This is a genomic window from Alteromonas sp. CH_MED4-4, assembly GCF_037029575.1.
GTDB classification, from domain to species: domain Bacteria; phylum Pseudomonadota; class Gammaproteobacteria; order Enterobacterales; family Alteromonadaceae; genus Alteromonas; species Alteromonas macleodii.
In genome coordinates this window covers 1-80,782 of record NZ_JAYMEU010000022.1, presented here as the reverse complement: position 1 = coordinate 80,782, position 80,782 = coordinate 1, and the positions used below count along the sequence as shown (strand labels likewise).

Here is an 80,782-nt window from a genome sequence, read left to right as displayed (position 1 = left end):
GCGCCAGCAGGTGATCATTGATGTACTTGGCACATTATACCAAGAGATTTATTCCTGAATTTGATGCGGAATGTCGGTTCTATGGCTTACTTTTTTACGGCTCTCTGTTTCGTCGCCACGTTTAGTTAACCTTGGATGATCTGGAACTTTCGAGAACAATTCATTGTACATTGAACTGTAGATTTTTTTGCGAGACTCTCTATCTGCTGCCTTTAATTTTGTTGCAAGCGCTTTTTCAATTAGGTAGTGGTTAAGTACTTGATCGTACGAACGATTTGAAGGAAGAGGTTTCCTTATCTTCATTTTTACTAATCCCTGTAATAATCAATTTGTAATTTTGTCTTTTTATTTTCGGCAGATAATATTCTTAATATGAACAAATGTTCAAGAAGTATCTTCTTCGTATAGTACTGTTTGAACGAAAAGTGCACTGTACTTACAATGTGTTCATAATCATCAACCTAACGGTTATCAATTTTCCACTCTATCCATCAAAATTTCGCCATTATCAGCTATATAGGGTAGCGGTAATGTCAGTCACTCGTGTAAACTACCGCTTTTATTTCAGGCAAGCCTTAGCGCACAGAATAATTCTTCCTATGCTTTGGCCATGCAGTCATCATGTAAATTGAGGAAAACATGGAGCTTGACGCTATTATCAATCAGGCACAAAGCCAGATTGACGCTGCACAAGATGCAGCCACATTAGACCAAGTTAGGGTCGAATTCATGGGTAAGAAAGGTAAACTTACCGACTTACTTAAAGGGCTTGGAAAGTTATCTAACGAAGAACGTCCTGCCGCAGGCCAAAAGATTAACCAAGCTAAACAGGTTATTCAGCAAGCTATTTCTGCTAAAGGTGAGTTTTTACGCACTGAAGAGCTTAACAAGAAGCTAGCAGAAGAGGCAGTAGATGTAACTTTGCCTGGTCGCACAGAAAAGCCAGGAAACTTACACCCGGTTAGCCGCACGATTGCACGCATTGAGTCTTTCTTTGGCGAGCTTGGCTTTTCAGTTAAAACTGGCCCTGAAATTGAAGATGGTTTTCACAACTTCGACGCGCTGAACATTCCTGCGAATCACCCCGCGCGTGCCGACCATGATACTTTTTATTTCAACCCAGACATGATGCTTCGTACGCAAACCTCTGGTGTTCAAATTCGTACTATGGAAGCGGAAAAGCCACCATTGCGTATTATCTCGCCAGGCCGCGTGTATCGTAACGACTACGACCAAACACACACGCCGATGTTCCACCAAGTGGAAGGTTTGATGGTTGATAAGAATGTCAGCTTTACCGATCTTAAAGGTATCTTGCACGACTTCTTACATCACTTCTTTGAAGAGTCACTAGAAATTCGCTTCCGTCCGTCTTACTTCCCGTTTACTGAGCCTTCAGCTGAAGTAGACGTTATGGGTAAAAACGGTCAGTGGCTTGAAGTATTGGGTTGCGGCATGGTGCACCCAAATGTACTTAAAGCGGTAGGTATCGACCCAGAAGAGTACACAGGTTTTGCCTTTGGTATGGGCGTAGAGCGTTTAACAATGCTTCGTTACGGTGTTAACGACTTACGCGCGTTCTTTGAAAACGATCTTCGTTTCCTTAAGCAGTTCAACTAAGGCAGAGAGTACACATGAAATTCAGTGAAAAATGGTTAAGAGAGTGGGTTAACCCGTCGCTGTCGGCACATGAGCTGTCTGAACAGTTGAGCATGGCTGGCCTAGAAGTAGACGGCGTTGAGCCAGTAGCAGGCGATTTTAAAGGCGTGCTAGTAGGTGAAGTCGTTGAGTGCGGTCAGCACCCGAACGCCGACAAACTGCGCGTAACTAAAATAAACGTAGGTGGCGATGAGCTACTTGATATCGTTTGCGGTGCGCCTAACTGCCGTCAGGGCATTAAAGTAGCAGTTGCTGTTGTTGGTGCTGTATTGCCAGGCGACTTTAAAATTAAGAAAGCAAAGCTTCGCGGCGAGCCATCATTCGGTATGCTATGTAGCTTCTCTGAGCTAGGTATTAGCGACGACCACGATGGTATTATCGAGCTTCCCGCCGATGCACCTATTGGCGCAGACATTCGCGATTACCTTGGACTTGATGACAACGCAATCGAAGTAGACCTGACACCAAACCGTGCAGACTGCTTGGGTATTCGCGGCATTGCCCGTGAAGTTGGCGTTCTTAATAACCTTGACGTGTGTGAGCCTGAAGTAGCTGCGGTAAACGCAACTATTGAAGATAAATTATCAATTACGCTAAGCGCTGACGACGCATGCCCACGTTATCTGGGCCGTGTGGTTAAGGGCGTTAACGTTAAAGCTGCATCGCCACTGTGGTTAGTTGAAAAGCTACGTCGCTGCGGTATTCGCAGCATCGACCCCATTGTTGACGTGACTAACTTTGTATTGTTAGAGCTTGGTCAACCAATGCACGCGTTTAACCTTGCCAGCATTGAAGGCAACATTAACGTGCGTATGGCAAAAGAAGGCGAAACGCTTACGCTACTTGACGAGACCGAAGCTAAGTTACAAAGCAATACTTTAGTTATTGCTGATGACAACAAAGCGTTAGCTATGGCGGGTATTTTCGGCGGCTTACACTCTGGTGTAACTTCTGAAACACAAGATATTTTACTTGAAAGTGCGTTCTTTAGCCGTGATGCGATTATGGGCCGTGCCCGTCAGTACGGTTTGCATACCGATGCGTCGCACCGTTACGAGCGTGGTGTAGACCCACAGCTTCAGCGTAAAGCCATGGAGCGCGCTACTGCACTGGTACTTGAAATTTGTGGTGGTGAAGCTGGTCCTGTTGTTGAAGCAGTGGCTGAAGACAAGCTACCTAAGCAGGCTACGGTTACGCTTCGTCGCGAACGTTTATCTCGCGTACTAGGCATCAGCATTGACGATGCGAAAGTAACGGAAATGCTAAACCGCCTTGGTTTAGACGTAACGCAAACCGAAGCTGGCTGGGAAGCGGTTGCGCCAAGCTATCGTTTCGATATTTCAATTGAAGAAGATTTGATTGAAGAAATTGCGCGCGTATACGGTTACAACAACATTCCAAACGTGGCACCAAAAGCAACGTTGGCAATGCTGCCTTCGCAAGAAGCCAAGCTGCCGTTAAACATAATGAAGTCATTGCTTCTAAGTCGTGGCTACAACGAAGCAATTACCTATTCGTTTGTAGATCCTAAAATCCAAAACGCATTATTCCCAGACGTAAAAGGTATGGTGTTACCACACCCAATTTCATCTGATATGTCGGTAATGCGTGTAAGTTTATGGCCGGGATTAGTTGGTGCTACTGCGTATAATCAGAAGCGTCAGCAGCAACGTGTTCGCATGTTTGAAACCGGATTACGCTTTATTCCTCAACAAGATGCGCCAAATGGTGTATTGCAACAGCAAGTAATTGGTGGTGTAGTAGCAGGGCGTCGTAATGAAGAACATTGGGACCTGGGCGACAGCCCGGTTGATTTCTTCGATGCAAAAGCCGACGTTGAGGCGTTATTGGCACTTACAGGCAGGACCGGTGAGTTCCAGTTCGTAACAGGGCAACACAGTGCGTTACACCCTGGCATGACGGCAAAAATTTTGCTTAATGATGAAGAAGTTGGCTATATTGGTGCTATACACCCGCAGTTCACTAAATTGCTTGGTGTTAACGGCCGTGTATTTGTGTTCGAACTAGTGGTAGATGCCATTACTGATCGCAAGTTACCGTCAGCCGTACCAGTATCGCGCTTCCCATCGAATCGCCGTGATATTGCTATTACGGTTAAAGATGAAGTGCGTGTAGGGAATGTTCTTTCTTACATAGAAAATATTGGCGTAAATCAACTAGTTGCTCTAAACTTGTTCGATGAGTACAAAGGCAAGGGAATTGAGCCTGGCTATAAGAGCCTTGCTTTGTCACTTCATTTACAAGATCCGGATAAAACCTTGGAAGAAGCTGAGATTCAGCAAGCTGTAGATACTGTGGTTAAAGGTCTGGAATCTGAGTTTGGGGCCGCGTTAAGAGAGTAAACTATGGCATTGACCAAAGCCGAGATGGCTGAACACCTATTCGAGAAACTAGGCATTAACAAGCGTGATGCGAAGGATCTGGTAGAGCTTTTTTTCGAAGAGATTAAAGGCGCTCTGGAATCTGGTGAGCAAGTAAAACTGTCAGGTTTTGGCAACTTTGACCTGCGTGATAAAAATGAACGTCCTGGCCGCAATCCAAAAACCGGTGAAGACATTCCAATTAAAGCACGTCGTGTGGTTACATTCCGCCCGGGTCAAAAATTGAAAAGCCGAGTTGAAAACTCTGCACCTGTCGACCAATAATCTTTAGGTCGTTACAATACTGAAAAAGAGCGGGGTCTCTCGCTCTTTTTGTATTGCTTCTTTTATACAGTGCCGTCGCACTGGTTTTCATATGCAATTTCTTTGGAGGAAAGTGTGAAGAAAGCACTTGTCGTTCTTGCTATTATTGTTGCTGCTACGTTTTCATGGTTTGCTTATCTGTCGCTAGATGCAGACAAACGAGACCAAGACGCAGCGCAAGTTCCGCTAATCACAGTCATGGAAATTCTTCACGCTAGCGATTTGCAGGAAGGCGTTAAGCAGGCTGTGAAAGATGGGAATATCGAAGTAGTAGATTCTTGGATGGTACAAGCCCGTGAAGTAGGGCAGGCTGCCAACCTGTCATCTGAAGATATGGATTATCTTAATTCAGAAACTGCGAAAGACTACGTCGTATTCAATGCTAAGCGCCAGCTGTACAACGAAGCGTTTGAAGCGCGTTATTATGCGTTGGAAGAGGTAGAAACGCTTAAAGAGCAGTATCCGGAAGCCAAGGACTTGTTTGCTCGTACTGATGCGCTGATTGAAAAGCGTGACGCTATCATTAAACAAATTGCTGTCGCTATTTCAGGAAGCGAGCAGCCTGGTGAAGCCGCGCTTAAAGAAGCACGTGAGCAATGGTTAGCGCAGGCGGGTGAGTAGGCTATTGCTCGCGCTGCACTCAAACACTCACCAGAAACCTATACCACAGACCAGCTTCATACCCCTCTTTACTTTTCATACTATAAAATTACTGAAAGCTTAATTTGAAAATGTACGCAATATGGCGTACATTTGGCGTGCTGAGTGGGTTACAAGGAAATAAAGCAACAGGTCATTGACTGTCTAAATAAAGGATACGTTTCCCATGAGCAGAGAAACGATATTGATGTTAAAAATCTATTGGCAATAGGGCAAGTGTCGCTTGAGGAAGTTGCCGAAATTATAGGTCGAAGTCGTGGAAACGATTATTCTTCCAGCCCTCATCATTATGATAGCAGCATTGCAGTACACGTAATTAAGACAAGGCTAGCCGGTCAATATTGGTATGTTAAATGGTATTTCGTAGAGCCGAACAGCGTTTTTATTAGCGTCCATCATTAAGGAAAAGATATGAAAATTTTCAAAGTAGGCGAGTCGCAAAAAGCGGCATGTAACAAGTGCCAATCATTTGAAAATGCGACATTTCAACTTAGAGATGTTCCTTTCAGTGATGGTACGGGTGTGGTTAAAAAGGTTTTGGTAGGGGTATGTGATAAGTGTGAAAATGTGACTGTATTACCTCACCAATCTACACCTGCGGTTAAACGTCAATATGAAGCAAAGCGAAAGCCAGTGGAAGGGCGTTTACCTGCGCATTTAATCGATATTTTAAATTTGGCGACAATGGAAATCGGTGCAACTACAGACTTTGTTCCAAGCATGATGAAGTATTACATTCATACACTGTCTGAAGATGAAAAATCAGCAAAAAAGATAGCCAGTTACCTTCAAAGTGACTTGGCAAAAGGTAGATCAGAAAAGCGCCTATCGCTTAAAGGGCGTAAGATTTTCGAAGACATAGAGCATCTTAAGTCACTATCGCACATAGAGAACACTACTGATTTATTGAAAGGTATTATCCTCAAGATAAACGAAGATGTGCTGATTAAAAAAAGGCTTAAACCAATCGAAAACCTTAAGAACATAATGGCGGCAGTCGCATAACCAAAAGCTGCAATGCGAGTTTTGGCGAGCGCAGTTAACTTTGTTCAGGATTGTGCTAAGTTAACTTACCGAAATATCTGCAAATTTAGCGCTCGTCAGCAAAGCCAAATCGGCAGGAGCAAGGGCCACTTCTAACCCTCGCTTTCCAGCGCTTACGTGCATAGTGGTGAGGCTTTCAGCGCTTTTGTGAATTACGCTTGCTAACCGCTTTTTCTGGCCTAACGGACTTACCCCACCTAACACATAGCCTGTTGCAACCATTACTGCATTTGCTTGCGCCATTTCTACCTTTTTAACACCTAACGCTTTGGCCATTTTCTTTTCGCTAAGTTTGGTGTTTACAGGGACCACGGCCACGGCAAGCTTGTTGTTATCTGTACTCACTACCAAAGTTTTAAAAACGGTATCCGCGTCAAGGTTTAGCTTCTCAACCGCTTCTAGCCCGTAAGATACCGCATTTGCATCGTGGTCATACTTTAATACCGTGTGTGCGATACGTTTTTTGGTAAGTAGAGTGATTGCAGGTGTCATTCAACCTCTTTTCTATAAAATGTTCGGCTGTATATGGGCGCATTGGGGAGTAACGGTGTAGCAGCGTGCGTTGCGTAGTCGTTAAATCCAGACGCGTAAAATTCTGAAAGCGGGTGTCCAGATTGTCCGCCAGGTAGCGTTAAAATGGCATCTTCTAAATAGCCAGGGCTGACAAATAATCGCTCAGAAGCGCCGAAGCTAGGTGCCTGTACGGCGGGCATGTATGTATCGCCAAACCCCTCCACTTGCTGCATGTTTAACATGTTACCAACTAGCGGAATTTGATCGGCAAATGGATGTTTAACAGACAGTGCGTTCACTTTGCCCCAAGCTAATGTTTCCATATTAGCTTCTACTGGTGAATACTTGTCTAATAACTTGTGTTTGGCGCGCCTGTAGGCGTCTACAAGTAGCTCGTCAAAACTTTCAATATCGACAGGCAGCCAAGATTCAGGCTGACTATGAATAAGTTGCCACACAGCTGGTTCAATGCCACGTAAAAGTGTACGACTGTTTACACCTTGTTGGTCTAATGTTGAAAGCACGCCTCCAAAAAGGGTTTGTACCACCTCTTGCCTAAAATATTTTACCAGGGTGTAGCCAACCGAATCTTCACATGCGCATTCATCCCAAGTGTTTAGATATGCAAGGTCTGGCTTAAATTCGATATCTTGCATGTTGAGCAGCCCATATAAAAGATGCTGCCAAGGAATAAGAAAGCGGGCGTGATTATCTAACTGAATGGCGTAAAAATCAGTCTCAGTAAAGATGTCCTTTTCAAATAAGCGGTCTCTTATTTGTTGTCCGCGTGCACCCAGCGCGTAACCACCGTCGCCCCAGACTTTGAAATCATCAGCTGAAATTACTCTGGCATTTGCAGTCCATATTCTTCCTATATCGGGGTTTAGAACCATGGGAAGCTTTAGTGCACGCTTAGGTGGTGTGTTTACTGCTTCTTGTTCTTTTATAGCAGTGAATGAAGCCTGCTGCCTTTCCATAACCGCGCCGCCAGGAAGCCAAGCCGCATTGCCGCTTTCATCAACAATCACGAGGTTTTGCGTGGGAATAGCAATGCGTTGGCCCATCTTTATCGCTGCTTGGACATTTTTTGCATTGCCGAAGTTTATTATTCCCAAGTTAGCAGCAAACGGATGATGCGCTACCCAATTAAGTGCATAGCGCTTGCCATTGAGTTCTTTCACTGGCCCATACGAGCTTACTTCAAACTCAAATGTGTGCTCACCATCAGGTAAAGGAATACGCTCTGTTACCGTACTTGTGGCCGTCGATTCGCCTAGCTCAATCCAATCTACATTGTCTAAATTTGCATTCGTAAAACCCCAAGCGATATGCCCGTTGGTGCCTACAACAATGCCAGGAATACCCGGCAGGGAAACCCCGGTTACTTGCACATCGCCGCCCGATTCTTGATAGTTTAGCTGGGCGCGATACCAGATGATGGGAACCCGCAATCCTAAATGCATGTCGTTTGCTAAAAGGCCTGCGCTTGTCGTGGTGTGACTCCCGGTCACCGCCCAGTTATTGCTACCAATATCAGGAAGCTCAGTACCGTTATATTGTGCACGGGCAATAGCAGTATTGTCGCTATCGTTTGAGTACTGAGTAGTCGCGTCTTCAGGCTCTTGCTTAAGACTCTCGTCATTACTATCTTCTGGTGAGTGAGTAATTGGGCGTAGCGATGCAGGGTACTCTGGAATAGGTGCTTCAAGCAATGGTATCTCGCTGGCATCTAGCGCTGCCTGATAATTACTCGGCTGAGTAATGAAGCTGTATACATCATTGCCAAAAGTTGAAAGCAGTGCCTCTCTTGCTAAATCAAGCTCTACTTGGCTACCTTGTAAATCCAAATACATACTGTAAATCACAAGAATACTGTCGGTGGGGCGCCATTGTTTTATATCAACGCCTGCAGCTAGGTATTCAAAAGGTGGCAACGTATACTCGGACAATGCGTCATTTACGCCGTGGGCGTAACGTACAAGTAGTTCTTGTTGTTTTGAGGGAAGGTTATCGAATACGGCTTTTGCTCGTTTCTCAAATTGATGAAAGCGGGCTTTCTTATCGATATCTAGGGCAATGTCGCCCACCCACTGTGACAAACTACCCGATGCGGCGCGGCGCTGTAAATCCATTTGAAAAAAGCGATCTTGAGCATGCGCAAAACCCAGTGCATAGGCTGCGTCGAAAATATCGTTGGCTTTAATAACGGCTTGGCCTAGTTCGTCACGGCTTAGCTCAGTAGGTGCGTTTACGTGATAGGTGGCGCTATTTCCGTCAAGTGCGGGCAAACTCATACGAAGCGAGATGTACAATCCCAGTACCGTTAAAAAAAGCAGTGCTAAAACACTTAAAACCAACCACTTGAACCAATTTATCACGTGTAAAACTCCCTATTTTTCTCTATCCTAACCACAGAACTTGCAAAATTGAAGTGATGTTTTATGACACATACTAAGGCGGTGCCGTGGGGCCATTAATGTTGGATTGTCAGGCCGAAGAACTTCTGCCTGAAGAAAAGGAAAAGCTAACACATCCAGTAGTGGGTGGCGTTATTTTATTTAGCCGCAACTATCATGATAAACGTCAGCTCTCTGCGCTGGTTCAAGATATAAGGCGCTTTGCAAAGCGTCCAGTACTGATCGCCGTCGATCATGAAGGAGGCCGCGTTCAGCGTTTTCGTGAAGGCTTTACTGCCATACCTGCAATGGGCGATATTTTAAGGCAGTCAGAGCATCAAGATGAAAGTGCTACATACGCAAAAGCGTGTGGATTAGTATTGGCTTATGAACTTAAAACCTTAGATATCGATTTTAGCTTTGCACCGGTGCTTGATATAAATGGTGTATCGCAAGTTATTGGTGACAGGGCATTCTCAGACAATGCAGACGACGTTATTCGCCTTGCCGCTCATCTAATCCAAGGTTTAAAAGCCGTAAATATGCCAGCTATTGGAAAGCACTTTCCTGGGCATGGCAGTGTAGCGCCAGATTCTCATGTAGCGTTACCCGTCGATGAACGCGAATTTGATGAAATACGCAGTACCGATATGGTGGTTTTTGAACGCTTAATTGAGCGTGCGTTGCTTGATGGCGTTATGCCTGCCCATGTTATTTATAATCAGGTGTGCGATAAGCCTGCGGGTTTCTCAACTAAATGGCTGCAGGATATCCTTAAACAGGATCTAGGCTTTGGCGGCGCAGTATTTTCTGATGACTTGTCTATGCACGGCGCAAGTGTTGTGGGAAGTTACGTTGAGCGTGCTGAGACAGCGCTGGAAGCAGGTTGCGACATGGTACTTGCGTGCAACAATCCGAAAGGGGCTGAGACTATCCTTGATGGATTGGAAATGCGCTTTGCTAACCTGTCTCACAACGATTTACAAAAGCAAGAGCGCGTTATGGCGCTTTACGATCGTATTATGCCAGTAGGGCTTAATGATAAATACGACAGTGCGGTTGAGCTGGTGAAGCGTTTAAGCGAACGGTAGTTTTTATAACTACCGTTTTTCATTTTCTGTTTTTTAATGCCGTTTGCTTAAACTGGTACTTCGTCTACGCCAGCTTCTACATTCATAAATCGCGCAAAAGTGAAGAGAAAATCGCTCAGGCGATTTAAATAAGCATGTACAACTTCTGGCACGTCATAATGTTTAGATAGGCTAATGACAGCACGTTCAGCTCGGCGGCATACAGCACGACAAACATGAGCCTGCGCAGCAGCCTTACTTCCGCCAGGCAGTACAAAAGACGTATTAGGCGGCATTTGACGGGTAATATTGTCTATAAGGCTTTCTAGGTTCTCAATATCAGTTTGCGTCAGCGTTGAGCTTGCTGAAATAGCAAAGCCAGCTTGAAACAGGTTGCGCTGAATGTCCTGGAGCATTGGCTTATGTTTGTCAGTAACATGCGCTGCTAGTAGCCCGATGTGGCTATTAAGTTCGTCCATATCGCCGTAGCTTTGTACTACTAAATCATCCTTATCTACACGTACGGCCTTGTCAGCGTAAATTTGCGTGCTGCCCTTATCACCAGTGCGAGTGTAAATCTTCATAAAAACCTATATCTCTCTATCAATCGCAAATGTTATTTTTTGTATTTAAAACCAAAGCACTTACACTAAGCGTTTACTTAAATCACTCGCTAACGTCAGGGCGATTGTAGCGACGAATTTGTACTACAAAACCAAACAGCGGGTGGTCGAAATAATGCAGTTGCGTACTGATTACACGTCTTTGCTCAGCTAACGGAACCGAAACCAGTTTGTACGCTGTTGATGTCGCTTGACGAGGCTTAGCAGCATTACCAGAGCTGTCATCTTCACTGCTGAAGTAGCTCATTGGCACCGGCTGGCGATAAAACATCTCGCCATCTACATGAAGGTAAGGTACGCGGTTGATATATTTAAGAAATACTTTGATAGTGCCGTCAATTTCCCAAATGGGGGTTCTTAATGAAGCATCGGTAGTGTCATCTTCACCTTGCTCTACAATTATCGGCGTATCAAGCGCTTTAAATGCGCCATACTCTATAGCCTGTGGGTTTGACAAACGGCGGTCCAAATCGGAAAAAATATCTGAAACAGCAAGAAATTGATCAGTGCCATGCGCTGCAGTTTTATCAGCTTCAAAAGCAGTACTTACACCACTTAGGCTGTTTTCATCTGTGCTCGATGTGTTTTTATAAGCATCATTATCAGTAAGAGCGGCGGTGGAGCCGTAACCAAACTCTGGAGCGGAATCGTCAGTTTCATTGTTTACATTATCAACGTGTTTTGGAGCTCGCATATCACCGTTCAAGTCAAACTGCTGCGCGTAGTTTTGCCCACCATAAAGACGCACGTTGAAAGCTTTGTTCTTACCAAACATAACTGGTTGACGCCAGGTTGCATGAAACAAACGTTCTAGCTCGCGATTTGAGCGTATTTGGCGAGAAATTGAAGACAGTGCTTGCTGATTACTGGTAAGCAGATGCGCTTTTGAAGCAAGCGGCCAGTCGTGTCCTTCAATGATAATAGGTAAACTTGCTGGAGCGGGTAGCCTATTATCCGGCTGATTCACCTTCCATACAATTACAGGTTGAAGCGCGCTGCTTCTAGACTTGCTCTCGCTTATCGAAACGCCTGAGTTTAGTTCGTCGTCGCCTGGAACAACAACGTTCAGTGCAGTGGTTACCTCAGCGCTAAGCCATGGCTTCGCTTCTTCACAGTACTTAAATACAGGCACCGTGACAGGTGAGGAATCTTTTACGCCGAAGAATGACGTCCAATAGCTGGCGATGGTTGCAGCATCAGGAGCGGGTGTCGCGTCGTCAGTGATGATCCCCTCATTTGAGTAGTCAAGGCTATCGCTATAGTCTGAGTCTGTTGAAGAATAAGTAGCGCCATACTCATCGCCATTAATGGTTTCGCTTTGTGCCTGACTCGCTACGTCTGGTGTAGGAGTTGGCTCATTGGCTGTTAAGCCGGATGTTTCATTATATCCATAGCCCGCTTCTTCAGAGTAAGAGCTAGGAGACTTGTCACCGTACTGCGCACTGTTATCTTTAGGCAGCGACAAAAAATCTACATCTTTTGCGGGCACGCTCAAAAGTCCGTTGCTAGGCCACTTAACCGATGTATCAGCGCCGCAAACGGCTAACCCTTGTTTTAGATAGCTTATATCAGGCGAAATGATATCGCTGATGATGTCTGCCTGAGCGCGAGGGGCTGACAAGTTGTCAGCCAAAGAAAACTGCTCTTCTAACTCAGTAAGTGCCACGTTGCGCTTAAACGCAATTACTTCCACATCGAACCACCAGTTGTCATTGGCGTTAGCTGCAGTTGAAATTGTCGTTAAGAAAATGGCGCTTATTGATGCAACTAACGGGCACCAGCGAGATAACTTCATGTTACCGCGACTCCTTTGCAAAATCGGCAATAATATCGCTAATAAACGCGATGCGCTCTTTAGCTGTTTCGGTCTTTTTCACCAAACGCAGTTTTTGGCTTCCTTCAAACTTAAAGGTGTTTGGTTTGGTTTGCACCAAACTAATAATATAGCCTGGGTTAACCTTAGTGGTTTCTTTAAACTCTATGGTACCGCCTTGGGCCGACAAGTCTACTTTTAGAATGCCTAACGCCTGGGCTTTTAGTTTAATTTCAGCCACTTCTATCAAGTTTTTAGCTGGCTCTGGTAATAGGCCAAAGCGGTCAATACATTCTACCTGGAATTCATCAATGTCGTCTTGCGACGTACAGCTTGCCAGACGTTTGTATAGCGATAGGCGAGTGTTAACGTCGGCAATATAGTCTTCAGGCAATAGGGCTGGAATACGCAGTTCAACTTCGGTATGGCCCGAGGTCGCGTCGTCTAATGATGGCTCTCGGCCTTCTTTAAGCGCGTTAACGGCTTTATCGAGCATATCCATATACAAACTGAAACCAATACTCGCTATTTGCCCCGATTGATCGTCGCCTAGCAGCTCACCGGCACCACGAATTTCTAAATCGTGGGTAGCAAGCGCAAAACCTGCACCTAAATCTTCAAGCTGCGATATTGCTTCTAAACGTTTTACTGCATCTTTGGTCATGCGCTTTGGATGAGGCGTTAATAAGTAGGCGTACGCTTGGTGATGCGAGCGACCCACACGACCACGAAGCTGGTGCAGCTGCGCTAAACCTAAATGGTCGGCTCTATCCATAATAATGGTATTCGCACTTGGTACGTCGATACCTGTTTCAATGATGGTAGTACACACAAGTACGTTGTAGCGCTGGTGGTAGAAGTCGCTCATTACGCCTTCAAGTTCACGCTCGCGCATTTGCCCGTGACCCACTGCAATACGGGCTTCGGGAACGATTTCAGCGATTTCTTCGGCCGTTCGCGCAATGCTATCCACTTCGTTGTGAAGGAAGTAAACCTGACCACCGCGCAGTATCTCACGCATAATGGCTTCGCGAATAACGGCTTTATTACGCTGCTGCACAAAGGTCTTAATTGATAAACGACGGGCCGGGGCTGTGGCAATAATCGATAAGTCGCGCATGCCTGATAACGCCATGTTAAGCGTACGAGGAATAGGCGTTGCCGTAAGGGTAAGGATATCAACATCGGCACGTAATGACTTAAGTTTCTCTTTTTGACGCACGCCAAAGCGATGTTCTTCGTCGATGATCACAAGGCCTAAATCTTTGTATTTAATATCGCTAGACAGCAGTTTATGTGTGCCTACTACGATATCTACTTTCCCTTCTCCTATGCGCTCAACCACAGATTTTTGCGCTTTACCGCTTACAAAACGGCTCATCACTTCAATTTCAAACGGCCATGCCGCGAAACGGTCTTTGAAGTTCTCGTAATGCTGCTGAGCCAGTAGGGTAGTGGGCACCAAAATAGCCACCTGTTTACCTGCATTAGCAGCAAGGAAGGCCGCGCGCATGGCAACCTCGGTTTTACCGAAACCTACGTCACCGCAAACGAGGCGATCCATAGCCGATGGACTGCCCATGTCGTGCATAACCGCTGCAATGGCTTGGGCTTGGTCAGGCGTTTCTTCAAAGGGGAAGCTGTCTGAGAACGCTTGGTAGTCGTCCCAGTTAATTTTATACGCAAAACCTGGCTTGGCTGCGCGGCGGGCATATACATCTAAAAGCTCGGCGGCCACGTCACGAACTTTTTCGGCGGCTTTTTGCTTGGCTTTTGTCCATGCGTCTGAGCCCAAGGCGCTTACTGGCGCGCTGTCGGCGTCGCCACCGGTGTAGCGTGAAATTAAGTGAAGCGAGGCCACAGGCACGTAAAGCTTAGATTGCTTAGCATACTCGATGCACAAATATTCGGTTGCTACGCCGCCCGCGTCCAACGTTTGAAGACCCAAATAGCGGCCAACACCGTGGTCGAGATGCACCACAGGCTGACCAATAGAAAGTTCCGCCAGGTTGCGGATAATGGCGCTTTCGTCGGTGGCGGTGCGTTTATCGCGAAGGCGGCGCTGGCTTACCTTTTGCCCTAATAGTTCGGTTTCGGTAATGAATAACAGCTCGCCTTCCTGAGTTTGCCAGCGGAAACTGTTATCAACCATACCCACGGTAATGCCAATGGCGTCGTGGCTTGCGATAAAATCGCTAAAGCTATCAACAATCTTTGGCTTGATGCCCGCTTTGGCAAGTACCGTAAGCAAGCCCTCTCGGCGACCTTGGGTTTCAGCACAAAACAGTACTTTAGCCCCGTTGTCAGTGGCTTGATTTACCGTTTTAATGAGGCGCTCAGCAGGTACTTTTTTCTGCGAGTTAATCGCGATGTCGTCAAGCTTTTCGCATTGAAGGTTGCTAGTACCTGATTTTTCTTCAAGTACCTTGCTGGAAAGGGATGCACGTGGCCACTGTTTTATGGCACCAAATAGCTCATTTATAGGTAAAAACAGCTCGTCTGGTGCAAGCAGTGGACGTGCTAAGTTATAACGATACTGCTCGTAACGTTCTTGTACGTCGGCCCAGAAAAATTCGCTGGCGTCTTGCACATCACCGTGAAGTAATAGCAGGCTTTTAGGGTGAAGATAGTCAAAAAGCGTGGCGGTTTTTTCAAAGAAGAGGGGAAGATAATATTCCACACCGCTCGGCATGGTGCCCTTGCTTACCTGAGAAAATACGCTTTCAGATGCATTGTTTGCGTCGAACTTTTCTAAAAACTGCTGGCGGAAAAGCGTGATTGCCTCTTTGTCTGTGGGGAATTCTCGTGCTGGAAGCAAGCGAATTTCGTTAACAGCCTCGCCAGAGCGCTGGGTTTCAGTATCGAAATAGCGAATGGAGTCGATTTCGTCATCAAACAAGTCTATTCGAAATGGCTGGTCGCTTCCCATCGGAAAAAGGTCGATGATGCTGCCGCGCACCGAGAATTCGCTGTGGCTCATTACCTGACTAACATGCAGGTAGCCGGCTTGCTCGAGATTGCGTCTGAACTGATCTCTATCTAAGGTGTCGCCCTTATTTAGCATAAGCAAATACTTTGCTAAATAATCGGTAGGGGCTAAACGCTGCATTAACGTGTTAACAGGCACTATGAATATGCCTTCGCCTTGCTGTGTAAAGCGGAACAGGGTTTCTAATCGCTGAGAAACAATGTCTTGATGGGGCGAAAACGAATCGTAGGGCAGTGTTTCCCAATCTGGGAACAAGGTAATAGGTGTCTGCTTTGCATTATCGCTTAGGAAGAAGGCTATTTCTTTTTCGAGCTTCATTGCCGACGGAGTATCGGCGGTAATCAGTACAATAGGGCCTTTGTATTGGCTGAGTGCTTGGCTGATACATAGTGCGGCACTGCTGCCTTGGAGTTGGCCCCAGTGTTTGTGATCTTGTGATGAGGCTTCTTTTTTAGGCGCAGGTAATGGAAGCGATAATAAAGTGGCTGTCATGACGTCCTGTTTTTTAAGTGCAAGATGAGTTTTACGGCTTATATACTGATGTTAGGGTCTATTCAGATCCCGCTTTTTTTTCTTTTGCCCGCTTTCTTAGCTGTTGCGTTTGAATATGCAAGCTAGCGCGAACTAAAAGCTCTTGGTCTTGCTCTCGAATGGTGTTAAAAATAAAGGCGATATGGTAACGGTCTTCTACTTGCTCGCAAGTAATTACTTCGCCAAAACAAAATATTGCTGCAGCTTCGGCATCCAAGAAAAGTTTAAGTTCCGCTTTGGCGCCCACATCCAATGCTTCTTTTGACTCAATAATGACACCGCCACCACCCAGTTTGACTGTTTTGAAGCGAAACTCTGGCTCGTCTTGCTGGTGCAAAACGAACGACATCATCAAGTCAATTTTTCGAGACTGATGGTTTAAGTAGTCAGCCAGCGACTCAGCATGATCACTTAGGTTGCGAAGCGGACGAATTGCCTGTGCTTCAATAGCGGCCATTTCGCTGGCAATGCGAAATGCATACGGCATCGACTCCTCTAAGTTTTCTTCATCTGGCACTACTTCGTCTTCACCTAACGGGCGCATATTGGCGTTTATGCGATGTGCGATAGAAAAATATTCATCGAATTGGGCTTTTTTTTGTTCTAGGCTAAGTTCGCTCACATCATTCCTCTGCCACTAATTCTTGTGCAGTTAGTAACTTATAAGTAGTATACCGATCACACGTAGTATACCCACTTTACTATTTTGGGGTTAACCCGTCATCTCGTCTTTGGGCTACTTATCTGAATTTCTCATTCATTAAGCATAGCTAAACATAAGGCAGATTACCGTATTACTGAAAAGCAAGGCGCTATGTTTTATCCTCTTTCTGCATTCATTGCTTATCGTTATGCCAAGTCTAACAAAGCAAGCCAAACCAGTTTTGTTTCATTTATTAATCGATTTTCAGTGGCCGGTATTGCACTGGGGTTGATGGCGCTCATTATCGTTGTGTCTGTTATGAACGGCCTAGAAGGTCAACTAAAACAGCGCATCTTAGGCATTGTCCCCCATATTGAAATTACAAAGACACCCATCATAAGCGAGAACCCTAGCAGGACATCCAACGAAAACGCAATTACAGAGACACCCACGCAAACTGCAGAAAAAACGCAGACAGTGACTTTAAAAGAAATTAGCGAGACACCCATCGAAAACGCAATTACAGAGACACCCACGCAAACTGCAGAAAAAACGCAGACAGTGACTTTAAAAGAAATTAGCGAGACACCCATCGAAGGCGTTGTTGCCACTATGGCTTACAGGGAAGCTGAAGCAGTAGTGCAGTCTCGCTCGGACTTGCGTGGTGTCCAGGTTCACGGTGTTCAACCTGAAGTAATGATTGAGCACACTTTGGTTGCAAACCATATGGAGCAGGGGCGATTTAGCGATCTAACTGAGGGGAGTTTTGCTGCCATTATTGGGCGCTCACTTGCCATTAAACTTGAAGCACGAGTAGGAGATAGATTGCGTGTCATGGTGGCTGGTGCAAGTGTGTATACACCGTTTGGAAGAATGCCAAGTCAACGGCTTGTAACCGTGGTGGGTGTATTCGATATGGGTTCACAGATGGACGACAAGGTGATGTATATGAACCTTGAAGACGTTAACCGCTTAATGCGAGATCCTAAAGGCAGCGAACAATCCCTCCGGCTATTTTTAAATGACGCTTTTAACTATCAAGCAGTTGTTAGCGCGCTCACCGATAGGGTGGGTGTCTCTGTAAATAATATGAAGACTTGGCGTGAGCGTCAGGGGCCGCTATTTGATGCCGTCAAGATGGAGAAGAACATGATGACACTCATGTTGCTGCTTATTATCGCGGTAGCGGCATTTAATATCGTTTCGGCACTGGTTATGGTGGTAACGGAAAAACAAGGCGATATCGCAGTACTCCAAACTCAAGGTATGTTACCCAGTTCAGTAATGTGGATTTTTGTGTTAAACGGTATGTTTAACGGCATTAAAGGCGCTGGCATTGGTCTAGTATTAGGCGTAGTGATTACGCTCCAATTAAATAACATTTTGGACCTTATCGGGTCGCCGTTAGCCTTAGCGGCAGACGGTAGAGGGCTGCCAATTGAAATGGACGTTGTACAAATTGCAGGCATTGCTTTGCTGTCTTTGCTACTGTGTGTTTTAGCCAGCGTTTATCCAGCGCGCAAAGCGATGAAAATTGCACCATCGCAAGCGCTCCAAAACGAATAAATCGCTGAATTTACCGTGCAAGTTAGTGCAAAATTCACTATACTCGCGGTCTTTTAAATTTTGCCCAGTGAGACGTCATGAACAAGAATTTTATCACCTCGCAATCGCTTCTACAGGATTCCTTTCGCCTAGCGGCAAAGGTGTATGAAGACGGCTTTCGCCCTGACTTTATTATTGGTATCTGGCGTGGTGGTGCTCCCATTGGTATCGCGGTTCAAGAATTCTTTGAATTTAAGAATACGTCAACCGACCATATCGCAGTACGTACATCGTCTTACTACGGAATAAACAAACAATCGAAAGAGATCCGTGTACACGGATTACACTACTTGGTAGAAAATGCGAATGCTGATGACAAGTTGTTGATTGTTGATGATGTTTTCGATTCAGGCCGCAGCGTAGATGCACTTATTAAGCAAATTAATAAACTAATGCGTTTGAACATGCCTAAAGATATTCGCATTGCATGTCCGTGGTACAAGCCGCAAAACAACACAACAGACATCGTGCCAGATTATTATGTTAACGAAAGTGATGAATGGCTAGTTTTCCCTCATGAAATTGCGGGTTTGTCGGAAGAAGAAATTCGTGAAGGCAAAGGCGAGCTGGCTGACGTTATGGACATTTTGTTCAAAAAGTAGTGAGTAATTGCTTGATATAAGCGACTAGGAGTTGCTGTCAAACGTATCTAAACCGCACGCTTGTGCGGTTTTTTTATCTTCCAACTTCGTTGGAAAAGATAGGGTAAATGTGGTGCCCACGTTTACTTCACTTTCTACGCTAATGGTTCCCCCCATCGCTTCAACGATGGAGAACGAGATATAAAGTCCTAATCCAGTGCCTTATAGCAAAGCATCGCTTTCCTTTTTATGTGCCTCAGCCTGCTGTTTAAGACGGTAAATAAGCGATAGATCTTCTAAAACATTTTCATAATCTTTATTCATTGAGAGAACACTACCGCTGATATCATAAGATTGCCGTGTCTGTTCTTGCTATCTAAAAAGCGCCCTTGCTCGCCAAAAGTAAACGGGCCGCAAATAGGTAATGCTGGAAATTTTTTTGCAGCGAATCCAGCATGAAATTAATTTCGTCTCCAACCATCAAGCGACATCCTGCGCAGTAAATCATTAATACGCCAATAGGCGTTCTGTTTTCGGGCAGCAACACAACTGCATTGTTTATCACCCGCTCTGCACGAGAGGTAACGCTTGAAATGCTACCTTCCATCAACACCAACTCTTCACCTTCTTCTACTGGTGGCAACGCACACCAAATTTATGCTGGGCTTTAAATAACCTATCTATTTCGGACGCCATACTAGATGCGTCGTTACACTCCAACGAAAATGTTTGTATATAGATTCGGCTTTTACCACTCAACCATACTCTTTAATAATAGATTGAAATTAGAAAAAGCTTATTAAACATTAGTTGATGAGTTACAGTAACTGTGTTGAAGAGAACTTAATTATCGAGGTAAAACTTGTCGTGAAAGGTATAAACCCACGTTGGCTGGTAGATCACTAAAAGCGTTATCGCCATACCGTTTAACAGAGCTTCAGGAAAGACCAAAAGTGGTATAAGCAAAACGTAGTTGTCAAAAATGATGTCCCAAGTATATGTACCTTCAATGTAATAAAATGCGCCGAGCGTTAGCGTCTTTAATGCAATAGAAAGAGCGGCAGGGAAAAAGGCACAAACAAAAATGTACACGAAAAGTTGTCGAGGGATACGGTGAAAAGAAAGCATATAAAATAGATAGGTTATGCCAATAGGTACAACGGTGCCGAGTAGCCCGTTAACGCCAAAGTTTTCCCAACTTCCGTAGCCGACTGCGTTTGCGCCTAATAGCGCGATAAACGATGCAATAATAGCGTTTCTAAAGCCGAGCATTAATGTCAAAACTGAAAGGCCTAGAAAATGAACATCTAGGCCCTCGAAGATGCCTGCTTTAAACAACCAGAGAACGAAAAGCGAAGCAGCAGTACCAAAAATAAGGTGTTGCTGCTGCTTGTTACTCGCAAAATGAGTAAAGTCTACATGCCTGACCGCACCGAGTAATAATACACCGTAAATCAGCAATGCTAGCAGTTGTAGTGAACTCAAATTTACTCCTTAGTTAATGGCGGGGAGCAGTATTTAGTACTGTTTACCCTTTATACTCAGCCCAAATAGGCGCATGATCAGACGGCTTTTCGATGCCTCTCAGCTCATAATCAATACCGGCGTCATGTAGTTTTGCATGAAGCGGTTTTGTTGCCAAAATCAAATCTATGCGAAGGCCACGATTATCGTTGAATCCTTTTGAGCGGTAATCGAACCATGAAAACTTGTCGTTTGTCTCTGGGTTGAGTGTTCGAAAACTATCTTCAAAGCCCCAGTCAATTACCGTGTTCAACCACTCACGCTCTTCCGGCAAGAAGCTGCATTTTCCAGTTTTCAGCCAACGTATGCGGTTGTCTTCACCAATGCCAATGTCCAAGTCTGTATGAGAGATGTTGACATCGCCCATAACAATTACGTTGTCATCTGGTGTGTGGTTATCATCTAAATAAGTCATTAAGTCTCTGTAGAACTTACGCTTAGCTGGGTACTTGGTTTCATGCTTTTCGTTTTCGCCTTGAGGGAAGTAACCATTTAGAACGGTAACGGGCTCGCCAGCATCATCGGTGGTTTTTAAAATAATCATGCGACGTTGGGCGTCTTCGTCATCTGTTGGGAAACCCATCGACACAGAAAGCGGCTCTTTCTTCGCCAAAAAAGCAACGCCGTAATGGCTCTTTTGTCCGTGGAAATAAACGTGATAGCCCATGGCCTCAACGGCTTCTACCGGAAACTGTTCGTTGTGAACTTTAATTTCCTGTAAGCCAATAATATCGGGTTGGTGTGCGTCGATAACCGCCTGAAGTTGATGTAGACGAGCGCGAATACCGTTTATATTAAATGAGATTACTTTCATGCTTTTTAGTGTTTGCTTCGAATTTGGCTAGAGTTTACCAGAAAGTGCACGACCGCTTAACGACGTTTTGCCACTATATTAATGCATTCAGTCGATTGGCTAGATTAAGTTTATTTATAGCTAATGGTGAAATCGCTGTGTATTAAAATCTCGTCATTAGCATAAATTTAGTTATCCCTTAATCACACGTTTGCCTCATGGTAGGGAGTGGCATTTGGTGCCGTGCGCTTGCCCAGTGAAATCAAAAACTCAAACCAAGCATTTGCGTCTTGCACCGCGTTCTTAACAAAGCTTTCATTATCTAGGCCGAGCTCGGGTAAGAGTGTTTCTACTTCTTGTTTGAAAGACACCCAGGCTTTGGCACATCCTGCCATCGCTTGATAATACTCGGTAGGAATATCTAACGTCATGGCTTCTAACCGCCTAACAATAATGTTGGCGCCCATTGATGAGCCCAACCATACATAGATAGCTGCGATGGCATGGCTGGTGGTTGAATTGGAGCAAGGAGTAAACTGTGCGATAGCCTGGGCGTTTAAGACTGGCTCATCTTTGTTTTTTATTCTTGTAGTAGGTTCGAGCTTGGCATGGGGGTCATTGTAACGTTGTTGAGCAGACAGTGTTGCGGACGACAACGCGTGGGTGTCATTGTTAAGCGCTAGTAGAACAACTTCGCTATTGAGCATTGAGGCGATGCGGCTAAGGGAAGGGGTCTGGAGTGCAGCCTGTTTTACGGTTTCTGCTGTTGTTTGGTGAAACACCCTCATGATGTTAAGGATGGCAAGATAGGCCTCATGGTTAAACTCACTATCTTTGTGGTACATCGAGAAGGGAAAGGTATTTTCCAAGATAGCGTGGTTGGCATGGGTGTCTTGCTTAAGAGCAGTAAATAGATTGCGCATGAGGTAAAGGTCTTTGCGTTTAAGCTTTCACAGCGTTGGATGATTTGCTCTAACTTTATCATGGGTGTCTTCGTAACGGGCGAAAAATGTCAATGTTAATAATGTAATGGCTGATCGAGTTACAACCGGGAGTGATTCCCGTAATTTCAGGGGTAAACTTGGGTGTCTTCTTAATAATGTTTTTGATGATGAAGAAGAGCTATGGATGGGTGTCTTTGTAAGTGTGTTAGCCGAGGGGGCTTTTTTAACGCTTATTGCATTGCGCCTATTACTGGGGCAGGTATACTTGCCGCAAAATTTGAGATAGGTGAAATAACGTGTTTCCAGAAACAGTTGCAGACAAATTGAGTGATGCGGTTATCGAGCAAGCGATGAAGCTAAGTGCAGAAGACCGACAAGAGCTTGTAGTGAGCTATATTGCAAAAGCAAATGAAATTTGGATGGTGCAAGGTAGTGAAGGTTTTGTGATGTTTGAAGGTGGTGAAAGCGTTCAGCTACCAGTATTCCCGCATCACGATTTAGCTCAAAAGTTTGTAGATATAAACGAAATTGAGGGCCAATGCGTGAATATTACACTCGATGAGTTTACACAAACTTGGTTGCCAGGCCTTGATAAGAATGGCGTTGAGCTAGTAATGTTCCCCACCACGAGTGATGTTGAAAACCTAGTTATGACTGCAGATGATTTGGCCTCAGAGCTTAGCGGAAATTAAGCAAGGTATAGAGATCATGAGTTCTCTCGAAACTTTGCTTCCTCTGGCTTCATCTTTGGCTAACGCGAAAGGATGGGACGATTTTACTCGTACACTGATGCTTGCGGGTAAATCGCTTGTCCCGCTTCCAGCGGAAAAACGTTCGGCTGAAACAGAAGTAGAAGGGTGTGAAAGCCCGGTATGGCTCGCCACTTCTGACGAACAAGGCAGTTTGATGGCTTACTCGCCTAGCAAAGTGATCCGCGGCGTGCTTGCAGTATTGTTAGAAAAAGCAAACGAGTTAACCCCGCAGCAGCGCAGTGAATTCGACTTTGAGAGATATTTGTCTCGCTGTCAGCTGGAACGCTACTTAAGTCAGTCCCGTGGAAACGGGATTAAATCTGTAATAGCTAAATTAAAGGGCATCTAGCCGCTAAACTAGTGGCTGCCGTTATTTACTTTTTGCTTCAATCCACTGGCTCATGTACTTGCTCGCTGTCAGTGTTTGATGCCACAACAAGCTTTGCATAAATAAACCGTTTCTATGCGTGTTAAGCGACTGTTTTAAACCAATGACTTTTTCAATTAACGGCACTTCTGGCTGTTGGCTTTCAAATGAGCTAAGCACTGACGCCGTTAAGTTACTAGCGCTATCCCACGTAGACTTTTCATTGTGAAGTGCCACAGCTTGTTCTACGTAGTCTTGAATAACCGCTGCGTCAGTTGTATTCGCGCTACAAAGCGCACCAGGCCATTGCGCTAGCTGCTTTGGCTCATCGATTTCCTGTACATTGCTATTAGCAGTGATTGAATCGGTTGAGGTGATACCTTCTGCGCCTATCCACGTGGTGATACTAGGAGTAGCGCAGCGCATCGCATCAATTAGTTTGCCTTTAATGCCTGCGCCAAATCGTAAAGGAGCAATCAGCACCTTTGCGCTCAACATTATAGATTCCACATTTTCGGCCCAACCTTTTACCAAAAAGCCTTGTTTTTCGTTGTGCAGTTGGGTGGCCTTTTTAGGCGGGTAAGCGCCGTATATGTGCAATTCTGCTTTAGGTAGCGCTTTTCTTATCTCAGGCCATATGCTTTGCTTTAGTTGCAGGACCGCGTCCCAATTAGGCGCATGGCGAAAGTTTCCAATATGAACAAAGTGCGCTCTTTCCTCAAAAGTAAGCGTGACGAGGGGCGTTTTTCCTACAACAAGAGGGTGGTATTGGAGCTGCGCTCTAGGTACACCGTAATGTTCCGTCAAAAGCGCCATTTCTCGTTTTGAAATTACTAATGTAAGGTCGCTTCTTAGTATTGCTGCAACTTCTCTTTGCGCCAATTCGCTATTTAACTGAGCAAGGCGAGCATCATTGTCCTGTTTTACCGCTTCGTGCCTAGCCTGACGCAGGCTGTGTAAATCTTCAGTGTTTAAAACTCGAAGTGCATCTGGGCACGCTTCTTTTACTCGCCAGGAAAATTGCTCTTCTGTCATGTAGCGGTCGAATATAACAACGTCAGGCTTTATATGCGCTATTTGGCTATTAAAAGAACTACAATTCAATGCCACAGAATGCACATCAACGCCTAATGCTGTAAGGTCTTCTTTATGGTCGCTATCGGTGGCAGCGGTCAGAAATGTCACATTGAAATCGGCAGATAAGCAACGCTTAATAATAGCTAACATATTTTGGCCCGCGGCCGAAGAATTTGGCTCAGGCCACACATAACCGATAACAGCGACATTTAACATGGATGGATTACAACTTTTGCTTTAAGAATTTTGCCATCAAGGGCATAGTGAATAGTATGCAAATACTACCATAAATTTGAATTGGTCATTACAAAAGCAAGTGTTCCTTAGAAAATCTAATTCTTATAGGTAATTACCCTAAGTTTTTCTGTGTATTAGAATTATTTGTATGTAAAAAGGGGCAAAAAGCTATAATACAGGCCTTCCAGGGATGCGCTGAATACACGAGTGTAGTGCGTATCAGCGGCGTTGCGTGGATTGTTGATGTTCAGCGTAAAGCAAGATTTTCAAATTGAAAATGAGCCCCGCGGTATCAAGGCTTATGAAGGATTCAGGTTAACTTAATGATTAGTAAAGAAATCATACTTTTTTACTAGTTGATACTTATTGACCAACTACATTTTTGTGCCTATACCTTAATGGACACAAGGCGAATGGAGGTGCCTTCAACGCTATATTGACAAAGGCGGCATGAAAGAGAGTGCACGAATGAATTTAGATGAATTAGTTTCGAAAGCGGAAAACCTCTTTGTTTTACCTGATTCGGTAACTCGACTTAAAGCTTGTATGGATGATGAAGCTTCAAGCATTGACGACATCGGCGATATTATTGCTTTCGATCCGTCATTGGCAACGCAATTGCTAAGAGTAGCAAACTCAGCGCTCTATCGTTTTCCTAATAAAATAGACACCGTCACAAGAGCCATCCAGGTAGTGGGGACCCGCTCCACTTACGACTTGGCACTGGCTTATGGCGTAAGCCAAGCATTCAGTGATGTAGACGGTCAACGTATCGATCTCGACAAGTTTTGGGAGCAAAGTGTATCGTGCGGTCTCTTGGCAAAATACTTTGCCGATATGCGCAATATTCGTGAGCCTGAGCGACTCTTTGTTTCGGGGCTGCTTCACAACATAGGCGAGCTGGTAACCGTTTCGGTTTTGCCTGAGTCGGCAACCCGTTGTCAGGCATTTAACACCAGAGTAAGTCCTGCTGAACTTCAATTTGGAGTGCTAGGGTTCACGTATGCGGAATTATCGGCAAGATTAATTGAAAAGTGGGATATTCCAAGCTCTATTTATACGCCAATTGCCAGTATCCACAAAGAAGAGGAGGAGTCTGCTTCTACAGATGAGAAGATTCTACAACTCTCCTATGTGTTGGCACTCGATAACGTTAACCCTGAGATCTACCCGAGTTATCACAACTTAAAGCCAGAATTGCATGAGGCATTGTCGCTTAATCGCGAAGATTTAGAAGACGCGCTAGATATAACCAACCTGCAGTGTATTTCGGTAATTTCCCTGTTTAACCCTAACGCGTTTATGCTGTATTAACGTAACGTTTTTAACGTGCTTTTCGAAATGCCGTAGCGATCAGTCGAAAATCGCTACGGTTTGCCTACTGATGGCAATCACTTCATTATCCTTATCCCAAATCGTCGCTTCAGTATGGCCATAACCATCTGCAGCTTGTCTTGTGTGAGCTTTATAAGCAAACCAGTCTGTCGGGCTTACCGGCTTGTGAGGATGGATAAATTCCAAGTTCCAACTTACTGTACTGGCTGGTGCCGGAAGCTTCATCATTTGTAAAAGTGTAGGTGGCCATGCGTCGATCATAGTAATGATATGTGCATCAGTGATGGCTTCGGGGGGCTGCTTGAAGCGCATAAAGCCGTGATAATGGCTGGTTTTTCTGCGCGTAAATGGAATGCCGCCATCTTCAATTGCCAAATCAAAATAGCGTAAGAATTTAGGCGTAACTTTAGGTATTTGCGGGATGAACTTTGCTTTATTCGGCTGAGGCATGTCGTGTGTATCTGTATTCTCAACTTGAATACCTGACTGACGCGCAACACCAAAACAGGCTTGCGAAAAAACACAGCTTTTGCCGTCTTGAATAGCATGAGCGGTGAACTGAGAGACATTTTTCCCTGTTCTAAGTAGCGTTACTTCGATAGAAAAAGGCGCTTCAAGAGATAGGGGACCGACAAAGTTGGTGGTAAAAGAGCGCAGCACACGGTTATCAGTGACTTGCTGCTTTACTGCGGTGTAAAGCATACCGGCAGAAATTCCTCCAAACGCAGTTCGTCCCTGTCCCCACGTCTTAGGGATAACTAGTCCATCAACTTTCCATGTGTTTTCCGAAGTTTGAGATAATTGAGGAATATTGAGCAATTCATCTACTGTCATATTTGCTTGTCTGGTCTGATGAGTTAAGTGTTTGTCATCGTACCTTAAGCGCTATAGAACGAAAAGCCTCAGTTAGAAATTTTCGTTATGTTAACAAATAAGTAACAATTAGTTGTTTATTTTTTTGCCTAATGCATAGACTGAGCTATTGTCACTCAAAAGGACTGTTATGGCCCATACTCACGTTGAAGGTATTCCCGCTGCAGAAGCAGGAGCATCTAGAAGTTACCGGAATTACGTTCTATTCATATTAACCTTGGTGTATGCCTTTAACTTTATAGACAGGCAAATCATTGGGATTCTATCTCCTTTTATCAAAGCCGATTTGGGGTTAGATGACGCCCAACTTGGGTGGCTTAAAGGCATCTACTTTGCGCTACTTTATACCGTGATGGGGATCCCAATTGCATGGCTTGCCGACAGGTACAGCCGCGTTAATATCATTGCGATCTCTCTAACGCTTTGGAGTGGATTTACCGCTGCATCTGGGTTAGCTGCCAATTACATGCAGCTTGCCATAGCACGTATTGGTGTCGGCATCGGTGAAGCGGGTGGTAGTCCACCGTCCCACAGTATTATTTCTGACTTATTCCCTAAAGAAAAACGCGCGGGCGCGCTCGCAATATACTCTTTAGGTATTCCTTTTGGCGTTATGCTTGCGTTTTTTGCATCAGCGTTCTTTTTACAGGGCGGTTCTGCCGACTGGCGAACGGTAATGTACAGCGTGGGTATTCCAGGGGTGTTACTGGCTATTTTGCTTAAGCTCACGGTCAAGGAACCTGCCAGAACGGTCTCTTTACCAAGCGCAGATGATGCGAACAAGCCGAGTGTAAAGTCGTCTCTCAAGATGCTACTGAAAATTCCGACGTGGTGGGGAATGGCACTGGGTATTTCCTTTGGATCATTCGGTAACTATGCCATATCGACATGGGTAATTGATTACTACGTTCGCGCCTTTGCGGGTTTAGATATTACACAGTTGCTAATCGTTTTTGGCATTATCAATGGCACCGCCTATGCGCTCGGTGTATGGCTAGGAGGCTATATTGCTGATAGATGGGGTAAGCACAATAAAAAAGCTTATGCGTTATTGCCCGCTATCGCACTTATTATTGGTGTGCCGGCATTTTATGCATCGTTACAAGTGCAAGATTTGTGGTTATCAGTAGGGCTCATGGCGCTGTTGTTATTCACCAGTGGTTCATACCTAGGCCCAAGTTTTGCGATGGCACAGACACTAGCTCCAATAAACGTAAGAGCTATGTCGACAGCGTTGTTCTTCTTTGTATTGAACATCATTGCGCTGGGCGGTGGCCCAACGCTGACTGGTATTATTAGCCAAGCATTGGTGCCATCTTTAGGCGAGACGGAGGCATTGAGACAGGCTCTCATCTACCTAGTAGTTCCTTACGCGCTTTCTATTGCCGTGTTCTTATGGACGAGCACGAAGATTGTAAAAGATTGGGAAATGGCAGAAGCCAGAGGCTTATAGTATTATCGAACTTTCATGCTAAGGGGCTGATTTAAAGCCCCTTTGTTGTTTAAGTATAAAGGAGTGTATTGGTGACGTCGTCAGAGTTGAGTTTTCATTTTGCCCATGCAAATGGATTTCCGGCAGGTAGTTATAATGCGATGTTTTCAGCGTTACCTGATCACTTTCACCGTCTTCATGTTGAGCGCTTCGGACACGATCCTCAGCTTCCTGTGAATGGTAACTGGCGCAATCAAGTTCAAGAACTTATCAAGCATATAAAAAAAGAGAACAAGGATCCGCGAGGCGTGTATGGTATTGGGCATTCATTTGGTGCTGTAATTACCTACATGGCGGCTTGCGAAGCGCCAGAGCTGTTCAGAGGCATCATTTTATTCGATCCGCCACTTGTTGTCGGCCCGTTAAGTTACTTTTTTAAATTCGCGAAACACACGCCGTTAATTAACAAGCTTACGCCAGCGAAACTCGCGCAAACACGCAATACCAGTTGGCCAAGCAATACTGATATGGTGGCGTACTTTCACAGCAAAGCATTGTTTAGGGATATGGATAAACGATGCGTGCGCGATTATGTAAAATCTGTAACCGCCTTGAAGGGGGACAATATTTCGCTCACATTTCGTGCAGAAGTAGAAGCAGATTTGTTTCGCAATGTTCCGCACAATTTGGGTAAATATAAAGGAAAGCTTAAGTGTCCGGCCGTATTGGCGACAGGAAGCAAAAGTAACGTGTGTAAGCCAGAAATGTACTCGAGGCTTCTGAAGCATAATGCTATTGAGCATAGCGTGCTCGATGGTGGCCATATGTTTCCACTAGAACACCCTGAGCAGGTAGCGAGCTTTATTGAGCGTACATTAACGCAGTGGAGTAATGAGGCGAATTAAATATTACAGAGATTGATTTAAGCGCTTTAACGCCAAAATCAATCTCGCCATAACATTAGGATAAATGAGTTAGTCGTGCTTTCTAGGCTTGCTTAGTCCACCCACGGGCTGACCTAACATTTCTCGCGTCACCAGTACCACGCCTTTTTCAGATACGCGGAACCCACGTGCCTTGTCTTGCTCGTGATCGTAACCAATTGTAGTTCCTTCAGGAATGACACAACCTCGATCGATAATCACCTTTTTCAGCTTGCAATGGCGTTTGATTTCCACATCAGGAAGAATTACGGCGTCTTCAATAAGGCCATAGGAATGTACGCGTACATTGGAAAAGCAAATAGATGAACGAAGTGTAGAGCCTGAAATTATACAACCCCCAGAAACTACGGAGTTAATCGCTTCACCACGTCTGTCGTGGTCTTCCCAAACAAATTTTGCTGGTGGCAGTTGCTCTTGGTATGTCCATATGGGCCATTTTCTATCGTAGAGGTTCAATTGAGGTACAGGAGCAACCATTTCCATATTGGCTTCCCAAAATGAATCGATAGTACCTACATCGCGCCAATAGGCGTTGTCTCCGCCACTTTTCTCAAAAGGATAGGCGTATACTGGGTGGTCGGCGATGATTGATGGAATGATGTCTTTACCAAAGTCTCGCTGAGAGCCCATATTTTCAGCATCAACACGTAATTGCTCGAATAGAAACTCTGTATCAAACACGTAATTGCCCATAGATGCTAAGCAGCGCGTTGGGTCATTAGGAAGTGGGGTCGGGTTAGCTGGCTTCTCTTCAAATCCGTTAATACGGTAGTTTTCATCAACCGACATAACGCCAAACGCACCTGCGGCTTCTTCCAAGGGCACTGACATACATGAAACCGTCATTTTGGCACCAGACTCTTTGTGCTTGGCCAACATATCACCGTAGTCCATACGGTAGATGTGATCGCCTGAAAGGATCATGACATATTTTGGAAGCTCATCACGAATGATATCTATATTTTGGAAGACCGCGTCTGCGGTTCCTTCATACCAACTGTCGGAGAAACGTTGAGAAGCGGGTAGGATTTCTACAGATTCGCCAAGTTCTTTTTTGAAATGACCCCAACCGCGAACCAAGTGACGAATAAGAGAATGCGACTTGTATTGGGTAACCACGCCTATTCGACGGATACCTGAATTAACACAATTTGATAGCGGGAAATCGATAATTCTAAATTTACCGCCGAAATAAAGTGCCGGTTTGGCTCGCCAATTAGTGAGCTCGTGTAGTCTAGAACCTTTACCACCCGCGAGGATGAGCGCATATGTATCGCGAGTAAGGTTACTGATGTAACGAGAACTTTGATCTGCCATTTCCTATAAACTCCTGTAATAAAGCGACAACTGTGTATCGATAGAAATATAAAAAGAAAACGAAGTGTTGCGATTGACTGCGCTATGCATGATAGGCCTGATTGAACAGGCTTTCTTGATAACCTAAATCCATATTACACAAGATAATTTAGAATGACAGCGCGATTTTCATGCTTTGTGATGAAATGGTAAATGTTTTTAAAAAATTGTAGGTTGGGGGGCTCTCGCCCTTACAGAGACACCCATCTTAATTCCCTTAATCTCATCCAATGGCATTCAACTGTTGCTCTTACAAAGACACCCACCCCTATCTCTTATTCTTAAACTGGAATAGGCTTCTTGAATTAAAATTTTAGCATGATACCCATCGCTACTATGAGTTAGTTACTTAGTAAATTTGACGATAAAAAAGTTAGCGAGACACGCAACTCAATTTCATCATGGCATCCAGAAGAGACCCTCGATCAAAGCAAATCACTGTGTAGACACCCATTTTTAAACTGTAGAAAGTTAGTCTACACTTTGCTCGATAAACGAAGTGGTTACTTCATGCATCATAAGGTTTTATTGCTGAGTGTCCTTTCTCGGTAACGCGAAAGAGAAGGCTCATAATAGTTATTTTGAGTATAAATTTGCTTTCAACTGCGTTAAACATGAGGGGATGGGTGTCTATCTAACAGTAAAATGAGCAAGAAAGATCTTTAAGTGACAAATGTTAATTAAATGTTATATTTGAAGGGGCAATTCTTTTATGGAGTCTCAGATGGGAGCGTTAAAAAAACTCTTAATGGTCGTAGGTGTTGTTATCGTATTATTTGTCGCAACAAGCTTTTTTATTCCTAAAGATTACAGCGTTGAAAGAACAATTAATATTGATGCTCAGCCATCAGAAATATATCCCTATGTCGTTGATTTGAAAGAGTGGAAGAAATGGGGCGTATGGTTCAAGCGTGATCCTGATATGAAACTTGATTATTCAGGGCCTGATAGGGCTATTGGGATGCGTTCCGAGTGGTTAAGTGAAACCGAGGGAAATGGAGAAATGGAGATTACGCAACTAGAGCATAACAGACGTGTGATGTACCGATTATATTTTCCCGATTTTGACATGGGTTCATCGGGCGTCGTAGAAATTGAGCCCACAGAAAATGGTTCTCTTGTAACCTGGAGAGATGAAGGCTCGGTAGACAATAACCCTATAAACAAATATTTTGCTTTGATGATGGACAGCATGATTGGTCCGGATTTCGAAATGGGCCTAGAAAATCTTAAAATACTCGCTGAAAACGCTGGGTAGGGCATATAACTTTCTGATCTGACTGGATAAGTGCACCGTATATGTTCAATCGAATTGCGGTGCATGCTTACCTTCCATGAAACAAAAAAAATTACTTATTACAGGCCTTTCGCTTAATAAACTAGCCGACCTACTGATCTCTGCTAAAACAACCTTGACCGCACTTCTTATTAGCATTGGCGCACCAGTTTGGATGATAGGCTGGCTGGTTCCAATTAGAGAGTCGGGCGCGCTTCTGCCTCAAGTACTTATTAGCATTTATCTTCGAAAACATACTCAGCGGCACTTGGTTTGGCGTGTCGGTATGCTCACACAAACGCTTTCAGTTTTCTGTATGCTGATCGCGGCCATTTCATTTTCGGGGGGCTTGGCGGGTACCTTGATACTTATTTCGCTTGTCTTCCTGAGCCTGGGTCGCTCTGCCTGTTCTCTTACCGTGAAAGATATGGAGGCTGATGTAGCTACGAAAGGTGAGCGGGGTAACCTAATCGGAATTGCATCTACCGTTTCAGGCATGGTCACCCTTGTTATCGCTATACCTTTGACAATTTACGACGGCTCTCTTTCTTCGAACGTGCTGCTGATAGTCTTGTTCGGGAGTCTTTTATCATTTGTTTTGACCCTTATATGTGTATGGCCTGTTAAAACGACGGTAGATGTGGGTGATAAAGAGGAGAAAGCGTTTAGTATTGACTTCGACGCCACGGTTTACAAATTCATTTTGGTAAGAGGGCTTTTCGTTCACTCAGCCTTGGTTGCGCCTTATTTTATGATAGAAAAAAATGGAGATGTAAAAGAGCTGCTTCCTATTTATATAGGAGCCGAAGCAACTGCTGCTCTTTTATCATCAATAATTTGGGGAAAGATTGCAGACAAAAGCGCAAAGTTAACACTCCAAATTTCAGGGGTACTCGCAATAATTTCATGCATTGGTTTGCTTACATTGCAAACGACGCCGATTGTAACCTCTGCACTGTTGTTTTTCTTGTTATCGGTATCCCATGCTGGCGTAAGAACCGGACGGAAAACATATAGTTTAGATGTTAAAGAAGGCCATGAAAGAACAGAGCTGGTTGGCTTCTCAAACACGGCTATAGGTATGATTTTATTAGCATTCGGTGCACTTTACGCTGCATTAACCCCTGTTTTAACCTTTTCAGTGGTTTATATTATGGCTGGTATGCTGTTACTGGCAATTATCACTACTGTTATCTTACCTGACGAGAAGTAGAATGGTTTAGTCAAAGCATATCGCTGCCGAAGATATTTTGGCCATTCGTTTTCTTTTAGTATTTGCTTGGAACTTCCGCATAGATGAACCGTCTCCTGCCGCGACTGAAAACACGTTTTCGAAATCACTGATAATGTGATGCCAATGATGTTGGCATACACCAAGAGGTTTTACATGTTGAATGGGGCTCGTTTGAGCGGCTGTCGAATCGGTGTCGCGCAACAGTTCGATTGACTGGATGAGAAGATCGCAGTAGTCATTCAACGTTAAATCTAAGCCGCGAGTGTTTCTACATCGTTGGTGGCTCTTTAATGGCATTAACCCTTTTATTGTCTTGTTTTGTGAAATACTCGTGTTCAATCTTTTATTAATGCTTGTGTGATATGAGTCTTGTAAGCCCGTTGCGACCTTTGCGCGTATAGGGTTTAAGTCAACATATGCCATACATGAAAGTAGAGCTTTTTCTGTTAGCAATGCTTGTGAACGGAAGCGACCTTCCCAAAATCTGCCAGTACAATCGTCCTCTTCGTTTGCTTTTCTCGCAATATACTCGTTTAAATTTCTCATGAACCAGCTTATGTCGTAGAGCCTTTTTCTATACACATCAGCAGTACTTTTAACTGTCTCATACTCACTTTCGCTCAAGATCTCGCCCTTCATAAACTTTTGAGTAAGTACGGTTCCTTTGTGCATTTTATGCCATTGATGTAACACAGTTTGTAATGACCATGAGAGCGCTGCCTCTTTATTCACGCATAAAACGATATGGACATGGTTACTCATAACAGCGTAAGCACAAATATCTATCGCGAATACCCGGCTCAAAAATAACAGCCGTTGTTCTACCCACGATTTTCGATGCTCGTAACTAACTCTATTGTTTCGGTCGTACCCGCAGAGGTAGCTACGGCGCACGCAGCGAGATATACAATGATAGTAGGGTGTATCTTTTAAACTAATGAGGGATTTTCTGCTTTGAGCCATGTTAGATAAATGCAAGGTAATTAGTCATTGTGTGACCTTAGCATTGTGAATATTCAGTTGTGACCTGACCGATGGACTTGTTTTGTTCTAGAAGAGACACCCAACGTAAGACTTTTCGCTGAAAAGTAATGAATATTTGAAGAGACATCCAATGCAAAGCTAACTTGCTGAGCGTGAAAGAATGTATTTATGAGTTTGTGCCGATAAACTTATAAAGACATCCATTACATAAACGGTGATTTTACGTGAAACTTCACAATTAGGGTGGGTGTCTTTCTTAGAGGGTAGAGGGGGCGCATTGCCGCATCCCCCCATCAGTTTTTTATTTTGCTAGAAGCGCATTAGCTGCTTTCGACACGGGAGAGCGGCCTAAAAGTTCTGAAATGTAAGAAGACGCTTTTAACAATTTCGTCATTTCTATACCTGTTGATATACCCATACCGTTCAACATATATAGGACGTCTTCCGTTGCAACATTTCCACTTGCTCCTTTGGCATACGGGCAGCCTCCAAGTCCTGCAACAGCTGAATCAATTGATGAGATGCCGTATCCAAGGGCAGTGTATAAATTCACTAGCGCTTGTCCATAAGTATCATGAAAATGGGCGGCAACTTTGCTGACATTAATCTCTTTCAATACTTCATCTAATAGTAGTCTTGTAGACATTGGTGTGCCTACGCCGATAGTATCGCCAAGGGATACTTCGTAACACCCCATGTCAATAAGTTCCTTACTCACCTGTGTAACGGCACTAGGTGAAATTTCACCTTCATAAGGACACCCCATTACACATGAAACGTAGCCCCTCACTTTGATTTTGCTTTCGCTTGCCAGGTCAAACACAGCCTCGAAACGCTTTAAGCTCTCGCTTATAGAGCAGTTAATGTTCTTTTGTGAAAAGGACTCAGAGGCAGCACCGAATACTGCAACCTCTTTCGCACCCGCTTCAATGGCTGTTTCCAAGCCCTTAAGGTTGGGTGTCAATGCAGAATAATGAATCTTGTCTTCGGGGCTAAGCGCCTTAAAAACCGCATCCGAGTTTGCCATTTGGGGCACCCATTTGGGTGATACAAAGCTTCCTGCTTCGATACGGTTAAGGCCAGTTTTAGAAAGAAGTTGAATAAGTTCAATCTTTTGTTCGGCGCTTAAGGCCTGCTTTTCATTCTGAAGGCCATCTCGAGGACCTACTTCAACAATACTCACTTCTTTAGGAAACATCACATCAAACCTCGGCAGCTTCTTTAGTGGAGAACGCCAACAGTGTTGCGCCACCGTCAACTAGTTCACCGGGATTGAAAAAGAACTCTTCCACTGCACCATCGTGCGGGGCAATGATGCTGTGCTCCATTTTCATCGCTTCCATAACTAGTATAGGCTCCCCTTTTTTGACCAACACACCCTTTTCGACCAAATGCGCCACTATGGTTCCGTTCATCGGGGCACTGAAATTAGCGTCGCCATTATCATCGTTATCATCACCAAGAGATGCTGAGATTAGGCTGAACTTAGCATGGGTGTCTTTGTTGAAGAGTGTAAACACGCCATCATTATCTGAATACGTAAATGTTGATTTGTACCCATTAATTGTTGCATGCAAAGCACTATCTACCAGCTTGCCTTTAACGTTATAGGAATTGTCTCCAACAGATAGCTCCCAAGCATCTTCAGTTCCGTGACGCTGGTGTTTGACCCCAACATGCACTTCTTCTTGGTTGCAAAGCAAGGTGAGAATTTCTGTATGATTTGCGTTAGCGCGCCACGCACCGACGGTTGACCAAACAGATGGGGTTTTATCGCTTCTAGAAACTTTTCTATTTAAAAGTGAAAGCAATGCCATCACAGGAATATTTACTTGGGTGTCATCGCTAGCTGCATCATCGCTAGCTGCATCCTCACTTGTCGCGCTAAACAACGAATCATGGTGTTTCTCCACAAACGTAGTTGTAAGCTCAGCGGCAACGAACGCAGGGTGTGTTGCGACACGCTTTAAGAAGTCGATGTTTGTGCTTACACCGTCAATATAGTAGTCACCCAATGCACTAATTAAGCGTTTGAGCGCTATCTCACGGTTCTCTCCCCAAACCACAAGCTTGGCAATCATTGGGTCGTAAAAAACGCTTACCTCATCACCTTCAACGACACCTGTGTCAACGCGAACTACGTCATTTTCTTTTGGTGTGCGTAACAGGCGCAGCGTGCCGGTAGAAGGTAGAAACTCGTTGTTTGGATCTTCAGCATAAATGCGCGCTTCGAATGCGTGTCCTGTTAAGGTGAGTTCATTTTGTTGTTTAGGAAGGGGCTTTCCTTCGGCAATAGTTAATTGCCAGTGAACCAAATCCTCACGGGTGATCATTTCTGTCACAGGATGCTCTACTTGCAAGCGTGTATTCATTTCCATGAAGTAAAATGAATCGTCTTCATCAAGTAAAAACTCAACCGTTCCCGCACCTACGTAGTTAATGGCTTTCGCCGCGAGTATCGCCGCTTCACCCATTTTTTCTCTCACTGACTGAGACATATTGGGGGCAGGGGCTTCTTCAATAATCTTTTGGTGTCGGCGTTGAACCGAACAATCACGTTCAAAAAGGTATACGCCGTTACCATGGGTGTCACAGAAAACTTGAATTTCAACATGACGAGGGCGCGTCAGGTACTTTTCAACCAGCATATGGTCGTCACCAAAGCTCGCCATAGATTCACGTTTGGCTGCATTTAATGCTTGAGAAAACTCTTTTTCACTCCACACTTGGCGCATGCCCTTACCGCCACCGCCAGCAGCGGCTTTTAATAGAACTGGGTATCCCATTTCATCGGCAGCGCCTTTTAATACCGCTTCACTTTGATCGTCGCCGTGATAGCCTGGAACCAAAGGAACACCAGCTTTTTCCATAATGTGTTTGGCGGCAGACTTAGAACCCATCGCTTCAATTGCAGATGCTGGTGGGCCTACAAAGATAATATTGTTTTTGGCGCATAGATTCGCAAACTCAGCATTTTCTGAGAGAAAGCCGTAGCCTGGGTGGATAGCGTCTACACCAAGCTCCTTTGCTTTTTCAATGATCAACTCGCCTCGTAAATAACTTTTCTTCGACGGAGATGGCCCTAGATAAACAGCTTCATCAGCCATTTGTACATGAAGGGCATTTTTGTCGGCGTCAGAGTAAACGGCGACTGTCTTTATACCTTGAGTGTTGGCTGTCTTTATAACGCGGCAAGCAATTTCACCACGGTTTGCAATTAGTAATTTATTTATCATTCTTAACCTCCACCCATGAAGCACTGCGCTTTTCTAAAAAGGCTGACAGACCTTCTTGACCTTCTTCAGATGTCCTAACTTGTGCGATAAGTTTGCTCGTCTTTGTGAGAAGCGCATCGTTAATCTCTTGCGTAGACACCCATTGCACTAAGTCTTTTGCTTTCGCCACTGCTTGGGGGCCGTTTTTCAGTATGTTTGATAAAATATTGTCGATAGTGCTATCGAGTTCGTCTTCTGTTACTGATTCGCTCAAAAGTCCGAGTCGTCTTGCTCTGCGCGCAGAAAATACTTCAGCGGTCTGGAAGTAGCGTCGGCATACTCGTGCGCCCATAGCTTCAACCACGTAAGGGCTGATGGTTGCTGGAATAAGGCCAATTTTAACTTCACTTAAGCAAAATTTACTGAGCTTGCTTCCAATAGCAATATCGCAACATGCAATTAAACCAACAGCACCGCCAAAAGCTGCACCTTGTACTCTTGCTATCGTGGGCTTCGGCATTTTATAAAGCGTCTGCAGCATGGTTGCTAATGCAAGTGCATCACTTTCATTTTGCGCTTCGGTATAACTGGCCATTTTTTTCATCCAGTTAAGATCGGCTCCTGCACTGAAACTTTTGCCTTCAGCTCTCAGGATTAGTGCCCTAACGCTTTTATCTTCCCCCGCTTTTTTAAAAACGCGAGTAAGCTCGTTTATCATTTCGTCGTCAAAGGCATTATGTTTTTCAGCTCTGTTTAAAGTAACAGTGGCAATGTTTCTTTCATCTACGCTGTAAATTACTGATTGTTCCATTACCTGCACTCCTACATTCTAAATATGCCAAATTGGGTGTCTTCGATAGGCTTGTTAAGCGCCGCTGAAAGCGATAGGCCAAGCACTAATCGAGTATCCGCTGGGTCAATAACGCCATCATCCCAAAGCCTTGCAGACGCATAGTATGGATGTCCTTGTTTTTCGTACGTATCGATAACAGGTTGTTTAAATGCCTTTTCTTCTTCTGCAGACCATGATTCGCCTGAGCGCTCTTTTTGGTCGCGCTTAACTTGAGCGAGAACGCCAGCAGCTTGTTCACCACCCATTACAGAAATTCGAGCGTTTGGCCACATGAAAAGGAAGCGTGGATCATAGGCTCTGCCGCACATGCCGTAGTTACCTGCACCGAAACTTCCGCCGATAAGCACTGTGAGCTTTGGTACATTCGCACATGCAACGGCGGTTACCATTTTTGCGCCGTGTTTTGCGATACCGCCATGCTCGTATTGCTTACCGACCATAAAGCCTGTGATGTTTTGCAAAAACACGAGAGGGATTTTTCGCATGGCGCATAGTTCGACAAAATGAGCACCTTTAAGCGCGCTTTCACCGAAAAGTATGCCGTTGTTAGCCACAATGCCTACGGGGAAACCGAAAATGCGCGCAAAACCACAAACCAAGGTTGTGCCGTAAAGCGGTTTGAACTCATCAAAGTCTGAGTCATCCACAACACGCGCAATGATTTCTCTTACATCGTATGTATGACGACTATCAGCAGGCACAATGCCGTAGATTTCTTTGGTGTCGTAGCGTGGAGGTTTTACCTCGGCCACATCTAGGCATTCTGGCTTCTTTCGGTTTAGTCTGGAGACAGCATTACGCGCTAATGAGAGTGCGTGGTGGTCGTTGTTGGCGAGATGGTCGGCAACGCCCGAAATTCGAGTATGAACGTCACCACCGCCAAGCTCTTCTGCGGTAACAACTTCACCTGTTGCAGCTTTAACAAGCGGTGGGCCGCCCAGAAAAATAGTCGCTTGTTCTTTAACGATAATGCTTTCATCAGCCATGGCGGGAACATAAGCACCACCAGCTGTACAGGAACCCATTACTACCGCAATTTGAGGAATATTCTTAGCAGACATATTCGCTTGATTAAAAAAGATGCGACCAAAGTGCTCTCTATCTGGGAATACATCATCTTGGCGAGGTAAGTTAGCGCCACCTGAATCTACTAAGTAAATACAAGGTAGGTTATTTTGCTCTGCGATAGTCTGAGCACGAAGGTGCTTTTTCACGGTAAGGGGGTAGTACGTCCCGCCTTTTACAGTAGCATCGTTAGCTACAATCATACACTCGATACCTGCAACGATACCGATACCGGCAACGACTCCGGCACAAGGTACATAGTCTTCGTAGACTTCCCATGCAGCCAGCTGGCCTATTTCTAGGAAAGGCGTGTCTGGGTCAATCAGTGCGTTGATTCGGTCGCGAGGTAGAAGTTTTCCTCGAGACACGTGGCGCTCCGCCGCTTTTTCACCGCCACCTTGGCAAATTTGTTCGATTTTTTCGAGGAGATCATTTACCTGAGCCTGCATGTGCTCGGCATTTGCGATAAATGTTTCAGATTTCGTATTTATACTTGAGCGAAGAACGGGCATAACCCCTCCTTGTGTTGGGCCTATGCGACCGGCTGTCGCGTTAGCCACTAGTTAGCAAGATGATTAGCGAGACACCCATGCTAAGCGCTTTCGCTGCGGTGGGTGTCTTTGCAATTCATTAGCCTATTAATAAAGTTCAGCTTTTCTAAATCTACTTAAAATGGAGTAGGGCGGGTGTCTTTCTAACTTCTATAACACAGGGAATGCCTAAGCTTTCCCTGTTTCAAACGAAGTTTGTTTCCACCCAGAACTCCGTATTACTTCGATTCGTTAAAAAGCTCGCGGCCTATAAGCATTCGGCGAATTTCAGACGTTCCTGCGCCAATTTCATAAAGCTTGGCATCACGTAATAATCGTCCCGTCGGGTATTCGTTGATGTAGCCATTACCGCCAAGTAGCTGAATAGCATCCAGCGCCATTTTGGTTGCTAGTTCCGCTGAATAAAGGATAGCGCCAGCGGCATCTTTTCGCGTTGTTTCACCGCGATCGCATGACTGTGCAACGGTGTAGACATACGCGCGTGCGGCATTCATTTGCGTGTACATGTCAGCTACTTTGCCTTGTACTAGCTGGAATTGACCAATTGATTGGCCAAACTGCTGACGGTCGTGAATGTAAGGTACTACGATATCCATGCACGATTGCATAATGCCTAGCGGGCCACCTGATAAAACAAGGCGCTCGTAATCTAGGCCGCTCATAAGTACGCGAACACCTTCGCCTTCTTTGCCAAGAATGTTCTCAGCTGGTACTTCGCAATCTTCGAAAACTAATTCACAGGTATTAGAAGAGCGCATACCTAGTTTGTCGAGTTTCTGTGCGCGGCTAAAGCCAGGGAAATCGCGCTCTACGATAAACGCTGTGATCCCTCTTGGCCCTGCGTTAGGGTCGGTCTTAGCGTAGATAACAAATGTATGTGCATCAGGACCGTTTGTGATCCACATCTTGTTGCCGTTAAGGATGTATTTGTCGCCGCGTTTTTCAGCCTTCAATTTCATGCTAACAACGTCCGAACCTGCATTAGGTTCACTCATTGCCAGTGCACCAATATGCTCACCGCTTACTAACTTAGGTAGGTACTTTTCACGCTGGGCATCATTACCGTTTTTAAAGATCTGGTTAACACAAAGATTCGAATGTGCGCCATAGCTCAAACCGATACCACCTGACGCGCGGCTAACTTCTTCCATTGCGATAGTATGCGCAAGGTAGCCCATATCAGAGCCACCATATTGCTCTGAAACTGTAACGCCCAATAGGCCCATATCGCCAAGTTTTGTCCACAATTGGTTTGGGAATTGGTTGTCTGCGTCTGCTTGTTCAGCAAGAGGAGCAATCTCATTTTGTGCAAATTGATAGACCTGATCACGTAACATCTCGATGTCTTCGCCAAGTCCAAAATTTAAAGTAGGGTAGGAGGTGTTCATGCGATATTTCCTCGTTTGAGTTCTGCGAGTTCTTCACGGCAACGTGCTTCAACATCATCCAGTTCAGTCATTAACATCTGGATGTCTTCTAGCTGCTGTTTAAGCACCGCTCTTTTCTGTTCAGTCATTTCGAGCATGGCTTCTAACTGAATAGCCGAATTGGGGTTGGTGTCGTACATGTCGAACAGTGTTTTGACTTCAGCAAGGGAAAATCCTAGTCGTTTTCCTCGCAAGATCAGCTTTAAGCGCACTCTATCTTTGTTCAGATAGACGCGATTTTGTCCCGTTCTTGACGGTGACATTAGGCCTTGTTCTTCGTAAAAACGAATTGAACGAGGAGTAATGTCAAACTCTCGAGCGAGTTCGCCTATTGCATATGTTGTTTCGTCGTCGTACTTGCTCATTACACGTACCTTGTATTTCAGCGCTGATTAACACCCTTGTTTTGACGTGGGTGTCATTGTAATTAAATTCTCTGTAGTAGGTTGGATGTCATTGCAATAGCACTATCGTTTTAAGGTAGATGGTTTTATATACCGCTATATTAAAACGTAGTGTTTGGTTGACACATACTTAGTACAGGTTTACGTTAACGTTAATTACATTTTACGTTAAGGTAAAGTAACATTTTGCTAACGTCAATTTTTCATGGTGAAGGCAAGACGTTGTAGCTGTTAGGGGTGTTTACTTTTGTATACATCTACGTAGCTTTCTTCACTTAACTCTATAATTTTAATGAATTTTAAGGGCACGGTTATGAGTAACGAATCAGTAGTTATTGTCGCGGCTAAGCGCACACCAATGGGTGGTTTCAACGGTAATTTATCTTCGCTTGCTGCGACCAAACTTGGAGAAGTTGCGATTAAAGCAGCCTGTGAAGAGATGGATGTCTCTGTAATTGATGAAGTCATCATGGGGTGTGTATTACCTGCTGGTCTTGGTCAATCTCCGGCGAGACAAGCGTCACTGGGGGCGGGGCTTCCGCTAAGTGCAGGTGTGACAACTATCAACAAAGTATGCGGGTCGGGCTTAAAAGCGGTAATGATGGCCCACGACTTAATTAAAGCAGGCAGTGCGACAGCAGTCGTGGCAGGCGGGATGGAAAGCATGAGTAATGCGCCATATATGTTGCCTAAAGCTAGAACGGGATATCGTATGGGTCATGGTCAAGTACTTGATCATATGATGTTAGACGGTCTGGAAAATGCCTATGACGGCAAAGCAATGGGCTGCTTCGCACAGGATACTGCTGATGAAGAAAATATTTCTCGCGGTGAAATGGATGAGTTTGCTCTAAGCTCGCTTTCCAAGGCACATGAAGCAATAAACAGCGGAACTTTCGTCGATGAAATAGTACCCGTGACAGTCTCTTCTCGTAAGGGCGATACCGTTGTTGATACCGATGAAGGCCCAGGTTCCGCTCGCCCAGAAAAAATTCCAACACTAAGACCGGCTTTCAAAAAAGACGGTACAGTCACGGCTGCTAACTCAAGCTCAATCTCTGATGGTGCAGCGGCACTGGTTGTAATGAGCGAAAGCAAAGCAAATGAACTTGGTCTAGCACCGCTTGCGCGCGTGGTTGCTCACGCTACAAATTCTATTGAACCTGAAAACTTCACCGTTGCGCCTGTTGGCGCTATGGAAAAAGTGCTGGATAAAGCAGGTTGGACGAAAGAAGAAGTCGATCTTTTCGAAATTAACGAAGCCTTCGCCATGGTAACCATGTTGGCTGTCAAGAAGCTTGGACTAGATGAAAGTAAAGTAAACGTAAAAGGCGGCGCTTGTGCATTGGGTCACCCAATTGGAGCCTCTGGTGCACGCATTTTGGTAACACTACTTCACGCGCTAAAGCAACGCGGTGGTCGCAAAGGTATCGCATCTTTATGTATTGGTGGTGGTGAGGGTGTAGCGCTTGCCGTTGAAATGCTCTAAGCCGCTATAGCTATAGATGGCAAATATGTAAAATATTTAATCACGGAGCCTAATCACATTGATTTCGCTCTGTGGTTCAATATAAAGAAAAATACAAAAGCATGAAGACAGTGACTTACGTTATCAATTCTATAACCCTTGCGGTTGCGCTATCCACTTTAACGCTTGTTGCGAAAGTCCAAGCTGACTCATCGTTTTCAGTAAACTCGACTTACGCAGACACCCACGGTAACAATGGCACTCACTACGAGGAATCACGTTCTTTATCGAGTAATGAAGACAACCACGATGACTTAACTCTGTCTGCGCTTCACGAAATTCAATCAACCGTTGATGGTTCTGACGACGCTGTTTCGGAAGACACCCACACTAACGAAGAAAAAAAGACTTCGGATAACACCCATGCCAACAGTGAATCGTCAGCTATCTACCCCAAGAAAATAAGCCAGGTACCTTATTCAGCGTTGGGTGTCTTGCCAACAAGCGAAGCTGATGAACAATTCAGCTACGGCGATGACCTACTACAAACTATTTATACTTGGCATGGACGTTCGTCTACGAACGAAATGTACGCTGATAAAGCGTTAATATTTATTCACGGTGGGTGTTGGCTTAATGCCTACGGTTACGAACACGCGAAAGGGATGTACCATGCTTTAGCAGAGCTTGGGATGGGTGTCTACGTAACAGAGTATCGGCGCGTAGGTGATGAAGGTGGTGGCTGGCCCGGTAGTTTAGACGACGTGACACAAGCAATAAGTACAGCCTTAAAACGAATAGAGAACGAAGGGCGCTACACTAACATTTACATTGCGGGGCATTCTGCTGGTGGGCACTTAGCTTTGCTTGCTGCGCAACGCCTTTCTTCGTCATCCTTGAACTTATCGCGCGCAGACATAAAACGGATTATCGGGTTAGCGGCAATTACGGACATCCAGTCCTATGCCAAGGGCCATAACAGCTGCCAGTCGGCTACAGCGAAATTCATGAATGGAACGCCTGAAGATGTTCCAACCGCATATCAAAGGGCTACACCACGGCCAACCCATGGCAGTTTGCCAATTACACTACTCCAAGGCGATGCTGATAGTATTGTGCCAGCGCGCCACGCTGTATTATCTGGAACCAACCAAAAAATAATTAAAAATGGTGGCCATTTCGATTGGCTTCACCCTGAATCAACATCCTTTGATGCTTTACTTGAGGTTATTAGTGAACATGATGAATAAGGTTTTTTCAGCTGAACAACTTGATATTAAAGATCCACTCCGTGACAAGGCGCAGGCATTTTCGCTTCCCGCTAATACGGTCTATTTAGACGGCAATTCGCTAGGGCCTCTGCCTAAGGCAGCGAAACAGCGAGCTGACGAAGTTGTCAATGAACAGTGGGGAAAGGGGCTCATTACAAGCTGGAACAAGCATCAGTGGATCCATCTACCTCAAATAGTGGGTGATAAGATTGGCGGCCTGATTGGCGCTAAAAGTGGCCAAGTTATTTGTTGTGACTCCATTTCTATTAATCTGTTTAAAGTATTAAGTGCGGCGTTAAAAATGCACCCAAGTCGCAAGGTAATAGCGACTACCCGCGATAATTTTCCTACCGACATATACATGGTGCAAGGCCTGCTTGACTTACTCGGCAGCGATTACAGTATTCGCTATGTTGACGAAGCATGCATTGGGTCGCAGCTAACTGACGATATTGCCGTACTGATGCTGACACAGGTAAATTTCAGAAGTGGCAATAAACTCGATATGCAAATCATTACCGAGCAAGCCCACCAAAAGGGCATTTTAACTTTGTGGGATTTAGCGCACAGTGCTGGAGCATTTCCTGTCAGCTTAGACGCATGTAATGTGGACTTTGCAGTCGGCTGTACCTACAAATATCTAAATGGCGGCCCTGGTGCGCCAGCGTTTATCTATGTCGCTAAACGACATCAAGCACAGTATCAACAACCTTTGTCTGGTTGGATGGGGCACAGCTCGCCTTTCTCATTTTCTCCTGATTACGCTGGCGACAATTCCGTGAAGCAAAACTTGTGCGGTACGCCAGGAATTGTTGGAATGAGCATTTTAGATGCGGCATTAGACGTATTTGAAGATGTATCACTTAAAGCTATTGATGAAAAATCCAAAAAGCTACAGGCATTTTTCATCGCTGAAGCCAAGCGCGCAGGCCTTCTGGACAAGTTTTCCATTGTAAGCCCCAGCATCGATAATCGAGGTAGTCAGCTTGCTTTCGCGCACGACCACGCTTACGCCATTTGCCAAGCTTGGATCGCTGAGGGGGTGATTGCAGATTTCCGTGCACCAAATATTCTGCGAATAGGTTTTGCGCCACTGTATTTAAGCTTCGTCGATATTGAAAAAGCGGTGGCAAGCCTTACCGAAATTATGAATGAAAAGCGCTATGAAAACGATGAGTTTCAGCAAAGACAGAGCGTTACCTAGCTGAAAAGCGAGATTATCAGCTAAATAATTGCAATTTTTGAATTTACGCTTAATACTTCGCGGTTGTCATCGATATCTTCACATGTTTTGGGTGTGCAGTTGAAAAAAATAAGAAAATATCTGCTTTGTACCATGTTGTTTGTAGGAGCGAGTTGTTTTAGCGCGCTCCTACAAGCAGAAGCTGGTCAAAAGGCGGCATCTGAACAATCTAATAATGTAACGTACTGTATAGATCCTAACTGGGCGCCTTACGAAGCAATCAGAAACGGCATCCATGTGGGGATTTCTGCCCAATATATGCAGCTTATTGCTGAAATATCTGAGTTAACGTTTACCCTAGTGCCCACTGAGAGCTGGCAACAGAGCCTAGAGTACGTTCAGCAGGGGAAGTGCCAAGTTATCCCCATGCTAAATACTTCCGACTATCGAAAGCAGTTCCTCGACTTTAGTGTGCCGTATTTTGAAGCGCCCAATGTGCTGGTGGCTAAGTCTGGAATGCCAATGATACAAGGCTACGCTGGAGTGGGAAATCGAGTAGTAGGGATTGTTCAGGGTTATCGCCAAGTTGAATATATTTCACGACACTATCCGGGGTTACGTTTAAAGCTTATTCCGTCTGAAGAAGAAGGGCTAAAGCAGCTGGCGAATGATGAGTTTGATGTAATGGTGGGCTCATTAATGAGCGTGAATATGCACATCAATAATTTGAAGCTGAAAGACCTCAATATTGTTGGTTACGCCGAGCCCTTCGACTCATTAGCTTTTGGTGTGAACAAAACCTATGGCCACCTGGTGGACAAGCTTAACTTTGCCATTGAGCGTATTCCAGAAACGCGAAAGGTAGAAATTTATAAGCAGTGGAATAATGTCCAAGTTCGCTATAGTCGTAACTATGTCGTTATGGTTTTGAGCACCGCAATTGTCATTTTAGTTTTCTTGCTTTTTATTTTTAGAAATAGAAACGTTAGCGGCTACAAGCGTATTATTAACCAGAAAAACGAGGAAATAGGTGCGTTACAAGCAACCTTGTTAGAAAAGAACAAGACCCTTGCTTTTTTGTCTGCTCACGACACGGTAACGGGGCTATATAACCGCAATCATATGATCCAGCGAGCGGAAGAAGAAATCTCACGTTTCCATCGATTTCACACTACGGCTTCGTTAATTGTTATCGAACTAACCCCTGTAAGCGATGACAGAGATTCAATTGAGCCCTCGGCTAAAGAAGAGGCGCTAAAAGCCGTGGCAACGAATTGTCTAAATACCGTTCGAGAAGTCGATGTTGTTTCGCGTTTTAGCGGTGAACAGTTTATTATCTTGTGCCCTCAAACCGAGTTAAACGCAGCTAAAAATCTTGCAGACAGATTGTTAGACTGCATTTCTACCCATCACTCGCTTGTCGAGAGCTTTAAAACGGCCATGGGTTTATCTGAGCTCAGGGAGTCTGAGGAATTCACAGAGTGGTTTGAACGCACCATGAAGGCACTGTACCAGTCAAAGCGCCAAGGGTATGGCAACGTAACTGTAGCACAGTAACTTCAGTGAACTAGTTAGGTCAAATTAAAGGGTCGTAGTGCCATTGGTGCGAATCGTAACGAATTTGCGCCCTGTCGTATTCTCGCTCAGAACGCCAGTTACGGTTATTAAGCTTCGCCGATACTCCGGGATAAAGACGTTTGTTTGCGATAAGTTTTATATCTGACTGGTAGTTTTCTTTTGCTGCTTTGACGTCGTTGGCTTTGTTTTCAAGCCACTCCAGCAATGCGCTCTCATTGTTAAAAAGCTCTAACGCTTCAGCTACTTTACGTTGAAGCTCTTTAGGCACTTTCTTACCTTGAATAAGGTTAATCTTTTCTTTGTGTTTTAGATTGTTTTCGCGAATTTGCTTCAACAATTCATCTAAAGAGTCTTTGCGCTCTAACAATTGGTTAAAGCCTGGGCTAAAATCAACTTTCAACGTACTGCCAGATACAGCGCCTAAAGTGCCAGCTTCAACGCGATCTTGGCTGATAATGTCACAAGCAAATAGATTTCCCATGGGCTTATCAATTTGTCCAACTATGACTGCGCCGCCGCAACGCAGGCGGCTATACGCCAACTGACGACCAACAGTAATATTACCGCTACATTGAATATCAATGCCTTGACCGTGTTGAACGTGGATACTGCCGGCTGCGACTAGTTGGCATTGGAATTCACCTTGAGTATCGTTAACTTTACCCATCGCGCCTTCGGTAATGATGATGTCGCCGCCAGACTCGATATACGCCGACTCCACAAAGCCGTTAATGGTTACATCTCCAGCGGCCTTGATTTGCATTTTCTCTGTAACATCGCCGTTTACCAATACTGCACCTTCGTAATTCACGTGCCCAGAGCCAACGTTCACGCCGCTACAAATGAAGGTATCGTCAATGTTCATTATCTGGTCTCGGTATTTCGGCATACCAGAAATTGCAGACATTAATAAATTGGCGTCGCTGTCGGACACCACGGTGCCGCTGCCCATTTTAAAGTTAACCCATTCGCCCGCAACGGCTGGAATTTTATTCCCTTTGATATCGAAGCCAGAACGGCCCTGAGTTGGCTCGGTTCTTCTCAGCACAGGCGTGTTCACTTTAACGCAAATTACTTCGCCTAAATTACGCATGTCCACGCGCTCGCCATCACCCGTCTGGGGTTTTAACACCCTTTCAAGTGCGTTTGGTACCAGGGGAATAAACTTTGAGTTTTTGCCATTTCTAGCTGGTAGGCCCTTCGCGACAATTTGTTCTAGTACTGTGCCTGGAGGAGACTGCCTTGCTTGGGTAAGCATAGATTCAATGGTTTTGGTGCTTAAGCCACGAATGATTCTGTTTTTTACTGCTAGAGATTTAACGGTACTTAATGAGGGAAGTTTACCGCCATAGGGTGTGGTCAGCACAAGGTTCGCCTGCATCCCATCCTCGGGAATGCGAAATTCAATTTCAGCATTTTTGCGCTCGCCAATGCGTTCCTGAACGACAGTGCTATCACCCGTCTTGAAATAATGATTAGCTGTATCACAGGCCGACTTTAACGCTTTTTCAGAAACATACAGTCGCTTAGTTTCTCCGCTCTCTAGTTGCTTTCTTATTTCCCTACTATCAACTTCTGACGTGAAATCAGAAGGATTTAACTGTAAGTTAATGTAGGTTCTTGATTTGTCGAAGCTTATTGTTACGCCATTCATAACTTCTTTATTCCCTTGCGCACGTGTATTCTTTTTATCGGCGGCATCTATCGATTACTTGACGTTGACTTGTTCTCGGCCTGTCTATTTTTTTCATTTACTAATTTAAGGCGTTCTAAAACGCCCGTCAAAGGTTTTCGGCATATTGGTAAAGTGCGCGTAAAATGGCCTGCTTCTCAGGATTGTCGCTGTGTTCATGCGCCAGTGATTCCAACCGCATCATATAGTTTTCTAATGTGATTGAGCCGTGAAAAGCTGAATCAGTCAAGCGAGCTTGGCGATGATGCTGCCACCTGGTCATTTCATCTGCAGTCAGTGTATTAGGATAATTTCTAGCGCGGTATCGAAATAGCTGCTTTCTGAGCCCTTCGTGCTGTGTTTTTTCACTCAGAGTGGCTAAATCATCGGGCTGTGCTTCAATTACACGCTCACACCACCTTCTGTCTTCGTCATTAAGAAACCCACCACTATATAGCGCGTGATCTATATCCAGTTCACCACTTTGAATGTCGTCATCATAGACATCTACGATTTTAGTGGCCAGTTCGGGCATACTGGCAAGTACTTTGTAATTGTCTAAGCAGCGCTCGCGATCCAGTCCTAGTCGTGCGGCATTGTCTTCTGTCATTGCTTTAGCTGTGGTAATAAATGGCGAGCGGTTGACGTGAATGAGCTTAAGCCCTGGTCTTTCTAACGCATCGTCAAATGTATCTGACGGGGCATAAAGCGCCTGTCTAATCTCTTCTGGTGTGTCATTCACTAAACTGTCAATGTCATGCGATAAATCAATAGCGATAAATGCATTGTTGTTGGTTGGGTGCTTAGCCACAGGCATAACCCAAGTGCAACAGCCTTGAGAGGCAGGGAGTTTAGACGAGATATGAAGCAATACCGATGGTTTAGTGAGATCAATTTGCTGCATAACTGTTTGTTTACTGCGTAACGACAGCGCATAATCGAAAAGGCGAGGCTGCTTTTCTTTTATCAGTTTAGCAAGGGCTATTGTGGCGTAGACGTCACTCAAAGCATCGTGAGCGTTTTCGTGGCCAATATTATTAGCTGCAGTTAACGCCTCAAGTTTAAAGCTTGGTGCACCATCTTCTCGGCGTGGCCAATTAATACCATCGGGTCTCAGCGCATAGCACGCTCGCGCTAAATCGATTATATCCCAACGGCTATTGCCATTTCGCCATTCACGTGAATATGGGTCGTAAAAGTTTCTATAAAACAGGTAGCGGGAAACTTCATCGTCGAATCGGATACTATTAAAGCCCACACTACAGGTATTTGGCGTCGACATTTCCTGATAAATTCGCGCGGCGAAGTCAGCTTCGTTAGAACCGTCGCGAATGGTTTGCTGCGGTGTTATGCCGGTCACCAAACACGCTTCTGGATGTGGTAAATAATCATTCGCAATGGCGCTCATGATATTTATGGGTTTACCAATCACATTTAAATCCATATCAGTTCTTACTGCAGCGAATTGGCAGGGGAGATCTTTTTGTGGGCTGGTGCCAAAGGTTTCAAAATCGTGCCACAAAAATGTAGGTGCGTGCATAACCACTATTGCGATGTTAGAGAAATATTGATGGCAGTGTACACCGCGAGAAATTGAATACCAAATGCTGGCGTTAATATGAACAGTGATTTACTTGTTCGCCATCGGCAAGACCTAAAAAAACGCGTTAATCATTGTCTTTTTTTGAGTATTTTGCGTTTTGATGTATCACGCGAAACTTGCGCATTAACAAAATGATGACTAGCTTTAAGTTATCAAAATTTATACGGATATTGCCTGTTTGTCGTTCCTTAAATCCAGTTCATCCATCAGTGAAGCTAAGAGTACTTTAGGCTTAGCGTTAGTACTTGCAACAGTGCTTGTTGTACTTGTTGTTGGTTTGTTCGAAAGTAATATCAAAGCGACGGCTGAATCTCAAACTTTCACGGCATTAGAAGAGAGTGCCGCCAGTGCTGAAAATGCTGCAAACTCTCAGGTGAGAAAGTATATCAATGCGCTTAACTTTCTACATCAGACACCACCTATAAGCGGCATCGTCCGCGCGACTGAAAATGAAAATCTAGACCCCAAAGACGGTACGACGTTGGAACAGTGGAAGCAGCGACTAGAAACGATTTTCGTTGCTTTTATCGAAAATAACGAAGAAGTCGACCAATTAAGGATCATTCAAGCCAATGAGGATGGAAGTGAGTTTATTCGGGTGGAAAGAAACGGGGGAAGTGTTTTAGTAGTTAAGGACAACGATTTACAACCTAAAGCAGCGAGAAGTTACTTCATAGAGAGTGTTAAGCGCAATAAGGGCGAGTTTTATATTTCAGATATCAATTTGAATCGTGAATATGGGAATCTCGAGTTTCCTTATAAAAGCGTTATTCGCCTTTCTCTTCCAATCTTCAGCAGCTCTGGTGAGCGTTATGGTTTTATAATCATGAATGTAAACGCCCAGTTTCTACTGTCGCAAATGGAACAAACGCTTGTCGGCAATCAATTACTATTTGTTACCGACAGTGAAGGCTTTTTTGTCAGTCATCCAGACAGTGATAAGTCCTTCTCCAGAGATTTAAATCCTATGGTGAATTGGGCGAGCGAGTTCGAAAGCCCTTCGAAAATAGGCAGGGCTAAAATTAAACAGACCGCACAGACAAACTCATCTTTGTATACGGTCACTCGTGCTTTTACGATAAACGGAAATCAGCAAACCGCTCCGTTTTTTCTTCATACGGCATTGTCTCAGTCAGAAGTGGCAGCCCTTATCAATGAGAAGAGGATTAGCGTTTACAGTGTAATTGGGGTAGTTACGCTAATTTTTGTAAGCGTTTTACTCTTCGTACACCGAAGTAACAGTAAAAACATTGAGCTGGCTAAGGTGCGCGGTGAGTCCGTTGCTATTATCGCTATATCTAAAGATGCGATTTTTAGCGTAGATTCTGCTGGCGTGGTGAAAAGTTGGAATATGGCAGCCGAGTCACTTTTTGGGATCCCAAGCCAGCTTATTTTAAATCATCACTATTCGTCATTTGAGGAGCTTTCTCTATTAGGGCTTGAATCGGTTCTCACCAAAGGCGGAAAGCAAAGTACCTTTACAACCCCTTACACCGATGACGAAAAAGAAGAGCACACGCTACTTATAACCGCATCTACCATTTGGGGTGAACAGTCACAGTTTTCAGGCGTTGCTGTTGTAATTAGAGATGTGACCGACGAACGAAAGGCAAAAGACGCGATAGAAAGGGTAAACCTGAAGCTTGAAGAAAAAGTGGTAAGCAGGACGAAAGAACTTGTTGAAGCGACGCAAGAGGCGCGAAAAGCGAGCAGTGTTAAAAGCTCTTTTATTTCCAATATTAGCCATGAAATGAGAACACCGTTAAACGGGGTAGTTGGCTCGTTGGCGCTACTTAAGCGTCAGCCCCTTAATGAGAAAGCTGAACAGCTTGTTTCCATGATGGAAATTAGCTGCAACAATCTCAGCGTGCTGATTAACGACGTTCTCGACTTGTCTAAAATTGAAGCGGGCAAGCTTGATATTAGTAATCAGTATTTTGACCCGCTTGCACTTATCGAGTCTATCGCCAAGGTCTTTACCGTTAAAGCAGCTTCTAAAGGACTACAGCTTCTTGTTGACACAACAGGTCTTCCCCCCGTGGAAATAAACTCAGATCCACACAGAATCAACCAAATTCTTAGTAATTTATTGAACAATGCTATTAAATTCACTGAAGAAGGGCATATAAAGCTACAAGCATCGTTAAGTGATGTAGATGCGGGGACACAACAACTTCATTTCAGCGTATGTGACACGGGCGTAGGGATAGCACAAGAAAATCAGCCCAAACTGTTTACCGCGTTTACGCAGGCTGATGCATCTGTTGCTACCCAATACGGAGGTACCGGACTTGGCTTGTCTATCTGCAAGCAATTGAGCCAGCTTATGGGAGGAGACATTACGTTCAACTCTGAAGTTGACATTGGCAGCACCTTCTCATTTTTCGTTACACTTCCTGAAACAACTTACGACAGCGCGTTCGAGCATAAAATGGCGGTGGAAAACGAAAGTATGCTGCTTAACGGAATCACAATCGGTGTTTCTGCAAGTTATCCACCTTTAGAGGAAAACATCTGTTGTTTAGCCTTACACGTCGGTGCAGAGCCGCAAGTAATAGGTAAGCATTCTGAGTTAGGAACAGTACCTTGGACGCAATTTAATGCCATTATTGTGGATGAGGCCAGTTCACTCATTCGTGAGCTAGATGATATATGGCAGGCACAAGCTGCCACTAAAGACGCTGGTTCGTTACCTGTGGTTTATATTCTTCAAAAACTAGAAGGAACACCTTTCCACTTCAATCACCTTGTGCCGCTTTACTTGCCAAAGCCATTATTCAGGTCGAGTTTTGCAATTGTCCAGCAAGGGTTAGACGCTGCGCTGTCGGGATATACATTAAACCAGTCAGATATCTCATCGGGTAAAGGGAAAGCTGAGGACATCTCAGACGGTGAAGAGGCAGCAGACGATACTGAGCAGCAATTGTCTATTGAGAATGCCAACTTATTGATAGTTGATGACAATATGATCAATCGCGAGGTGGCGAAGGGAGTGCTGGAAAGTTTACCTGTTAAATTGTTTACCTGCAGCGATGGTGAGGAAGTTGTGGCGTTCTTGACGAAATGTGAAAGCAAAGGCCGCAGAATTCACAGCATATTGATGGATTGTCAGATGCCTAATATGAATGGTTATGACGCTACCCGAGCCATACGAGAAGGTAAGGCAGGAGCGATGCACAAAGATGTACCTATAATTGCCATGACAGCCAATGCCATGCTCGGCGAAAAAGAGAAATGTTTAGAGGCAGGTATGGACGACTTTGCGACAAAGCCTGTCATGGCCGATGTACTTATTCCTAAAGTGAAACAATGGTTAGTGCATCAAATAACGGCATTAGCAAGTGCAGAGCTTAACGATACTGATACGAGGTCAGGTACCGGAATCACTGCCAGCGAACCCCCACTGGTTGACAGTTTGTTGAGTGCCATCTCAAAAGAAATGGACTGCGACACGCTATCGCATTCAAGAACAGAGGCTCAGTCAAGTAAAGAGTCTGAAGTAGAAATAGCCCCCACGATAAAAAACGCGAAAATAGCTAATGATATCGCCGCTCGCGAGGGCTCGGAGAAGGAGGCTGAAATTGATAACGTCAATCAAACTCAAGCTGATGAAAACAATTCAGAGGGGCTTGATGGATGTTGGGAAAAAGACGATGCCATTGCTCGGATAATGGGCGATAAAGCGCTATTTTCTCGTGTCTGCGACCTGTATTCCAGAAGCGCGCCTGACAAGCTTAAATTACTGCAGCAGGCTGTTGATAGTCGAGACTTCGAAAAGGTTCAGGTACTTTCATTGAAGCTCAAAGGTATGTCTGCAGATATTGGTGCCGTACAGTTACAACGAGACTTTGAGAGCTTATGGGAATTGTCAAAGGCGAAAAAGTGGGAAGACGCTGAAGCGCTACTCCCTTCCATCACCGATGATCTTAATACTTTCTTAGAGATCCTCGAGGTAGCCTAGCCTACCTAAGCTAATTGTGTCATCTTACGTCTAAGGTCGCGTAAAAATCGCATCAACAGAGCGCGTTGAATTGATTCTAGAAATCTGTACTCAAACCATCTCACAGATTATGCGCGCACGTAAAACGTAGCTATTAGGAGTAAAGCTTTTGAACCCATCTCGTATTTTTCGCCAGCCGAATAAAGTTCGACATGCACTGTATGCAATAGGCGCGCTTGCTGCATCGTTTGCCATTACGAGTGTTCCAGCATTAGCGGATGATTCCAAACAATTAGGAAAAACACCCGTAGCTATCGCTATTCATGGCGGTGCAGGAACCATTTTAAAATCATCGATGACGCCAGAAAAAGAAGCGGACTACAAAAGAGTATTAACCCAAGCGGTGCAGCATGGCTACGCCTTGTTGCAGAAAGGCGAAAAAGGTGAAGTGGCGGTAGTAGAAACCATCAAAATTCTTGAAAGCTCGCCGTTATTTAATGCTGGCATCGGTGCGGTATATACCTTCGACGGTGAGCACGAGCTTGATGCGTCGATAATGCACGGCGGCAGTAAAAATGCAGGTGCTGTTGCGGGGGTGAAAACAATAAGAAGCCCAATAGAGGCTGCGTTATTGGTAATGAATGAATCTCCACACGTTATGCTTTCTGGGAGAGGCGCTGAAGATTACGCAAAAGAAAACGGCCTTGAACAGGTAGACAACACCGTTTTTGATACCGAGTTTCGCAAGCAGGCTTTAGATAAAGCGAAAGCACGTATGCAGCAAGTCTCGAGTGGTTACGGTTCGCAGCAAGGCAATGAGCGCTTTGGCACTGTTGGAGCCGTAGTATTGGACCAAGAGGGCAATATTGTCGCGGGAACATCCACTGGCGGAATGACGGCTAAACGGTATGGACGTATTGGAGACTCGCCTGTTATTGGAGCGGGTACCTATGCCGACAATGAAAGCTGCGCGGTATCGGCTACAGGACATGGTGAATATTTTATTCGATACAACGTGGCAGCAGATATTTGTGCGCGAATGAAGTACCAGGGTTTAACGTTAAACGACGCTGCGAACACTGTAGTTAACGACGTACTAGTTAAAGCCGGTGGCGATGGCGGTGTGATTGCTATTGACGCTAAAGGTAACGTCGCTATGCCGTTCAATTCTGCGGGTATGTACCGCGCTAGCGTTGACATAAATGGTAAAGTGAAAGTGGCAATTTACAAAGACTGATCACTGAAAAAACTATTTGTTATTTTAATGTTAAATGTGCTGGCTTGTATGCAACGAAACGTCTAATCTTAAAGTGTGGGGGAAAATTGCTTTCACATGTGGTTAAAAATAATTGAAGTGCCGTAACGCCAATTAAGTCGCAGTATCGGTCACATTAGGCGCCACGGCTGGAGAATTGAAAATGGAATCGTTGCAAGTCAGTGATTATATGAATACTCACCCAGTGAAGCTTAATGTCGATATGCCCGTTGCGCAGGCCGTCGAAGTGCTGTTAGCCAGTGGGCAGAGTGGTGGTCCGGTACTCGATAGCAAAGGTAGAGTGGTGGGCTTTTTGTCTGAGCAAGACTGTATCGCTCAAATGATCGCGTCAAGCTACTATCGCGAACAAATTTGTAGAGTAGGGGAAATCATGAAAACCCCTGTAATTTCTATCAAACCTTATATGTCGGTAATAGAATTAGCGCAATTACTGTTAAAGGAAAAGCCGAGAGTTTACCCCATTGTTGATGATGATGGGGTACTGTTAGGCTCAATTAATCGAACGGCCGTGCTACGGGCTATTGATGTTCAATTGAATGATGGATACCAGCGCGCGGGTTAGACATTGTTTGGGATAACGCACTTTTATTTAGCTTGGTAGGGTTTAGCGCTGCAGGTAGCGTAATGAATGAAGATGCGGCGCTGGGTTAGAACGGCTTGAAGCTAGTGCGGCGCCATGCATTTATCATATACCAGAAAGGAGGCGTTAACTTGCTTAACGCCTTCTTTTTATTTACTTTTCGAATTATCCGTTACATGTCTGAGTGGCGTTCACGCTTGGCGCTCGCTAATTTTCTGATCGCATCTTTAAGTGAGGCACCAGCAACTAGCTTAAAGTTTTGGGTCTCGCTATGCATGACGTTTCTTCCATCTTGTACTACCCAAAGCCCTTCGGTGAACCTTCCTCCCAAGTTAGCGTTGGTTACATCAAGCCCATCTGTTTCCGACACGCCGTCAATTTGCGTGGCTTTATCTGCCGTAATTCGAACAAGCCCCATAAGTTCCAAGACTTCAGGGTTCTCATTGTGTACGTGATAGATAGCATAGCTGTTATTACCCTGACTCGATGCGATTAGGTAAGTTTGTGCATCTACATTAAACAGTGCCAAACCTTCTATATCAGCTTCTACCGGGGCTTCTATCTCTGCGATGAACTGAGGTTGATTGCTGTTTGAAGTAATATCCAAGGCCCAAATCCCAGCACCTTCCTCACCTAAGTATGCCGTGCTCGTTTTAGTATCCACAACACATCCTTCTGGCTGTGAGGGCAGTGAAAAGGACTGTGTTAAATGTCCATCAACAGCTTTGTCTGGGGAGATAGACACGCTATATCGTTCGAAGCGGCCACTGGTGTCGTTAGCAAATACATGAGCTATTCCGCCTGACACAAACAGACATATGCCGTATATATCATTGAGTGTAGTGCTTATGTGGCCAAGCTGAGTCATATGACCGCGTTTATCTATTTCAAATACAGACAAACTGTTATTCGACCGGTTTGATGCCACTGCGATATCGATAAGTGGCGTATCGCTTTGCCGAGCTTTGGTTTCTGCCACAGATACCTTGTATCCCACATCAACGTTATTCACTCTGCCAACAGGAAGGCTTTGCACTAGCTTGCCGGCTAAGTCATAGCTATTTAATGCGCCTTTTTTGTCGGTGCCGATTATGCGGCTTTGTGAAGCGCTGTGCGAGTTGACCCATATGGCAGGGTCGTCAGCGGAGTCGCCATGATTTTCCACTGGGTCAGTTTCAACATCGGGTTTAACCTTGATAGTTAGGTTTGCATGTTGGGACGCGCTGTTATCTGTATACGCCTTCTCCATGTAATTTTCTTTTAGCGAGGTAGCTTTAAAATCGGTACTGCATTGTCGATTAAGTATAGCTGCGCTTAGTTTTGAAGGAAGCTCGGCAGTAAACATGTCGCCTGATTCGTCATCGTCAACAACAAAAGAAATGTGTGTGCCTTCTTCACTTAACAACAGGTGAACAAATTCAGGCTGAATAAAAGTAGACTTGTTGGTTGCTTTCAACTGGCGAGCTGCTGAGTTACTTTCGTTCGCCGTATTTATTAGCGAGACAAATTGCGTAAGACATGGTGCTTTGAGCCATACCCCGCTGGCATCCGGGCTTACCCAGGCAGCGATATCCACGCCATCTACCGTCGTTGAAGATAGGGTGGCTACACCTTCAATGGCCACATCTTGATCGTGAAAAATAAGGGTTTTTGCTAGCTCACTTTCAATATCGGTATCTAATTGCCACACACCGGCAAATTCGTCAGCAAGGTATAGCGTTTCGGTGTTGGCATTTATCGCGCAACTTTTAATGCCTGGACCTATCGCAAAGTCTCTAAGCGATAAAAAGCGCCCGTTGTAAAATTCATACTGATTCAATGTGCCTGTCGCATCGATATTAACAATTTGCAGTTCGCCAGCGCTTGATGTTGTAGCACAAATGGCTTCAGAACCTTTGGTCAACTGGGTTTGCGGTTGGTAAACCTCAAGAGACGCGGCGTTAATGCGATACACCTCTATGTACTGGGTGTTGTTATTGAACACTACTAAAGACACCCATTGTTTTGAATTAGATTCCACAACTTCGGCACGTGCTAAGGTGTAATGTCCCGCAATGAAGTGTTTTTTTCCTTCAGAGTTACTTAGTGAAATACCCTTATGTTCGTTAACATTAATGTTGATAGCGTGGGTGTCATCGTAAACTTTATGTTTGTTGTTGGCGCGGGCGTCCTTGCTAGTGTTGTTAGTATGGGTGTCTTTGTAAGCGTCTTTGTAAGCGTCTTTGTAAGCGCTTTGGGTGTTAGAATGGTCGGCGTGCGTTTGGTAGTGCAGAGTCAGGCCTAAACCCTTTTTTAGCTTTGTTAGCGGTAATGCGATGTCTTGGCTTTCTGCTTTTACTAGCTGGCTTTCGCTGTGCGCTAACTTGATATTCGCACTGGTATCTGCGCTGGTATTAGTATCGTGAGAGGCTGCGCAACTGAACAACGTTAAAAACGCGCTCGAAAGTGCCGCTGTGGTAAATGTGGTTTTAAAAACTGTTTTGGTGTGACGCTGATTGGTCATTGTTGTTATTGTCCTGAAACTTACTGAGATCAAACCATGCATGGCGCATCGACTAAAACATGGCTTACAGATTATTAAGAGCAGGTTCGAAGGCCAAATTACCTACGGCCTTCAAACCCGATAATTAACTTTCGATATACCTGCCTAGTTAAGCTGCCAAGTAAAGCCAAGTTCGAACGTGCGGCCGTATTCTTCGTACTGCGCGTTTTGGTTGCGCGTATCGAAATAGTTGTAGAAAGGTTCGTCACCTAAGTTGATGCCGTTGAAATACACCTGCATGCTGTCGTTGATGTAGTAGCGCGCCATGAAATCAACCTGTACGTGGTCGTCTTCAAATCTGAGCATGTCACCATCAATCTCTTCGAAATTGTCGCTTTTATAGGTGGTGGCTAGACGTACACTGAAGTCATTCGCTTCGTACCCAATGGTGATATTGCCAATACGGTCTGATTGATTTGGTAACTGGGTTTCAAATTTTTCGCCATCTAAGAAGGTAGTCGCTTCAGAATCGGTAAAAGTAGCATTGGCGGAAATAATAAAGCCATTGTTAAAGGCTTTCACCCAAGAAAGTTCTAAGCCGGTTAAATCGGCAGAGTCGCCGTTAATTGGCTGTATGACTTCTTCAAAACCTTCCCAACCGGTTGTATCTGCAACATCAGCATACACAACGAAGTTATCGATATTCTTGTAGAATAGCCCTGCTGAAATTACACCGATGTCACCTGGATAGTATTCAATCGACAAATCAACGTTTTGTGCTTCGTAAGGTTGAAGGTCAGGGTTGCCAACTTCCGCCTCTCGTTCAGTCACAAATACGCCATCATCTTCTTCTGTTTTGCTCTCGATGATTTGAAATGCCGCTACATCTTCAAACTTTGGTCTTGAAATAGTGTGGGTGTAGGCAGCGCGAAGCTGAAGTTTGTCGGAAACAGTGTATCTGGCATTTACACTGGGTAACCAATGATCGTAGTCGCGCTCTGCTTCCCATCGCGTATTTACCACTTCTTCCACGTCGGTTTCTTCGTTTTCTACAAGCTCTACTCGCATACCCGATGTAGAAAAGTCAGTACGTTCATAGCGAACACCTGCTACCAAATGAAGTTTATTTATATCTACGCTGCCCATGATATAAGCGGCAAAAATATCCTCTTCATTCACATAGGTCGCGCCACGGGACTCTACTTCAGAATTTAGGCTGTCTAATTCCAAGCTCTCGCGGTTTTCGTTAAAGTAGTTACGCATTTCACTACGATTAAGCCCAGGCCCAAAGTTATCAAGAGAGTAATCTGGACTGGCAGCTCCGAATTGCGAAGCGTCTAAGTCGTCGAAGTCTCCATCAAAAATAGCGATGCTGCTGTCGCGGTCTTTTTCTCGGCTTCGGTATTTCGAGCCAATTTTTAACTCACCGATATAGCCACCAAGGTTGATGGGGCGGGCGGCGTCGAATTTAATACTGGTTTCGGTATCTCTGGTGTAGTTATCTTCAAAGCTGATCTCATCGACCTCATAGGTTGATAAGTCCATGGCATCAGCGTTTTGTGACACGGTTGGACGCATAGTATTTAAGTCTGCGTCAATACTGTCATTTTCAGTTTTGAATACGTAATACAGTGCATCTGGCTCGTCTTCATCAGACTTTGCATAACCGAGCTGCCAGTTTGCTTTCCAGGTATCTAATTGGTGTTCACCACCTAACGCCACAGTAAAAATACTCTGGCTTTCAAAGCGGTCTTTACTTTCTCTTTCTATTTCTGAGTCTTCGCCATCGAACGTGAATATATTACCTTGACGGTATTCGTCGTCAGAAAACTCACTGTAAAGTGTGCGAAGAAAATATTGGTTGTTGAAGTCAGGACGAAAATCGATATTTAACGCACTGCCTAAACGTTCTCGAGTGATCGTGTAGTGACGTTGCTCAAGCTCATCGTCACCGTTACTTTCAACATTGTCTGAACCAAAATCTCGGTCAAAGTAGGAAACTGCTCCAGCCACCCCCCATTTAGGGGAAAGCTTCTTGGTAAACGTACCAGAAAGCTTTGGACTGGTTTCATCGCGCAAATCATTTTGACTGGCTTGCACGGTAACGCTCGCGGTATCTCGAGCCTTATCAAACGCACTCACGCTTTTCACCGCGACTGAACCACCAATGGCGTCTCCGTCCATATCGGGCGTTACCGATTTAGACACCTCTAACGTTTGGATGAGTTCAGAGGGAATAACGTCAAGGGCTACTGAACGTACGCCTGATTCAGGCGAGGGAATATTCAATCCGTTAATGGTTACGTTATTCAAGTTGGGGTCGATACCGCGTATGCCGACGAAACGACCTTCACCCTGATCTCGCTCAATCGACAAGCCAGGTAAACGCTGTAACGACTCAGCAGCATTTTGGTCTGGAAATTGTCCAATAGCATCTGCGGATACAATAGATGAAATACGATCTGACGTTCGTTGCTGGTTTATGGCACTTGCCTGACCGCTTCGTTGACCACGTACCAAGATCTCATCGATGGTATCGCCGCTGCCAAACTCCACGGCTGCGCGCGCAATGCCGTTGTCTGTCACTTTTATCGCTTGCGTAACCGTTTCCTCACCAAGATAAGAAATTTCTAGCGTGTAAGTACCCTCTGGAATAGAGGGAAACCGAAATGTACCGTCTGTGCCTGCTTCAGTAACTAGTCCTAATTCTTTAAGCTTAATTTGAGCACCGGTATAGCTGCGCGTCTGTGCGGCGTCTTTTACTGAACCGATAATTACGCCATCAGCAGCTGAAGCAGGTATAGCGACGCTAAGGCCCATTGCCGCTATGCAGGCAAGTGTTAGAGAAGAGTACGCGGTTTTAATTTTCATTTATTTTCCAATTAATTAAGCAGTAAAAAGGCGTTTTGAATAAGTGCTAAGTAAGTGAATGAGTACCCTAAGAATCCTGCATGACAGTTATATGACGATTTGATGGAACAAGCGGTACACAATCGGTAATTGTCGCCTATTTGCAATTGGCTGAGCTAAATTGACCCTTGCTTAAATTACTGATTTTGTTTGGTTTGTGTGTCTTTTTTTATGCTCCTAAAGTTCGCTGCCATCAAGATGTCACATTGCTGAGCCAAACTGACCCTCGACAGTTTCATCAGATTTGGGCAAGACTCTCGTTTTGTTATAAACGCTGGCGGTGGCCGGACTAACGCGTGATGTATCCAATTCAAGAGATTTCCAAAGAGAGCACTATGTTTACCTTTACAAATTCAACACAATTTAGGCATCACAAGCTTTGGCTAGCATTTACATTTTGCGTAGTGGCGTTAGCGGTTTGTTTAGCTTTTATTTTTGGCAATGCAAAAGAAAGCACCGTGATATCAGGCCTCGATATTGTGGGGGAGGGAAGCATTGCTTTTTTAACTTTGGCGTGGATGCTAGCTGCGCTTGCCAGCCGTCCTCCCGGCAAAGTAACGAGCCTTCTCACGGTAGGACTCGGCTTCTTTCTATTTTCAGTCAGTTTAGATTTCTTGGATGAGTTTTTTCATTATCCCGAAGAGGCTTATTGGCTAAGCATGATTGAGTCTTATCCTGCGGCTGTGGGTATGGTAATAATGACCGCGGCACTGTATCAGTGGCATCTAGAGCAGCGCGCGTTAAATTTGCAATTACGACGCAGAGAATGGGACTTTCGCGATCACGATGCTATCGATCCCATCACTCAGCTTTACCGCGCAGAGTATTGGAAAACACAAATTAATAAATTACAGCAGTCTGGCAAGTCAGCTGTCATCGCCATTATCGATATCAATAACTTCTCTTTGTTCAACCAAAAACATGGGTATACAGAAGGCGATAGGTATCTGCACGATATTGCGCAATTGGTTATCATGAATTTGCGTCAGCAAGATTTAGCGTGCCGTTATGCCGGTGATAGGTTTGCTATTTTGATGCCAGACGTCTCGCCCATGCAGGCTGACGTTATTCTCAGTGATATCAAAGTAAGTATTCAGCATCTTGCTTTTAGGCATAGCCTCAATGCAAACGCCATTTACACTACCGCTCGCAGTACTCAAGTGACTTTGTTACCTAATCAACGCCTTGCGACAGTGCTTAACACCATGCTCTTAGAACTTGAGCGTGCCCATGGTAGCGCAGCGTAATTAGGCCGGTTTGGTCAGTGTATTTGGCGAAAGTAATTGGTAGGGGTAACCGGTGAAGATGAATGAAGATGCCTGCAGCGAGTAACTTATGGATTTAATGTTACCAAGACTAAACGCACTACGAGACTCTGAGGACGAAGCTGCAATTGCAGGTGCTGAGTACTGTCATTCAACTCGTCTTTCTGGAGTGGGTGTCTCTCTAAAAGATGATGCTAAAGCGCTTGGCATGGGTGTCTCTGTAAAAAGCGATGCTGATATGCTTAACATGGATGTCATCGATAGTGCTGGTAGTGCTCATGTAGTGATGTCTAGCCAAGATAAAGTTATAGTTGGGTATTGGTTAGTGAGGGCAGCACTTAATGTTGCGCTCTCTCGTGGCGCGAATAAAAATAAGCTCTTGCGCGGTACAGGTATTTTTGAAGATGCGTTGCAACACCAATCACTACTAAGCACAAAGCAATACTCATCCCTGTTAGTGAATGTTCAAAGCCAGGCGAGAGGCGGCGACGTTAGTTTTTTGCTGGGGGGAGCTTTCGCCTCGCAGTGGCTATCTAGTCCACTTGATGCGCTCAAAGCATGTGAAAATGTAGAGCAGCTACTTTTACAGCTGACTCAACGCCAAACATACCGGTGGTGTAGCCTACCGCTCTGTCAGTTTCAGCGTTTTGAAAACGCAGACCAAATAATGTTAGTGCCTCAGTTTACAGGGATAAGCAGCAAACAGCTTCAGTTCTCCATTGAAATGGCATTCGCAAGCGTTGTTGCACTTATGAAAAGTATAGCGAATAAGCGAATTCGTTTATCTTTCTCTTTTACCGAGAGTCGACCAAGAAATATTGCTGATTACGAAACCCACCTTGGGCTTAAGTTATCGTTTAATCGCGCTTTTAACAGTATTTGCATTGAGAAAGACGTATTACGCCAACCTTTGAAGCTAACAGCTCAGTCGGATTGTTCTGCTGAATCACATGTTTCTCTGGAAGGTGTCGTTAGTAACAGCGCAACGCAAACAAAAGAAGGGGCTTCTATTGAATTGCAAAACCGCTTGTCTTTGCCTGATTTTGTGAGGCGTTATGTTTATGCATCCTCCAACACACAGGCAGCAAATATCGGATTACCTGAACTAGCGGAAACCTTAAACGTCAGTGTGGCTACGCTAAAGCGGAAACTAAAAGAGTACGGCACTAGCTATCGCGCGCTCTGCGAGGAAGTACAGCGCAATCATGCACTTTTACTTCTTTCGGTGCACAAAGTGAGTAACGAGACGGCGGCCAATGCAATGGGCATTAACGATTTACCTAACTTTCGACGAACGGTAAAACGGCTTACAGGTAAAACCCCTAGCGAGCTTAGAATTTAACGTGAATGACTGATAGCGCCTGTCCAAATTTCTACGTAACAGAGCTATGCCACACAATTATGCCAAACATTTATGCAACACAGCTATGAAAAATAGCTAGGCGGCAGTCGCGTTCTACGGCTTAATGGTTGTAGCTTCACTCGTGTAATAACTCGAAATCTCATCGTAGCGTCTGGCACAGTGCAGATGAGTTAATTATTGGAAAGTAAATTTCTTTTCAATGCTTTAAAAACCTTTTATCCTTTGCAGCTTTAGCTTTTCACCGTTCAAGACCGTCAAAATATGGTTTCGTTGAAGCTTTTTCTTACGCATTCGCAACCGGCAGGTGGCTTTTCCGCGTAGCCTTTAAACTGTTGCTAGCAGGCAATAAAACCCAAAAAGAGAGTTTTCTGTGCACGAAAATAAAGACATTGCACCAAATTCTATTGCACCTAACCCGCTAGGTTTAACGCCTATTTTGCTTTTTGTGATCCTTGTTGTGGTAACCGGCATTACTACAAACGACATCACTGCGATGCCTATTTTGGTTGCGTTTTTTATCAGCGCTGGCTATGGGCTATGTTTAAACCCGAAAGGGAAAAAGGTCAGCTTCTCTGAAAAAGTACAAACCTTTTGCAAAGGCGGTGGCGATAAAAACATTATTCTTTTGGTGCTTATTTTCCTGTTAGCCGGTGCGTTTTATGCGGTGACTATAGATATTGGCGCTCGGGATGCCACGGTGAATATGGCACTTCAATTTGTGCCTTCTGCACTTATATTGCCAGGTCTGTTTTTGATTTGCTGTTTCATATCATTTTCAATGGGCACGTCCATGGGCACCATTACCGCGCTCTCGCCCATAGGTGCAGGTCTTGCCACAAGTTTAGGGCTGCCGGTGGAAATGGCGCTTGGTATTGTGGTGGGGGGCGCAATGTTCGGTGATAACCTCTCGTTTGTTTCAGACACCACCATTGCCGCAACCCGTACCCAAGGCGTTCAGCTAAAAGACAAGTTCAAGGCAAACTTAATGGTTGCTGTGCCGGCGTGCATTGTCACCATGGCGTTGCTGCTTATGGTAGATGTTGATACTTCTGGTATTGTTGAAGGCGGCAGCTACGATTTTTGGCGCATAGTGCCTTACTTGTGCATTATCGCTTTTGCGCTAACAGGGTTTAACGTCATTAGCGTACTTGCAGTGGGTATTGCCAGTGCCTGCGTAGTAGGCTTGCTACAAGGAAGCTTTACGCCACTTTCAATGATGCAGAGCATCCAAAAAGGGATGGGCTGGATGCAAGACTTGGCTATGATTGCCATAACCATAGGCGGTATTGTGGCGCTTATGCACGCTAACGGCGGTATAACCTGGTTAATCGAGCGCTTAACCCGTAAAGTCACGTCAAAGAAAGGCGCTGAGTTCAGTATTGCTGGCCTAGTTAGCTTTTTAGACGTTACAACGGCGAACAACACTATTGCGATTGTTACCGCTGGTCCAATTGCTAAAGACTTAAATGAAAAATACGGTGTTGACCCTCGTCGTACCGCATCACTTTTGGATATCTTTTCGTGCAGTTTCCAAGGTTTAGTCCCTTACGGGGCACAGCTTTTAAGTGCCGCGGCCGTAGTAGGTATTTCACCGTTAGCTATTACACCGTACTGCTGGTATCCCATGCTGATTTTCGTGTTTGGTGTGGCGGCCATTTGGTTCGGTTTTCCCGTTTTAAAACGCCCCAAGACGATGAATTAACCCAAAGCGCTTAAATTCTCGTAACGCTTAACACGCTGGCTTTTTAGGGCGGTATCTTCTAGGATCACCGCCCGAATTTTATTGATGATTAGAAACACGCTTTAGGATGTCACTTTGTCTTCAACACTTGCAATAAAACCTCTTTACAACAAACTAGATGATTGTTTGAGCGCAGATAAATTTCGCTTGAAGCGCCGCATTACACAGCTTGCACAAAAAGTGAATGATAAATCTGGTGTTGAAGGAAAAGGCGCGGAGAAAAAAGCTGCTAATCCCAAAGTTTCAAAACGTAACAGCGCGGTTAGCGAAGAAAGCTTAAAAGCGCAGTTTGAAAAACTTGAAGGCGACATCGATGCATCGGTAGAAAAGCGTAATTGGCGTAAGAACAACCTACCCAAAGTTGAATACCCACCGCTGCCGGTTAGCGATAAAAAAGAAGACATTAAAGAAGCGATTGCGAATAACCAAGTGGTTATCGTTGCGGGTGAGACTGGGTCGGGTAAAACTACGCAGCTACCTAAGATATGCTTAGAGTTAGGTCGCGGTGTAAATGGCATGATAGCCCACACCCAGCCAAGACGATTAGCGGCGCGAAGTGTAGCCACCCGTATAGCCGAAGAGCTCAACACGCCGCTTGGCGAAAAGGTGGGTTTTAAAATTCGCTTTAGCGATCAGGTAAGCGAGCGAAGCTACGTTAAGCTTATGACCGACGGTATGCTGCTAGCTGAAATGCAGCAAGACCGCTTTTTAAATCAATACGATACTATCATCATCGATGAAGCCCACGAGCGAAGCCTTAATATCGACTTTTTGTTAGGCTATTTGCGTCAGCTTTTAGATAAGCGCCCTGATTTAAAACTCATCATAACATCAGCTACTATCGACCCAGAGCGATTCTCTAAGCATTTTAATAATGCGCCTATTATCGAAGTGAGCGGACGTACCTATCCGGTAGAAATTCGCTACCACGCGCCAGAAGACAATGATGACGATATTGATCAAAGCGACGCCATTATAAATGCTGTCGACGAGCTAATGCGTGAAGCGCCGGGCGACATTCTGGTATTTCTAAGTGGTGAACGCGAGATACGCGACACGCAAGATGCCTTGAGCAAACAGCATTATCGCAACACTGAAATTGTTCCGCTGTATGCGAGGTTGTCGGCGGCAGAGCAAAACCGCATATTTCAGTCTCACAGCGGCAGACGCATTGTACTTGCCACCAACGTGGCAGAGACCTCGCTTACGGTCCCCGGCATTAAATACGTCATTGACCCGGGCTTCGCCCGTATTTCACGCTACAGCGCCAGAAGTAAAGTGCAGCGTTTACCTATTGAGCCCATCTCTCAAGCGTCAGCGAATCAGCGAGCAGGGCGATGCGGCCGTGTGTCTGACGGTATTTGTATTCGCCTTTACAGTGAAGATGACTATCTAGGCCGCCCAGAATTTACTGACCCAGAGATCCTGCGAACCAACTTAGCGTCGGTTATTTTGCAAATGCTTGCTTTAGGGTTAGGCGATATCGCTGCTTTTCCATTTGTTCAGCCGCCTGATAACCGCAATATCAACGACGGTTTCCGTTTACTTGAAGAAATTCAAGCTATCGCGAAAGGCAAAGATAACCGAAAAACCAAGCAAAGCGGCAAGATGCAGCTTACTCCATTAGGTCGTCAAGTAGCACGTTTGCCTATCGACCCTCGCTATGCGCGTATGGTGATTGAAGCCGAGCGTACTAATGCGCTTAGCGAAGTAATGGTGATTGCAGCGGGGCTTTCAATTCAGGATCCGCGCGAGCGCCCACAGGAAAAACGGCAGCAAGCAGACGAGAAGCACAGTGAATATCACGATAAAGACTCTGACTTTATCAGTCTTTACAACTTGTGGGTGGCGTTTAGAGAGCAGCAAAACGCACTGAGTCAAAACCAATTGCGCAAATGGTGTAAGCAAAATTTCATCAACTATTTACGTATGCGTGAGTGGCAGGACATTGTTAGCCAACTTAAAAAGTCTATCGCTGAGCTGGGCTTTGGCATTTCAAAGCAAGAAGCCGACTATCAGGCTATTCACCAAGCCATCGCCAGCGGCTTGCTGTCTCACATGGGCTTTAAAGATAAAGAGCGCGAGTATATGGGTTCGCGTAATTCGCGCTTTCTTATTTTCCCTGGTTCAGGGCTATCAAAGTCTCAGCCCAAATGGGTAATGGCAGCTGAGCTTGTAGAAACCTCTAAGCTATTTGCTCGTATTGTGGCAAAAATTGACCCAGCATGGGTAGAGCCTTTGGCCGAGCATGTTGTGCAAAGAAGCTATTCAGAGCCACATTGGTCTAAAAAGCGCGGTGCGGTGATTGCCTTTGAAAAAGTAACCTTGTTCGGGCTACCCATAGTAATGAAGCGTGCGAAGGTTTATAGCCTCATCGACCCGCCAATTTGCCACGAGCTATTTATCCGCGAAGCGTTAGTCGAGGGCAATACTAAGCTCAATTACAGTTTCTTACAGGAAAATCAGGCGCTGCTTGAGCAGGCTGACGAGTTTGAACAAAAGACCCGTCGTCGCGATTTGATAGTCGATGATGAAGAACTGGTAAGCTTTTACGCGAAGCGCATTCCGGTTGAAGCCAATAATGATGCGGCGTTTAAGAAATGGTTTAAGCAACACGGAAGCAACGACAGTTTAACGTTTAAAGAAGAAGACGTATATCGTCAGCAGCCTGGGCAATCGGTAGCAATCGCATTTCCTGATGTATGGCGCCAAGGCAATATTACGCTGCCGCTTCGCTATAACTTCGAACCTAACGCTGAAGACGATGGCGTAACTGTTGTCATCCCGCTGCCTGTGCTTAATCAAGTTGATAACGTAGGTTTTGATTGGCTGGTGCCGGGACTAAGGCACGACCTTATTGTGGGGTTAATTAAAACCTTGCCAAAACGCTTGCGTCGTAACTTTGTGCCTGCGCCAAACTTTGCTGAAGCATGCCTTGCAGATATCAGTGAAACGGATAAAAACAACCGTCCAGTGCCGCTGCTTGAAGCTGTAACCGATAAGTTACGCAAAATGACGGGCGTTATTATTGAAAGCGAAGAGTGGAATTTAGAACAGCTTGATAAGCATTTAAAAATGCACTTCGCGGTAGTTAACGACAACGGTGATGACATTGCTAAAGGTGACGACCTTCACGCGCTTAAACAGCAGTGTGCAGGGCAGGTGAAACAAACCTTTGAGAAAGCCGCAACACCCGAGTTAGAGCGAAATAACATCGAACAATGGGATTTCGAAAGTTTGCCGGAAACCTTCGTGCAGAAAGTTGGCGGGTTTGAAGTTCAGGCGTTCCCGGCTCTGGTGCAAAAGGGTGATAAGGTAGATATTGCGTTAATTGAAGAAGCGGATAAGGCCCAAGTGCTGCACAAGCAAGGCGTGAATGTCTTGATTAAAAACGCGATGCCGTCGCCGCTTAATTATTTGCAAAGCAAATTACCTAACAAAGCCAAACTGGGTTTGTATTTCAATCCATTTGGCCAAGTGAAAGCGCTAATTGATGATTGTATTTTTGCGGGTATCGATGCCATTGTCAGTGATTACTGCAAAACCAATAACACCGACATTCGCAGCAAGGCCGATTTTGAAGCCTGTTTAGAGATTGCTCGTGCAAACATTAATGACAGGGTGTTAGAGATTGCCACGCAAGTGGAGCAGGGGCTTACCCTTGCGCACCAGTGCCAAAAGCAAATGAAAGGTAATGTACCGCTGACGATGATAAACGCCCTAGGTGACTGTAAAGCCCACTTGGCATCGTTAGTTTTTCCTGGTTTTGTTTCTGAAATTGGCGAGAGCAGATTAGATGATTGGAATCGTTACATTAAAGGTTTAGCTCGTCGGCTAGAGAAGCTCCCCATTGATCCCAACAAAGACAGAATGCATCAGGTCACGGTAGAAAAGTCGATTAAAGAATGGGAAAAGGCGTGCAGCAAATACCCCAAAGGTAAAGTACCTCAAGCTCTTAATGATGTGCGCTGGATGATAGAAGAATTACGGGTTTCGTTGTTTGCGCAGCAGCTTGGGACGGCTTACCCGATTTCGGCTAAGCGTATCACTTTGCACCTCGCTGACTTTTAAAAAAGGGCGTTAGGTGTAAGGTAGCATCAATGAGCTAGGCTAGGGCATGAGGGCACATATTTGTTATCGCAAACAAAACAGCGGGCAGAAACGGCTGAGTCGTTGATTTAAGTGGGAAGGTAGTCGAAATTAGACCAAAGTACACTTTTAATAATTGTTGAATAAATATTATACAGTTCGATTGACAAGTTACCGGCATCGCCCTATAACATCAGATGTAGTCGTCAGCGTAACGCTAAAAATCAGGAGAAGTAGACATGTTGGGATACGACGATAAGCGAAATTTTTTCAGGATGATGGTAAATTCGCCTTGTCAGTTGCAAATTACTGATGATGAGTCGAGCCGCACCATGCAGGCAATGTGTAGAGATATCAGTGCTACAGGTATGTCTTTGGAAGTCGATGAACCCTCAATTGAGGTGGGTACACAAGTGAGTGTTGCAATAGAGTCATCTAGTTCGCAAATCCCATCTTTGGCAGCATTAGCGACTGTTGTGCGCTGTGAACCTGAATCCGAGTCAAGCTGCATTATAGGCGTCGAAATTTCTCAGATGAAATAGTCTAATCTAACGTTTTAGGGCGGGGTAAAAGCTTCGCCTTTTCGTGTCTAACTAAAAAACACAAAGCGTCAGGGTCTACAGCAATGACGTCCTCGCGGTGTTGCTTCTTTCTTTACACTCCTATGTTGACCAGCCCGTTGTGGTTTGAAAACAGTCTTTCAGCTTTCATATACTAAACCGAATAGGCCGTTCAGTTTTTTCTATTTTAATTCTCAGTCTTAATTGCTAATAATTCTCATTAATGCGAAAGCAAACTGATTTAATACTTTGAGAGAGCGATGACTATGAAAAAGACGATGACCTTTGCAGTGATGCACTTTTCAGTGGTCTTTACGGTTGCCTACTTACTGACAGGAAGTGTGGTAGTAGGCGGTGCCGTAGCGTTGGTTGAGCCAGCCATTAATACCGTGGCGTTTTATTTTCACGAGATGGTGTGGAAGAAAGTTGAAGAAAAAGAGGGTGTTGTTAAGGAACAATCAGATGACAGTTCACAACAGTTATCAAGTCGCTTTTTTAACAATGAGATAACCTTTGCATCTTAGGGGAATGGATTTACCTTCGTAAGCTTTTCGCACAACGTAATGTTAGCTCAATTGATTTCGTTAAGCGCCCTATACATCAACAAGGGCGCTTTTTTAATAGCTAGTCGTCGGTGACTTCACACACTAGACCTTTCAAGTAATAGCCTTCTGGATAGCTGCCAATGATAGGATGATCTGAGGCTTGATTAAGCCTTGCGATAATTTTGATAGTACGACCTGCATCAAGTGCAGCGTCTGCCACAACTTTCTGGAATAAATCTGCCGGCATAAGGCCAGAGCAGCTAAATGTAAGCAGCAGCCCACCAGATTTAACAGCATGTATGCCGTACATATTAATGTCTTTATAGCCGCGGGCAGCACGGTTTAATGTTGCCTTGCTGTCGACAAACTTTGGCGGGTCGAGTATCACCATATCAAACTGTTTGCCCTGCTCGTGATACTCCCTGAGTGCCTTAAACACGTCTTGGTTTACGTAATTGGCTTTGTTTTCGTCTAAACCATTGATGGCTACATGGTGCTTAGCCAAATCAAGAGCAGGCTGAGATACATCAACGTTTGTAACTGACTTAGCACCGCCAGCAAGTGCGTAGCAAGAAAACGTACCTGTGTAGCTAAAACAGTTGAGTACGTCGGCATCTTTCGCGTAGTGCGCAGCCGCCGCGCGACTGTCTCGCTGATCAAGGTAAAAACCGGTTTTATGGCCGTTCTCGATATCAACCACTATGTTGATGCCGTTTTCTTTTACTGTAACTTGCATAGGTGGTTCACCATGCAGTACACCAGTTACAGGCTCTAAGCCTTCTTTCTTGCGCACATCCACGTCGCTTCGCTCGTATATGTGTACATTAGGCATTAGCTTAGTAATTGCCCACACTATCTTATCTCTGTGTTTTTCGCCGCCCGCGCTCAAAAGCTGAAGTACTGCAACGTTGTCGTATAGGTCTATAGTGATCCCTGGAAGGCCATCACTTTCAGACGCTATCCAGCGAAACGCGTTGGTTTTGTTTGGGTCAAACAAGCGTTTGCGAAGGGCTAGTGCAGTTTCTAAACGGCGTAGGAAAAATCCGTTATCAATGCTTTCGTCTTTTTTAAATGTCCACATACGAACGCGAATTTTTGAATTTGGAGAGTAAGCGCCTCGCCCTAACCAGTCGCCTTCAGAGTCAAATACGTCTACCGTATCGCCAACTCGCGCGCGGCCCTTTAGTTCAGCCACAGCGCTTTCGAATACCCAAGGGTGTTTGCGGCGAAGTGATTTGTCTCTGGATGGCTGTAATATGACCTGTGCTGACATGAAGGCTCTCGTACTAATTTAATAAATGTGAAACAGAGTTAAGCGATTTTACTCGCTTATGAGAATGGTCGCGATTATACGCAATTTCATAAGTTCTGTGTTAATAATACCAATCTGCATAGATAATTACCCACTCAGCGAGAGTTAAAATGCTCTATCCGGACTGGTATAAACACAAAACAAACCCAAACTGTTTGATATAAAAGTACGTAGCCAAATTACGATTAAAATTTAAGACTAGGATTGGATGTAAATTATGCGATATGTCGATTTTGAAAAAGGATGCGGCCCAAGCGAACTTGTTGTAAAGGAATGTGAAGGGCTGTCGCTAGCACCAGGGAAAGTAAAAGTTGACGTAAAAGCGTTTGGGGTGAATCGTGCGGATACCTTGCAACGCCAGGGGAATTACCCACCTCCACCAGGCGAGAGCGGTATTCTTGGATTAGAGGTAGCTGGCGTGGTGTCAGAGGTTGCCAGTGACGTCACTGCATTTAAAGAAGGTGACGAAGTATTTGGTTTGGTTGCAGGTGGCGGCTATGCCACTGAAGTGATCGTTAATCCAGCCCATTTAATGCCCATTCCCAAAGGCATGCCGTTTTTTGAAGCCGCGGGTTTGGCCGAAGTGTTTCTTACGGCATTTCAGTGTTTGCGCACAATCGCGCATGTAAAGCCGGCTGAACGGGCGTTAATTCATGGCGGTGCAAGCGGTGTAGGGCTGGCTGCCACGCAACTTTGTCGATATTGGGGCGTACACAGTGCGGTAACGGCTTCAAGTCAAGATAAGCTTTCGTTGTGTGAAAGCAATGGCGCAGAGCATCTTATCAATTATAAGCAGCAACAGTTTGATGATGTGCTTAAAAAAGTCTGGCCTGAAGGGGTTGATATGGTGCTTGATATGGTAGGTGGCGACTACCTCAACCGTAACCTTAAAATACTGAAGCAAGATGGAAAAGTGGTTTACTTAGCGATGCTGGCAGGGAGATATGCTGATAACCTCGATATGGCTATGCTGTTAGGTAAAAGGGCGTCCATTATTGGCACGACACTTAGAAATCGAAGCGACGATTATAAAGCTGATCTAATTCGTGACTTTACTACCGTATGCTTGCCCGCTTTTGAGACTAAAGAGCTTAGGGTAAATATCGATACTCACTATTGCATTGAAGATATCAGCGAACCCCACGTGCGTTTGGAAAACAACGATACGCAGGGCAAGTTGGTTCTTTCTTGGTAAATGAGCTTTGCAGTAAGCTTATCTAATTGCCAACGAAGCCTTCGTCGGGTTTCGTTGGATTGGCTTCTGCCGCATTGCGGGCCAGGTCGTCACAGCGCTCATTTTCAGGGTGCCCCGAATGGCCTTTTACCCAATGCCAGTTTACCTGATGCTTTTTTACCGCTTCATCTAGTCGCTTCCACAAATCTGCGTTCTTGACGGGTTTTTTATCTGCCGTGCGCCAACCGTTCTTGCGCCAGTTATGGATCCACTGATTAATACCGTTTTTTACGTACTGGCTGTCGGTAGTTAATTTAACGTTGCACGGTTCGTTTAGGCTATTAAGTGCTTCGATAGGGGCTAAGAGTTCCATGCGATTGTTAGTGGTGTGGGCAAAGCCGTCGCTCAACTCTTTTCTGTGTTGCTTATAAATTAACACAGCGCCGTACCCGCCCGGTCCAGGGTTGCCTAAGCACGAGCCGTCGGTGTATATATGAATGGTCTTTTGAGCCACAGCGTTTCCTTTGATTTAACTGGCTTAATTTATATTGTCTTTTCCCTTAGCGGATTGCGAAGGGGTTGATATACTATCAAAAAATGAAAGTGTAATTATAGTAGAGGTTCCATGCGCCAAATTGTTCTCGATACTGAAACCACAGGTATTGACCCCAAAGAAGGCCACCGCATTATCGAAATAGGGTGTGTTGAAGTTGTTAACCGCCGATTGACTGGGAATCACTTTCACGTTTACATCAATCCTGGCCGTCACATTGAACAAGAGGCAATTGAAGTCCACGGTATAACCAATGAATTTCTTGCCGACAAGCCTACCTTTTCTCAAGTGGCTCAGGAGTTTGTGAGCTTTATCAAAGGGGCACAGTTAGTCATTCACAACGCGCCTTTCGACGTTGGGTTTATGGATCACGAGTTTGGCATGGAAGCGTCTACCAAAGGCGTTATTACTAACCAAATTTGCGAAGTTCTCGATACACTTACTCTTGCTCGCCAAATGCACCCAGGCCAAAAGAACAACCTCGATGCCTTGTGTAAGCGTTATGGTATAGACAATAGTCATCGTACCCTTCACGGCGCTTTGCTGGATGCGGAAATCCTGGCAGATGTTTACCTGTTGATGACCGGTGGGCAAACTAAGCTAAAATTGTCATCTAGTTCGGGCAGCGACGCAGACTCCACGGCAATTCGTAGAATTAACCGAAGCGCAAATAAATTAAAGGTTATTAAAGCCTCCGCCGATGAAATAACACAGCATGAGGCCCGCTTGGATATTGTCGAAAAAGCGGGTGGCAAATGTTTATGGCGTCCTCAGCCTGAAGAGGTGTCTTAGCAGAACATAATCAAACAGAACTAAAATAGCCAAACAATGCAGGAGCAGCGTAGCGTGAGAGTGTGGTTTTATTGGGTAATTTTTTTATCATTGTTTATACACTTAAGCGCTGGCGCTCAGTCGCAAGAAGACGAACGCGACGCTGCAAGGCAGCTTGCTGATAGCGCTGTACAAAATGCTCAATCAAGCAACGCAACAATAGATACATCTCCTCTTACAGAGCTTGGTGATGAATACACCAACTCCATTCAACTGTTACAAAACCGCTTTCGCGTTGACTATAACGTTAAAGAAATCACCATGGTTTTCTTTAGGGAGTACGGTTCTGCTCCTGTAGTGCTGGTTAGACCCGATGGTTCAAAGCTATTTCAAGGGCGCGTCGACGAAGAAAAGGTGCAGTGGTACGACGCTGATACCTTTGACATGATCACCATCAAAGATCCTGTGCCTGGGCCTTGGCAAGCTGTAGGTCAAGTATTACCGGAAAGCCGTGTAATGGTTTTGTCTAATGTTGAACTTCATGCTGAGCCGTTACCGAATGTGCTGTTTGCCGGCGAAATACTTAAATCCACAGCCTATTTAACCAACAACGGCAAGCCTATAGAAAACAAACAGTTCAGAGATGTCGTCGACTTAGAGATTGAGTTTAAGAGTACCAATAACCCTAACTACGGCAACTTTGGTACAAATGACCAGCGCATAGCGACATTTAAAGACGATGGGCGAGGGATGGATGAGCGACCAGGAGATGGCGTTTTTACTGGCCAGTTCAACTTGAAAATACCGGCTGGTGAATGGAAGCCTATTTTTCGCGTAAGCACACCAATGTACACCCGCGAGCAAATAGGCGAACTTATCGTCTTACATGAAAATCCCGTGTCTATTGATGTTGAAATGGATGGAGGCGGAGAGGGCTATCATAAAATTATTATTGATGTAGACCGTGAATTAGTCGACATCGAGTCACTGTTAGTCGATGGCAAAGTGAAGTTTCCTAATTCCGATATGCAGAATTTTTCGCTAACAGAAGGCGGTGTGGATCCTCGAGAGCACTTAATTGTCGCCTACGAAGAAGGAATTTTTAGGGTAAAACTCACTGCTTACGGCACGACAATGGATGGGCGCGATTTTATATTAGATGTCCCTGAATATAGTTTTGTGGCAGAGGGACCTGCCGAGCCTGAGGTTGAAGACCCTTTAATCAATGGAAAAGATCCTATCGTTGATGGCAGTGCACCCTCAATAACGCAACCTGAAGTGCCACAAGACGATATGCAGCCAAATTCGGTAGAAGATGAAATGGATGATGGGACGCTAACCCTCATTCTGGTGGCCGTAAATGGGTCTATAGTGCTCATCGGAGTAATCGCTGCTGCTGTAATTATTATTATGCGAAAAAAGGCGTCTGCGCCTAAGCAAGCAAATAGTACTGCAAAGCCATCCGGAGAAACCACCGATGCTGACCTTACTATGGAATCTGAACCTAAGGGGTTTAAAAAACTGTTAGGGCTATTCAAAAAGCGTGAAAAAGCTGAAAAGGAATAGCAGGGAGACCAGCGCTTCAGTTTAAGGCGTCGCTAATTTGTTCAGTTTGAATTTTATTTCGACATAATGCCTATTTAACAGGCAAACAAACCGCAGATGACAATTTTATTAATAAAAAGCGTTGACTCCACATAGGGGAATACGTATTATCTGCGCCGCAGTCAGGGGACAGGGCAACAACAGCCAAGTCAACTCACTGATAACATTGAAGATGTGGAGCGGTAGTTCAGTTGGTTAGAATACCGGCCTGTCACGCCGGGGGTCGCGGGTTCGAGTCCCGTCCGCTCCGCCACTCCTTCAATGGTATAACTAAAAGGTCTTCGGAGCGGTAGTTCAGTTGGTTAGAATACCGGCCTGTCACGCCGGGGGTCGCGGGTTCGAGTCCCGTCCGCTCCGCCATTAATGATAAGCTTTTCTTCTTAGATAATTCCCCCTTCTGGGGACACTCAAAAAGTTCTTTTTCACTCTGCAGTTAAAATTGCTGTTCTCGCAATCGCACTTTATTTATTCTTACCCTCTTGTCAGTTAGCCATTCAAGAAATTGCTCCGTTTCACAATTGCACAATGTGACATTAGAAACATTATTCCTCTTCGATTAATAGTCTTCTATAAAGTAAAAAAACACCCAACAAACAGTAACATGCCCTAAAGTCGTAGTGTCTTTTTTTTAATTTGTACTAAAGTTAGGTCGTTCACGCTAAAAAAACACGGAAATTATGAATAAAAGCGACCAAAAACAGTACTTTCTTGCTGATAATTTAAAAGCAATTGGGGTGTCATTGCTAAGCGTAGTGGGTGTGACCCTATTACTCGCTATCGTTATGTTTATGTTTATTCGAGAACAAGAGGAGAGTCGCGCTACAGAAATACTAGATAATGTGCGCGTGGTATTTAGAGATGCTGAGATCACGCTCGATTACCTAAATGCGCTGCCGTATCAAACCTGTGAAATGGATAACCTAGCGGAAATGCGAAAAACCTTGTTTCGCTCTCGATTTGTAAAAGAGATAGGTTTTTATCAAAATAACGAGCTATTGTGCAGTACTTATTTGGGCATTCTAGAAGAGCCCATGAAAGAGGTTAAGCCTGATTTTTATACTCAGCTTGGCGACGCTTTTTGGATAAATACTCCTCTTCAGCTTTTCGATAAACAAGCTACCGGTACTATAGTACAGCGCGGACGTTACAACGCAGTATTGGATATGGATAGTGTCATTGGTTACAGCTACACGCAAGATTGGCAGCTGTTCTACAATGGCGATCAGTTTTATCATATGGCAGGTAATCCTAGCCTTGTCGGTTCTACCCTCAGCCAAGATGACATGGACGCACGCACTGGCTATTTTTCCTTACAATTTATCCAGTGTGATGAACGCTACAATCATACCTGCCTAAAAGTGAAATCTGATCACGGTCGCGTATTAGATTTGCACATGGGCAAGCTGGTGTTGTTTGTGTTTGCTATGTTAATGACAGCAGCGTTGACGCATATGATTACCTTTAACTATTTAAGACGACGACGTTCACTTGAGTCTCGCGTCAGTAAAGGGCTAAAAGAACATAAGTTCTATTGCTTGTACCAACCTTTTGTAAACTTGGAATCGGGAAAGGTCATTGGGTGCGAAGTATTGAGTCGATTTGAGGATGAATTTGGGCCGATTTACCCTGACGAATTTATTCCTCAGGTAAAAGAGCAGGATATGACCTGGGAATTTACGGTTGATATGATTACCACCGCCATGAGAGAACTCAACGAAAACCCAGAGATCCCCGAAGGCTTTAAGGTATCGTTTAATTTATTCCCCTTCGATTTTACCCGCGAAGGTTGTTTGGACCTAGACTTTGTACTAGATATGAACGTAAAGAACTTCAAGTTAGTTTTAGAGATTACTGAGGATGAGCAAATCGCCACTCATAGTGCGGTGAAGCACATTAAGTCGCTGAAGAGCAAAGGTTTCTTATTTGCAATTGACGACTTTGGAGTGGGTTATTCAAATTTAAGCCAGCTTAAAACGCTAAATTGTGATTACCTTAAAATTGACCGCAGCTTTGTTATGGATATGGAAGATAACAGCATTCGTTCATCGCTCATCCCTCACATTGTGAGCATTGCCGAAGGACTTAATGTTGATTTGATTGCAGAAGGGGTTGAGAACATTGAACAATGCAATGAACTGAAAGGATTAACCATCGGCTTTGGTCAAGGGTGGTTATTTGGCAAGCCACAGTCTGTGGATGCGCTGGCCAAAAGCGTTCAAGGCACACAATAATACAGATTGATATTTACGTTTTAGCGCTGTTATTTTTCAGTTGGTGTTGGTAGTGTTTAACGCTACCATTCACCGTCTGGAAATTAAAGAAGAATACTCGCATGCAGGACGTGCTAATTTGCCGCAATATTAATAAAACCTATCAAGATGGCAGTAATGCTACCCCCGTTTTACACGATGTCTCTCTTTCAATAAAAGCTGGCGAACATGTTGCTATTTTAGGTAGCTCCGGCTCAGGTAAAAGCACCCTTTTACATATTCTTGGAGGGTTAGATAAACCTTCTAGCGGTGAAGTCGAATTCAATGGAAAATCACTCGGTCAATTATCTGGAAATGCATTAGCAAAGCTTCGCAATGACGAAATGGGCTTTATCTATCAATTTCATCATTTACTCGGTGAATTCACAGCGTTAGAAAATGTAGCAATGCCGCTAAGAATTAGAGGGCTCTCGACCAAATTGGCCCACGGCAAGGCTCGTGAAATGTTAGATGAAGTTGGGCTTTCTAACCGCGTCGACCATTTACCATCGACCATGTCAGGCGGTGAACGACAGCGTGTGGCAATAGCACGAGCTTTAGTTACCGAGCCATCAGTAGTACTGGCCGACGAACCTACAGGAAATCTTGATGACTCGACGGGTGAGCAAATTTATAAACTGCTTACTAGCTTAAGTGATAAAAAAGGGACAGCGTTTGTTGTCGTTACCCATGATATTACCTTGGCGGGGAAAATGGACAGGGTACTGAAGATAAAGGACGGCAGATTAGCGAGCGATACGTTATTCAAGGAGAGCCAAGATGCTCGCCTTTGAATTGGCCCAACGCTTCAGAAAAACACGTTCAGAACAGCGTTTCATCTCTTTTATTTCGATGTCATCCACCATTGGGATTGCCCTTGGTTGCTTTGTACTAATTGTGTTGCTGAGCGTAATGAACGGATTTGAAAAAGAGCTTACAAGTCGTATTTTGAGTGTGGTTCCTCATGGTGAATTATATAGCAAGAGCGAAAGCGGGATAGAAAATTTAGACGCGCAGCTCTATCGTTTGTCTCAAGATAGCCGTATTGCCTCTGTCACGCCATACACAGGGATAACCGGAATGTTGCAGTCAAAGGGGGAGTTGAAGGCGATTAGTGTTACTGGAATTCCGGTTAACAGTGTTAGCGACAAATATGCTGAAAGAGTCACAAGTGACGATTGGCAACGTTTTTCGATGCAAGAAAATGGTCTCATCGTAGGAAAGGGTATTTTCGCTTCCATGGACCTTAATATTGGTGACATTGTTCAAATACTCATTCCCCAAACAACACAGGATCTAACCTTCAAAGCCCCACGTACAATTACGCTTTCTATTTCTGGAGTGCTATCTGTTGGCGGTGAACTCGATAACCAGCTAGGTTTAATGCACTTGGAAACAGCGTCTGAAGCTATTGGTATTTCATCTAAGTCACAAGGAATTCAGTTTACACTTATCGACCCATTTTCATCTTACGACACGATGCGAGATATAGGTTACAGCTACCCTCAGGGTGTTTACATGTCTGACTGGACACGTACCCAAGGCCACTTATATAACGATATTCAGCTAGTTAGAGCTGTGGTGTATATCGCCTTGACGCTGGTCATTGCCGTTGCTTGTTTTAACATTGTGTCGTCACTGGTTATGGCGGTTAGAGACAAACAGGCTGCCATCGCAATATTAAAAACCATGGGAGCGACGGATCGTTTAATTCGCAATACCTTTGTGTTGCAGGGCGTTATCAATGGGGTTATGGGCATTACTGTAGGTGTGGTTTTAGCGCTACTGGTAGCACCTAACCTCTCTGAGATTGTTCGCTTTATTGAGGTGGCGATAGGCATAGAAATTCTTTCAGGCGATATATATTTCATCGATTTCCTACCATCTGATCTACATTGGCAAGACGTCGTAGTAACCGTGGTTGTTGCTATGTTCTTGAGTGTGGGCGCTACTATTTATCCGGCGCAAAAGGCAGCCAAAGTATCACCTTCATCAGCGCTTCACTAACTTTAAGCTCAACAGGGTAAGTAATACCAGTCAGCATAGATCATTACCCACTCAGCGAGAGTTAAAATGTTCGTAATCGCGGCGTGTTACCGCAGGTATAGTGGTTCTAC

The 80,782-nt window shown here is 44.8% G+C and carries 61 protein-coding genes, 2 tRNA genes and 1 pseudogene; 36 read left to right on the top strand and 28 right to left on the bottom strand.

What is annotated here, in order from left to right; all coding sequences use genetic code 11:
- Nucleotides 1-48: 48 nt before the first annotated feature.
- Nucleotides 49-303 carry a hypothetical protein gene (locus tag WA381_RS15000; RefSeq protein ID WP_231506453.1) on the bottom strand — a complete coding sequence of 85 codons (255 nt, stop codon included), beginning with the start codon at nucleotides 301-303 and terminating at the stop codon, nucleotides 49-51.
- A 336-nt stretch (nucleotides 304-639) separates the two neighbouring features.
- On the opposite strand from WA381_RS15000, the gene pheS reads away from it, so the two are divergent.
- The 5 genes from pheS (at nucleotide 640) to WA381_RS14975 (ending at nucleotide 6,029) form a co-directional block, all read left to right on the top strand.
- Nucleotides 640-1,620, top strand: a complete 981-nt coding sequence (pheS, locus tag WA381_RS14995) for a phenylalanine--tRNA ligase subunit alpha (RefSeq protein ID WP_012518127.1) — start codon at nucleotides 640-642, stop codon at nucleotides 1,618-1,620.
- A 14-nt stretch (nucleotides 1,621-1,634) separates the two neighbouring features.
- Nucleotides 1,635-4,022, top strand: a complete 2,388-nt coding sequence (pheT, locus tag WA381_RS14990) for a phenylalanine--tRNA ligase subunit beta (RefSeq protein ID WP_156086265.1) — start codon at nucleotides 1,635-1,637, stop codon at nucleotides 4,020-4,022.
- Between the two features lie 3 nt (nucleotides 4,023-4,025).
- Nucleotides 4,026-4,325: an integration host factor subunit alpha gene (gene ihfA / locus WA381_RS14985; protein ID WP_014949129.1), complete on the top strand. Its 300-nt coding sequence runs from the start codon at nucleotides 4,026-4,028 to the stop codon at nucleotides 4,323-4,325.
- 114 nt (nucleotides 4,326-4,439) lie between these two features.
- Complete coding sequence (locus WA381_RS14980; protein ID WP_156086266.1) at nucleotides 4,440-4,985, top strand: hypothetical protein; 546 nt, start codon at nucleotides 4,440-4,442, stop codon at nucleotides 4,983-4,985.
- Between the two features lie 450 nt (nucleotides 4,986-5,435).
- A complete protein-coding gene (locus WA381_RS14975; protein WP_156086267.1) occupies nucleotides 5,436-6,029 on the top strand; it encodes a hypothetical protein in 594 nt (197 codons plus the stop codon).
- Nucleotides 6,030-6,089: 60 nt separating this feature from the next.
- On the opposite strand, the gene ybaK is transcribed toward WA381_RS14975, so the two are convergent.
- Both ybaK and WA381_RS14965 read right to left on the bottom strand, forming a co-directional pair.
- A complete protein-coding gene (gene ybaK, locus WA381_RS14970; protein ID WP_156086268.1) occupies nucleotides 6,090-6,560 on the bottom strand; it encodes a Cys-tRNA(Pro) deacylase in 471 nt (156 codons plus the stop codon).
- Complete coding sequence (locus WA381_RS14965; protein WP_156086269.1) at nucleotides 6,557-8,959, bottom strand: penicillin acylase family protein; 2,403 nt, start codon at nucleotides 8,957-8,959, stop codon at nucleotides 6,557-6,559. The genes ybaK and WA381_RS14965 overlap by 4 nt, the downstream gene beginning before the upstream one ends.
- 98 nt (nucleotides 8,960-9,057) lie before the next feature.
- Between WA381_RS14965 and nagZ the strand changes: the two genes are divergently transcribed.
- Nucleotides 9,058-10,068 (top strand): beta-N-acetylhexosaminidase, encoded by a 1,011-nt coding sequence (gene nagZ, locus WA381_RS14960; protein ID WP_156087330.1) that lies wholly within the window; start codon nucleotides 9,058-9,060, stop codon nucleotides 10,066-10,068.
- 47 nt (nucleotides 10,069-10,115) lie between these two features.
- Here nagZ and WA381_RS14955 read toward each other — a convergent pair whose 3' ends face one another.
- The 4 genes from WA381_RS14955 to WA381_RS14940 form a co-directional block, all read right to left on the bottom strand.
- Nucleotides 10,116-10,631, bottom strand: coding sequence for a cob(I)yrinic acid a,c-diamide adenosyltransferase (locus WA381_RS14955; RefSeq protein ID WP_156078233.1), 516 nt, complete (start codon nucleotides 10,629-10,631; stop codon nucleotides 10,116-10,118).
- 82 nt (nucleotides 10,632-10,713) lie between these two features.
- A complete protein-coding gene (locus WA381_RS14950) occupies nucleotides 10,714-12,465 on the bottom strand; it encodes a CsiV family protein (protein ID WP_156086270.1) in 1,752 nt (583 codons plus the stop codon).
- 1 nt (nucleotide 12,466) lies between these two features.
- A complete protein-coding gene (gene mfd, locus WA381_RS14945; protein WP_156086271.1) occupies nucleotides 12,467-15,964 on the bottom strand; it encodes a transcription-repair coupling factor in 3,498 nt (1,165 codons plus the stop codon).
- A gap of 58 nt (nucleotides 15,965-16,022) precedes the next feature.
- Nucleotides 16,023-16,625, bottom strand: coding sequence for a PilZ domain-containing protein (locus tag WA381_RS14940; RefSeq protein ID WP_039227099.1), 603 nt, complete (start codon nucleotides 16,623-16,625; stop codon nucleotides 16,023-16,025).
- 192 nt (nucleotides 16,626-16,817) lie between these two features.
- Between WA381_RS14940 and WA381_RS14935 the strand changes: the two genes are divergently transcribed.
- Nucleotides 16,818-18,212, top strand: a complete 1,395-nt coding sequence (locus WA381_RS14935; protein ID WP_156086272.1) for an FtsX-like permease family protein — start codon at nucleotides 16,818-16,820, stop codon at nucleotides 18,210-18,212.
- A 77-nt stretch (nucleotides 18,213-18,289) separates the two neighbouring features.
- Entirely contained in the window at nucleotides 18,290-18,853 is a 564-nt protein-coding gene (locus WA381_RS14930; protein ID WP_014949139.1) for a phosphoribosyltransferase, read from the top strand.
- A 24-nt stretch (nucleotides 18,854-18,877) separates the two neighbouring features.
- On the opposite strand, the pseudogene WA381_RS14925 reads toward WA381_RS14930, so the two are convergent.
- The 5 genes and pseudogenes from WA381_RS14925 to WA381_RS14905 form a co-directional block, all read right to left on the bottom strand.
- Nucleotides 18,878-19,054: pseudogene (locus WA381_RS14925) on the bottom strand (ATP-binding protein); the annotation flags it as partial.
- 154 nt (nucleotides 19,055-19,208) lie between these two features.
- Entirely contained in the window at nucleotides 19,209-19,475 is a 267-nt protein-coding gene (locus WA381_RS14920) for an FIST C-terminal domain-containing protein (RefSeq protein WP_231506455.1), read from the bottom strand.
- A gap of 200 nt (nucleotides 19,476-19,675) precedes the next feature.
- Entirely contained in the window at nucleotides 19,676-20,317 is a 642-nt protein-coding gene (locus WA381_RS14915; protein WP_014949142.1) for an energy-coupling factor ABC transporter permease, read from the bottom strand.
- A 43-nt stretch (nucleotides 20,318-20,360) separates the two neighbouring features.
- On the bottom strand, nucleotides 20,361-21,170 hold the full coding sequence (gene xthA / locus WA381_RS14910) for an exodeoxyribonuclease III (RefSeq protein WP_156086273.1): 810 nt from the start codon (nucleotides 21,168-21,170) through the stop codon (nucleotides 20,361-20,363).
- Nucleotides 21,171-21,352: 182 nt separating this feature from the next.
- Nucleotides 21,353-22,072: a hypothetical protein gene (locus tag WA381_RS14905; protein WP_156086274.1), complete on the bottom strand. Its 720-nt coding sequence runs from the start codon at nucleotides 22,070-22,072 to the stop codon at nucleotides 21,353-21,355.
- Nucleotides 22,073-22,389: 317 nt separating this feature from the next.
- Between WA381_RS14905 and WA381_RS14900 the strand changes: the two genes are divergently transcribed.
- Nucleotides 22,390-22,785, top strand: a complete 396-nt coding sequence (locus WA381_RS14900) for a DUF2750 domain-containing protein (RefSeq protein ID WP_101564202.1) — start codon at nucleotides 22,390-22,392, stop codon at nucleotides 22,783-22,785.
- 16 nt (nucleotides 22,786-22,801) lie between these two features.
- A complete protein-coding gene (locus WA381_RS14895; RefSeq protein ID WP_061094802.1) occupies nucleotides 22,802-23,194 on the top strand; it encodes a SufE family protein in 393 nt (130 codons plus the stop codon).
- Between the two features lie 21 nt (nucleotides 23,195-23,215).
- On the opposite strand, the gene WA381_RS14890 is transcribed toward WA381_RS14895, so the two are convergent.
- Nucleotides 23,216-24,505, bottom strand: coding sequence for a glycosyltransferase (locus WA381_RS14890; RefSeq protein ID WP_156086275.1), 1,290 nt, complete (start codon nucleotides 24,503-24,505; stop codon nucleotides 23,216-23,218).
- 489 nt (nucleotides 24,506-24,994) lie between these two features.
- Here WA381_RS14890 and WA381_RS14885 point away from each other — a divergent pair, with 489 nt between their 5' ends.
- On the top strand, nucleotides 24,995-25,840 hold the full coding sequence (locus tag WA381_RS14885) for an HDOD domain-containing protein (RefSeq protein WP_014976262.1): 846 nt from the start codon (nucleotides 24,995-24,997) through the stop codon (nucleotides 25,838-25,840).
- A 39-nt stretch (nucleotides 25,841-25,879) separates the two neighbouring features.
- Here WA381_RS14885 and WA381_RS14880 read toward each other — a convergent pair whose 3' ends face one another.
- Nucleotides 25,880-26,695 (bottom strand): acyl-CoA thioesterase, encoded by an 816-nt coding sequence (locus WA381_RS14880; protein ID WP_039229981.1) that lies wholly within the window; start codon nucleotides 26,693-26,695, stop codon nucleotides 25,880-25,882.
- 169 nt (nucleotides 26,696-26,864) lie between these two features.
- On the opposite strand from WA381_RS14880, the gene WA381_RS14875 reads away from it, so the two are divergent.
- Together WA381_RS14875 and WA381_RS14870 are read left to right on the top strand one after the other, a co-directional pair.
- Nucleotides 26,865-28,187: a spinster family MFS transporter gene (locus WA381_RS14875; protein WP_014949150.1), complete on the top strand. Its 1,323-nt coding sequence runs from the start codon at nucleotides 26,865-26,867 to the stop codon at nucleotides 28,185-28,187.
- Nucleotides 28,188-28,258: 71 nt separating this feature from the next.
- Nucleotides 28,259-29,071, top strand: a complete 813-nt coding sequence (locus WA381_RS14870; RefSeq protein WP_014976265.1) for an alpha/beta fold hydrolase — start codon at nucleotides 28,259-28,261, stop codon at nucleotides 29,069-29,071.
- Between the two features lie 69 nt (nucleotides 29,072-29,140).
- Here the strand turns inward: WA381_RS14870 and glgC are convergent, their stop codons facing one another.
- The gene (gene glgC / locus WA381_RS14865; protein ID WP_014976266.1) at nucleotides 29,141-30,427 is read right to left on the bottom strand and encodes a glucose-1-phosphate adenylyltransferase; all 1,287 of its coding nucleotides are present in this window, start codon (nucleotides 30,425-30,427) and stop codon (nucleotides 29,141-29,143) included.
- Nucleotides 30,428-31,178: 751 nt separating this feature from the next.
- Here glgC and WA381_RS14860 point away from each other — a divergent pair.
- Both WA381_RS14860 and WA381_RS14855 read left to right on the top strand, forming a co-directional pair.
- A complete protein-coding gene (locus tag WA381_RS14860; RefSeq protein ID WP_014949153.1) occupies nucleotides 31,179-31,724 on the top strand; it encodes an SRPBCC family protein in 546 nt (181 codons plus the stop codon).
- Between the two features lie 76 nt (nucleotides 31,725-31,800).
- Nucleotides 31,801-32,955 carry an MFS transporter gene (locus WA381_RS14855; RefSeq protein ID WP_061485637.1) on the top strand — a complete coding sequence of 385 codons (1,155 nt, stop codon included), beginning with the start codon at nucleotides 31,801-31,803 and terminating at the stop codon, nucleotides 32,953-32,955.
- Between the two features lie 6 nt (nucleotides 32,956-32,961).
- On the opposite strand, the gene WA381_RS14850 is transcribed toward WA381_RS14855, so the two are convergent.
- The 7 genes from WA381_RS14850 to WA381_RS14820 all read right to left on the bottom strand — a co-directional run bounded on the left by WA381_RS14850 (nucleotide 32,962) and on the right by WA381_RS14820 (nucleotide 41,436).
- Nucleotides 32,962-33,939, bottom strand: coding sequence for a transposase (locus WA381_RS14850; protein ID WP_319633852.1), 978 nt, complete (start codon nucleotides 33,937-33,939; stop codon nucleotides 32,962-32,964).
- 322 nt (nucleotides 33,940-34,261) lie between these two features.
- On the bottom strand, nucleotides 34,262-35,158 hold the full coding sequence (locus WA381_RS14845; RefSeq protein ID WP_080986391.1) for a hydroxymethylglutaryl-CoA lyase: 897 nt from the start codon (nucleotides 35,156-35,158) through the stop codon (nucleotides 34,262-34,264).
- 4 nt (nucleotides 35,159-35,162) lie between these two features.
- Nucleotides 35,163-37,196, bottom strand: coding sequence for an acetyl/propionyl/methylcrotonyl-CoA carboxylase subunit alpha (locus WA381_RS14840; protein ID WP_156086276.1), 2,034 nt, complete (start codon nucleotides 37,194-37,196; stop codon nucleotides 35,163-35,165).
- A complete protein-coding gene (locus tag WA381_RS14835) occupies nucleotides 37,186-37,986 on the bottom strand; it encodes an enoyl-CoA hydratase/isomerase family protein (protein WP_014949158.1) in 801 nt (266 codons plus the stop codon). The genes WA381_RS14840 and WA381_RS14835 overlap by 11 nt, the downstream gene beginning before the upstream one ends.
- An 11-nt stretch (nucleotides 37,987-37,997) precedes the next feature.
- A complete protein-coding gene (locus WA381_RS14830; protein ID WP_014949159.1) occupies nucleotides 37,998-39,605 on the bottom strand; it encodes a carboxyl transferase domain-containing protein in 1,608 nt (535 codons plus the stop codon).
- Nucleotides 39,606-39,862: 257 nt separating this feature from the next.
- Nucleotides 39,863-41,032 carry an isovaleryl-CoA dehydrogenase gene (locus WA381_RS14825; RefSeq protein WP_014949160.1) on the bottom strand — a complete coding sequence of 390 codons (1,170 nt, stop codon included), beginning with the start codon at nucleotides 41,030-41,032 and terminating at the stop codon, nucleotides 39,863-39,865.
- Nucleotides 41,029-41,436, bottom strand: a complete 408-nt coding sequence (locus WA381_RS14820) for a MerR family transcriptional regulator (RefSeq protein ID WP_014949161.1) — start codon at nucleotides 41,434-41,436, stop codon at nucleotides 41,029-41,031. The genes WA381_RS14825 and WA381_RS14820 overlap by 4 nt, the downstream gene beginning before the upstream one ends.
- 352 nt (nucleotides 41,437-41,788) lie before the next feature.
- Here WA381_RS14820 and WA381_RS14815 point away from each other — a divergent pair, with 352 nt between their 5' ends.
- From WA381_RS14815 to WA381_RS14800, 4 genes are all read left to right on the top strand, one after another.
- Nucleotides 41,789-42,964 carry a thiolase family protein gene (locus WA381_RS14815; RefSeq protein ID WP_014949162.1) on the top strand — a complete coding sequence of 392 codons (1,176 nt, stop codon included), beginning with the start codon at nucleotides 41,789-41,791 and terminating at the stop codon, nucleotides 42,962-42,964.
- A gap of 101 nt (nucleotides 42,965-43,065) precedes the next feature.
- Complete coding sequence (locus WA381_RS14810; protein ID WP_156086277.1) at nucleotides 43,066-44,193, top strand: alpha/beta hydrolase family protein; 1,128 nt, start codon at nucleotides 43,066-43,068, stop codon at nucleotides 44,191-44,193.
- On the top strand, nucleotides 44,183-45,418 hold the full coding sequence (gene kynU, locus WA381_RS14805) for a kynureninase (RefSeq protein ID WP_156086278.1): 1,236 nt from the start codon (nucleotides 44,183-44,185) through the stop codon (nucleotides 45,416-45,418). Before WA381_RS14810 ends, kynU begins: the two co-directional genes overlap by 11 nt.
- 132 nt (nucleotides 45,419-45,550) lie before the next feature.
- Complete coding sequence (locus WA381_RS14800) at nucleotides 45,551-46,954, top strand: diguanylate cyclase (protein ID WP_156087332.1); 1,404 nt, start codon at nucleotides 45,551-45,553, stop codon at nucleotides 46,952-46,954.
- Nucleotides 46,955-46,973: 19 nt separating this feature from the next.
- On the opposite strand, the gene WA381_RS14795 is transcribed toward WA381_RS14800, so the two are convergent.
- Both WA381_RS14795 and sbcB read right to left on the bottom strand, forming a co-directional pair.
- The gene (locus WA381_RS14795; protein WP_014976276.1) at nucleotides 46,974-48,629 is read right to left on the bottom strand and encodes a FapA family protein; all 1,656 of its coding nucleotides are present in this window, start codon (nucleotides 48,627-48,629) and stop codon (nucleotides 46,974-46,976) included.
- 127 nt (nucleotides 48,630-48,756) lie between these two features.
- Nucleotides 48,757-50,187 (bottom strand): exodeoxyribonuclease I, encoded by a 1,431-nt coding sequence (gene sbcB, locus WA381_RS14790; protein WP_014949167.1) that lies wholly within the window; start codon nucleotides 50,185-50,187, stop codon nucleotides 48,757-48,759.
- Nucleotides 50,188-50,428: 241 nt separating this feature from the next.
- Between sbcB and WA381_RS14785 the strand changes: the two genes are divergently transcribed.
- From WA381_RS14785 to WA381_RS14775, 3 genes are all read left to right on the top strand, one after another.
- Nucleotides 50,429-54,211, top strand: a complete 3,783-nt coding sequence (locus WA381_RS14785) for an ATP-binding protein (RefSeq protein ID WP_156086279.1) — start codon at nucleotides 50,429-50,431, stop codon at nucleotides 54,209-54,211.
- 148 nt (nucleotides 54,212-54,359) lie between these two features.
- The gene (locus WA381_RS14780; protein ID WP_075176398.1) at nucleotides 54,360-55,427 is read left to right on the top strand and encodes an isoaspartyl peptidase/L-asparaginase family protein; all 1,068 of its coding nucleotides are present in this window, start codon (nucleotides 54,360-54,362) and stop codon (nucleotides 55,425-55,427) included.
- 181 nt (nucleotides 55,428-55,608) lie between these two features.
- Nucleotides 55,609-56,028, top strand: coding sequence for a CBS domain-containing protein (locus WA381_RS14775; protein ID WP_014949170.1), 420 nt, complete (start codon nucleotides 55,609-55,611; stop codon nucleotides 56,026-56,028).
- A gap of 190 nt (nucleotides 56,029-56,218) precedes the next feature.
- Here the strand turns inward: WA381_RS14775 and WA381_RS14770 are convergent, their stop codons facing one another.
- Both WA381_RS14770 and WA381_RS14765 read right to left on the bottom strand, forming a co-directional pair.
- Nucleotides 56,219-58,549, bottom strand: a complete 2,331-nt coding sequence (locus WA381_RS14770) for a phytase (protein ID WP_156086280.1) — start codon at nucleotides 58,547-58,549, stop codon at nucleotides 56,219-56,221.
- Nucleotides 58,550-58,693: 144 nt separating this feature from the next.
- Nucleotides 58,694-61,399, bottom strand: a complete 2,706-nt coding sequence (locus WA381_RS14765; protein WP_156086281.1) for a TonB-dependent receptor — start codon at nucleotides 61,397-61,399, stop codon at nucleotides 58,694-58,696.
- A 374-nt stretch (nucleotides 61,400-61,773) separates the two neighbouring features.
- Here WA381_RS14765 and WA381_RS14760 point away from each other — a divergent pair, with 374 nt between their 5' ends.
- The 6 genes from WA381_RS14760 (at nucleotide 61,774) to WA381_RS14735 (ending at nucleotide 70,980) form a co-directional block, all read left to right on the top strand.
- Nucleotides 61,774-62,685 carry a diguanylate cyclase domain-containing protein gene (locus WA381_RS14760; RefSeq protein ID WP_156086282.1) on the top strand — a complete coding sequence of 304 codons (912 nt, stop codon included), beginning with the start codon at nucleotides 61,774-61,776 and terminating at the stop codon, nucleotides 62,683-62,685.
- An 88-nt stretch (nucleotides 62,686-62,773) separates the two neighbouring features.
- Nucleotides 62,774-64,045 carry a helix-turn-helix domain-containing protein gene (locus tag WA381_RS14755; protein WP_156086283.1) on the top strand — a complete coding sequence of 424 codons (1,272 nt, stop codon included), beginning with the start codon at nucleotides 62,774-62,776 and terminating at the stop codon, nucleotides 64,043-64,045.
- Between the two features lie 391 nt (nucleotides 64,046-64,436).
- Entirely contained in the window at nucleotides 64,437-65,768 is a 1,332-nt protein-coding gene (locus tag WA381_RS14750; RefSeq protein WP_197044404.1) for a Na+/H+ antiporter NhaC family protein, read from the top strand.
- Between the two features lie 114 nt (nucleotides 65,769-65,882).
- Nucleotides 65,883-69,878 (top strand): ATP-dependent RNA helicase HrpA, encoded by a 3,996-nt coding sequence (hrpA, locus tag WA381_RS14745; RefSeq protein WP_156086284.1) that lies wholly within the window; start codon nucleotides 65,883-65,885, stop codon nucleotides 69,876-69,878.
- Between the two features lie 257 nt (nucleotides 69,879-70,135).
- Nucleotides 70,136-70,438, top strand: a complete 303-nt coding sequence (locus tag WA381_RS14740; protein ID WP_014949177.1) for a PilZ domain-containing protein — start codon at nucleotides 70,136-70,138, stop codon at nucleotides 70,436-70,438.
- A gap of 284 nt (nucleotides 70,439-70,722) precedes the next feature.
- Complete coding sequence (locus tag WA381_RS14735; protein WP_156086285.1) at nucleotides 70,723-70,980, top strand: DUF2061 domain-containing protein; 258 nt, start codon at nucleotides 70,723-70,725, stop codon at nucleotides 70,978-70,980.
- Between the two features lie 100 nt (nucleotides 70,981-71,080).
- Here the strand turns inward: WA381_RS14735 and WA381_RS14730 are convergent, their stop codons facing one another.
- Complete coding sequence (locus tag WA381_RS14730; RefSeq protein ID WP_014949179.1) at nucleotides 71,081-72,274, bottom strand: class I SAM-dependent rRNA methyltransferase; 1,194 nt, start codon at nucleotides 72,272-72,274, stop codon at nucleotides 71,081-71,083.
- A gap of 256 nt (nucleotides 72,275-72,530) precedes the next feature.
- Here WA381_RS14730 and WA381_RS14725 point away from each other — a divergent pair, with 256 nt between their 5' ends.
- The gene (locus WA381_RS14725) at nucleotides 72,531-73,508 is read left to right on the top strand and encodes an NAD(P)H-quinone oxidoreductase (protein ID WP_156086286.1); all 978 of its coding nucleotides are present in this window, start codon (nucleotides 72,531-72,533) and stop codon (nucleotides 73,506-73,508) included.
- A gap of 22 nt (nucleotides 73,509-73,530) precedes the next feature.
- On the opposite strand, the gene rnhA is transcribed toward WA381_RS14725, so the two are convergent.
- Nucleotides 73,531-74,001: a ribonuclease HI gene (gene rnhA / locus WA381_RS14720; protein WP_156086287.1), complete on the bottom strand. Its 471-nt coding sequence runs from the start codon at nucleotides 73,999-74,001 to the stop codon at nucleotides 73,531-73,533.
- A gap of 111 nt (nucleotides 74,002-74,112) precedes the next feature.
- Here rnhA and dnaQ point away from each other — a divergent pair, with 111 nt between their 5' ends.
- The 7 genes from dnaQ to WA381_RS14685 all read left to right on the top strand — a co-directional run bounded on the left by dnaQ (nucleotide 74,113) and on the right by WA381_RS14685 (nucleotide 80,672).
- The gene (gene dnaQ, locus WA381_RS14715; RefSeq protein WP_156086288.1) at nucleotides 74,113-74,832 is read left to right on the top strand and encodes a DNA polymerase III subunit epsilon; all 720 of its coding nucleotides are present in this window, start codon (nucleotides 74,113-74,115) and stop codon (nucleotides 74,830-74,832) included.
- A gap of 54 nt (nucleotides 74,833-74,886) precedes the next feature.
- Entirely contained in the window at nucleotides 74,887-76,377 is a 1,491-nt protein-coding gene (locus tag WA381_RS14710; protein ID WP_156086289.1) for a TIGR03503 family protein, read from the top strand.
- 215 nt (nucleotides 76,378-76,592) lie between these two features.
- A tRNA-Asp gene (locus WA381_RS14705) sits at nucleotides 76,593-76,669 on the top strand.
- A gap of 30 nt (nucleotides 76,670-76,699) precedes the next feature.
- Nucleotides 76,700-76,776 (top strand) — tRNA-Asp (locus WA381_RS14700).
- Between the two features lie 317 nt (nucleotides 76,777-77,093).
- Nucleotides 77,094-78,647 carry an EAL domain-containing protein gene (locus tag WA381_RS14695; protein WP_156086290.1) on the top strand — a complete coding sequence of 518 codons (1,554 nt, stop codon included), beginning with the start codon at nucleotides 77,094-77,096 and terminating at the stop codon, nucleotides 78,645-78,647.
- A gap of 101 nt (nucleotides 78,648-78,748) precedes the next feature.
- Nucleotides 78,749-79,459: a lipoprotein-releasing ABC transporter ATP-binding protein LolD gene (gene lolD, locus WA381_RS14690; protein ID WP_156086291.1), complete on the top strand. Its 711-nt coding sequence runs from the start codon at nucleotides 78,749-78,751 to the stop codon at nucleotides 79,457-79,459.
- A complete protein-coding gene (locus tag WA381_RS14685; protein WP_156086292.1) occupies nucleotides 79,446-80,672 on the top strand; it encodes a lipoprotein-releasing ABC transporter permease subunit in 1,227 nt (408 codons plus the stop codon). Before lolD ends, WA381_RS14685 begins: the two co-directional genes overlap by 14 nt.
- Nucleotides 80,673-80,782 lie beyond the last annotated feature (110 nt).

What these genes read in the sequence shown, in the direction of transcription:
- WA381_RS15000 (WP_231506453.1), bottom strand. Translation starts at nt 303, where the DNA reads ATGAAGATAAGGAAACCTCTTCCTTCAAATCGTTCGTACGATCAAGTA.
- pheS (WP_012518127.1), top strand. Translation starts at nt 640, where the DNA reads ATGGAGCTTGACGCTATTATCAATCAGGCACAAAGCCAGATTGACGCT.
- pheT (WP_156086265.1), top strand. Translation starts at nt 1,635, where the DNA reads ATGAAATTCAGTGAAAAATGGTTAAGAGAGTGGGTTAACCCGTCGCTG.
- ihfA (WP_014949129.1), top strand. Translation starts at nt 4,026, where the DNA reads ATGGCATTGACCAAAGCCGAGATGGCTGAACACCTATTCGAGAAACTA.
- WA381_RS14975 (WP_156086267.1), top strand. Translation starts at nt 5,436, where the DNA reads ATGAAAATTTTCAAAGTAGGCGAGTCGCAAAAAGCGGCATGTAACAAG.
- ybaK (WP_156086268.1), bottom strand. Translation starts at nt 6,560, where the DNA reads ATGACACCTGCAATCACTCTACTTACCAAAAAACGTATCGCACACACG.
- nagZ (WP_156087330.1), top strand. Translation starts at nt 9,058, where the DNA reads ATGTTGGATTGTCAGGCCGAAGAACTTCTGCCTGAAGAAAAGGAAAAG.
- WA381_RS14955 (WP_156078233.1), bottom strand. Translation starts at nt 10,631, where the DNA reads ATGAAGATTTACACTCGCACTGGTGATAAGGGCAGCACGCAAATTTAC.
- WA381_RS14950 (WP_156086270.1), bottom strand. Translation starts at nt 12,465, where the DNA reads ATGAAGTTATCTCGCTGGTGCCCGTTAGTTGCATCAATAAGCGCCATT.
- mfd (WP_156086271.1), bottom strand. Translation starts at nt 15,964, where the DNA reads ATGACAGCCACTTTATTATCGCTTCCATTACCTGCGCCTAAAAAAGAA.
- WA381_RS14935 (WP_156086272.1), top strand. Translation starts at nt 16,818, where the DNA reads ATGTTTTATCCTCTTTCTGCATTCATTGCTTATCGTTATGCCAAGTCT.
- WA381_RS14930 (WP_014949139.1), top strand. Translation starts at nt 18,290, where the DNA reads ATGAACAAGAATTTTATCACCTCGCAATCGCTTCTACAGGATTCCTTT.
- xthA (WP_156086273.1), bottom strand. Translation starts at nt 21,170, where the DNA reads ATGAAAGTAATCTCATTTAATATAAACGGTATTCGCGCTCGTCTACAT.
- WA381_RS14905 (WP_156086274.1), bottom strand. Translation starts at nt 22,072, where the DNA reads ATGCGCAATCTATTTACTGCTCTTAAGCAAGACACCCATGCCAACCAC.
- WA381_RS14895 (WP_061094802.1), top strand. Translation starts at nt 22,802, where the DNA reads ATGAGTTCTCTCGAAACTTTGCTTCCTCTGGCTTCATCTTTGGCTAAC.
- WA381_RS14890 (WP_156086275.1), bottom strand. Translation starts at nt 24,505, where the DNA reads ATGTTAAATGTCGCTGTTATCGGTTATGTGTGGCCTGAGCCAAATTCT.
- WA381_RS14885 (WP_014976262.1), top strand. Translation starts at nt 24,995, where the DNA reads ATGAATTTAGATGAATTAGTTTCGAAAGCGGAAAACCTCTTTGTTTTA.
- WA381_RS14880 (WP_039229981.1), bottom strand. Translation starts at nt 26,695, where the DNA reads ATGACAGTAGATGAATTGCTCAATATTCCTCAATTATCTCAAACTTCG.
- WA381_RS14875 (WP_014949150.1), top strand. Translation starts at nt 26,865, where the DNA reads ATGGCCCATACTCACGTTGAAGGTATTCCCGCTGCAGAAGCAGGAGCA.
- glgC (WP_014976266.1), bottom strand. Translation starts at nt 30,427, where the DNA reads ATGGCAGATCAAAGTTCTCGTTACATCAGTAACCTTACTCGCGATACA.
- WA381_RS14860 (WP_014949153.1), top strand. Translation starts at nt 31,179, where the DNA reads ATGGAGTCTCAGATGGGAGCGTTAAAAAAACTCTTAATGGTCGTAGGT.
- WA381_RS14855 (WP_061485637.1), top strand. Translation starts at nt 31,801, where the DNA reads ATGAAACAAAAAAAATTACTTATTACAGGCCTTTCGCTTAATAAACTA.
- WA381_RS14850 (WP_319633852.1), bottom strand. Translation starts at nt 33,939, where the DNA reads ATGGCTCAAAGCAGAAAATCCCTCATTAGTTTAAAAGATACACCCTAC.
- WA381_RS14845 (WP_080986391.1), bottom strand. Translation starts at nt 35,158, where the DNA reads ATGTTTCCTAAAGAAGTGAGTATTGTTGAAGTAGGTCCTCGAGATGGC.
- WA381_RS14840 (WP_156086276.1), bottom strand. Translation starts at nt 37,196, where the DNA reads ATGATAAATAAATTACTAATTGCAAACCGTGGTGAAATTGCTTGCCGC.
- WA381_RS14835 (WP_014949158.1), bottom strand. Translation starts at nt 37,986, where the DNA reads ATGGAACAATCAGTAATTTACAGCGTAGATGAAAGAAACATTGCCACT.
- WA381_RS14830 (WP_014949159.1), bottom strand. Translation starts at nt 39,605, where the DNA reads ATGCCCGTTCTTCGCTCAAGTATAAATACGAAATCTGAAACATTTATC.
- WA381_RS14825 (WP_014949160.1), bottom strand. Translation starts at nt 41,032, where the DNA reads ATGAACACCTCCTACCCTACTTTAAATTTTGGACTTGGCGAAGACATC.
- WA381_RS14820 (WP_014949161.1), bottom strand. Translation starts at nt 41,436, where the DNA reads ATGAGCAAGTACGACGACGAAACAACATATGCAATAGGCGAACTCGCT.
- WA381_RS14815 (WP_014949162.1), top strand. Translation starts at nt 41,789, where the DNA reads ATGAGTAACGAATCAGTAGTTATTGTCGCGGCTAAGCGCACACCAATG.
- WA381_RS14810 (WP_156086277.1), top strand. Translation starts at nt 43,066, where the DNA reads ATGAAGACAGTGACTTACGTTATCAATTCTATAACCCTTGCGGTTGCG.
- kynU (WP_156086278.1), top strand. Translation starts at nt 44,183, where the DNA reads ATGATGAATAAGGTTTTTTCAGCTGAACAACTTGATATTAAAGATCCA.
- WA381_RS14800 (WP_156087332.1), top strand. Translation starts at nt 45,551, where the DNA reads ATGTTGTTTGTAGGAGCGAGTTGTTTTAGCGCGCTCCTACAAGCAGAA.
- WA381_RS14795 (WP_014976276.1), bottom strand. Translation starts at nt 48,629, where the DNA reads ATGAATGGCGTAACAATAAGCTTCGACAAATCAAGAACCTACATTAAC.
- sbcB (WP_014949167.1), bottom strand. Translation starts at nt 50,187, where the DNA reads ATGCACGCACCTACATTTTTGTGGCACGATTTTGAAACCTTTGGCACC.
- WA381_RS14775 (WP_014949170.1), top strand. Translation starts at nt 55,609, where the DNA reads ATGGAATCGTTGCAAGTCAGTGATTATATGAATACTCACCCAGTGAAG.
- WA381_RS14770 (WP_156086280.1), bottom strand. Translation starts at nt 58,549, where the DNA reads ATGACCAATCAGCGTCACACCAAAACAGTTTTTAAAACCACATTTACC.
- WA381_RS14765 (WP_156086281.1), bottom strand. Translation starts at nt 61,399, where the DNA reads ATGAAAATTAAAACCGCGTACTCTTCTCTAACACTTGCCTGCATAGCG.
- WA381_RS14760 (WP_156086282.1), top strand. Translation starts at nt 61,774, where the DNA reads ATGTTTACCTTTACAAATTCAACACAATTTAGGCATCACAAGCTTTGG.
- WA381_RS14755 (WP_156086283.1), top strand. Translation starts at nt 62,774, where the DNA reads ATGGATTTAATGTTACCAAGACTAAACGCACTACGAGACTCTGAGGAC.
- WA381_RS14740 (WP_014949177.1), top strand. Translation starts at nt 70,136, where the DNA reads ATGTTGGGATACGACGATAAGCGAAATTTTTTCAGGATGATGGTAAAT.
- WA381_RS14735 (WP_156086285.1), top strand. Translation starts at nt 70,723, where the DNA reads ATGAAAAAGACGATGACCTTTGCAGTGATGCACTTTTCAGTGGTCTTT.
- WA381_RS14730 (WP_014949179.1), bottom strand. Translation starts at nt 72,274, where the DNA reads ATGTCAGCACAGGTCATATTACAGCCATCCAGAGACAAATCACTTCGC.
- WA381_RS14725 (WP_156086286.1), top strand. Translation starts at nt 72,531, where the DNA reads ATGCGATATGTCGATTTTGAAAAAGGATGCGGCCCAAGCGAACTTGTT.
- dnaQ (WP_156086288.1), top strand. Translation starts at nt 74,113, where the DNA reads ATGCGCCAAATTGTTCTCGATACTGAAACCACAGGTATTGACCCCAAA.
- WA381_RS14695 (WP_156086290.1), top strand. Translation starts at nt 77,094, where the DNA reads ATGAATAAAAGCGACCAAAAACAGTACTTTCTTGCTGATAATTTAAAA.
- lolD (WP_156086291.1), top strand. Translation starts at nt 78,749, where the DNA reads ATGCAGGACGTGCTAATTTGCCGCAATATTAATAAAACCTATCAAGAT.
- WA381_RS14685 (WP_156086292.1), top strand. Translation starts at nt 79,446, where the DNA reads ATGCTCGCCTTTGAATTGGCCCAACGCTTCAGAAAAACACGTTCAGAA.